The sequence below is a fragment of the Pseudidiomarina xizangensis genome (assembly GCF_052541995.1).
The window spans coordinates 690571-801041 of sequence record NZ_JBOBQA010000001.1 but is presented as its reverse complement, the minus strand read 5'-3'; the positions used below and the strand labels follow the sequence as shown (position 1 = coordinate 801041).

Annotated in this window: 120 protein-coding genes and 8 tRNA genes (2 of these 128 only partly in view); 71 read left to right on the top strand and 57 right to left on the bottom strand. The window is 50.4% G+C overall.

What is annotated here, in order from left to right:
* The 16 genes from ACQ5ES_RS03885 to ACQ5ES_RS03810 form a co-directional block, all read left to right on the top strand.
* Positions 1-176, top strand: partial view of a tetratricopeptide repeat protein gene (locus ACQ5ES_RS03885; protein ID WP_445014640.1) — the final stretch only. Its footprint begins 1123 nt before the window's first position; 176 of the gene's 1299 nt are visible here — the last part of the coding sequence; its start codon lies off the left edge, out of view; the stop codon is at positions 174-176.
* A 124-nt stretch (positions 177-300) separates the two neighbouring features.
* Positions 301-735 carry an HvfA family oxazolone/thioamide-modified RiPP metallophore gene (locus ACQ5ES_RS03880; RefSeq protein ID WP_445014639.1) on the top strand — a complete coding sequence of 145 codons (435 nt, stop codon included), beginning with the start codon at positions 301-303 and terminating at the stop codon, positions 733-735.
* The gene (locus ACQ5ES_RS03875) at positions 720-1565 is read left to right on the top strand and encodes an HvfB family MNIO-type RiPP peptide maturase (RefSeq protein ID WP_445014638.1); all 846 of its coding nucleotides are present in this window, start codon (positions 720-722) and stop codon (positions 1563-1565) included. The genes ACQ5ES_RS03880 and ACQ5ES_RS03875 overlap by 16 nt, the downstream gene beginning before the upstream one ends.
* On the top strand, positions 1534-2283 hold the full coding sequence (locus tag ACQ5ES_RS03870) for an HvfC family RiPP maturation protein (protein ID WP_445014637.1): 750 nt from the start codon (positions 1534-1536) through the stop codon (positions 2281-2283). The genes ACQ5ES_RS03875 and ACQ5ES_RS03870 overlap by 32 nt, the downstream gene beginning before the upstream one ends.
* A gap of 81 nt (positions 2284-2364) precedes the next feature.
* Positions 2365-2490: a hypothetical protein gene (locus tag ACQ5ES_RS03865; protein WP_445014636.1), complete on the top strand. Its 126-nt coding sequence runs from the start codon at positions 2365-2367 to the stop codon at positions 2488-2490.
* A 41-nt stretch (positions 2491-2531) separates the two neighbouring features.
* Entirely contained in the window at positions 2532-2930 is a 399-nt protein-coding gene (locus ACQ5ES_RS03860) for a response regulator (protein WP_445014635.1), read from the top strand.
* Positions 2927-3451 (top strand): adenine phosphoribosyltransferase, encoded by a 525-nt coding sequence (locus ACQ5ES_RS03855; protein ID WP_445014634.1) that lies wholly within the window; start codon positions 2927-2929, stop codon positions 3449-3451. Before ACQ5ES_RS03860 ends, ACQ5ES_RS03855 begins: the two co-directional genes overlap by 4 nt.
* Before the next feature lie 57 nt (positions 3452-3508).
* Positions 3509-5278 carry a DNA polymerase III subunit gamma/tau gene (gene dnaX / locus ACQ5ES_RS03850; protein WP_445014633.1) on the top strand — a complete coding sequence of 590 codons (1770 nt, stop codon included), beginning with the start codon at positions 3509-3511 and terminating at the stop codon, positions 5276-5278.
* A gap of 22 nt (positions 5279-5300) precedes the next feature.
* Entirely contained in the window at positions 5301-5630 is a 330-nt protein-coding gene (locus tag ACQ5ES_RS03845; protein WP_445014632.1) for a YbaB/EbfC family nucleoid-associated protein, read from the top strand.
* Positions 5631-5642: 12 nt separating this feature from the next.
* Positions 5643-6257 carry a recombination mediator RecR gene (gene recR / locus ACQ5ES_RS03840; protein WP_445014631.1) on the top strand — a complete coding sequence of 205 codons (615 nt, stop codon included), beginning with the start codon at positions 5643-5645 and terminating at the stop codon, positions 6255-6257.
* A 71-nt stretch (positions 6258-6328) separates the two neighbouring features.
* Positions 6329-8224 (top strand): molecular chaperone HtpG, encoded by a 1896-nt coding sequence (gene htpG, locus ACQ5ES_RS03835; RefSeq protein WP_445014630.1) that lies wholly within the window; start codon positions 6329-6331, stop codon positions 8222-8224.
* A gap of 136 nt (positions 8225-8360) precedes the next feature.
* Positions 8361-9005, top strand: a complete 645-nt coding sequence (gene adk, locus ACQ5ES_RS03830; protein WP_445014629.1) for an adenylate kinase — start codon at positions 8361-8363, stop codon at positions 9003-9005.
* Positions 9006-9097: 92 nt separating this feature from the next.
* Entirely contained in the window at positions 9098-9502 is a 405-nt protein-coding gene (locus ACQ5ES_RS03825) for an MAPEG family protein (protein ID WP_445014628.1), read from the top strand.
* Entirely contained in the window at positions 9499-10314 is an 816-nt protein-coding gene (locus ACQ5ES_RS03820) for an alpha/beta fold hydrolase (RefSeq protein WP_445014627.1), read from the top strand. The genes ACQ5ES_RS03825 and ACQ5ES_RS03820 overlap by 4 nt, the downstream gene beginning before the upstream one ends.
* Complete coding sequence (locus ACQ5ES_RS03815) at positions 10289-11545, top strand: aminotransferase class V-fold PLP-dependent enzyme (RefSeq protein ID WP_445014626.1); 1257 nt, start codon at positions 10289-10291, stop codon at positions 11543-11545. The genes ACQ5ES_RS03820 and ACQ5ES_RS03815 overlap by 26 nt, the downstream gene beginning before the upstream one ends.
* A 14-nt stretch (positions 11546-11559) precedes the next feature.
* Positions 11560-12972: an MATE family efflux transporter gene (locus tag ACQ5ES_RS03810; protein ID WP_445014625.1), complete on the top strand. Its 1413-nt coding sequence runs from the start codon at positions 11560-11562 to the stop codon at positions 12970-12972.
* On the opposite strand, the gene hisIE is transcribed toward ACQ5ES_RS03810, so the two are convergent.
* The 8 genes from hisIE to hisG are packed head-to-tail and all read right to left on the bottom strand — an operon-like array spanning position 12932 to position 20084.
* Entirely contained in the window at positions 12932-13549 is a 618-nt protein-coding gene (gene hisIE / locus ACQ5ES_RS03805) for a bifunctional phosphoribosyl-AMP cyclohydrolase/phosphoribosyl-ATP diphosphatase HisIE (protein ID WP_445014624.1), read from the bottom strand. The genes ACQ5ES_RS03810 and hisIE overlap by 41 nt on opposite strands.
* A gap of 8 nt (positions 13550-13557) precedes the next feature.
* Positions 13558-14346, bottom strand: coding sequence for an imidazole glycerol phosphate synthase subunit HisF (hisF, locus tag ACQ5ES_RS03800; RefSeq protein WP_445014623.1), 789 nt, complete (start codon positions 14344-14346; stop codon positions 13558-13560).
* Positions 14328-15065: a 1-(5-phosphoribosyl)-5-[(5-phosphoribosylamino)methylideneamino]imidazole-4-carboxamide isomerase gene (gene hisA / locus ACQ5ES_RS03795; protein WP_445014622.1), complete on the bottom strand. Its 738-nt coding sequence runs from the start codon at positions 15063-15065 to the stop codon at positions 14328-14330. The genes hisF and hisA overlap by 19 nt, the downstream gene beginning before the upstream one ends.
* Positions 15046-15684: an imidazole glycerol phosphate synthase subunit HisH gene (gene hisH / locus ACQ5ES_RS03790; RefSeq protein WP_445014621.1), complete on the bottom strand. Its 639-nt coding sequence runs from the start codon at positions 15682-15684 to the stop codon at positions 15046-15048. The genes hisA and hisH overlap by 20 nt, the downstream gene beginning before the upstream one ends.
* Positions 15681-16757 carry a bifunctional histidinol-phosphatase/imidazoleglycerol-phosphate dehydratase HisB gene (gene hisB / locus ACQ5ES_RS03785; RefSeq protein WP_445014620.1) on the bottom strand — a complete coding sequence of 359 codons (1077 nt, stop codon included), beginning with the start codon at positions 16755-16757 and terminating at the stop codon, positions 15681-15683. The genes hisH and hisB overlap by 4 nt, the downstream gene beginning before the upstream one ends.
* Positions 16754-17848: a histidinol-phosphate transaminase gene (hisC, locus tag ACQ5ES_RS03780; RefSeq protein ID WP_445014619.1), complete on the bottom strand. Its 1095-nt coding sequence runs from the start codon at positions 17846-17848 to the stop codon at positions 16754-16756. The genes hisB and hisC overlap by 4 nt, the downstream gene beginning before the upstream one ends.
* Positions 17845-19170 carry a histidinol dehydrogenase gene (hisD, locus tag ACQ5ES_RS03775; RefSeq protein WP_445014618.1) on the bottom strand — a complete coding sequence of 442 codons (1326 nt, stop codon included), beginning with the start codon at positions 19168-19170 and terminating at the stop codon, positions 17845-17847. Before hisD ends, hisC begins: the two co-directional genes overlap by 4 nt.
* A 5-nt stretch (positions 19171-19175) precedes the next feature.
* Positions 19176-20084, bottom strand: a complete 909-nt coding sequence (gene hisG / locus ACQ5ES_RS03770; protein ID WP_445014617.1) for an ATP phosphoribosyltransferase — start codon at positions 20082-20084, stop codon at positions 19176-19178.
* 357 nt (positions 20085-20441) lie between these two features.
* Between hisG and yoaA the strand changes: the two genes are divergently transcribed.
* The 10 genes from yoaA to ACQ5ES_RS03720 are packed head-to-tail and all read left to right on the top strand — an operon-like array spanning position 20442 to position 29833.
* Positions 20442-22373 (top strand): DNA repair helicase YoaA, encoded by a 1932-nt coding sequence (yoaA, locus tag ACQ5ES_RS03765; protein WP_445014616.1) that lies wholly within the window; start codon positions 20442-20444, stop codon positions 22371-22373.
* Entirely contained in the window at positions 22370-23059 is a 690-nt protein-coding gene (gene tsaB / locus ACQ5ES_RS03760; protein WP_445014615.1) for a tRNA (adenosine(37)-N6)-threonylcarbamoyltransferase complex dimerization subunit type 1 TsaB, read from the top strand. The genes yoaA and tsaB overlap by 4 nt, the downstream gene beginning before the upstream one ends.
* Before the next feature lie 46 nt (positions 23060-23105).
* Positions 23106-23675 carry a Slp family lipoprotein gene (locus tag ACQ5ES_RS03755; protein WP_445014614.1) on the top strand — a complete coding sequence of 190 codons (570 nt, stop codon included), beginning with the start codon at positions 23106-23108 and terminating at the stop codon, positions 23673-23675.
* A gap of 4 nt (positions 23676-23679) precedes the next feature.
* Complete coding sequence (locus ACQ5ES_RS03750) at positions 23680-24585, top strand: alpha/beta fold hydrolase (RefSeq protein WP_445014613.1); 906 nt, start codon at positions 23680-23682, stop codon at positions 24583-24585.
* Positions 24586-24644: 59 nt separating this feature from the next.
* Positions 24645-26330 (top strand): long-chain-fatty-acid--CoA ligase FadD, encoded by a 1686-nt coding sequence (gene fadD / locus ACQ5ES_RS03745; RefSeq protein ID WP_445014612.1) that lies wholly within the window; start codon positions 24645-24647, stop codon positions 26328-26330.
* Entirely contained in the window at positions 26327-27475 is a 1149-nt protein-coding gene (gene rnd, locus ACQ5ES_RS03740) for a ribonuclease D (RefSeq protein ID WP_445014611.1), read from the top strand. Before fadD ends, rnd begins: the two co-directional genes overlap by 4 nt.
* Before the next feature lie 13 nt (positions 27476-27488).
* Positions 27489-27752, top strand: coding sequence for a YcgL domain-containing protein (locus ACQ5ES_RS03735; protein ID WP_445014610.1), 264 nt, complete (start codon positions 27489-27491; stop codon positions 27750-27752).
* On the top strand, positions 27749-28732 hold the full coding sequence (locus ACQ5ES_RS03730) for a lytic murein transglycosylase (protein ID WP_445014609.1): 984 nt from the start codon (positions 27749-27751) through the stop codon (positions 28730-28732). The genes ACQ5ES_RS03735 and ACQ5ES_RS03730 overlap by 4 nt, the downstream gene beginning before the upstream one ends.
* Before the next feature lie 5 nt (positions 28733-28737).
* The gene (locus ACQ5ES_RS03725) at positions 28738-29376 is read left to right on the top strand and encodes a fumarylacetoacetate hydrolase family protein (protein WP_445014608.1); all 639 of its coding nucleotides are present in this window, start codon (positions 28738-28740) and stop codon (positions 29374-29376) included.
* Complete coding sequence (locus tag ACQ5ES_RS03720; RefSeq protein WP_445014607.1) at positions 29369-29833, top strand: YcgN family cysteine cluster protein; 465 nt, start codon at positions 29369-29371, stop codon at positions 29831-29833. The genes ACQ5ES_RS03725 and ACQ5ES_RS03720 overlap by 8 nt, the downstream gene beginning before the upstream one ends.
* Here the strand turns inward: ACQ5ES_RS03720 and dsbB are convergent.
* Positions 29830-30348: a disulfide bond formation protein DsbB gene (gene dsbB, locus ACQ5ES_RS03715; protein ID WP_445014606.1), complete on the bottom strand. Its 519-nt coding sequence runs from the start codon at positions 30346-30348 to the stop codon at positions 29830-29832. The genes ACQ5ES_RS03720 and dsbB overlap by 4 nt on opposite strands.
* Positions 30349-30538: 190 nt before the next feature.
* Here dsbB and fadR point away from each other — a divergent pair, with 190 nt between their 5' ends.
* Positions 30539-31249 (top strand): fatty acid metabolism transcriptional regulator FadR, encoded by a 711-nt coding sequence (gene fadR / locus ACQ5ES_RS03710; protein WP_445014605.1) that lies wholly within the window; start codon positions 30539-30541, stop codon positions 31247-31249.
* Positions 31250-31344: 95 nt separating this feature from the next.
* On the opposite strand, the gene sodB is transcribed toward fadR, so the two are convergent.
* Complete coding sequence (sodB, locus tag ACQ5ES_RS03705) at positions 31345-31926, bottom strand: superoxide dismutase [Fe] (RefSeq protein ID WP_445014604.1); 582 nt, start codon at positions 31924-31926, stop codon at positions 31345-31347.
* A 239-nt stretch (positions 31927-32165) separates the two neighbouring features.
* On the opposite strand from sodB, the gene grxD reads away from it, so the two are divergent.
* From grxD to ACQ5ES_RS03690, 3 genes are all read left to right on the top strand, one after another.
* On the top strand, positions 32166-32504 hold the full coding sequence (gene grxD / locus ACQ5ES_RS03700) for a Grx4 family monothiol glutaredoxin (protein ID WP_445014603.1): 339 nt from the start codon (positions 32166-32168) through the stop codon (positions 32502-32504).
* A gap of 36 nt (positions 32505-32540) precedes the next feature.
* The gene (locus ACQ5ES_RS03695; RefSeq protein ID WP_445014602.1) at positions 32541-33146 is read left to right on the top strand and encodes a peroxiredoxin; all 606 of its coding nucleotides are present in this window, start codon (positions 32541-32543) and stop codon (positions 33144-33146) included.
* Between the two features lie 118 nt (positions 33147-33264).
* The gene (locus ACQ5ES_RS03690; RefSeq protein WP_445014601.1) at positions 33265-33777 is read left to right on the top strand and encodes a GNAT family N-acetyltransferase; all 513 of its coding nucleotides are present in this window, start codon (positions 33265-33267) and stop codon (positions 33775-33777) included.
* A 64-nt stretch (positions 33778-33841) separates the two neighbouring features.
* Here the strand turns inward: ACQ5ES_RS03690 and dbpA are convergent, their stop codons facing one another.
* Both dbpA and ACQ5ES_RS03680 read right to left on the bottom strand, forming a co-directional pair.
* Positions 33842-35257 (bottom strand): ATP-dependent RNA helicase DbpA, encoded by a 1416-nt coding sequence (dbpA, locus tag ACQ5ES_RS03685; protein ID WP_445014600.1) that lies wholly within the window; start codon positions 35255-35257, stop codon positions 33842-33844.
* 138 nt (positions 35258-35395) lie between these two features.
* Complete coding sequence (locus ACQ5ES_RS03680; RefSeq protein WP_445014599.1) at positions 35396-35785, bottom strand: RidA family protein; 390 nt, start codon at positions 35783-35785, stop codon at positions 35396-35398.
* A 172-nt stretch (positions 35786-35957) separates the two neighbouring features.
* Here ACQ5ES_RS03680 and ACQ5ES_RS03675 point away from each other — a divergent pair, with 172 nt between their 5' ends.
* Positions 35958-36272 (top strand): hypothetical protein, encoded by a 315-nt coding sequence (locus tag ACQ5ES_RS03675; RefSeq protein WP_445015424.1) that lies wholly within the window; start codon positions 35958-35960, stop codon positions 36270-36272.
* A complete protein-coding gene (locus ACQ5ES_RS03670; RefSeq protein ID WP_445015378.1) occupies positions 36199-36360 on the top strand; it encodes a MipA/OmpV family protein in 162 nt (53 codons plus the stop codon). The genes ACQ5ES_RS03675 and ACQ5ES_RS03670 overlap by 74 nt, the downstream gene beginning before the upstream one ends.
* Before the next feature lie 110 nt (positions 36361-36470).
* Here ACQ5ES_RS03670 and ACQ5ES_RS03665 read toward each other — a convergent pair whose 3' ends face one another.
* The gene (locus tag ACQ5ES_RS03665; protein ID WP_445014598.1) at positions 36471-36944 is read right to left on the bottom strand and encodes a DUF2306 domain-containing protein; all 474 of its coding nucleotides are present in this window, start codon (positions 36942-36944) and stop codon (positions 36471-36473) included.
* A gap of 377 nt (positions 36945-37321) precedes the next feature.
* Between ACQ5ES_RS03665 and ACQ5ES_RS03660 the strand changes: the two genes are divergently transcribed.
* Positions 37322-38182: an alpha/beta hydrolase gene (locus ACQ5ES_RS03660; RefSeq protein ID WP_445014597.1), complete on the top strand. Its 861-nt coding sequence runs from the start codon at positions 37322-37324 to the stop codon at positions 38180-38182.
* Positions 38183-38216: 34 nt separating this feature from the next.
* Positions 38217-38630: a hypothetical protein gene (locus ACQ5ES_RS03655; protein WP_445014596.1), complete on the top strand. Its 414-nt coding sequence runs from the start codon at positions 38217-38219 to the stop codon at positions 38628-38630.
* A 194-nt stretch (positions 38631-38824) separates the two neighbouring features.
* Here the strand turns inward: ACQ5ES_RS03655 and ACQ5ES_RS03650 are convergent, their stop codons facing one another.
* Together ACQ5ES_RS03650 and ACQ5ES_RS03645 are read right to left on the bottom strand one after the other, a co-directional pair.
* Positions 38825-39118, bottom strand: coding sequence for an addiction module antidote protein (locus ACQ5ES_RS03650; protein ID WP_445014595.1), 294 nt, complete (start codon positions 39116-39118; stop codon positions 38825-38827).
* Positions 39108-39416 (bottom strand): type II toxin-antitoxin system RelE/ParE family toxin, encoded by a 309-nt coding sequence (locus tag ACQ5ES_RS03645; protein WP_445014594.1) that lies wholly within the window; start codon positions 39414-39416, stop codon positions 39108-39110. Before ACQ5ES_RS03645 ends, ACQ5ES_RS03650 begins: the two co-directional genes overlap by 11 nt.
* A 170-nt stretch (positions 39417-39586) precedes the next feature.
* Here ACQ5ES_RS03645 and ACQ5ES_RS03640 point away from each other — a divergent pair, with 170 nt between their 5' ends.
* From ACQ5ES_RS03640 to ACQ5ES_RS03625, 4 genes are all read left to right on the top strand, one after another.
* Positions 39587-40033 (top strand): hypothetical protein, encoded by a 447-nt coding sequence (locus ACQ5ES_RS03640; protein ID WP_445014593.1) that lies wholly within the window; start codon positions 39587-39589, stop codon positions 40031-40033.
* A gap of 339 nt (positions 40034-40372) precedes the next feature.
* Positions 40373-41713 (top strand): SNIPE associated domain-containing protein, encoded by a 1341-nt coding sequence (locus tag ACQ5ES_RS03635; protein ID WP_445014592.1) that lies wholly within the window; start codon positions 40373-40375, stop codon positions 41711-41713.
* Complete coding sequence (locus tag ACQ5ES_RS03630) at positions 41710-42954, top strand: SNIPE associated domain-containing protein (protein WP_445014591.1); 1245 nt, start codon at positions 41710-41712, stop codon at positions 42952-42954. Before ACQ5ES_RS03635 ends, ACQ5ES_RS03630 begins: the two co-directional genes overlap by 4 nt.
* Positions 42955-43021: 67 nt before the next feature.
* A complete protein-coding gene (locus ACQ5ES_RS03625) occupies positions 43022-43693 on the top strand; it encodes a hypothetical protein (protein WP_445014590.1) in 672 nt (223 codons plus the stop codon).
* Between the two features lie 126 nt (positions 43694-43819).
* Here ACQ5ES_RS03625 and ACQ5ES_RS03620 read toward each other — a convergent pair whose 3' ends face one another.
* Positions 43820-44098, bottom strand: a complete 279-nt coding sequence (locus ACQ5ES_RS03620) for an HNH endonuclease (RefSeq protein WP_445014589.1) — start codon at positions 44096-44098, stop codon at positions 43820-43822.
* A gap of 316 nt (positions 44099-44414) precedes the next feature.
* Here ACQ5ES_RS03620 and ACQ5ES_RS03615 point away from each other — a divergent pair, with 316 nt between their 5' ends.
* From ACQ5ES_RS03615 to ACQ5ES_RS03600, 4 genes are all read left to right on the top strand, one after another.
* The gene (locus tag ACQ5ES_RS03615; protein ID WP_445014588.1) at positions 44415-45701 is read left to right on the top strand and encodes a DEAD/DEAH box helicase; all 1287 of its coding nucleotides are present in this window, start codon (positions 44415-44417) and stop codon (positions 45699-45701) included.
* A gap of 264 nt (positions 45702-45965) precedes the next feature.
* Positions 45966-46367, top strand: a complete 402-nt coding sequence (locus ACQ5ES_RS03610) for a hypothetical protein (RefSeq protein WP_445014587.1) — start codon at positions 45966-45968, stop codon at positions 46365-46367.
* A gap of 58 nt (positions 46368-46425) precedes the next feature.
* Entirely contained in the window at positions 46426-46896 is a 471-nt protein-coding gene (locus ACQ5ES_RS03605) for a helix-turn-helix domain-containing protein (protein ID WP_445014586.1), read from the top strand.
* Between the two features lie 136 nt (positions 46897-47032).
* Positions 47033-48340 carry an MFS transporter gene (locus ACQ5ES_RS03600; RefSeq protein ID WP_445014585.1) on the top strand — a complete coding sequence of 436 codons (1308 nt, stop codon included), beginning with the start codon at positions 47033-47035 and terminating at the stop codon, positions 48338-48340.
* Positions 48341-48373: 33 nt separating this feature from the next.
* On the opposite strand, the gene ACQ5ES_RS03595 is transcribed toward ACQ5ES_RS03600, so the two are convergent.
* On the bottom strand, positions 48374-48703 hold the full coding sequence (locus ACQ5ES_RS03595; RefSeq protein ID WP_445014584.1) for a DUF1330 domain-containing protein: 330 nt from the start codon (positions 48701-48703) through the stop codon (positions 48374-48376).
* A gap of 206 nt (positions 48704-48909) precedes the next feature.
* On the opposite strand from ACQ5ES_RS03595, the gene ACQ5ES_RS03590 reads away from it, so the two are divergent.
* From ACQ5ES_RS03590 to ACQ5ES_RS03580, 3 genes are all read left to right on the top strand, one after another.
* The gene (locus ACQ5ES_RS03590) at positions 48910-49248 is read left to right on the top strand and encodes a thioredoxin family protein (RefSeq protein WP_445014583.1); all 339 of its coding nucleotides are present in this window, start codon (positions 48910-48912) and stop codon (positions 49246-49248) included.
* 51 nt (positions 49249-49299) lie between these two features.
* Complete coding sequence (locus ACQ5ES_RS03585) at positions 49300-49737, top strand: nucleoside deaminase (RefSeq protein WP_445014582.1); 438 nt, start codon at positions 49300-49302, stop codon at positions 49735-49737.
* 68 nt (positions 49738-49805) lie between these two features.
* The gene (locus ACQ5ES_RS03580; protein ID WP_445014581.1) at positions 49806-49982 is read left to right on the top strand and encodes a DUF6435 family protein; all 177 of its coding nucleotides are present in this window, start codon (positions 49806-49808) and stop codon (positions 49980-49982) included.
* A gap of 15 nt (positions 49983-49997) precedes the next feature.
* Here the strand turns inward: ACQ5ES_RS03580 and ACQ5ES_RS03575 are convergent, their stop codons facing one another.
* The 10 genes from ACQ5ES_RS03575 to rsxA are packed head-to-tail and all read right to left on the bottom strand — an operon-like array spanning position 49998 to position 57472.
* Entirely contained in the window at positions 49998-50612 is a 615-nt protein-coding gene (locus tag ACQ5ES_RS03575) for a DUF2238 domain-containing protein (RefSeq protein ID WP_445014580.1), read from the bottom strand.
* Positions 50613-50616: 4 nt separating this feature from the next.
* Positions 50617-51264 (bottom strand): ribonuclease T, encoded by a 648-nt coding sequence (rnt, locus tag ACQ5ES_RS03570; RefSeq protein WP_445014579.1) that lies wholly within the window; start codon positions 51262-51264, stop codon positions 50617-50619.
* A complete protein-coding gene (gene gloA / locus ACQ5ES_RS03565; protein ID WP_445014578.1) occupies positions 51261-51659 on the bottom strand; it encodes a lactoylglutathione lyase in 399 nt (132 codons plus the stop codon). Before gloA ends, rnt begins: the two co-directional genes overlap by 4 nt.
* Before the next feature lie 37 nt (positions 51660-51696).
* Positions 51697-52335, bottom strand: a complete 639-nt coding sequence (gene nth / locus ACQ5ES_RS03560; RefSeq protein ID WP_445014577.1) for an endonuclease III — start codon at positions 52333-52335, stop codon at positions 51697-51699.
* Positions 52336-52350: 15 nt separating this feature from the next.
* Positions 52351-53037: an electron transport complex subunit E gene (locus ACQ5ES_RS03555; protein WP_445014576.1), complete on the bottom strand. Its 687-nt coding sequence runs from the start codon at positions 53035-53037 to the stop codon at positions 52351-52353.
* Entirely contained in the window at positions 53034-53669 is a 636-nt protein-coding gene (rsxG, locus tag ACQ5ES_RS03550; RefSeq protein WP_445014575.1) for an electron transport complex subunit RsxG, read from the bottom strand. Before rsxG ends, ACQ5ES_RS03555 begins: the two co-directional genes overlap by 4 nt.
* Complete coding sequence (gene rsxD / locus ACQ5ES_RS03545; RefSeq protein WP_445014574.1) at positions 53666-54724, bottom strand: electron transport complex subunit RsxD; 1059 nt, start codon at positions 54722-54724, stop codon at positions 53666-53668. The genes rsxG and rsxD overlap by 4 nt, the downstream gene beginning before the upstream one ends.
* The gene (gene rsxC / locus ACQ5ES_RS03540; RefSeq protein ID WP_445014573.1) at positions 54721-56328 is read right to left on the bottom strand and encodes an electron transport complex subunit RsxC; all 1608 of its coding nucleotides are present in this window, start codon (positions 56326-56328) and stop codon (positions 54721-54723) included. The genes rsxD and rsxC overlap by 4 nt, the downstream gene beginning before the upstream one ends.
* Positions 56328-56891 (bottom strand): electron transport complex subunit RsxB, encoded by a 564-nt coding sequence (gene rsxB / locus ACQ5ES_RS03535; protein WP_445014572.1) that lies wholly within the window; start codon positions 56889-56891, stop codon positions 56328-56330. Before rsxB ends, rsxC begins: the two co-directional genes overlap by 1 nt.
* Positions 56888-57472, bottom strand: a complete 585-nt coding sequence (gene rsxA, locus ACQ5ES_RS03530) for an electron transport complex subunit RsxA (protein WP_445014571.1) — start codon at positions 57470-57472, stop codon at positions 56888-56890. Before rsxA ends, rsxB begins: the two co-directional genes overlap by 4 nt.
* A 176-nt stretch (positions 57473-57648) precedes the next feature.
* Between rsxA and ACQ5ES_RS03525 the strand changes: the two genes are divergently transcribed.
* Together ACQ5ES_RS03525 and ACQ5ES_RS03520 are read left to right on the top strand one after the other, a co-directional pair.
* Positions 57649-58173 (top strand): phosphatase PAP2 family protein, encoded by a 525-nt coding sequence (locus ACQ5ES_RS03525; RefSeq protein WP_445014570.1) that lies wholly within the window; start codon positions 57649-57651, stop codon positions 58171-58173.
* Between the two features lie 13 nt (positions 58174-58186).
* Positions 58187-59263 (top strand): glycosyltransferase family protein, encoded by a 1077-nt coding sequence (locus ACQ5ES_RS03520; protein WP_445014569.1) that lies wholly within the window; start codon positions 58187-58189, stop codon positions 59261-59263.
* A gap of 1 nt (position 59264) precedes the next feature.
* Here the strand turns inward: ACQ5ES_RS03520 and ACQ5ES_RS03515 are convergent.
* The 3 genes from ACQ5ES_RS03515 to ACQ5ES_RS03505 all read right to left on the bottom strand — a co-directional run bounded on the left by ACQ5ES_RS03515 (position 59265) and on the right by ACQ5ES_RS03505 (position 61161).
* Positions 59265-59341 (bottom strand) — tRNA-Asn (locus tag ACQ5ES_RS03515).
* A 38-nt stretch (positions 59342-59379) separates the two neighbouring features.
* Positions 59380-59456 (bottom strand) — tRNA-Asn (locus ACQ5ES_RS03510).
* A 520-nt stretch (positions 59457-59976) separates the two neighbouring features.
* The gene (locus ACQ5ES_RS03505; protein WP_445014568.1) at positions 59977-61161 is read right to left on the bottom strand and encodes a pyridoxal phosphate-dependent aminotransferase; all 1185 of its coding nucleotides are present in this window, start codon (positions 61159-61161) and stop codon (positions 59977-59979) included.
* A gap of 214 nt (positions 61162-61375) precedes the next feature.
* On the opposite strand from ACQ5ES_RS03505, the gene ACQ5ES_RS03500 reads away from it, so the two are divergent.
* From ACQ5ES_RS03500 to ACQ5ES_RS03490, 3 genes are read left to right on the top strand one after another with little or no spacing between them, the layout of a single operon-like run.
* Complete coding sequence (locus tag ACQ5ES_RS03500) at positions 61376-62734, top strand: MATE family efflux transporter (protein ID WP_445014567.1); 1359 nt, start codon at positions 61376-61378, stop codon at positions 62732-62734.
* Positions 62734-64758, top strand: coding sequence for an excinuclease ABC subunit UvrB (uvrB, locus tag ACQ5ES_RS03495; protein ID WP_445014566.1), 2025 nt, complete (start codon positions 62734-62736; stop codon positions 64756-64758). The genes ACQ5ES_RS03500 and uvrB overlap by 1 nt, the downstream gene beginning before the upstream one ends.
* 2 nt (positions 64759-64760) lie before the next feature.
* Positions 64761-65249, top strand: a complete 489-nt coding sequence (locus ACQ5ES_RS03490) for a DUF2919 family protein (protein WP_445014565.1) — start codon at positions 64761-64763, stop codon at positions 65247-65249.
* Between the two features lie 77 nt (positions 65250-65326).
* Here ACQ5ES_RS03490 and ACQ5ES_RS03485 read toward each other — a convergent pair.
* Positions 65327-65402: transfer RNA gene (locus ACQ5ES_RS03485), tRNA-Val, on the bottom strand.
* A gap of 38 nt (positions 65403-65440) precedes the next feature.
* Positions 65441-65516: transfer RNA gene (locus ACQ5ES_RS03480), tRNA-Val, on the bottom strand.
* Between the two features lie 228 nt (positions 65517-65744).
* Here ACQ5ES_RS03480 and gltX point away from each other — a divergent pair.
* The 6 genes from gltX (at position 65745) to ACQ5ES_RS03450 (ending at position 68490) form a co-directional block, all read left to right on the top strand.
* Positions 65745-67157 (top strand): glutamate--tRNA ligase, encoded by a 1413-nt coding sequence (gltX, locus tag ACQ5ES_RS03475; protein ID WP_445014564.1) that lies wholly within the window; start codon positions 65745-65747, stop codon positions 67155-67157.
* A gap of 13 nt (positions 67158-67170) precedes the next feature.
* Positions 67171-67800, top strand: coding sequence for a carbonate dehydratase (gene can / locus ACQ5ES_RS03470; RefSeq protein WP_445014563.1), 630 nt, complete (start codon positions 67171-67173; stop codon positions 67798-67800).
* 171 nt (positions 67801-67971) lie between these two features.
* Positions 67972-68047 (top strand) — tRNA-Ala (locus tag ACQ5ES_RS03465).
* A 37-nt stretch (positions 68048-68084) separates the two neighbouring features.
* Positions 68085-68160: transfer RNA gene (locus ACQ5ES_RS03460), tRNA-Glu, on the top strand.
* 62 nt (positions 68161-68222) lie between these two features.
* Positions 68223-68298: transfer RNA gene (locus tag ACQ5ES_RS03455), tRNA-Glu, on the top strand.
* Positions 68299-68414: 116 nt separating this feature from the next.
* Positions 68415-68490, top strand: a tRNA-Glu gene (locus ACQ5ES_RS03450).
* A 76-nt stretch (positions 68491-68566) separates the two neighbouring features.
* Here ACQ5ES_RS03450 and ACQ5ES_RS03445 read toward each other — a convergent pair.
* Entirely contained in the window at positions 68567-69190 is a 624-nt protein-coding gene (locus ACQ5ES_RS03445) for an arylesterase (RefSeq protein WP_445014562.1), read from the bottom strand.
* A 2-nt stretch (positions 69191-69192) separates the two neighbouring features.
* On the opposite strand from ACQ5ES_RS03445, the gene ACQ5ES_RS03440 reads away from it, so the two are divergent.
* Entirely contained in the window at positions 69193-69873 is a 681-nt protein-coding gene (locus tag ACQ5ES_RS03440) for an ABC transporter ATP-binding protein (RefSeq protein ID WP_445014561.1), read from the top strand.
* On the top strand, positions 69863-72343 hold the full coding sequence (locus ACQ5ES_RS03435) for an ABC transporter permease (protein ID WP_445014560.1): 2481 nt from the start codon (positions 69863-69865) through the stop codon (positions 72341-72343). The genes ACQ5ES_RS03440 and ACQ5ES_RS03435 overlap by 11 nt, the downstream gene beginning before the upstream one ends.
* On the opposite strand, the gene ACQ5ES_RS03430 is transcribed toward ACQ5ES_RS03435, so the two are convergent.
* Both ACQ5ES_RS03430 and ACQ5ES_RS03425 read right to left on the bottom strand, forming a co-directional pair.
* Entirely contained in the window at positions 72324-73211 is an 888-nt protein-coding gene (locus ACQ5ES_RS03430) for an alpha/beta hydrolase family protein (protein ID WP_445014559.1), read from the bottom strand. The genes ACQ5ES_RS03435 and ACQ5ES_RS03430 overlap by 20 nt on opposite strands.
* Entirely contained in the window at positions 73192-73746 is a 555-nt protein-coding gene (locus tag ACQ5ES_RS03425; RefSeq protein ID WP_445014558.1) for an inner membrane-spanning protein YciB, read from the bottom strand. The genes ACQ5ES_RS03430 and ACQ5ES_RS03425 overlap by 20 nt, the downstream gene beginning before the upstream one ends.
* Positions 73747-73856: 110 nt before the next feature.
* Between ACQ5ES_RS03425 and ACQ5ES_RS03420 the strand changes: the two genes are divergently transcribed.
* Entirely contained in the window at positions 73857-74780 is a 924-nt protein-coding gene (locus tag ACQ5ES_RS03420) for a TIGR01777 family oxidoreductase (RefSeq protein WP_445014557.1), read from the top strand.
* On the opposite strand, the gene trpA is transcribed toward ACQ5ES_RS03420, so the two are convergent.
* The 7 genes from trpA to smpB form a co-directional block, all read right to left on the bottom strand.
* Entirely contained in the window at positions 74713-75543 is an 831-nt protein-coding gene (gene trpA, locus ACQ5ES_RS03415; RefSeq protein ID WP_445014556.1) for a tryptophan synthase subunit alpha, read from the bottom strand. The two genes, ACQ5ES_RS03420 and trpA, sit on opposite strands and share 68 nt — an antisense overlap.
* Positions 75543-76736: a tryptophan synthase subunit beta gene (gene trpB, locus ACQ5ES_RS03410; RefSeq protein ID WP_445014555.1), complete on the bottom strand. Its 1194-nt coding sequence runs from the start codon at positions 76734-76736 to the stop codon at positions 75543-75545. The genes trpA and trpB overlap by 1 nt, the downstream gene beginning before the upstream one ends.
* Positions 76729-78117 carry a bifunctional indole-3-glycerol-phosphate synthase TrpC/phosphoribosylanthranilate isomerase TrpF gene (gene trpCF, locus ACQ5ES_RS03405; RefSeq protein WP_445014554.1) on the bottom strand — a complete coding sequence of 463 codons (1389 nt, stop codon included), beginning with the start codon at positions 78115-78117 and terminating at the stop codon, positions 76729-76731. The genes trpB and trpCF overlap by 8 nt, the downstream gene beginning before the upstream one ends.
* Complete coding sequence (trpD, locus tag ACQ5ES_RS03400) at positions 78110-79114, bottom strand: anthranilate phosphoribosyltransferase (RefSeq protein WP_445014553.1); 1005 nt, start codon at positions 79112-79114, stop codon at positions 78110-78112. Before trpD ends, trpCF begins: the two co-directional genes overlap by 8 nt.
* The gene (locus ACQ5ES_RS03395; protein ID WP_445014552.1) at positions 79114-79737 is read right to left on the bottom strand and encodes an aminodeoxychorismate/anthranilate synthase component II; all 624 of its coding nucleotides are present in this window, start codon (positions 79735-79737) and stop codon (positions 79114-79116) included. The genes trpD and ACQ5ES_RS03395 overlap by 1 nt, the downstream gene beginning before the upstream one ends.
* Positions 79734-81422: an anthranilate synthase component 1 gene (locus ACQ5ES_RS03390; RefSeq protein ID WP_445014551.1), complete on the bottom strand. Its 1689-nt coding sequence runs from the start codon at positions 81420-81422 to the stop codon at positions 79734-79736. The genes ACQ5ES_RS03395 and ACQ5ES_RS03390 overlap by 4 nt, the downstream gene beginning before the upstream one ends.
* A 240-nt stretch (positions 81423-81662) precedes the next feature.
* Positions 81663-82142, bottom strand: a complete 480-nt coding sequence (gene smpB / locus ACQ5ES_RS03385) for an SsrA-binding protein SmpB (RefSeq protein ID WP_445014550.1) — start codon at positions 82140-82142, stop codon at positions 81663-81665.
* Between the two features lie 124 nt (positions 82143-82266).
* Here smpB and ACQ5ES_RS03380 point away from each other — a divergent pair, with 124 nt between their 5' ends.
* From ACQ5ES_RS03380 to ACQ5ES_RS03350, 7 genes are read left to right on the top strand one after another with little or no spacing between them, the layout of a single operon-like run.
* Positions 82267-82704 carry a type II toxin-antitoxin system RatA family toxin gene (locus ACQ5ES_RS03380; RefSeq protein ID WP_445014549.1) on the top strand — a complete coding sequence of 146 codons (438 nt, stop codon included), beginning with the start codon at positions 82267-82269 and terminating at the stop codon, positions 82702-82704.
* Positions 82705-83046, top strand: a complete 342-nt coding sequence (locus ACQ5ES_RS03375; RefSeq protein WP_445014548.1) for an RnfH family protein — start codon at positions 82705-82707, stop codon at positions 83044-83046. It abuts the gene before it with no gap.
* On the top strand, positions 83030-83539 hold the full coding sequence (gene sixA / locus ACQ5ES_RS03370) for a phosphohistidine phosphatase SixA (RefSeq protein WP_445014547.1): 510 nt from the start codon (positions 83030-83032) through the stop codon (positions 83537-83539). The genes ACQ5ES_RS03375 and sixA overlap by 17 nt, the downstream gene beginning before the upstream one ends.
* A gap of 17 nt (positions 83540-83556) precedes the next feature.
* A complete protein-coding gene (prmB, locus tag ACQ5ES_RS03365; RefSeq protein ID WP_445014546.1) occupies positions 83557-84459 on the top strand; it encodes a 50S ribosomal protein L3 N(5)-glutamine methyltransferase in 903 nt (300 codons plus the stop codon).
* A gap of 8 nt (positions 84460-84467) precedes the next feature.
* Positions 84468-85553 (top strand): chorismate synthase, encoded by a 1086-nt coding sequence (gene aroC, locus ACQ5ES_RS03360; RefSeq protein ID WP_445014545.1) that lies wholly within the window; start codon positions 84468-84470, stop codon positions 85551-85553.
* Between the two features lie 5 nt (positions 85554-85558).
* Positions 85559-86101 carry an elongation factor P hydroxylase gene (locus tag ACQ5ES_RS03355; RefSeq protein WP_445014544.1) on the top strand — a complete coding sequence of 181 codons (543 nt, stop codon included), beginning with the start codon at positions 85559-85561 and terminating at the stop codon, positions 86099-86101.
* The gene (locus ACQ5ES_RS03350) at positions 86098-87228 is read left to right on the top strand and encodes an ATP-NAD kinase family protein (protein WP_445014543.1); all 1131 of its coding nucleotides are present in this window, start codon (positions 86098-86100) and stop codon (positions 87226-87228) included. The genes ACQ5ES_RS03355 and ACQ5ES_RS03350 overlap by 4 nt, the downstream gene beginning before the upstream one ends.
* On the opposite strand, the gene ACQ5ES_RS03345 is transcribed toward ACQ5ES_RS03350, so the two are convergent.
* A complete protein-coding gene (locus tag ACQ5ES_RS03345) occupies positions 87225-87545 on the bottom strand; it encodes a 2Fe-2S iron-sulfur cluster-binding protein (protein WP_445014542.1) in 321 nt (106 codons plus the stop codon). The genes ACQ5ES_RS03350 and ACQ5ES_RS03345 overlap by 4 nt on opposite strands.
* 170 nt (positions 87546-87715) lie before the next feature.
* Here ACQ5ES_RS03345 and gpt point away from each other — a divergent pair, with 170 nt between their 5' ends.
* On the top strand, positions 87716-88201 hold the full coding sequence (gene gpt / locus ACQ5ES_RS03340; RefSeq protein WP_445014541.1) for a xanthine phosphoribosyltransferase: 486 nt from the start codon (positions 87716-87718) through the stop codon (positions 88199-88201).
* A 75-nt stretch (positions 88202-88276) separates the two neighbouring features.
* On the opposite strand, the gene ACQ5ES_RS03335 is transcribed toward gpt, so the two are convergent.
* Both ACQ5ES_RS03335 and tsaA read right to left on the bottom strand, forming a co-directional pair.
* Complete coding sequence (locus ACQ5ES_RS03335; protein ID WP_445014540.1) at positions 88277-89989, bottom strand: proline--tRNA ligase; 1713 nt, start codon at positions 89987-89989, stop codon at positions 88277-88279.
* 64 nt (positions 89990-90053) lie between these two features.
* Positions 90054-90761, bottom strand: coding sequence for a tRNA (N6-threonylcarbamoyladenosine(37)-N6)-methyltransferase TrmO (gene tsaA / locus ACQ5ES_RS03330; protein ID WP_445014539.1), 708 nt, complete (start codon positions 90759-90761; stop codon positions 90054-90056).
* A gap of 214 nt (positions 90762-90975) precedes the next feature.
* Here tsaA and ACQ5ES_RS03325 point away from each other — a divergent pair, with 214 nt between their 5' ends.
* Entirely contained in the window at positions 90976-91620 is a 645-nt protein-coding gene (locus tag ACQ5ES_RS03325) for a hypothetical protein (RefSeq protein ID WP_445014538.1), read from the top strand.
* A gap of 68 nt (positions 91621-91688) precedes the next feature.
* On the opposite strand, the gene ACQ5ES_RS03320 is transcribed toward ACQ5ES_RS03325, so the two are convergent.
* The 10 genes from ACQ5ES_RS03320 to ACQ5ES_RS03275 form a co-directional block, all read right to left on the bottom strand.
* Positions 91689-92093: an H-NS family histone-like protein gene (locus tag ACQ5ES_RS03320; protein WP_445014537.1), complete on the bottom strand. Its 405-nt coding sequence runs from the start codon at positions 92091-92093 to the stop codon at positions 91689-91691.
* 102 nt (positions 92094-92195) lie between these two features.
* Positions 92196-93839, bottom strand: a complete 1644-nt coding sequence (locus ACQ5ES_RS03315) for an electron transfer flavoprotein-ubiquinone oxidoreductase (RefSeq protein ID WP_445014536.1) — start codon at positions 93837-93839, stop codon at positions 92196-92198.
* Between the two features lie 12 nt (positions 93840-93851).
* Positions 93852-96077 (bottom strand): putative bifunctional diguanylate cyclase/phosphodiesterase, encoded by a 2226-nt coding sequence (locus tag ACQ5ES_RS03310; RefSeq protein WP_445014535.1) that lies wholly within the window; start codon positions 96075-96077, stop codon positions 93852-93854.
* Between the two features lie 2 nt (positions 96078-96079).
* The gene (locus ACQ5ES_RS03305) at positions 96080-98026 is read right to left on the bottom strand and encodes an acetoacetate--CoA ligase (RefSeq protein WP_445014534.1); all 1947 of its coding nucleotides are present in this window, start codon (positions 98024-98026) and stop codon (positions 96080-96082) included.
* Positions 98027-98044: 18 nt separating this feature from the next.
* Positions 98045-98950, bottom strand: coding sequence for a hydroxymethylglutaryl-CoA lyase (locus ACQ5ES_RS03300; RefSeq protein WP_445014533.1), 906 nt, complete (start codon positions 98948-98950; stop codon positions 98045-98047).
* Positions 98951-98952: 2 nt separating this feature from the next.
* Complete coding sequence (locus ACQ5ES_RS03295; protein WP_445014532.1) at positions 98953-100920, bottom strand: acetyl/propionyl/methylcrotonyl-CoA carboxylase subunit alpha; 1968 nt, start codon at positions 100918-100920, stop codon at positions 98953-98955.
* Positions 100917-101705 carry an enoyl-CoA hydratase/isomerase family protein gene (locus tag ACQ5ES_RS03290; protein ID WP_445014531.1) on the bottom strand — a complete coding sequence of 263 codons (789 nt, stop codon included), beginning with the start codon at positions 101703-101705 and terminating at the stop codon, positions 100917-100919. Before ACQ5ES_RS03290 ends, ACQ5ES_RS03295 begins: the two co-directional genes overlap by 4 nt.
* An 11-nt stretch (positions 101706-101716) precedes the next feature.
* Positions 101717-103324, bottom strand: coding sequence for a carboxyl transferase domain-containing protein (locus ACQ5ES_RS03285; RefSeq protein ID WP_445014530.1), 1608 nt, complete (start codon positions 103322-103324; stop codon positions 101717-101719).
* 17 nt (positions 103325-103341) lie between these two features.
* Positions 103342-104511: an isovaleryl-CoA dehydrogenase gene (locus tag ACQ5ES_RS03280; protein ID WP_445014529.1), complete on the bottom strand. Its 1170-nt coding sequence runs from the start codon at positions 104509-104511 to the stop codon at positions 103342-103344.
* Positions 104508-104933: a MerR family transcriptional regulator gene (locus ACQ5ES_RS03275; protein WP_445014528.1), complete on the bottom strand. Its 426-nt coding sequence runs from the start codon at positions 104931-104933 to the stop codon at positions 104508-104510. The genes ACQ5ES_RS03280 and ACQ5ES_RS03275 overlap by 4 nt, the downstream gene beginning before the upstream one ends.
* Positions 104934-105112: 179 nt before the next feature.
* Between ACQ5ES_RS03275 and ACQ5ES_RS03270 the strand changes: the two genes are divergently transcribed.
* The gene (locus ACQ5ES_RS03270; RefSeq protein WP_445014527.1) at positions 105113-106291 is read left to right on the top strand and encodes an acetyl-CoA C-acyltransferase; all 1179 of its coding nucleotides are present in this window, start codon (positions 105113-105115) and stop codon (positions 106289-106291) included.
* On the opposite strand, the gene ACQ5ES_RS03265 is transcribed toward ACQ5ES_RS03270, so the two are convergent.
* On the bottom strand, positions 106283-107137 hold the full coding sequence (locus tag ACQ5ES_RS03265; protein WP_445014526.1) for an EamA family transporter: 855 nt from the start codon (positions 107135-107137) through the stop codon (positions 106283-106285). The two genes, ACQ5ES_RS03270 and ACQ5ES_RS03265, sit on opposite strands and share 9 nt — an antisense overlap.
* 18 nt (positions 107138-107155) lie before the next feature.
* Complete coding sequence (locus tag ACQ5ES_RS03260; RefSeq protein ID WP_445014525.1) at positions 107156-108049, bottom strand: helix-turn-helix transcriptional regulator; 894 nt, start codon at positions 108047-108049, stop codon at positions 107156-107158.
* A 120-nt stretch (positions 108050-108169) separates the two neighbouring features.
* Here ACQ5ES_RS03260 and ACQ5ES_RS03255 point away from each other — a divergent pair, with 120 nt between their 5' ends.
* A complete protein-coding gene (locus tag ACQ5ES_RS03255) occupies positions 108170-109669 on the top strand; it encodes a CoA-acylating methylmalonate-semialdehyde dehydrogenase (RefSeq protein ID WP_445014524.1) in 1500 nt (499 codons plus the stop codon).
* A gap of 11 nt (positions 109670-109680) precedes the next feature.
* Positions 109681-110471 carry the 5' portion of an acyl-CoA dehydrogenase family protein gene (locus tag ACQ5ES_RS03250; RefSeq protein ID WP_445014523.1) on the top strand. It continues 367 nt past the right edge of the window, so only the first 791 of its 1158 coding nucleotides appear in the window; it begins with the start codon at positions 109681-109683; its stop codon lies off the right edge, out of view.

Below are 110471 nucleotides of genomic sequence, written 5' to 3'. Positions count from 1 at the left end.
ATGAGCTAGGCCCAGTATACATGTCACTTACTGAAGCTTACTTTTATCAGAACAATTTCAACGAAGCATTGAAATATGTTCAGGAAGCGCAAAAATATGACGGCCAACGCCGTAACGCACGGAGCTGGGAATCTTACATTCGCAGCAAAGCAAGCAATCGCGGTATCTCACTGTAATTGTGTAGCTGTTCGTAAAGTACGCGTAAAACCCCGCTCTTATAGCGGGGTTTTTTTTGCTCTTATGCGCTATAGTAGATAGTGAATACACTAAAAAGAGAAAGAGGCTTGAACAATGAACAACATGAAAAAATCAGTAGCAGTAACAGTAGGTGCACTTCTTGCCGGTGGTATGTCGGTACAGGCGGCGAGCGCGAATCCGTTCAGCTATTCTGATCTTGGTAGTGGCTATCAACAAGAACAGAGTAAAGAGCGCGAAGCTAAATGCGGTGAAGGCAAGTGTGGCGAAGACGCCAAAGCCAAAATGGCCGAAAAAGCTAAAGAAGCCAAGTGTGGCGAAGGTAAATGTGGCGAAGAACACAAAGCTAAAATGGCCGAACATGCAAAAATGGCCGAAAAAGCTAAAGAAGCCAAGTGTGGCGAAGGTAAATGCGGCGAAGGCAAATGCGGTGAAGAGGCCAAAGCCAAAATGACCGAAGAAGCCAAGATGGCCGAGAAAACCAAAGAAGGTAAATGCGGCGAAGGTAAATGCGGTGAAGGGAAGTGCGGCGGACAGTAGGACTCGGATTACGCCGCGAATTTCTGGCTGACGTATTGACACAAGCTCCTGATGTTGGTTTTTGGGAGCTTGCGCCAGAAAACTGGTTTCCACGAGGTGCCCAAGCTCAGCGTACGCTCGATCGTGTGCGCGAGCAGGCACCATTGACCAGCCATGGGTTATCACTTTCTATTGGTAGTCCTGATCCCATCGACGTTAATTTTGTTAAAGAAGTAAAACGATTTCTCGATCGTTTCGACATCGAAATTTACAGTGAACACCTGAGCTATTGCTCTGCGAACGGCCATCTATACGATCTTTTACCGTTACCTTTTACCGCTGAGGCAGCGTCTTACGTGGCACAACGAGTGCGACAGGTGCAAGACATTATCGAGCGACCCTTAGTGCTCGAGAACGTGTCTTATTATGCTAATTTTGGCGGTGAATTAACGGAACAAGAGTTTATCTGTCAGGTGCTTGAACAAGCCGATTGCCGCTTGTTACTTGACGTCAACAACGTCTTTGTAAACAGTGTTAATCATGGTTATGACGCCCATGAATTTATTCAAAGCATGCCCAGTGAGCGAATTGTTTACGGTCATGTGGCGGGTCATAGCGAGGAGTACGATGACTTGTTCGTCGACACTCATGGTGCCGATGTAAAGCAAGAAGTCTGGCAATTATTGACCTTCGCTTATCAGTGTCATGGGGTATTTCCTACGGTATTAGAACGCGATTTTAATATTCCTCCACTACCACAACTGTTGCACGAGGCGAGCAGCGTGGTGGCGTGTCAAACTACCTACGAGCAGCAGCAACGTGTCGAAGTCGTTTCAACAGACCCAGCTTGAATTTGCAAAGTGGCTGCGCTCTCCGCATGCTGCAGAGACGGGCTTTGGCGATATTGAACCACGGCGATTAGCGATTTATCGTCGCCTGATTCATGCCAATATCCGGCAATTTATCAGTTCCGGATTTCCAGTGTTACAGTCGTTATTGACCGAACAACAATGGCAGCAGCTGTTGACTGAGTTTGTCGCTCAGCATCGTTCCGATTCACCATTGTTCTCAGATATTGGTTCGGAGTTTGTGTCATTTTTAACAAGCGATGGAGTGCGACTTGAGGATTATCCTGGTTGGCTGTTCGATTTAGCGCGCTACGAGCGAATGGAAGTGGACGTTCAGTTTGCTTCGCTGAGCACAGACTATCAACCGCTTACATTGCGTAGCGAAACACAGTACCTGCACCTTAATCCAACAGCGGAAATCGGAATTTTCGACTACCCGGTGGCGCAAATTAATAGTGACTTTCAGCCACAGCAGCCACTCGCAACTCCTTACTTCGTGTTGGTCTATCAAATCCCGGCGGGACAGGTGCAATTCATTGAACTGAATTCGCTAACAGCGCTAGCGCTCGATCTTTTGCAACAAAAGCCGCGTAACCTTGTGCAGCTAAGCGAGGCACTGGCACAACAACTTCCGGATTTTAGCGTGCAACAATTGCGCGAAGCCTTTACAACAGTGGCCACGGACTTTGCGGAGCGGTTCGTGTTGTTAGACAAGCCGTAATCAAGTATGATCCGCCCCGCAAAATTTACGTGCTTATGTCGGGTACGTTCAAGTGTGATCTAGGTAATGAGGTAAGTAAATATGGCACATGATCAAGATTTCCGTGACCCATCTGGTGCATTGATGGGGTGGATTGCAGTTTTGGTAGTTGTAGCTATACCGTTATTACCAGCGGTTGTGCAGTGGATTAAGCTACTTAGTGCTTAATTGGGCGTCCCGCCATCAATAGTCAAACCAAAAGGCAAACTATGTCAACCAAGCTACTGCTGGTGGAAGATAATCCTGCTACGCGCGCGAACCTTCTTGAAACCCTTGCGGCAACACCTTTTGTGGTGAGCTTTGCGACGGACGGTCTTGATGGTCTTAACCGAGCAAAAGCGACTGCATTCGACGTGGTATTGATTGATCATAAAATGCCGCTAATGGATGGCATTACGTTATTACGCAATTTGCGCGGTCTCAACAACTACAAGCAGACGCCTTTGATCTTAATGTCGACGCAAGATATTAAGCAGTTAAAAGCGATAGCGCAGCATGCCGGTGCCAACCTTAGCTTGGCAAAACCTATTGCGCCCAATCGTTTGCTCGAACTACTTGACGATCTGTGGCAAACCATGCAGATTCCAAGACAATCTGCCGCATCATGAAACCACCAATAGTAAAGCACATTCGCGCCATTCCTAACTACCCGAAAGCGGGAATCACTTTTCGTGACATCACGCCACTATTAGCGAATGGCGAAGCGTTTCAGCAGACCATTACTCATTTGGCTGAACGTTACGCGGACGACGGTATCACCAAAGTGGTGGGAATCGAAGCGCGCGGTTTTATTTTCGCAACAGCTCTTGCCTACGCTTTGGGCATTGGTTTTGTGCCGTTACGTAAACCCGGTAAACTACCTGGTAAAACCAATAAAAAAAGCTATCAATTAGAGTATGGAGAAGACGCACTAGAAATGCATGTCGACGCTTTGTCAGCAACAGATAAGGTAGTGATTATCGACGATTTGTTAGCAACTGGTGGCACCGTGTTAGCCGGCGTTGAACTCATTAAACAGGCTAAAGCAGATCTACATGAGTGCGCGTTCATCATCACCTTAGACGACTTGCCAGGTGTGCAGCGGCTGAATGATGCTGCCATTCCTTACTATACCCTGTGTGAATTTTGAGGTAACGTAAGGGTATTAAATTGTCAGTTATTACCGTAGTTCTACAAGGAAGCTAGCATGAGTTATCAGGTGCTCGCCCGCAAATGGCGACCGCATAAATTCGCAGAAGTAGTGGGTCAGCAACATGTGCTGAAACCCCTTATGAATGCGTTACAGTCAGGTCGCTTACATCATGCATGGTTGCTAACCGGTACCCGTGGTGTCGGGAAAACTACGATAGCGCGGATCCTGGCGAAAAGTCTTAATTGCGAACGTGGTATCACTGCCGAACCTTGCGGCACCTGTGGCGCCTGTGTGGCCATTGACGAAGGGCGTTTTGTTGATTTGTTGGAGATCGATGCGGCCTCGCGAACCAAGGTTGAGGATACCCGCGAATTGCTCGACAATGTGCAATATCGGCCAACCCATGGTCGCTATAAAGTGTATCTCATTGATGAGGTTCACATGCTGTCGCGGCATAGCTTTAATGCGCTATTGAAAACTCTGGAAGAGCCACCGGAACATGTGAAATTCCTGCTGGCGACCACGGATCCACAAAAACTCCCGGTTACGGTGTTGTCACGTTGTCTGCAATTTAACCTTAAAGCGCTAGATCGGCAGGAAATTGCCGGGCATTTAGCTCACGTACTGCAACAGGAAACGATTCCTTTTGAAGAAGCGGCATTAACCGCGATTGCGCGTGCCGCTCGTGGCAGTATGCGTGATGCTTTGAGTCTCACCGACCAAGCAATTGCGCAAAGTGAACAACAGGTGACAATGGCCGGTGTACAGCAAATGCTTGGTGCAGTACCAAGTTTTGAGTTAGCAACGCTGTTAGAGCAGGTTCTCGCGGGCAAAGGTGAGGCGGTGCTAACAACTTTGACGCGGGTCGCGGGGCAAGTACCAGATTTAAGTAATTTACTCGCCGAATTGCAGAATTTCGTTCATCAATTAGCACTTTTTCAAGCTGTTCCAGAAGCTGCCGAAACCCTCGGCCTAACCAGTGAAGATCAACACCTGGCACAGCACTTGCCGGCAGAACTGTTGCAGGTCTATTACGACATTTTAGTGCAAGGTCGTCGCGATCTTGATTACGCTGCTGACGTACGTAGTGGCGTGGAAATGACGCTATTACGCTTGATGGCGTTCCGTCCCCAGAAGCTTTCTATTGTGGAACGCACACCGGCAGAGACCACTCAGGTAGAAACCCATAGCTCCGCCGCTGCTGCTGAGAGTCAGCCAAATGCTACGGTGCCAGAATCGCGATTAGTCGACGAACAGGCACCTTTATCTGCGCCTATGGCTGAGTCGGCGCCAGAACCAGAGCCAGAGCCAGAACCAGAGCCAGAGCCAAGCTCAACCGCAGCTTCAGAGGCCAGTGAACGTGCCGATAGCCTATCGTCGTTGCTAGCGACCCGCGAGCTGCTACAGCAAAAAAAAAATCCTGAAATCCTAGCGGAAACGCGCAGTGCTGCCGAGGTTGATCGTTGGGCTGCGCTTATTGATACCATTGAGGTTGACGGCCTTGCCCGACAACTGGCACGTAACAGTGTGTTGGAGCAAACCGAGCAAGGGTATCTGCTGCAGGTTCGGGAAGCGTGGCAACATCTGCTCAGTGAAGGTGCTTGTGAAGCAATTCGATTAGCGTTACAGGACAGTCTTGATTTACAATTGCTAGACATTGTTATTGGCGATACAGAACAAGCAACACCGTTCGAGATTCAACAACAAATTGATGCTGACCGACTCGCGCAAGCGAAACAAAGTTTGGCAGCAGATCCGTTAGTGCAAGGGTTACAGAAACATTTTGGTGCTGAGTTGCAAGACGACTCAGTGAAGCCACTTTAACAAACACAAATAAGAGGTCAGTATGTTTAAAGGTGGAATGGGAAATATGATGAAGCAGGCGCAACAAATGCAGGAGCGCATGCAAAAAGCCCAAGAAGAGATCGCCGACTTAGAAGTTACTGGTGAAGCAGGTGCTGGCATGGTTAAGGTTACTATGCTGGGCAATCATAATGTTCGCCGGGTACAAGTTGATCCAAGCCTGTTAGAAGATGACGATCAAGAAATGCTGGAAGATTTAGTCGCTGCGGCGATTAATGATGCGGTACGTCGGGTTGAACAAACAACCAAAGAGCGTATGGCTGAAGTCACTGGCGGTATGGACTTACCACCTGGTATGAAGCTACCGTTTTAAAGGCTGTCGTTGATGCGTTTAAGTCCGGCCATTACTGAATTGATGCGCGCCTTGCGAACCCTACCAGGCGTAGGGCCAAAATCAGCACAACGCATGGCGTTTCAGATCTTGGAACGCCAGCGCGATTCCGGCTTACAGCTGGCGCAGGCGCTCACTGAAGCGATCGAACGGGTCGGGCATTGCAGTGTTTGCCGTACCCTGACGGAAAGTGATATCTGTGAGCTGTGTGCCAACGAAGCACGGCGACAAGCTGGACTTTTATGCATCGTTGAAACCCCAGCTGATGTGTTGGCGATTGAACAAACGGGTCAATATCAGGGCTGCTATTTTGTGTTGATGGGGCATTTGTCGCCGCTTGATGGTATCGGTCCGGAAGATATCGGTCTTGATCAACTTGCTGAACGCCTGGCAAAAGAACCCATCTCTGAAATTATTTTGGCCACAAATCCGACCATTGAAGGTGAGGCTACCGCGCACTACATTGCTGAGCTGGCCCGCCAACAATCTATCCAAACGTCAAGGATAGCGCACGGTGTTCCCGTTGGTGGCGAATTAGAATACGTTGATCAAGCAACCCTTGGTCATGCCTTCAGTGGCCGCAAGCGTATCGATTTTGATGTATTTTAACTCTTGAATTAGCCAATTACGTCCCCATCTCTGCACTAGTGTTTATCAACAATAGTGCAGGAGAGTCTACTATGGCGGAGACCCGTCAAGCCGAAACTCATGGATTTCAGACTGAAGTGAAGCAGTTGCTTCATCTGATGATTCATTCGCTTTATTCCAACAAGGAAATCTTTTTACGCGAGTTGGTATCCAACGCCTCAGATGCTGCTGATAAATTGCGTTTCAAAGCTCTAAGCGACAGTAGTCTGATTGCCGACGATGCTGAAATACGTGTTCGTGTGAGTGTCGATAAAGACGCTGGCACCATTGCTATTAGTGATAATGGTATTGGCATGACGCGTGACGAAGTTATGAGTAACTTAGGTACCATCGCCAAGTCGGGAACGTCAGAATTCTTTAGTCAACTTTCCGGCGATGAAGCGCGCGATAGCCGCTTGATCGGCCAGTTTGGAGTTGGCTTTTACTCAGCCTTTATCGTTTCTGATAGCGTAACAGTGCGCACCCGTGCGGCAGGTACAGCAAGTAACGAAGGGGTGGAGTGGACCTCGAAAGGTGAAGGTGAATTTGATCTGCGCGAGATCGACAAAGCCCAGCGTGGTACCGACATCGTCTTGCATGTGCGTGACGACGCCAAAGACTTCCTTGATGAGTCGCGTTTACGTGGCATTATCACCAAGTATTCGGACCATTTAAGTATTCCCGTACAAATGCCGGAACGTGATGATGACGGCAAGCTCACTGAATGGCAGGCGGTGAACTCAGGTCAGGCGCTATGGACGCGTGAAAAAAGCGAAATTAGCGACGAAGAGTATCAAGAGTTTTATAAAACCATCGCCCATGATTTTGAGGACCCACTGTTGTGGAGTCACAACAAAGTTGAGGGCACTCAAGAGTACACCAGTCTGCTGTACGTACCCAAACGCGCGCCTTGGGACTTATGGAACCGAGAACAGCAGCATGGTATTAAGCTGTATGTGAAGCGCGTGTTCATTATGGATGACGCACAGCAGTTAATGCCAACCTACCTGCGTTTTGTTCGTGGTTTGATGGATTCAAACGATTTGCCATTGAATGTGTCACGCGAGATCTTGCAAGACAACAAGATCACCCGTGCCATGCGTAGTGGCAGCACCAAGAAAGTATTAGGTATGTTGAGTAAGCTGGCCAAGGACGACGCAGAAGCTTATCAGGAGTTCTGGAATACCTTTGGTAGCGTGCTGAAAGAAGGTCCGGCGGAAGATCACGCCAACCAAGAGAAAATAGCGGCCTTGCTGCGTTTTGCTTCAACCCATGAAGACAAGACTGAAGCAACGGTCAGCCTGGACACCTATCTTGAGCGGATGCCAGAGCAACAGGATAAGATTTATTACATCGTTGCGGATAGTTATGAAGCGGCGCGCGATAACCCTGCGCTGGAAATTTTCCGCAAGAAGGGCATTGAAGTCTTGTTGTTGTCGGAACGTATCGATGAATGGTTAATGAGTCATCTCAGCGAATACAAAGAGAAAGAGTTCCAAAGTGTTACCCGTGGCGATCTCGATCTCGGTGACCTGGAAGATGATGACGCCAAACAGCAACAGGAAGAGCTGGAGAAGACCTTTGAAGAGCAAGTTAAGCGCTTTGAAAAGGCGCTTGGTGAAAAGGTTAAAAGCGTTCGCGTGACTCACCGCCTGACCAGTTCGCCAGCCTGTATCGTCACTGACGACAACGATATGAGTACGCAAATGGCGAAGCTCATGGAAGCTGCAGGTCAGAAAGTGCCGGAAACCAAGTACATCTTTGAACTGAATCCGGAGCACACTTTGGTACAGCGTGTGATTGCTATCGAAGACGAAAGCAAATTTGCTGAGTGGTCGCAGTTGCTGCTCGATCAAGCAACGCTTGCGGAACGGGGTAGCTTGAAAGATCCGGCGCAATTTGTCACCCGTCTCAATCGTCTGATGATGGAACTGACAGACGCTTCGTAAATTATCGCAGTTGCGCTTCTATAAAACCGAGCAATACCGACGAAAGTCGGCATTGCTCGGACTTGTAAAGCAGGTCTCTAGGCGGTAAAGTTCGACCTAAATCGAACCCAAACAAAAACTAGGAAAGAGGTTGTACATGCGCATTATCCTTTTAGGCGCGCCTGGCGCAGGGAAAGGTACTCAGGCGCAGTTCTTGATGAAAACTTTTGGGATCCCGCAGATCTCAACAGGTGACATGTTACGAGCTGCAATTAAAGCCGGTACTGAACTAGGACAGCAAGCGAAAGCGGTCATGGATGCAGGTAAACTGGTGTCTGACGACATCATGATTGGCCTTGTTAAAGAGCGCATTGCGCAACCCGACTGTCAGAATGGCTTCCTTTTAGATGGTTTCCCACGCACTATTCCGCAAGCTGATGCCATGCAAGAAGCCGGCATCGCTGTCGATGTAGTACTTGAGTTTGCGGTTGCTGATGATGTAATTGTCGAACGTATGAGTGGCCGTCGCGTGCATCCTGGTTCTGGTCGGGTGTATCACGTACACCACAATCCGCCGAAAACTGAAGGTAAAGACGACGTAACCGGTGAAGATTTGATCATCCGCGATGATGACAAAGAAGAAACTGTGCGTAAGCGTCTGGCAATTTATCATGAACAAACCGAGCCATTAGTTTCGTATTATCGTAAACTAGCTGAGCAAGGCCAAACGACGTTCCATAAAATTGACGGAACCCGTGATGTTGAAACGATCAGTAAAGAACTCGGTGAACTGCTAGGTTAAGTCCTTGCTGGAATGTTACCAGAGTTGCAATTGTTCGACAGAAGCCCACCTTGCGTGGGCTTTTTTTGTAAACAACACTAAGGAAAATAACAATGGCAATCGAATTACCTATTAGCATGCTGTACGCCGGATTACTGGCGTTACTCTATTTTACATTAGCCGTGGTGGTTATCCGTTTACGCTGGCGTGATAGCGTTGGCATTGGCACTGGCGAGTCTAAAGATCTGGAAGTTGCAGTGCGGATTCACGGCAATTTTGCCGAGTATGTACCTTTTACTCTATTGCTGTTAGTGCTGATGGAATTAACCGGTGCCAGCGGCATGTTATTGCACGCTATTGGTGGACTGCTTTTTATTGCCCGTGTTTGTCATGCCATTGGTTTGCGTATGAGCGTAGGACCATCATGGGCGCGCACCGTGGGTGTACTCGGTACCTTTATCGTGTTGTTGGTTGAAGCTGGCTACATGCTCGGTTACGTCTTGGGTATGCAAGTATGACGACGGCTTTACCTGCCGGCGTGCACGTTAGTGGCTCGGCAGACAAGCCGGCGGTGGTATTGCTGCATAGTTCGCAAAGTAATACCGGCCAATGGCGGGCACTCATCCAGTTACTGCGCGATGACTTTTACGTGATTGGTATCGACTTGTTGGGTTATGGTAAAGCGCCGCCAGCACAGGCGTCTGCAACTGAAGCTTTTCGTTTTAGCGATGAAGTGCCACGAATTGTCGACGCAGTTGAACAGCTATGCGAGGCTCAGCCAGTAACTTTGGTGGGCCATTCGTACGGTGCGGCGGTCGCGCTTAAGCTGGCGCTTGAGCAGTTGTTGCCTGTTAGGGCAATGGCGCTGTTTGAACCGGTGGCGTTTCATGTGCTCGATGCTGTTGATCCAGCGCGGCAGGAAGTGGAAGCCATTGCCGCCCAAATGGATCAGAATGATAAGCATGCTGCCACGCAGGCATTCGTCGATTATTGGAATGCGCCGGGTTACTTCGCGGCGTTACCCGAAAAGTTGCAACAGTTAATGGCCAGCCAAGCTGACAAAGTGGCGATGGATTTTGCCGCGTTGATGGGCGAACCACATAAGTTGGTGGATTATCGGCGCTTGGACCTGCCCATATTATTGCTAACGGGTGCACAGACGCGCGCCAGTGCGCGACGAGTAGCCGAGCAATTACAACAGGTGTTGCCGCGGGTCGAGGTGCAGCAGCTCGTTTGTGGGCACATGGGTCCGCTAACCAACGCCGAACTTGTGAATCCGCGGATTGTGCAATTTCTTGAGCGCTATGCGGTGGAACCAAGCTGTGCCTGAGCAGAAGCAGCATGGGTATCAAGTGCCACGGGCCGAGTTTGCGCTGTGGCGTGAGCAGCCCGAGCTGGTCTACTTAGACAGCGCTGCAAGCAGTCAGGTACCCGAGCGGGTATTGCAGCGTTTCATGCACTATTACCAACATGAACATGCCAACGCTCATCGTGGTGCTTACCCGCTGGCACAAGGAGCGACACAACAGCTTGAACAAGCCCGTAGCAGTTTAGCCAACTGGATTGGCACCGATGCACAACACTTGGTATTTACCGCTGGTGCGACGCACAGTCTTAATTTGCTGGCTCACGGCTTAACTATCGATTGGCAAGCTGGCGATGAGATTGTCATCAGCCGCGCCGAGCACCATGCGAATTTTCTGCCCTGGCAACGCTTAGCCGCGCAACATCAACTTAAGATCCGCTGGTTAGATCTTGACCCGGTGACTGGCGGGTTAGCGTCATCGTGGCCGGCACTTATCGGGCCACGTTGTAAGCTGCTGGCTGTGACCTTGGCAAGCAATGTGACAGGGCAAATTTTGCCTGTAGCAGAACTCTGTCAGCAGGCGTCAGCAGTGGGGGCGCTAAGTATCGTGGATGCTGCACAAGCGGTGAGTTCAGTGCCGCTTGATGTTGCTGCGCTGGGATGTGATGCACTGACGTTTTCGGCACACAAAATGTACGGCGTTACCGGGTGTGGCGTGTTGTACTTGTCACAGCAACTGCAGCAACAGCTCGAACCTGCATTGCTAGGTGGTGGTATGGTTGCGGAAGTGGGCGAGGCTGGCAGTCAGTGGCTAAGTGGTGTGTCCAAATACGAAGCCGGAACGCCGAATACCGCGGCAATACTGGCTTGCGCTGAGGCGGCCAAGTGGCTGACAGAGCAGCGCGAGCAAGGTCTTAGCAGTTATCTGGCAGAACTTACGGCAACTGTTTCCCGGCAACTTACACAGCGCGACTGGATCCAGGTATTGCCGCGCCAGGAACCGGCATTGCCGGTGCTCAGCTTTTACAGTTCAGCGGTGCATGCCTACGATCTTGCCAGTTACCTGGCAGAACAAGCGATTGCGGTGCGTGCGGGAAGTCATTGCGCACAGCCTTTATTACGCTTTTGGCAACATGAAGCGGTGGTCAGGGTGTCATTTGCCGCCTATACTACCCGCGCCGATTGCGAGCGTCTGCTCGTTGCACTCGATGAAGCTTATCAGCTGTTTGCTGAAGACCAATCCAAGACTAACTGACAAGAGACCAAACCATGCGCCGTGCAGCCGACCACTGGTGGACTGAGTCAAAAAAACTGGCAAAGTTAACCGGCCCTATACTTATTGCCCAGTTGACGCAAATGTTAATGAGTGTGGTCGATACGGTGATGGCAGGACGGGTGAGTGCGGTTGATCTTGCGGCAGTATCTGTCGGTGCCAGTATCTGGTTACCCTCGACCTTGTTGGTGTTTGGTTTAGCGCTGGCGCTAGCTCCTATTATTTCCCATTTCGACGGTTCGCAAAAACAACAGAAGATTGCCAACATCGTACAGCAGGGGTTTTACGCTGCCATGATTGGCAGTCTGGTGTGTGTCGCCGTGATCTTGTCTGCGCCGTTGATCCTCAATGCGATGAAAGTTGAAGATGCCTTTCGCATCATCACCTTAGACTACTTATTCTATTTGCTCTGGGCGGTTCCGGCACTGGTAATTTACATGGTACTGCGGAATTTCTGCGAGGGGTTGTCCCACACCATGCCGTCGTTGGTGATTGGTATTGTCGGGCTGCTGGTGAATATTCCGGCGAACTATATTCTGATCTACGGCAAGCTGGGTGCACCTGAGCTCGGTGGCGCCGGTTGCGGCGTGGCGACAGCGATTGTGTTGTGGGTAATGGCGTTAGGTTTGGTGCTTTACGTACTTTGGGCTAAGCGGTTTAAGTTATTGAACTTGTTCAAGCACTGGCACCGACCCGACTGGGATGATATTTGGTACATTATCCGCTTGGGCTTTCCTATCGCCACCTCGATGTTTTTTGAAGTTAGCCTGTTTGCTGCTGCTGCGCTGGTGATAGCGCCGTTGGGCGCGACTGTGGTGGCGAGCCATCAGATTGCGCTAAATATTTCGTCGCTGGTATATATGGTGCCCTTGAGCTTGTCGATGGCGGTGACCTTGCGTGTGGGTTTTGCGCTAGGCGCTGGAAACCCTGCAAACGCCATGTTAAGCCACAAACTAGCGACCTGGTACGGTATGAGCTTTGCCGGTGTGAATGGCCTTATTATGTACTTGGGCGGCGCCTGGTTGGCCGGTTTGTACACCAATGATCAGGCAGTGATCCAACTGGCGGCGACCCTGATGGGCCTGGCGGCGATCTTTACCTTGTCGGATACCTTTCAGGCGGTGGCGATGGGTACATTGCGCGGCTACAAAGACACCAAAGTGGTTATGTTTATTACCTTTTTATCGTATTGGCCGCTTGGTTTAACGGTGGGTATTTTGCTGTCGTTAACCGATGTGGTCGTGCCGGCAATGGGTGCTGCCGGCATGTGGATAGGTTTTATTGTTGGCTTAAGCTGTGCTGCGGTGCTATTGACCTGGCGTTTGCGCGTCGTGAGTCGACGTTACGCGCGTGATCACCAGCTGAACCTTAACGTCGACGCTGATGCAGAACCGCAAGCACGTCAGTAAGTTCGAGATTCTTGCTGCGCAGCAGTACCAACAGGTGATAGAGCAAATCAGCACTTTCGTTGAGTAATTCGTCACGATCGTCGGCTACCGCAGCGAGGGCCGTTTCCACGCCTTCTTCACCAACTTTTTGGGCTGCCCGTTTACTGCCTTCGGCTAACAATCGTTCAGTGTAACTGCTGCCATCGGCATTGGCTTCTCGACTCTGAATAATGCGCATCAGCTGACTCAATAAGGGGTGTTCACTGTAATCGTCAGCGCTGAAACAGCTCTCGGTACCCAGGTGACAGGTCGGCCCCTGTGGTAATGCCAGCGCGAGCAGACTGTCCTGATCACAATCGGTGTGTAAGCTCACCAGTTCGAGGTAGTGACCTGAGCATTCACCTTTGCACCATAAGCGCTGCTTGCTGCGACTAAAAAACGTTACGCGCTGTTCGGCCAGGGTAGCGGCCACCGCGTCAGCATTCATGTAGCCTTGCATTAACACCTCACCGGTAAGCGCATGTTGCACAATGGCCGGTACCAGATCCTGCTGTTTACTAAAATCGATTTGCTTTTGGTTGGATTCGTTAATACGCATTTTTTATCCTAGTTGCTTGGTTCCAGCGGCCGAATGGCGATACCGCTATCGCTCAGGGCTTGTTTTAACTCACCAATGACGACGGTATTTTTATGAAACACCGAGGCAGCGAGGGCGCCATCAACCTGCGCTTGCTGAAAAACCTCGGCAAAGTGCTCAATACAGCCAGCACCGCCTGAGGCGATCAGCGGCACCGGGCATAAGGCTCGCATGGTCTGCAGTTGTGCAATATCGTAGCCTTGGCGGACGCCATCCTGATTCATACAATTAAGTACGATCTCGCCAGCGCCACGGCTGACAACTTCCTGCAACCACTCTGCGGTTTGCCAGCGGGTGCGCTGGCTCTTACTTTCATCGCCGGTGAATTGATAAACCAAATAGCGCTCGCTTTCGGCATCATAGAAGCTATCGATACCAATGACGATGCATTGTTGGCCAAACTCGTCGACCAGCGTGTTGATCAAGTCAGGATCACGTAGCGCAGGCGAATTAATTGAGATTTTATCTGCACCCATGGCTAATAATTCACGCGCCTGATCAATAGAACTAATGCCGCCGGCCACGGTAAAAGGAATATCAATCTGGCGAGCGATACGCTCAACCCAGGACTTATCGACCACCCGCGCGTCAGATGAGGCAGTGATATCGTAAAATACCAGCTCGTCAGCACCGGCCGCGGCGTAACGCTCGGCTAACGGCTCGATTGCGCCAATGATCTCGTGATTGCGAAACTGTACACCTTTCACCACTTCACCATCGCGCACATCAAGGCAAGGAATTATGCGTTTTGCCAGCATTGCAGTGCCTCCTCAAGGGTAAATTGGTTGGTCAGCAGCGCTTTGCCCAGTATGGCGCTGTCACAGTTGATTGCTCGTAGTTGCTTTAGGTCGTCCAACTGCGCGGCGCCGCCGGAAGCCTGAATAATCAACGCTGGGTAATCTTGTTTAAGCTTTGCATAGAGCTCGATATTGTAGCCGCCTAACATGCCATCACGGGAAATATCGGTACACAAAACATGGCGCAGGCCGTCTGCTAAGAAACGCTCGATAACCTGCTGCAGGGTTAATTCTGAAGTTTGCTGCCAACCATGGGTAGCAACATAGGCTTGGCCATCGTCCGCGATGCTTACGTCGAGCGAGAGAACAATAGCATCACTGCCGTACTCTTGGAGCCAGCTTGATACCAGTTGAGGTTTTTTTACCGCCAGTGAGCCGATAACCACCCGTTGCACCCCGCACTGAAACAATTCATCGAGATCAGCTTGCTGACGAATGCCACCACCGACCTGAATGGCCATTGGCAGTGTTTCGGCCAATCGGCGTAGAGTAGTGATTTGCCGTTGTGCTGGGTCACGTGCGCCATCAAGATCGACGATATGCAGCCACTCGGCACCTGCCTTTGCGTAATTCTGGGCAAGCGGCAACGGGTCGCTGGCGTAGGTGGTCTGGCGGGCGAAATCCCCTTGTTGCAGGCGTACCACTTCGCCATTAATTAAATCAAGCGCGGGTATCAGCATCAGTTAACTCCATAAAATTTTTCAAAATGGTCGCGCCTACCTTGCCTGAACGCTCCGGATGGAACTGCGCGCCAAAGAAATTGCCATGGCCGATCATTGAGGCAAAGCTGGTGTTGCCGTAGCGCGTGGTTGCCAGAGTATAAGCATCGGTTGCCACGGCGAAACTGTGGACAAAATAACAGTACGCCGGGTCGCGCAAATTTTTCAGCAATGGATTCGCCGGATTCACCTCGATCGTGTTCCAGCCCATATGTGGCAAGGGGTAAAGCAGGGGCTGCCCCTGCTGCTGTGGGTCGGGGCTTTGCATGGCGATGGTGCGGGTGGGGATGACACCCAGACAGTCGACGTTGCCTTCCTCTGATGATTCGGTCAGTAACTGCATGCCCAGGCAAATGCCCAGTACCGGTTGCTGCAGCTGGCGCAAGGTCGCAACCAGGTCGAGCTGCTGCAGGTTACGCATGGCCGCTTTAGCGGTGCCTACCCCTGGCAATATGACCCGCTCGGCAGCTGCGATGACGTTGGCATCGGCGCTGATTACCGGAGTGACGCCCAGCCGCTCAACGGCAAATTTAACCGAAGATAAGTTGGCGCAGGAGGTATCAACAATAACAACACTCATGCCAGCATCCCCTTACTTGAAGGCAAGGCGCCGTCCTCTGTACGTTGCACCGCCTGACGTAAGGCGCGGCCAAAGACTTTGAATAAACTCTCTACCTGATGGTGGCAGTTGCCCTCGGTAGTGCTTAAGTGTAATGAAATCGCCATGGCGTCACTCAGAGAGCGGTAAAAGTGACCCACCATTTCGGTGGCCATGCCACCGACGTCGGCGCGACTAAAGTCTGCTTCCAGCTGTAAGTACGGGCGGCCGGAGAGATCAAGCAAGCATTCCGCGCGGCATTCATCCATGGGCAGAGCAAAGCCAAACCGCGCGATCCCGCGTTTATCGCCTAATGCCTGACGCAGGGCCTGGCCCAACGCCAGCGCCGTATCTTCGACGGTGTGGTGCTCGTCAATGTGCAGATCACCTTTGACCTGGGCGCGTAAGGAAATCCCCGCATGGGTGGCGATTTGCTCCAGCATGTGGTCAAAGAAACCGATGCCGGTGGCAATTTCAATTGGCGCCTGCGCATCAAGGTCAACGTCGATCTTGATCTCGGTTTCTTTGGTGTTGCGACTAACACTGGCGGTGCGCGGACGATCCAGCAGCTGATGCTGAATCGCGCTCCAGTTCAGGTTCTTGCGATCGTAGCGAAGGCTACGAATCCCCATATTCTCAGCTAACTGCAGATCGGTATCACGGTCGCCAATGACATAAGACTCGGCAAAGTTGATGCGGCCCTGCTGCAGGTAATCTTTCACCAGCCCAAGGTTAGGTTTACGACAACTGCAGCTATCTTCCGGGAAGTGTGGGCAAATGAGCACATCATCAAAGCGCACACCCTGCGAGGTAAACACCGCCATCATTAAATCGTGAGGTGCCGCAAAATCAGCTTGGGGAAAACTTGCGGTGCCCAAACCATCTTGATTCGACACCATAACTAACCGATAACCAGCGTTTTGTAGTGCCAGCAAAGCCGGGATCACTTGTGGTTCAAATTCGAGTTTGGCAACGCTGTCGAGCTGCTTATCTACCGGTGGTTCTTCAACCAGTGTGCCGTCGCGGTCGATAAAGAGTATTTTTTGCTGACTCATTGTGGCAAAACCTCCAGTAATTGATTCATTTCTTGTTCGCTGCCGATACTAATACGAATGCACTGACCTAAACCGCGCTGACTGGATTGATTGCGGATCAGTACGCCTTGGGCCTGACATTGAGCGACTAACCCGGCTGCATCGGCAACCGAAATTAAGACAAAGTTGGTTGCGGTCGGCCAGATGCGTTGCACCCAGCTGCGTGTGCTTAGTTCATCGAGTAGGCGTTGGCGCTGCTGCTTAATGGTAGCAAGTTGTGCGCGCATGGCACTGACGCCGGCAGCCGATAACGCGTGTTCTGCGCCCACCAGGGTGGGGGCAGGAAGCGGATACGGTGCGATGACTTTACGCAGGATCTCGATTAATGCCGGTTGGCCAAGTGCAAAACCACAGCGCAATGCTGCCAAGCCAAAAGCTTTGGACAAGGTTCGCAGCACCACCAACTGAGGATAATCAGCGATCCATGCGGCGATGTCAGCCTGCTCTGAGTCGGCACTGACAAATTCAATATAGGCCTGGTCAAGCACCACCAGCGCGCGTTCACCCACACCCTCTAACAAGGCGCGAATTGCTGCTGCATCAACCTCATTGCCCAGTGGATTCGACGGGCTGCAAACAAAAATTAATTTTACCCGCGCGGCGCTATCATCGTCGAGTCGCGCCAGCATGCCCGGCACATCAAGTTGTAGCTCGCCCTGACTGTCGGTCTGCAGTGGACAATCCACCACTTGCGCACCGTGGGTAGCGGCGCTAATGGCGTACATGCCATAGGTTGGAGTGGTGATCATCACGGCCTCGGAGCTTGGCTCGCAGAAACTGCGCACCAACAGTTCGATTGCCTCGTCACTGCCACGACAGCTCAACAGCTGCTCGCGCTGCACGCCGGAATAATTGGCATAGGCTTGATTCAGAGTATCACTTTGGAAGCTCGGATAACGATTCCAGTTGTTTTGCTCGGGAAATGCTGGTGTTGCTGGCGCTTCATTGGCATTTAACCAAACTGAGCCGCCCGACATGCTGCGTCGTGCGGATTGATAGGGCGTCAAATCGACCAGGTGAGGACGTTGCAGCTTGGCGATAAAGTCACTCATGACTCATCCTCCAGTCGCACGGTAACGGCTCGGGCGTGGGCATCTAAGCCCTCGGTACGCGCCAGTTCGACAATAGCGTCAGCAAGTCCCGCGAGACCTTCACGGGTGGCTTTCTGACTGGTGTAACGCCGATAGAAATCAAGTAGCCCCAGGCTGCTTGCGGTACTGGCAAAGCCATAGGTTGGCAACACGTGATTAGTGCCAGTGGCATAATCACCGCCTGATTCGGGCGTGTAAGGACCAATAAACAACGAACCAACGTGGGTTAAGCGCTCAGCTAATTGCTCGGGGTCTACTGTTTGAACGGATAAATGCTCTGGCGCGTAGTCCTGGCTGATAACGACCGCTTCATCAAGATCAGCGACTTCAATTAACGCACTGTTGGCCAGCGCTTGCTCTGCTGTTGTTGCTCGTGATAACTGTTGCAGTTGTAGCACCAGCTGCTCGCGCACCGCGGTGATCAACGCTGAACTTGGGCTTAGCAGTACCACTTGTGAGTCGGCACCGTGTTCCGCCTGCGACAGCAAATCCGCGGCCACATAAGCCGGATTGGCCTGCCCATCAGCGATAACTAACAACTCGGAAGGCCCGGCCGGCATATCAATTGCCGCGCCCCGGGGATCCTGTGAGACCGCTTGTTTGGCCGCGGTAACAAAACTATTACCGGGGCCAAAAATCTTATTCACTTTACCCATGGACTCAGTGCCATAGGCCATTGCGGCAATCGCTTGCGCACCCCCACAGCGATAGATTTCGGTAATACCACAGCATTGGGCTGCGTAGAGTATCGCGGGTGCTAGATCGCCATTGCGGTCTGGCGGACTCGCCATAACTACCCGCGGACAAGCGGCGAGTTGCGCTGGTATGCCGAGCATTAACGCGGTCGACGGCAGCACCGCTGTGCCACCAGGCACGTATAGGCCGACGGCGGCGAGGGGCGCATAGCGTAATTCGCATTCAATACCCGGTGCAGTTTCGATTTTGATGCCTTGCGGACGTTGCGCTTCGTGAAAGCGTCGAATGGTACCGTAAGCTTTATCGATGGCTGCTTTGGTCGCTGCAGGTAGCTTCGCGACCTGACGTGCAATAGCCTCCGCTGGGTAACGCAGCTCTGCCAGAGTAGGACAATCAAACTGTTGGGTGTAACGCAGCACTGCCGCATCGCCCTCGGCACGGACCGCATCGATGATGGTGCTTACGGTGTTATTTAATTCGCCTGACACACGTTGTACCGGGCGTTGCAGTAACTCGGTCCGGGCACGAGCTGAGAGCTGTGACCAGGTAAACTGGCGAGTGCTCAAATCAAGATTACGGTCGGCCATATCAGTTACCCCATCATTTTTTCGATTGGTAGCACTAAAATTGAGCTACAACCCACGGCTTTTAACTCTTCCATAGTTTCCCAGAACAAGGTTTCTGTACTGACCACGTGCACCGCAACCAGCTTATCAGTGTGACTCAAGGGTAGAATTGTTGGATCTTCTGCACCAGGCAGTAAGGCAACGACCTCATTCAGTGCGGCTCGTGGGGCGTGCAGCATGATGTACTTGCTCTCACGCGCCATCTGCACGCCGTCAAGCCGTGGCAGTAACTGTTCGATCAGCGCCTGTTTGGCGGCATTAAGCGGTTCCGGGCGTTGAATCAGCTGGGCCTGGCTACGGAAAATGACGTCTTGCTCAACCAATCCGTTGGCTTCCAATGTCGCACCTGTTGAGACCAGATCACAGACCGCATCGGCTAACCCTGCACGCGGAGCAACTTCAACGCTACCAGTAAGTACTGCAGTACTGGCGTTGATGCCCTGACGTTGCAGATAATCTTGGAGTAGGTATGGATAGGTAGTAGCAATACGTTTGCCGTCTAAGTCGCTAAGTCCGTTGTAGGAGTCTTCTTTTGGCACCGCAATCGATAAGCGACACGCGCCAAAATCCAGCGCTCGCAAACGTTTAAATTCGGCTGGTAACTTGGTGGCGACACGCTCAAGGCGGGCTTCCTCCAACACATTTTCACCGATCAGGCCAAGATCAACCACGCCGTCCATGACCAAGCCAGGGATGTCATCGTCACGCACGCGCAGTAGGTCAATCGGTTGATTGCTGCTGTGCGCCAATAACCGCGCTTCGTGCAGACTAAATTTGACGCCGCAGGCCTGTAATAAGCTCATGGACTCTTTACTTAAACGGCCTGACTTTTGAATCGCGATGGTTAAGCGTGATGAATTTGTATCGACAACCATGTTAAAAAACTCCTATAAAAAAACCCCAAAAGGTTGCCTTTCGGGGTTCGTAATGGGTGAAGGCAACCACCAAGTGTTAGCCTTCCGCGTACAATACGAGGCTAACGTCGTCGTTGGAAATGATGGTGATGCCAGGTTGTGTAACGCATTTGTATTCCTTAAATTTCGTAATGAGCGAATTGTATAGATTTCGAAAGTGCTATTCAACCCTTTATATATGGGTTTGAAGGATTTCTTGTATGGCAAGTTGTATAAAAATATCCATGACTGCGGAATGCGGATTCAACGTAGCGAATTAAAACTAGTTACGCTAACCTAGCGACTATCGATCACCGCCAATAAAGACCGCGCCCAGCGATGACATCCGTAGCTCAATATTTCCAATCCGACAGTGTGTTAACCACGGCGTTGCCTGGCTTTGCCCCGCGACCGGCGCAGACTGAAATGGCGACGGCGATCGCGAAAACCTTAAAAGCAAAAAGTCAGCTGGTGGTTGAGGCGGAAACGGGCACGGGGAAAACTTACGCTTATTTGGTACCCATTTTAAAGAGTAAAGGCTCGGCGATTATCTCGACGGGGACCAAGGCGTTACAAGAGCAGCTGTACCATCGTGATCTGCCTGCATTGCGCGATGCGATTGCACCACAAAAACAGGTAAGCTTGCTAAAAGGTCGGAGTAATTATTTGTGTTTGCACCGCCTGGCGCAAAGTCAGGCACATGCGAGCGAGCTCTCGCAAACCGTGCAAAAGCAAGTGGTTGAAGTCAAACGCTGGGCGGTGCGTACCGAGGACGGTGACGTCGGTGGCTTAAGTAGCCTACCGGAAGATGCTGAAGTATTGCCACACGTGACCAGCACGGTGGATAACTGTTTAGGTCGCGATTGCCCGGACTACGACGACTGTTATCTGGTGAAGGCGCGAAAACGTGCGCTGGAAGCGGATATTGTGGTGGTGAATCATCATTTATTTTTTGCCGATATGGCGCTGAAAGATGTCGGTTTTGGCGAATTGATCCCCCATGCTGATGCATTGGTGTTTGATGAGGCGCATCAGTTGCCGGATATTGCTAGTCAGTATTTTGGTGAAGCGGTCGGCAGCCGGCAGTTGCAAGAGCTGGCCCAAGAAGCAAAGGTACTTTACCTGACCGAACTGAAAGACTTACGGCAGTTGGATAAAGCGGCGGATAAATTGCTCGGTAGCTTGCGCGATTGGCGGTTGGCATTTCCGGTTGACCCGCAGCGAGGGAATTGGCGTCAGGTACAGCAGCAACCGCAAATACAAGCAGCGGTAACACAAGTCAGCGAAACCCTGCAGTTCTTTGCTGATGTCGCTAAGGGCGCATTGGGTCGCAATCAAGATTTAGACAGTATCTACGAACGTTGCGTGCAGTTTATACACACCTGGGAGTTACTGCAGGATACCCAACGCACCGGTTTTAGTTTCTGGTTTGAAACCACGCCGCGACATATCACCGTGCATCAGACGCCGCTACAGGTGGCAGATAAATTTGGTAGCTACGTAGCAAACTCTGAATCGAGCTGGGTGTTTACCTCGGCGACCTTGGCGATTGGCAATGATTTCACGCATTTTACCCGTTTATTAGGCTTGGATCAGGCGGCAACGCTATGTTTACCGAGTCCTTTTGCCTTTGCCGAGCAGGGTATACTTTGTGTGCCACGCTATTTGCCGCAGCCCCATGAACGGGAAATGCTGGATCATTTACTTCAAGTCACCACGCAGGTGCTGGACGTGAACCAGCAGGGTGGCACTTTCGTGTTATTCACCAGTCATCGCATGTTGCAACGCGTTGCTGAGCGCTTAGCGACACTGACTGATCGCCCCTTGTTTGTGCAAGGCAGCACCAACAAACGTGAACTGCTGGCCGATTTTATTGAAGCGGGCAATGGCGTGCTACTCGGTACCTCGTCGTTTTGGGAGGGTGTGGATGTGCGTGGCAAGGCACTGACCTGTGTGATTATTGATAAATTGCCCTTTGGTTCGCCTGACGATCCCTTACTACAGGCGCGAATTGAAGATTGCCGATTACGTGGAGCTGAGCCCTTCACTCAGGTACAATTACCGCCAGCCGTCATCGCGCTGAAACAAGGCGCCGGACGACTGATTCGCGACAGTAGCGATCGCGGGGTATTGATCGTTTGTGACCAGCGCTTGGTTACCAAACCCTATGGCCAGCTATTTTTGGCCAGTTTGCCACCGCTGCGGCGCACCCGCGACTTATCCCAGGCACTCGATTTTTTAGCAGAAATTAACGGAGATTCATCTGCATGACCGCGGTTTTACTCGCTATTGATACAGCTACAGAACAGTGTTCAGTAGCCTTGCGCTACCAAGACCAGGTGTTTCAGCGTGCCGCGATTACGCCACGCGAGCATTCACAACGGGTACTCGGCTTTGTCGAGGAGGTGTTAGCAGAGGCCGGTATTGGTCTGGCTACCGTCGACGGCATTGTTTGTGGTTATGGTCCGGGAAGCTTTACCGGCGTGCGAATTGGCGTCGCGATCAGTCAAGGGCTCGCGTTTAGTCACAATTTACCGGTCTATCCCGTCTCTACTTTAGCGGCATTGGCCCAACAAGCGATTCGCTGTCATGCAGCGAACACTATTGTTAGTGCCATTGATGCGCGCATGCAGGAAGTCTATGTGGCAAGCTATCAGAACCAAAACGGTGTGGCACAGGCAATGATGGACGCGAAAATGGCCGGGTTAAGTCCACTTACGGAGCAACCCTGGTGGCCCGCAACGGGGCAGGCTATCGTTGGCGCAGGCACTGGCTGGCAGGCTTATGGCGAACAACTGGACCCACAGCAGCAGGTGAACATTCTTGCGGATGTGACCTTACCGCTAGCTGCAGACATGTTAACACTGGCGGCTCAGGTTAAACCTGTTGCCGCAGAAAAACTCGAACCGCTGTATGTACGTAATGAAGTGACGTGGAAAAAATTACCCGGGCGTTAATGGCGCTGATTGGGATCGCAAGTGAACCAGAATGAGGAGTACGAACATGTTGAAGTATTGGCTAACAGCACTAGGCGCATTAACCCTGAGTGCCTGTTCGACAGTTCCGGATGAACTCGCCGTTGCTGAAGGGACCCACTTAACGCCTTACACAGTCGCGCTAGAGAGTCCGGAACAAGCGCACAATAATACCGCTCGCTGGGGTGGGGTAATCGCTGAAGTTCGCAACAGCGATGCTGGCACCACCATCGAAGTGGTCAATTATGAATTGAACTCGTACGGCCGCCCAGCGGTAACTGACACTAGCGATGGCCGGTTTCGTGCCAAGGTCGATGGTTTTGTCGATCCTATGGTCTACAAAAAAGGGCGTATCGTTACTTTTACCGGGGTGATTAACGCACCGGAAGAAGGCAAAATTGACGAGTTCCGTTATCTTTTTCCAACACTGGATGTGATCGGCAAGTATCTGTGGAAAGAATCCAACAAACAGCCGATGGAAGTGGATTACGGTTCACTTTGGTACCGTCATCATTGGTACTCACCGCCGTATCGCGTCTATTACCCAGTGCCGGTGCGAACCAAAGGTGGTAAGCAAGGCGACAATAAGACTAAGTAAACTTATGATAGAAGCCTATAGACAGGTTCGGCAACATGCTGAGCCTGTTTTATTTCAGCTCGACTGGGGCACAATTGCAGGATTGCAGTGGGGTAACCCACAGGGCAAACCGATCTTAGCCTTGCATGGCTGGCTCGATAATGCGCACAGCTTTTTACCTATCGCGGCGCAGTTTGTTGATTCCGAACTGGCCACCACGCACCAGCTGATCGCATTGGATTGGCCGGGACATGGACTATCGGATCACCGCCCGGCGGGAAACCATTACCCATTTCTGGATTATGTCTACGATGTGGTGCAGCTCTGTGAACAACAAAACTGGAAAAAGGTAGAAGTGGTCGCTCATTCTATGGGCGCCTTCGTGGGTAATCTGTGGGCCGGAATTGAACCACAACGGGTAGAACATTTACTTGCCATCGAAGCCTTTGGTCTCTTAAGTAGCCCAGAAACTGCTATTCTTGATGATATACGCCAGGGATTTCGGAGCCGCATACAACAGCAAGGTAAACGGCGTCCGCATTATCCTAATTTTGCGGCAGCGGTGCAGGCGCGCAAGCAAGCTGGCGATTTTAACGAGCAGGTGGCAGAGCTACTGGTTGAGCGCGGTGTGGAACAGCTTGATGCCGACGATTTTCGCTTTCGTGCCGATGGGCAGTTGCGGGTGAAATCGGTGCTGCGTCTGACACCTTTGCAGATCCGCACTATTTTGATGGCCATCGAGTGTCCGATAAAACTGGTGCTCGGTCGCAATGGCCATCGTGAGCGCATCGAACTCGCCCTTAATCAGTGGCAAGATGCGGTACCGCAACTGAAAATCGCTGAAGCAGAAGGTGGCCATCATGTACACATGGAAGCAGCTGATGCGGTGTGGCGCGAGTTTACTGCGATGTTGGCATCCGCAAACGCCTAGTTTAAACTGGTCGGATATGCGAGTATTGGCAAAAAATAATGAGTCAGGAGCACCAACGCGTGGAAAAGATTTGGTTAAAACGCTATCCAGCCGGGGTCCCAGAAACCATCGACCCAGATCACTTTAACTCGCTGGTCGATATTTTCGAGCAAAGTGTTGAAGCATACGGCGATAAAATCGCCTATGTAAACATGGATCACGAAATGTCGTTCAACGAACTCGATGCCGAAACCAAAAAATTTGCTGCATTTCTGCAACAAAAAGGTTTGCAAAAAGGTGACGCAGTTGCCGTAATGATGCCGAATTTACTGCAGTACCCGGTGGCGTTATTCGGTATTTTGCGGGCTGGCATGACCGTCGTAAACGTTAATCCGTTGTATACCCCGCGGGAATTGAAACATCAATTAAGCGATGCGAAATGTAAAAGCATCGTGATTCTGGATAACTTCGCGCACACCCTCGAAAAAGTTATCGATGATCTTGAGCTCTCTCATGTAATTCTTACCGGGATCGGTGATTTACTGCCGGCACCGAAGCGCTGGGTGGTTAATTTCGTGGTCAAGCATGTCAAACGTATGGTGCCAAGCTACAACTTGCGAAATACCATAAGCTTTCGTGACGTGTTAGCCAAAGGGGCGAAGGCGGACTATAAACGACCAGAAATGAGCGGTGATGATCTGGCCTTTTTGCAGTATACCGGTGGCACCACTGGCTTAGCCAAAGGCGCCATGTTGTCGCACCGTAATATGGTCGCCAATCTGGAGCAGGTATCAGCTATTGTGGCGCCGCTGGCCAACGATGGCGAAGAAACCATTATTACTGCGTTACCGCTTTATCATATCTTTGCATTGACGGCGAACTGTCTGACCTTCTTGAAGCACGGTGGTAAAAACATACTTATTACCAATCCGCGTGATATGCCGGGCTTTATCAAAGAACTGAGCAAACACGACTTCTCGATTATTTCTGGTGTGAACACCTTGTTTAATGGCTTGTTACACACCGAAGGCTTCAAAGATCTTAATTTCTCACATCTTAAAATTGCGCTGGGCGGTGGTATGGCTGTACAACGTTCGGTCGCCGAGCACTGGGAACGCGTCACCAAACAGCGGCTACTCGAAGGTTACGGTCTGACTGAGTGCTCACCTGTGGTGACGGTGAATCCGACCGACATCGAGCATTACAACGGTACTATTGGTGTTCCACTGCCATCTACCGACGTGCGGGTAGTTGATCCGGATACCGGTGAAGTGCTTGAGCAAGGTCAAGAAGGTGAACTTCAGGTACGCGGTCCGCAAGTTATGGTGGGTTACTTAAACCAACCGGAAGAAACCGATAAAGTGATGAAAGACGGCTGGTTCCTGACTGGTGATATTGGTTTGATGGATGAAAAGGGCTTCTTCAAGATTGTCGATCGCAAGAAAGACATGATTCTGGTGTCAGGCTTTAATGTTTATCCGAACGAAATCGAAGACGTCATCGCCGAGCATCCGAAAGTCATGGAAGTTGCCGCTGTTGGTGTTCCCCACGACTCTTCAGGCGAAGCGGTAAAAATTTTCGTGGTGCGCAAAGAATCATCACTTACTGAACGCGAGTTGATTGACTTCGCCCGGGAAAACATGACTGGTTACAAAGTACCGAAATTTGTTGAATTCCGCGACGAGTTGCCGAAAACCAATGTCGGTAAAATTTTGCGGCGCGAGCTGCGTGACGAAGAAGAAGCAAAAGCGAAAAATCAATCGTGACTATCGCTTACCAATTGATAACCACAACGCCTGCGTTAGCTGATTTTTGTCAGCATGCGCGAAGCGCTGGCTTCCTTGCTGTTGATACCGAATTTGTCCGTACCCGTACGTATTTTGCCCGACTAGGCTTGGTGCAAGTGCAAGCGGGAGAACGTACCGCGTTGATTGATCCCGTTGTACTGGTGAACGAGGGCGGTGAACCGGCAATGGCACCGTTATGGCAATTATTCGGAGATGCGGACATGACGCTGGTGATTCACGCTGGAGGTGAAGATTATGAAATCTTGCATCAACACATGGGGCTCCTGCCGAATGCCATCTTTGATACCCAAATTGCCAGCGCTATGCTCGGTGATGGTGATGCGCTGGGTTACGCTGCGTTAGTTGAACAGCGACTGGGTGTCGCGATTGATAAATCGCAGTCGCGTACCGATTGGATGAAACGGCCGCTAGCGGAAGAGCAGCTAGACTATGCTGCTGCCGACGTGTTTTACCTGCAACAATTGTATCCTGAGCTGTATGAGCTAGCTGAAACCCAAGGCAAGCTTGAGCTTATTCTGCAGGAAAGTGCCTGGCAGGCCGACAAACGTGCGCAAACGGTGCCCGATGAGTGGCAATTCTTACATTTTGGTAATGCCTGGCAATGTGATGCAGAGCAACTCAGCGTGCTACGTGAACTCGTGGCCTGGCGTTATCAGCGGGCGCGCAGCTCTGATCTGCCGCTGGGCTTTATTGCTAAAGACCATACCTTGCTCGATCTTGCCCGGCAAATGCCTGACAGTAAGAATAGATTGCGCCACTTCAAGGACTTATCACCGGTGACGATCAAATATGCCGGCGATGCATTACTTGAGGTGATAGCACGTGGTCAGGCCAATGGGCCATTAGCTATACCGTTGCGGCGCCTGACCGATTTACCCAATTACAAACCGATGTTCAACGCCATAAAGCAGCTGGCGCAGGATGTCGCAGACGAACTTGGAATTAACGTGGCATTAATTGCATCACGTCGACAGATCAATGATGTGTTACATTGGTGCTGGCAGATTCCACCGCAAGCACAAGCCCAACTACCGCTGCCAGACTTGTTCACAAGTTGGCGAGGGGCTAAGCTGAAGCAGTCGATTGAACAATTATTGAAGTGAGTGGTGGCAATCTATGTTGTGTGCTGTCTATCGTAGCCCGAAACGGGTCGATACCTACCTGTATATGGTGCATCCCGCCGATTTCTCTGTGTTGCCGGAATCCTTAGCGAAAAGCTTCGGTCAACCGCAGCACGTGATGACGCTTGCGCTAACGGAAGAACGTAAGTTAGCGCGTTTATCGGTGGCTGAATTAAAAGAACATTTGCAGGATGCTGGCTATTATTTGCAGATCCCGCCACCACCACAAAGTCTATTGAAAAAGGAGTTGGCAAAATGAAGAAATTGATGTCGATGGCACTGGTTGCCACTGCACTGCTGCTTGCACCCAAGCAAGTTGTTGCCCAGGACGAGGCTGGATTTGCCGACTACGTAGCAAAAATTAAAGTGGAAGCTTCAGAACAAGGTTATAGCGAGAGCACGTTAGAAAAAGCCTTCGCCAACGCTAAATTTTATCAACGCTCGGTCAGTGCCGATAAAAACCAGCCGGAATTCAAGCTGACCTTAGACACTTATCTGCCGCGCGCGGTACCTGAGTGGAAAGCTGAGCAAGCGGTTGAAAAGTATAACGAGCACAAAGAGCTACTCGAAAAAGTAGGTAAAGACTATGGTGTACAACCGCGCTTCATCGTGGCGTTATGGGGTATCGAAACCAATTTTGGGTCTTACACTGGTGGCTTTGACGTGATTTCCGCTTTGACCACCATGGCCTATGAAGGCCGTCGCGAAGAGTTTTTTAAGAAAGAACTTTGGCACGCGCTGACCATTATCGAAGAAGGCCACATTGAGGTCGAACAAATGCAAGGCTCGTGGGCTGGCGCAATGGGGCAAAGTCAATTTATGCCAAGCTCATTTATGGCTTATGCAGTCGACTACGACGGCGATGGGCGTAAAGATATCTGGAATTCCATGGGCGATGTGTTTGCCTCAGCAGCAAACTATCTGAAAAACGCTGGCTGGCGCGACGACGTGACCTGGGGCCGGCAGGTGCAACTACCGGCAGACTTTGATGTATCGATTGCTGAATTGAAAAACAAAAAGACTCTGGCGGAATGGCAAGCTTTAGGTGTGCGCCGTATGGATGGCAGTGACTTGCCCCAGCGTGCTGATATTGAAGCTGCCGTGGTGATCCCAGACGACAAAGAAGGCCGCGTGTACCTCGCCTATGCAAATTACGATGCATTGATGCGCTGGAACCGTTCGCACTATTTTGTTGCAGCGGTAGGGTACCTATCCGACCGTATTCGCTTTCCGCGCTAAGTCGTATGCTTAAACCATCGAAAATCGTCTGTGTGGGTCGCAATTATGCGGCTCATGCGGTCGAGCTGAATAACCCCATTCCCGCTGAGCCGCTGTTATTTATCAAACCTTCCAGCAGCTTAGCGGCACTGCCAGAGGTAGGTATTCCCACCCGACTCGGCGCCTGTCACCATGAGCTGGAGTTAGCAGTACAGGTCGGTGAACGACTGCAACGCGCGACCCCGGAGCAGGCATTAAAGGCACTGTGCCAGGTGACCCTGGCATTGGATTTAACGTTGCGCGAGGTGCAGGACAAGCTGAAGCAACAGGGACAACCCTGGGAACGAGCGAAGGCCTTCGACGGTGCTTGCGTGCTGGCGCCCTGGTTAGCGATAGATGACAGCGCAGCGTTACAGCACGCCAAGTTTGAGCTTTACTGCGACGAGCAGTTACGGCAACAGGGTGATGCGCAACAGATGTTGATGCCTATCGCCGAGTTGGTGGCACATATCAGCCATGTATTCACCCTGGAAGCCGGTGATGTGGTGTTAACTGGCACCCCAGCAGGAGTTGGGCCATTAACCGTCGGACAGCAGCTGGATTTGCATCTGCATATTGCGGGGCACGACTATCACTGGCACGGACAGGTGCAGGCCAATGACTGAGGCAGCGTTCTGGGAGCGTAAAAGCTTTACCGAAATGACCCATGCCGAATGGGAGTCGTTGTGTGATGGCTGCGGTAAATGCTGCCTGCACAAACTCATCGATAGCGATGATCACGACGAAACCGTGCATTACACTGATATTGCTTGTGTGCTGTTAGACACCGGCAATGCGCGCTGCAGCAACTATGCTGAGCGTACGCAACATGTACCGGACTGTGTGGTGATAACGCCTGAAAATGTCTATCAGTTGGATTATATGCCAACCTCATGCGCTTACCGACGTTTAGCTGAGGGGCGTGGCTTAGCGAGCTGGCATCCGTTGCGTCACAATGGCTCCACTGCAGCGATGATTGCGGCTGGTGTGAGTGCAGCAGGGCGGGTGGTTAACGAAAACGAGGCCGAACCAGAGGACCTCGAATTACGCATCGTCACCTGGCCACTAAAAGATTACGATTAAAGCTTACGCGCGCCAACTAAGCGCAAAAGCAAAACCACAATACCGACAATGGCGTAGCTGGCAAAAATGATCCGCATCCACTCGGGCATGCTCATATCCAGAAACGACCAATTGATATCACCGCACAAGCCAGTGGCACTGAACATTTCTGGTAACCACTGATGCAGCGGCATCCAGCCCGGAAAGTTAGGGAAGGTATCGCAGACCGCGAAAAATGAATTCTTCGCTTGTTGTGCTGCGACATGGTTATCGGCAATGATAAAGCCCCAAATCGCGGCGGTGAGCCAGCCGACGAAGCCGAGCAAGCGGGCCAGCACGAACTTAGGTGCGAATAAGGGCACCAGGGCGGCAACACCGACACCGAGTACACCGACGCGCTGATAAATACACTTCACGCAGGGCTCGAGACCCATCTGGTATTGCATGTATAGTGCGGTGGCGAACAGACCAAAAGCAGTAGCTGCAAGCAGTGCCCAGGCGCCACGGCGTTCGGGAAGTTGAGCGAAAAAGCGCATGTTAGTGAGGTCTCTTGTTATAGGTTTTGCGGAAAAGATAGCGAAGCCGGTGAGGGATGTCGATAGATTTCTGTAATGCAAGTACGACAAAACTTGTCCGACCATTGGAAAGCCTGATAAAATCCTCGGTCATAACATTAATAATAATCTAGCCTTAAGCGGTTTTGATTCACATTAAATAGGTCACTTCATGATCATCAAGGCACAGAGTCCAGCAGGGTTTGCGGAAGAATACATAGTGAAATCCATTTGGAATGGCCACTTTGCGCCAGGTACTATTTTACCTGCAGAACGTGAGCTTTCAGAATTAATCGGCGTCACGCGCACTACCTTGCGTGAAGTTCTACAGCGCCTTGCCCGCGACGGTTGGCTGACTATTCAGCATGGTAAGCCGACGCGAGTGAACAATTTCTGGCAAACCTCGGGCCTGAATATTCTTGAAACCCTGGCGCGTCTCGATGAAGACGGCATGCCAGAGCTGGTTGATCAGCTGCTTTCCGCGCGCACTAATATTAGCGCCATCTACATTCGTGCAGCGGTGCGTAACGCACCCGAACGCGTCGCTGAATTATTGGCTGAAGCGGAAGGTCTGGACGATACCGCCGATGCGTTCAGTGCATACGATTATCGCTTGAACCACGATTTAGCCATGGCCTCGGGTAACCCGATTTACGTGCTAGTGCTGAACGGTTTCAAAGGCTTGTATTCGCGCATTGGTAATTTTTACTTCTCCAATGATGAAGCGCGTAAGTTGGCCCGCAAGTACTACGCTGACTTAAAAGCTGTGGCGACCGAAGAAAAACGTGAACAGGCAGCTGTGTTGGTTCGCGACTACGGTTACGCTTCCGGGCGAATTTGGGATAAATTACGTGGTGACATTCCAGCAAATCTGGTTGAATAGCACGATCGGCTCGAGCTGGTAAATTGATAATAAAAAGCCCCGCAACTGCGGGGCTTTTTCATTAGGCTTACTGTTGAGCTATGCTGCGCTGTCGCTTAAGCGAAGTTTTTCGCTACGAAGTCCCAGTTCACCAATTTCCAGAATGCGTTCAAGTAGTTTGGACGTGCATTGCGGTAATCGATGTAGTAAGCGTGTTCCCAGACATCAACGGTCATAATTGGGGTTACTGAGTCGTCAGTCACAGGGGTTTTAGCATCATCAGTGTTGACGATAGCAACTGAACCGTCAGCTTTTTTCACTAACCAAGTCCAGCCAGAACCGAAGTTACCTGCGGCTTGCGCGTTGAATTCTTCTTTGAATTTGTCAAAAGAACCGAACGCTGCGTTGATCGCATCAGCAAGTTCACCAGTTGGCTCGCCGCCGCCATTTGGGCTTAAGCAGTGCCAGTAGAATGTGTGATTCCATACTTGAGCTGCGTTGTTGAAAACACCGCCAGAAGAAGATTTAATGATGTCTTCGAGGGACTTGCTTTCCATGTCGGTGCCTTTTACGGCATCGTTCAGCTTGCTTACGTAAGCAGCATGGTGCTTACCATAGTGGTATTCTAAAGTTTCCGCAGAAATATGCGGTTCAAGAGCATTTTTCTCATAAGGTAATGCTGGTAGTTCGAATGCCATGTAGACTCTCCATTCTTGCTTTTGTGAATTCGTTGGATCCGTTGTTATTTTACCATTGAAAACGAATCTTCAAGTCTCAATATACCTAGATTGTGGCAGAAAAGTTTAATTCAAGGGTAGTTGGTGATATTTAAATTGTCAGTAGTCAGGTTCTTTGCTGGCTTGCTGTACTGCAATCACCGCGCTTGATGTGATAAACTTGCCGTCATCAACTCGCTTAAAGAAGTAAGGACGAAGGCATGGAAACTGTAGAGAAAATTAAGCAGCAAATCAGCGAAAACCCGATTCTGCTTTACATGAAAGGTTCGCCTAAATTACCGAGCTGTGGTTTCTCATCACAAGCGTCACAGGCGCTGATGGGCTGTGGTCAGCCTTTCGCTTATGTTGATATCCTACAGAATCCTGAGATTCGTGCCGAACTGCCTAACTATGCAGATTGGCCAACCTTCCCGCAGTTGTGGGTCGAGGGTGAGTTGGTCGGTGGTTGTGACATTATTCTGGAGATGTTCCAGAAGGGCGAGTTACAAGAATTGATTAATGAAGTTGCAGAACGTCATCCTGCGCCGTCAGAAGATTAAGTTTCATTCAGTACAACAACATTACGGAGAAGAAAAATGGGTGTATTAGTAGGCCGTAAAGCTCCTAATTTCACTGCAGCAGCAGTATTGGGAACAGGTGAAATTGTTGAAGACTTTAACTTGCATGCGCAAATTAAGGGCAAAAAAGCAGTCGTATTCTTCTATCCTTTGGATTTCACGTTTGTATGTCCTTCTGAGCTGATCGCATTTGATCACCGTTTAGAAGAATTCAAAAAGCGCGGCGTTGAAGTGATCGGTGTTTCTATCGATTCACAGTTCACCCACAATGCGTGGCGTAACACTGCTGAAGCAGATGGTGGTATTGGTGAAGTTAAATATCCACTGGTAGCTGATGTGAAGCACACTATCTGTAAAGCGTTCGACGTTGAACATCCAGAAGCCGGCGTTGCTTTCCGCGCATCATTCTTGATCGACGAAGAAGGCACCGTACGTCACCAGATCGTGAACGACCTGCCATTAGGCCGTAACATCGACGAGATGATTCGTTTGGTTGACGCACTGAACTTCCACCAGAAACACGGCGAAGTTTGCCCAGCTGGCTGGAAAGAAGGTGATGAAGGTATGAAAGCTGACGCTAAAGGTGTAGCTGACTATCTTTCTAAGAACGCCGGTAAGCTTTAAAAGAGCTAGAGCGTTATTGGTTGTTAAAAAGGTCGCCTTTGGGCGGCCTTTTTTGATCGAGACATGGGTTGAGGTGAGCATGATTCGCGTTGTTGTGGACTGAGAAGGAGAGATCGATTTGCTAGTTCCATTGCAAAAAGAGGACTTTGAGGTGGTGGCCGGTTGGCTGGCGGATCCGGAGGACCATTTTAAGGTGTGCGGGAATGCTTTTGGTTATCCGCTTAAGCGTGAAGTTTTTGATGCTTTTTTTGTGGAAACGGCGGGCGACCCGAATGTACGACTGTGTTTTAAGTACTGCGTGGATGGCCGCGCGGTGGGCATGGTGCACTTCACGCGGATTGATCGGCAAAACGACTTTGGCCATATTGGCGTGGCTATGGTTGATCCAACAACACGTTCGGCGGGCTATGGGCGAGCGATGTTTGCCGCCATACTCAAGAAAGGTTTCGAAGAACTGAACTTTCATCGCATCGACTTAAACGTCTTTGAATCCAATCCGCGCGCGCTGAAATTTTACCAGGAAGCTTTCGGTTTTAAAGTCGAAGGCTTAGCTCGGGATACCATAAAAAAAGACGGTGACTACCAAGGTTGGTATACGCTCAGTCTGTTGCGTCCTGAATGGCAGGCTTAAGACTCAGACCACACGGCGTATTCGTTGCGGCGTGAAGCGGATCGCTTTATCGTGAATGGGCGTGTTACAACGCCCATGCCCGAAAGCGTTTCGCTTTGATTTTGTCGTTATTAATTAATGCGAGCGCATGATTTAGCTTCGAGGTTTTTACCGCCACATAAGCCCATTGTGCTTGCACCTTAATCTTACCAATATCCTCGACACTCAGTTTTTTGTCGCGCGTAAGTGCGCCGACGATATCACCTGGACGCAATTTATGTTTCTTGCCGCCGTTGATCTGCACTGTTGTGTACTCGGCCTGTAAGGGCCGTGCGGCGGAGTTCAGAGCGGGTAACTCGAGCAACGTGATGGGAGCCGAGAGCGTGTCTTCGAGCATGCGCATCTTGTAATCATCTTTCGCGCCAATGAGCGTGACTGCAAGGCCTTCAGCACCCGCGCGCCCGGTACGGCCGATGCGGTGGGTGTGGGTCGCGAGATCGTGCGCCATGCCGACATTGATGACCAAATCGAGTTCGGCAATATCCAAACCGCGCGCGGCGAGGTCGGTGGCGACTAAGACGCGTCCGCTGCCATTGGCAAATTGCACCATGGTTTGATCGCGATCTTTTTGTTCCAAATCACCGTGCAGTGCAAGGGTGCTGAATCCTTTGCCTTTGAGCGCATCAGCAATGCTTTGGGTTTCAACTTTGGTGGTGCAGAACACCATGCAATTGCCCGGCTGCAACTCCAGTAGTAACGCTCGTACCGCCTGTGCAGGTGAGGCGTCTCCTAACTGATAGAAACTTTGCTGAATTGAGGTTTGCGTTTGGCTTGCTGCGACTTTGATGATTTCAGCGTCGGTACACACCTGTTTCGTCAGTTGGCGGATACCTTGCGGGTAGGTTGCGCTAAAGAGCAAGGTCTGGCGCACGTCAGGGGTCTTCGCGATAATACCGGCTAACTCGTCCTGAAAGCCCATTTCAAGCATGCGATCGGCTTCATCGAGAACCAAGGTTTGTAACTGCGCCAGGTTTAAGCGCTCGGCTTGTAAATGGTCCAATACGCGGCCTGGCGTCCCAACCAGAACATGGGCACCATGTTCAAGCGATGCCGCCTGTACCCGCGAAGGCGCGCCACCACAAAGCGTTAATACCTTAACGTTTGGCAAGGACTTGGCTAAGCCACGAATCGCTTCAGCGACCTGCTCAGCGAGCTCACGGGTGGGACATAGTACCAGTGCCTGCGGGGCAAAGGAGTTGGTATCCAGCTTCGACAATAGCCCCAGGGCAAAGGCGACGGTCTTACCGGAACCTGTCTCAGCCTGCACCACAACATCTTCACCACGCAAAACCTTCGGCAGGCTGAACGCCTGTACCTCGGTCATCTGTTCGAATCCAGCGTCAGCCAGGCTGCTCAATAGTGCATCGGACAGCTTAAGTTGGTTAAACTGACGCACGGTTGGGGTTGTTTCTGGCGTGTTTTCAGGGCTTGATTCAGACATTGTTTTGTTCACTTATTCGGAGGTCGCGTGGCGAGGCGCATGTTGTACACAAGGCGCTTAAAATTAGCGCGCTAGTATAACAGAGTATGCACGCAACGCGATGCTATCGACGCGTTTTGTCAGCTTTTTAGCTGGCGTTCAGATCCGCGCCTCGAGCTCAATCTCGAGCATAAATTCGGGCAACGCCAGACCTTTCACTTCCAGCCACGAGCCGGTAGGAAAGTGCTTGGTATACAACTCGCCGCGGTAGGATGACACTGCCAGAAACGCTGCCATATCCGTGGTAAAGACATTCTCAACGATGACGTTGTCGAAGCTGCAGCCATAATGCGCGAGAACCTTCTTCAGGTCCGCATAGACATTCTTCATTTGTTGCTCGATATCGCCAACGGCCGTGGGAGCGCCGTGATCATCCATGCTTACCGCGCCTGAAATCTTGATTTCATCACCGATTTTAATGGCATGCGTGTAACCATAAGCCTTTTCGACCTCTGGCCGTAACTGAAAGTAATCCCGTTGAACGCCCATCTGCCTTGCTCCTCAGAGTTGTTCGCGTAAGCGACTAAAGAAGCTTTTAAGTTAGTAGAGGAAAGCTATCCTGACAATGTTAGGTGGCATGTGATCTAGTCACAAGGGCTTTAAGTAATATGTTTATGCGCTAAGAGCTCTTTATAGACCAGCATAGGGTGGAGGAATCTAAATGAAAAAGGTTACAGGTTTGGCGTTGGCATTGTTCCTACCTGCGCTCTGCTTTCAAACAGCATTAGCACAGGAAGATAAAGCAGCTTTGGTACCTTTACCCTCACTCGATGATTTCTCGATGGGAGAGGATGGCTGGAGCTTTGGGCTGGGGCTGGGCGTTGAATATGAATCTGCCTATGAAGGTTCAGATGAATTCGGCTTCGAAGCTCAACCTGCTGGGGCAGTACAATGGCGTAGCGGTGATAATATTTTCTACTTTGCGGGTGAAGCGCTGGGGTGGCGTGGGTCGTCGCTTCGGCGAGGTGCTCTATGAGCGCTACAATAGCGACATTACGGACAGCCCAATTTCACGCAACGACTATGAAGCCGAAGTCGGCATCGGCTTCATTTACGTGTTCTAGGATGTCTGTGGTTTGCAGAGACAAGTTGAATTTGTAAACAGGTGTTAGAGGAAAAGGACGGGAACGGAAAACTCTCAGGCCGCCAAATTCAGGGTGTTTTGATGTTGAGGTTAGACAGTACGGCTGCGCGAAACGAAACGAGCAATGATGCGCGGCACGCGAGTATGAATGAGTAGCGCGCCAGTGACGATCAGAGCTGCGGAGGGCAGCAGGACAACGACCATGGGGGAAAGAGGGAAGTAAAGGGTTGCCAGCTGCGAAACTCCTGCTGCAACAAGCCCCACATAGGACCAACTCATAAAGTAGGCATGTAGTTCCATCCACCACAGTCGGGGTCTGCGGAGTACAGCCGGAATGAAGCCTGCAGAAAGAGTGATTAGACTCACCACGGCCAGTACATGAAATGCACCATAAACGCCTGATTCCTGGTAGACAAAAAGCGCACTCACGTTCACCAAAAGCAATGCGGTAGAATAAAGGTAACCTAGTACGTGATGTAAATATCCGCCTTTAGAGCGCAGGAAAACAGCTGCTCCGATGACTAAACAGGCGATGGCGAGCGTGATATGGAGCCATCCAAGCATAATTAGGTTCTCCTTATAGAGGTGCATGCGACGAATGAAACAAAGGGCTTCACTCGCTGCTAGAACCGAGAGTCGTTTTCACAAGGAATACCGTCACGGTCACCATCAAGTAAAGCATTATGTAGCAGCAAATGCTCAACACTCAAGTTATTCTCTTACAGCAAAGACATATATGGCTTCGTCATCAGCTACCGCGCTATTGCCATCACGGGCTTGGTTTAGGGAGAAGGTTCCTGACCCTGGCAGAATGACGCTAATAGGAAGTCAACAATGAAGATATTTTGGTTGCTCATGCTTACGACCTTGGGTTCAATAGCGTTACCAACCACTTTAATTCAGGGCCTGGTTTGGCTGTATGGAAACCCTAAGGAAAAACGATGCTTAAATTCGCTGCCGCAGCACTAGTTGTTTTACTGAGCGCGTCCTCTAGCGGGAACGCACTTACCGATGGTGACAAAACACCCATCGATTACCTTCCTGCTTTAGCTGGTGATTACTTTAAGCTGGACTCCGAAAGTGTTGGACGGCCTTATCATATCTTTGTTCGCTTACCTCAAGGGTACGAAGACAACCCTTCAGAAACCTACCCTGTTATCTATTTATTAGACGGTGACAGCTTGTTTCCAATGTTGGCACCGACCCATTTATTTCTGACCTACGATGAACAACTACCAGAAGCGATTGTGGTGGGTATTGCCTATGGCGGATTTGGCGAGGTTAATAAACGCAGTATTGACTTTAGAACGTTCTCTGGCGAGAAAAACGGTAACCCCGATGGCCCCGATAAATTTTTGAAGTTTTTAAAACATGAACTGCTGCCAAAAGTATCAAGCCAGTACAGAACGGATGAATCCAAACGCATTTTAGTCGGACAATCCTACGGTGGCTTTTTTGTGCTTTGGTCAGCGCTTCAGGATCCTGATTTGTTTTGGGCGCGAATAGCGAGTAATACCAGCTTCGGTGATGAGCGCGAAAGATTGTTTTCTGAATCATCAAAAAGTGAAAATAAAGCGGGGCTGGTTGCCATTGCTGTAGGGACGCAAGATACGCAGGCACGTCAAGACTTTGTCAAAGAGTGGTCCAGGGTATGGGGCGAGTCTGAGAATGCCCCATGGATAGTAAAGGAATTTGTAATGGACGGCGGAATACATGCCGCCACAATTGCTGAAACCTACCGCCAAACTTTGAAATGGATATTTCAAGATAATGCGTCCGAGTCGGGTTCTCAAGGGGAATGATTGGTTAGCATTCGTCTGACATTAAAGGTGGGATATGAGCCAGGAGCAAACGATGACTATGCGAGTCGCTTTAAAAGTTCTAACGGTTTGGGTGGGGATCCTTGTCCTCGCTATTGCCAACGGATTCCTACGCGAGTCTGTACTTCTACTTACTTTTGGCACTCCGGCCGCACTCGTACTAAGCGGACTGATACTTTCAGGCTTGATCCTTTTCGTCGCGTATTTGTCGCTTCCCTGGCTGCAGCTTAAAAGCAACGCTCAGCTTGTTATAGTTGGGATAAGCTGGCTCGCTCTGACGCTTGTTTTTGAATTTTCATTCGGGCTATGGCAAGGCAAGTCGTGGCCTGAGTTGCTTGAGGCTTATTCATTTAAAGACGGCAATATCTGGCTTGTGGTGCTTCTGGTAACAACTCTTTCGCCTTATGTTGCGGCTAAGCTCCGAGGTTGACCGTTTTAAAATGCTTATGCCAGCGTCAGAGCGAGCGATGCAGATTGCGGTCGCAAATAACTCAATTTTATTAGCGAAATGAAAGCGTAAAACGATGCGTTACGTGAGCTCCTTCGGGAGAGTGGTGCTTGACTTGGGGGGCAGGAGGAGAAACTGTTATGTACGCACGCTCTGGCGCAACGCGATCGTGATTTTCAGGCAGCTGGTTTGACATGAATGCGCATACCGAGCGCCTTAGCGACCTTCAGAACGGTACTAAACTTAGGATTTCCTTCCGCAGAAAGTGTTTTGTATAAGCTTTCGCGACCTAGGCCCGTCTCTCGCGACAACTCGGACATGCCTTTAGCGCGAGCAATATCCCCCAACGCCATAGCAATAAACGCCGCATCACCGTCACTTTCTTCGATGGCCGCGTCAAGATATGCAGCCATCTCTTCAGGAGTACGAAGATGCTCGGCCACATCATAATCATGAAGTTTAGTTGTCATTATTACTCTCCAAGCCCTTTACTAATTCATAGGCTAGTTTGACATCTTTATTTTGACTCGTCTTATCTCCCCCGCAAAGCAGGATGATAAGAACATTCTCTCGTTCCGTATAATAAACCCGATAGCCAGGTCCCACATCGATCTTGAGCTCTGAAACTCCGTGCTTAAGGTTCCGATACTTTCCTGGGTTGCCCATAGCCAACCGTTGAACGCGGGTTTGAACCCGAGCTCGGCCGCTTAAATCCTTTAGGCGATCCATCCAATCTATGAACTGGACGGTGGTTTGAATCCGTTTCATTCATGAATAGTATCCTATAAGATACATATTGTAAATGGATCGAATGTTTAGGTTCCTATGAACGCCACTCTCGTTAGTTCTCCTTAGTCTGCAAACCAGATATCACCATACGCTTTCACAAGACCATGCTGGTCGACATCAAGTTGAGTTCGAAAGCCGCTGGAAGGATTATGAACTACAATACAAAAATGCTAGGCGTCCAGGAGCAAACGATGACTATGCGAGTCGCTTTAAAAGTTCTAATGGTTTGGGTGGGAATCCTTGTCCTCGCTATTGCCAACGGATTCCTACGCGAGTCTGTACTTCTACTTACTTTTGGCACTCCGGCCGCACTCGTACTAAGCGGACTGATACTTTCAGGCTTGATCCTTTTCGTCGCGTATTTGTCGCTTCCCTGGCTGCAGCTTAAAAGCAACGCTCAGCTTTTTATAGTTGGGATAAGCTGGCTCGCTCTGACGCTTGTTTTTGAATTTTCATTCGGGCTATGGCAAGGCAAGTCGTGGCCTGAGTTGCTTGAGGCTTATTCATTTAAAGACGGCAATATCTGGCTTGTGGTGCTTCTGGTAACAACTCTTTCGCCGTATGTTGCGGCTAGGCTGCAAGGGTGGTGGAAGTGAGCGTGGTAAAGGGTGATTTTACTGGATATTTCAGGTAACTAGTGTTGTTCTGAATTGTTGGATTTGGAGGCCGCTCCGACTGTCTGCTGAGAGCGAATAGCGGACTAAATTGCAGTCCATCAGAGCGTCCGCTGCTCGATGCGGCCCTTCAGTTTAGCGTCACTTGTTGACGTCACTATTAAATAGTGCTGAACGTCGGGGAAGTTACCACCGTAAAATACACAATGTTTGCTAGCCACTTTGAAAGTTCAGATGCAGAGCCTAATTTTCAATTTGGCTTAATTTGTCACCATGTTATAAAGAACTTTTCCCAATTAATCACGAAAAGGACAATGTGCGATGGATAGCATAGTAGTGTACTTATCTTTAGGCTTTATTGCTGCAACGATTATCTTAGTTTTTTATGGTATTACCCAAAACAAACAATACCAAGCACGCCTGAAGTACATCTCGCAGCGAGAGTCGATGTTATCGGATCAGTCAGTTGACGAGCGTCTCTCTAGACAGAACCAGCAAAAAGCATATTTTCAGGAGAAACAGCGTGTGGGGCGTGACTACTTGGATAAACTTGAGAAAGCGATTGAACCAACAACAGCGCAACTAAAGCGGATTGAAGTGGGTTTGGTTCCTCCTATTTTTCGGTTCGATGATAGTGAAGGTTTAAAAGAGAGCATTCGCAAGTGCCGAGAAGAGCAGTTTGAGTGTATTAGCGCTGGCTTGGCTACTAATTCTTTTACTCAATGGGATTGGATGGGAAGTCGTTCGGACGGCGAACGGATGATTCGTGATTATCGCGCGATGTTATTGGATGCGTTCAATGCTGAGTTCGAGGTGATCAGACGTCAGATGCGAGCGGCGACTTTTAATAAAGCCGTGGAGAAGCTTGAAAGGTTGGTTGACCAGCTTTGCAAACTCGGTGAGACAACGGGCGTTCAGATATCGCGACGTTATGCATTGCTCAAAGAAGATGAGCTTAGATGCTGGCATGCAGAGCTTGAGCATCGTGAAGAGCTGAAGCAGGAGCGTAAGCGGCAGAGAGAGTTATTACGCTCTCAGCAAAGTTCGGGGGATGATTCTGAGGAGTTAGCCGAAGAGATCGCATCACGGGATAGTGAGTTGCTTAAGGCGCAGAAAAAGGCAGAGCAGTTGGCTGGCGCCGAGCGGGCACGATTAGAGCGGATGATTGAAGATATCAAGGCGGAGAAAGCGCGGCTAGAAGAAAAGCAGACTCGGGCGATGTCACAAGCACAGATCACGCGAGCCGGTTATATCTATGTCATATCAAATAAAGGTAGCTTTGGTGAAGGTGTGGTTAAGATTGGTATGACCCGACGCTTAGAGCCAATGGATAGGGTGAGAGAGCTTGGAGATGCATCAGTGCCGTTCCGATTTGACGTCCATGCGCTGGCTTTTGTTGAAGATGCTCCAGCATTAGAAAAGACATTACATGATGTCTTTAATGATCGACGGGTAAACACGGAGAATTTCCGTAAAGAATTTTTCCGGGTGTCACCGGAAGAGGTGCGATCAGCCATAAAGGAAAAAGGAATTGATACGGACTGGTACCTGACAGCGGAGGCTAAGGAATACCATGAGTCGGAGTTGATGCGAAACGCTATGAAGCAGGCTAAGCGTGCTCGTAAAGAACGTGAAGACTCAACTTTACCGGAGGCAATATGATGACAGGGCTAATTATTTGGGGTATCACCATACTGACCTTTAGTGTAAGTGCCTATTTTGCGATTAATGCTCATCGTCGGGCGGCATCGATCGCGGAGGATTATGAGCGGCTGTCTACCGTCTTTTCTGAGGTTGATAAAGGTCAGGCTGAGCTTGATGAGACTGAGCAGGAATACCGAGATTTACAAACACAGTATGCCCGTCGAAAGCAAGCGTTAGAGTCGAACCGCCGGGTATTAGCGCAATATGACATTGGCGCAGGTACGATTGACGAATCGCTAATGCAAGTAACGCATAGCACCGACGATGTTGACGACTTACAGAGCCAGCTATCAAGTGTGAAAGACTCGATAAAAGCGATGGTGAAAGCCAAGCGTGCGTGTGTCTGCTATATGGAGAATGATATAACCATTAATGGCCGTAAGGCCGGTGTTAAGACGCTTTTTAATCGTGAGATACGGCTGCGCCTAAGGTGTTTTGATAATGAGGTGAAATCAGCCATTGCGTTGGCTAACTGGAATAATATCGGACGGCTGAATGAGCGAGTGAGACGAGCGTTCAAAGAGATTAATGACCGCGGGCAACTGGTTAAGACATTCATAGACAAAGGATATCTGGATCTTCGTCTTAAAGAGCTTAATTTGAGTTTCGAAATATCCGAGCTGAAGGCATTGAAGAAGGAAGAAGAGCACGAAGAACGCCGTTTAGAGCGTGAAGCTGAGCGAGAAGAGCAAAAGATAAAGGCGGCAGCTGAGAAGGCTAAAAAAGATAGAGAACGCATGGAAAAGCTTGTCGAAAGAGAGTTGGCAAAGTTAGACGGTATGACCGAGGCACAACGGCAAGAGCTGGAGATGCATCAAAAGGAGCTTGAGGAGCTTAAAAGTCGCGAGCAAAGAGCGGTGTCGATGGCGCAGCAGACCCGGGCTGGTTTTGTTTATGTTATATCGAACGTTAATTCATTTGGTGAGGGGGTTGTAAAGGTCGGAATGACGCGCCGTGCCGACCCGAATGAGCGAGTCCGTGAGTTGGGTGATGCATCAGTACCGGATACTTTCGATGTGCATGGTTTCTTCTACTGTGAGGATGCACCAAGATTAGAGTCAGACATTCACAAAACATTTGATGACAAGCGCGTAAACCTTATCAATAAGCGAAAGGAGTTTTTCTTAATCGATGTCGACGATGCGTTAAAGAAAATCGAGTCACATGAGATTGAAACAACACCAATAGCGTTTGGTTAATGTAGTGGCGGACTAAACCCGAACACCATTTTAGGTGGTAGTACTCCCTCTAACGAAGAGGTATTAAATGGCACGGAATAAACGAGTAAAGCGACCCAGAGCTGATATAGTAAATGAGCTTAAAGAGCAGATTGAGCTTTTGACTCATGCCTGCCACGCTTTTGATAAGGGCTTACAGCCTATTGGTAAACATATCGCACTGAGTTTGCGTAAACTTCTCCATCACCATCGTCAATCTAAGGCTCTACTTGAACAACTGGGGCTTCGTTCGAAAAGGCATTTAGATACAGCTGGAGATTTAAACCCAAGGAATCTTTTGACTGATAATCCTTTGTGTGTAAACCGATTGGGGGCAAATAATAATCAGTATTTGCCAACTTGCGCTGTTGGCGGTAGCCCAATTCCAGCACGGTGGCTACCTTTTGAAAAGTGGTGGAATAACAAAGTTATAAAAGATGATAAGGGGCGTTTTTTTAACCGACGAGAATTAGTCCTTCATGTCGCCGATACCGACGGTGGCGCACATGTCGATCCTGAACTGGATGAGCAATATATGGATTTATCTCGTAATAATTCGTTAGGCTGGATTATCGGAGATGGCGAGGCCGGTAAGCCATTTCCCCCACCAACAATGGCGTGTATTCGACAAATAGCTCATGAAGTTTTAGAAACATTAAAGGTTAAAGCAAAAGACGTAGTTACAATAAATTATGAACCTATCAATGAGAACGCAAAATAAATCCCATGACTATGACTCCTCTATCCAGTCAACTCAATGTCCGCTGTTGGCAGTAAGCGGACTATCCCAAGCGCTGAAGCCCTCTGTGGAAATAAGAGCTGAAACGTTTTCAATCTCCTGCTAAAACTACCTCTTAAATTGATCAACCAACGCATTCGGAAGCCATTTTCCCCGTGAAATTTGCTTTGTTACTAGCGCTCGATACGCTTCGGGATCGAGAGGAGCAGGTCGGCGGTGACGTCGTTCATTACAGAGCCGGCATGCTGCGACAATATTCGATGATTGGTTATTGCCGCCATCACATCTTGCTTGAACGTGTTCTGCGGTGCATTGAAACCACCGAACTTGTTTTAACGATACGCGGTATTTTTGGGCGAAGTTTTCGTGATTATTTTGGTGCCACATGGGATGACCGCAGTAATAACAGCGGAAACATTGTTGTTTAGCGGACTTTAGACGGTTTCTCTTGATGGTTTTTGAGCACATATGGAGCTCTCCTTTATAAAAGTTAAGGGAAAGCCGCATTAGTCTCAAACTAGAGGCGGCAGACGAAGCCTCTAGCCGCATCTGATAAAAAGATAGTAGTTAGACACTTTGGATTATTCAAGTATTTCAGCAACCACCGGCAACCACGTACCCCCGATCGAGGAAATAAACTGCGGCGCACGCTGATCTGCGGTAGAATGGGCGCTCTTATCACAATTGAGTAGCATATTTATACATGACTTTTTCTGAACTCGGACTTTGCCCTGAAATTCTTACCGCCCTTACACGCCAAGGTTATACCGAACCCACCCCCATTCAAGCGCAGGCGATTCCAGCTGTACTGGCGGGCAATGACGTGATGGCGGCAGCACAAACAGGCACGGGCAAAACCGCGGGATTTACCTTACCGATTTTAGAACGGCTCAAAGATGGTGAGCGCGCCAAACCCAACACGGCGCGGGTATTAATCCTTACGCCGACGCGCGAACTCGCGGCGCAGGTGGGTGAGAGTGTTGCAACCTACGGTGCTGGCCTCTCGTTAAACTACGCGGTCGTCTTTGGCGGGGTGAAAATCAATCCGCAGATGATGAAGCTGCGCAAAGGCGTGGACATCCTCGTCGCCACACCAGGTCGTTTGATGGACCTGTACCAGCAGAATGCCGTGCGTTTCCCGAAATTAGACGTGTTAGTGCTTGATGAAGCCGATCGCATGCTCGACATGGGCTTCATCCACGACATTAAGAAAATTATTAAATTGTTGCCGGCCAAGCGCCAGACGTTGATGTTCTCAGCGACCTTTTCCAGCGAAATCCGTACCCTCGCTAAAACGCTGGTCAACAATCCGGTAGAGATTTCAGTAGCACCGCCGAACTCAACTGCCGAGCGCATCGATCAGATCATGTACGCGGCTGCGAAGAGCGAAAAACCGCGCATGCTCATGCAATTGCTGCGCAACCTTAACTTGCCGCAGGTACTGGTGTTTTCACGCACCAAACACGGTGCCAATCGCTTGGTTAAACAGCTCGAAGCAGACGGATTCCTCGCCGCAGCGATTCACGGCAACAAGAGCCAGGGCGCGCGAACTAAAGCTCTGTCTGAGTTTAAAGCCGGCAAGGTGAATGTGTTGGTCGCGACCGACATTGCCGCGCGTGGACTCGACATCGAGAAACTGCCGTACGTGATCAACTACGATCTGCCGCAGGTTCCTGAAGACTATGTGCATCGCATTGGCCGTACCGGCCGTGCAGGGCAGGTCGGTCACGCCATTTCATTGGTGATGGACGAAGAGTTTAGAACTCTGAAAGCCATTGAAAAGCTGATCGATCAGCCGATTGAACGACATACACTGGAAGGCTTTGCCGACGTTGCCTTGACGGGCAAAACCCCGCCACCAAAGCAAGGCCAACGTACACCGCGCGCGCCGCGTAAACCGCAGGGCAGTGGCGGCAACAAGCGTCCAGGCGGCAGTGGCAATAAAGGTCGTGATGCCAGCCGCAGAAGTAATCATCGTAAGGGTGATTAACTCGGGCGGTTCGCGAGTAAAATCTACCTATGTAAATGGCATTCTTTTCGGCCCGTTAGCCGGGGAGAATGCCAATTTTTTTTGAGTTTAACACCCCTCCTAAAATTAACTCGGATACCGCTATTTAGCGACACTGTCACATAAGTGGCGTATTGATAACACCTTGGATTCGCATAGATTACGTAACGACTTTCCGGATTCCTCGCTAAGGTGAATGCGACCGTTTGACGCGGTTCTTTCATCTCAACATGCGAGGAAATTTCAATGAGGAATATTAGTTACAAATGGCTTTCACTTGGGCTGCTTTCTTATATTGCGAGTACAATTATAGCAAGTGCCTTACTGTCTATTGGTGTTGTACTCATGTTTGATGACATCGAGCCCAGCCAATTAACCATCGTAGAACCCACCGCTACCATTTTTAATGTTGCCGAACCGCTGATTGGCTTCACCGTTGCGATTTGTGTCGCTTACTGGATAGCAAGCAAGACACTTAGTTGTAAATCGAACACCATTTGGTTTTATGCGGGCGCTTTATCAATTTATGGGCTCATTAGCGCTTTATTAAACCCTAACGATTCTTTCGTATTCGCATTGCCCAAGCTTCTCGCACCATGGATTGTCGCTCTTCTAGCGATAAAATGGGCGAGGAGTACTCAAGCCTAAAATAAACTGGTATGGTAGCGTTAACGCCAACATTACAACCAAAAACAACCAAAGATAGATGGACGTTAACGCTCAGTTTATAAAAAAATACCGTCAACAAAATTTGTGGTCTCAACAACAGTTGGCAGATATGGCCGGGTTGAGTTTACGGACTCTTCAACGCGTTGAAAAAACATCGACAGCCTCGTTAGAGACAATAAAAAGTCTTGCTGCAGTCTTCGAAGTAAGTGCGTCACATCTCACGGACACGGAAAGTAGTTCCACTGAGCAAGCTGCTCCAGATAAACAAGTATCTATTAACGATACAAAAACTAAACGACGCCGACTAATCATAGGGCTTGGTTTGGTTTGTATAGTTAATGCAATTGCACTTGGCATATTGTTTTATCAGCATGACAAAAATGCTATCGAAGCCTCAACATTTCACCTTCTTAAAAACCTCATATCCATCACAACAGTTACTTCTGTAGTGATTGCGTTAATTCAAGGGATCCGACGAAAACTGCTCTTTAGAGATGACTTTTGGTAGAGAGAGGACTCTCGCCGGGATTGTATTTCACGCATGGGGTATCGTGGTGAGCCCGGCAGTGCCGTTTGAGACATTGCAGTGTTGTGACTCGCAATCTATAACTAGTGCAAGCCCTTCGTTATGAGAGCGCGTCACTATGAACTCAACGAATACTGCTATCTCTGAGGAGCAAATCTCAGGCATGCGCTTTGCGCTGATCGGCGCTATCCTAATTGCCATAAGCTTTGGTTTAGCCCGCTTTGCGTTTGGTTTGTTCATACCGCAAATACGCGATGAACTTGGCATGAGCGCCAGTACCATCGGTGTTATCGCCGCTCTTCCTTTGATCAGTTTTGTCATTGTCAGTTTAGTTGCCCCCTTAGTCACCAAATATTTTGGTGCGCGTAACACCACCGTTTTATCGGCTTCGTTTAGTGTTCTCGGTCTGGCTCTCATTAGTCTGGCAACTGGCCCTATCAGTCTCGGCATAGGCGTTTTCGCTTGCGGTATATCTGCCGGATTAATGATGCCAGCTTTAACCTCGGCTATGCAGGCGTTGGTAGATCGTTCTATCCATGGGCGCGTCAGCTCAGTCATGAATGCGGGTACTAGCATTGGTGTCGCGCTCTCTGTGCCGGCTGTACTATTTTTAGTCGGTGCATGGCGCTACGCCTATTTATCATTCACGCTAATAGCCATAATTGGTGTTTTTCTTGCTTGGTATTTAATTCCCTCGGTCTCCAGGGTCACTCCCGCAAATGCAGCGCCGCCTCCCAAAATTACCGTTAGACAGTGGTGGAATCTGTTAAAGCTAGCCTTGTTTGCTTTCGCAATGGGCTTTATTGCTTCAGCTTACTGGACCTTTGCGCCGGATTTAGCCACCAATTTAGGGGCATTATCATCCAGGCAAACGGGTTGGTTATGGTTGGCATTAGGTATTGCAGGCTTAGGAGGAGCTATTGTCAGTGACTTGGCAGACAGGAATAACCCTGCCATCACCCACGCACTCATGCTGATGATGTTGACAACCAGTTTAACTTTGTTGGCCGCTAGTCCAGGTCAAATCTATCTTGCGGTTTTTTCAGCTGTTATCTTTGGCCTGGCCTATATGAGTTTGACCGGACTTTACTTAATGACAGGTATTCGCTTATTGCCGGGACGTCTGTCGATGGGACCTGTGTTGCCCTTTTTGGCGTGTGCCTTAGGCCAGGCAGCAGGGACGCCTCTTATCGGCGTGCTCGTCGGTGAGCTGGGTTATGCCGAAAGCTTCTCCATCTTTGCAGCGGTCGGAATTCTTATCGCACTGATATCGCCATTTTATCCGGGCCATAGTGAGGAGGAAGCTGGTATACCTGAAGAGGAGACTGGCCTTCAGGCTGCCTTTGATTATCAGCTTCAGTATGAAGAAGGGGAGCCTCTGGAGACGGTGAGTACTGAGCAAGTGGACACTAAAGGTGAGTCGTGATGCTAGCTCTGTGTTTTCATTCATCGCTACCTTTCATTTATCGCTACCTTTCAACAACGGCCGCAAGTCATCCAGCTTATCAAACAGGTGCCAGATGTAGTTCGTGGTGCCATTTTCGCGGTGCGGATGCAGATCGGCCAGTGCCGGGTCGTCGCAGTAACTTTCGAAGGCTTCCTTCGATTCCCACTCGACCAGGATAAGCACGGTGCGTGGCGTGATGTCGCCTTGCGCGGCCTCTTTGAACTTACCGAGCGAGATAACTTTTCCGCCGTGGGCTTCAACTTCTTTCGCGGAACGGCGTGCGTAGGCGAGGTATTCGTCTTTGTTGGCAATATCAAATAGATTGAGCGCGTAAACAGGCATGGGTGAAGCTCCTTGTTCGTTTTGTTCGATGATAACCAATTTATGCGTTTACCGCATTAACCTAAATGAGTCGTGGCACGGAGCGGATACTGCTCGATCTATCCGAAGTGTCGCGGTATCTTGAGTTAGGCTTTTAACTGAGGAATAGCTTCATTGCCGAACATCCAGCGCTTTGGTTAGAATGAGGATAGTGAGGAGTAAATAGCATGGAAACTAACGATAGTCGCTCTGACTCTGATTACGCGGAAGAAACGCTTACATTTGACCAGGTAGGCGAGTTGTCCGGCGACGTCTTACTTGAATTTGGTGCGCCCTGGTGTGGACACTGCCAGGCCGCGAAATCTGCGATAACAGAAGTAGTAGCTGAACATCCGGGACTGCGTCATATTAAAATATATGACGGAAAGGGCAAACGACTTGGCCGTGGCTTCAGGGTAAAGCTCTGGCCGACGCTGATACTGCTGCGCGACGGCAAGGAAGTGGATCGTCTGGTGCGGCCACTACGCCCTGCCGAGGTTCGTGAGTTAATGTCGAAAGGCAGTTAAAAGCTGCTGACAGCACACATCAATATGCCGCGCTGGCGGCAAGGAAACATTATGGACAACTTCATGCAAGCCGCCATTGATGAGGCGAAAAAAGGACTGGAAGAGGGCGGTGTACCCATTGGTTCAGTGATTGTACATCAGGGGAAAATCATCGGTCGCGGGCATAATCGCCGTGTGCAAAGCGGCAGTCCTATTCTGCATGGCGAAATGGACGCTTTTGCTGACGCGGGTCGCCAGCCAGCGTCAGTCTATAAAGAGTGCGTCATTTACACGACTTTATCACCTTGCTGTATGTGCTCCGGCGCAATAGAGCTGTACGGGATCCCGCATGTGGTGGTCGGCGAAAACCAGACTTTCATGGGTGCTGAAGAGCGTCTGCGAAAAGCTGGAGTTAAAGTCGAAGTGTTGCAGGATCCGACGTGTATTGAGCTGATGACGGCATTCATTGCCGATAAGCCGGAGCTCTGGTTTGAAGATATTGGTGAATAGTGTTGAATCTAGCGAACTATTGCCAGGGTTTTAGCGTATTCAATCCAAACTCTTAACGGAAAATAATTATGTTTGGATTATTTAAGTCGAGCCCGACTAAAAAGATGCGTAAACAGCTGGAGCAGCTCCAGCTAAAAGCTGTGGAAATGCAACGTAATGGCGATATCCGCGGCAGTTTAGGAATAAGCCAGGAAGCCGACGAGCTTTGGAAGAAAATCCAGGCGATGGAAGCAGAACAAAAGTAAACGAAAGGCGCGGGTTTACCGCGCCGGTTTAACCCAGCGCGAAAACACGAACAGTAGCAAGGCAAAAATCGCGCCCAGGGTGTCGGCGAGCATGTCTTTTTGCGCATCCCAGACGTCGCCTTGTGAGCCGAGGAACTCGATGCCGGCGTCGCCGCCTTCGATGACGGCGAACTGCCATTCAATGATTTCGTACGCAGCGGCCACGGACATAATGAAAAACAGACCGAATAACATAGCGGTTGCGGGACGGGCCCATTGTTTGCGAAGCAGTAACTCGGCGGCAGGATAGGCGTAAAAGCCGACACTGAAGTGTGACATGCGATCGTAGTGATTGCGTTCGAAGCCGAAGAAGTCGCTGACCCAGTCAAAGGGCACGTTGGCAAAGGTGTAGTGTGCGCCTATGGTATGTAGGATCAGGAGCACGCTCATTAAAACGTAGCTGGTGTTGCTAAAGCGAAACTTCGGGTAGGTGACCACCAGCCCGACGAAAATGGCGATGATCGGTACCATTTCCGCCCACCACACGGTCATGTCGGCAGGATTTATGTAAGACCACACCATGGTGGCAATAATAACAACAGCAAGAAAATGTGGAATTCGATACTGCCAACCATTGCCTGAAGTGGTCATGAGATTAATCCTTCTCGGTGTGTCCGGCTAAGGGCCAGCCGCCAACGTTTTTGTAGCGGTTGACCATCCAGCAAAAGAGTTCTGCGGTGCGTTCGGTATCATACAAGGCCGAGTGTGCCTGTTTACTGTCAAAAGCGATACCGGCGGCCTGACAGGCTTTAATCAATACCGTCTGACCTAAGGTGAGCGCTGCCAGTGCAGCGGTATCGAAGGTGACAAACGGGTGGAACGGATTACGTTTTAGGTTGCTACGCTCGGCCGCAGCCATCAGAAAACCCAGATCAAAGGTCGCGTTATGTCCAACCAGCACTGAGCGCTGACAGCCCGCATCTTTCTGTGCTTTGCGGATCGGCTTGAACATTTCTTTTAGTGCTTCGCCTTCGGGGATCGCCCCACGCAACGGCGAATGCGGATCAATCCCGTTAAAATCAATTGCCGCCTGTTCAATGTTAGCCCCCTCGAAGGCGTCGACATGGTAATGAATGCGTTCGGCGGGATGCAGCCAACCTTGCTCATCAAACTCCAGGGTCACTGCAGCGATTTCCAGCAGGGCATCGGTAGTAGCATTAAAACCTGCGGTTTCAACGTCGATGACCACCGGCAGATAGCCGCGGAAGCGTTGTTTCATTAAGCTCGGCTCGCCATCGCTCATAAATCGTCGCTTTCTTTACGTTCAATCAGTTCAATGGCGTAACCGTCAGGATCACGAACAAATGCAATCACGGTTTTGCCGCCTTTTACGGGACCGGGTTTGCGGTAAACATCAGCGCCTTTGGCTTCTAATTCTTCACATAAACCGTAAATGTCTTCGACGCCAATGGCGATATGGCCGTAGCCGTCTCCCAGGTCGTATTCACTCTTGTCCCAGTTGTACGTCAGCTCAAGTACCGTATGGTCTTTTTCATCGCCGTAACCAACGAAGGCGAGGGTGTAGGTGTACTCTTCATTATCCGTCTGGCGTAGTAGTTTCATACCCATCAGTTCAGTGTAGAACTTGATGGAGCGGTCCAGATCGCCGACACGCAACATGGTGTGTAGCATTCGCATAGCGTACTCCTTACTTGTCTGAATTCATCGTTCGAAATCAATCGTCCGAGGTTTTGTGTTTATACTCGCATAAGTCTTCAATAATGCAGCTGCCGCAGCGCGGTTTACGTGCGATGCAGGTGTAGCGACCGTGCAGGATAAACCAATGATGCGCATCCACTTTAAACTCGCTCGGTATCACTTTTTCAAGTTTGTCTTCAACGGCACGAACGGTTTTGCCTGGCGCAAATTTGGTGCGGTTCGAAACCCGGAAAATGTGGGTGTCGACGGCAATGGTCGGCCAGCCAAACGCCGTATTGAGAACGACGTTGGCGGTTTTTCGGCCAACCCCCGGAAGGGCTTCTAACGCAGCGCGATCTTCGGGAACTTCGCCGTCGTGCTGATTGACCAAAATTTTGCAGGTTTTGATTACGTTTTCAGCTTTGGCATTAAATAAACCGATGGTTTTAATGTAATCCTTTACCCCATCGACGCCAAGTTCCAGCATTGCTGCGGGCGTGTTGGCGGCGGGGAAGAGTTTGCGGGTAGCTTTGTTGACGCCGACATCGGTGGCCTGCGCCGAAAGCATCACCGCAATCAGCAGCTCGAAACTTGAGTCGAACTCAAGTTCCGTGGTGGGGTTGGGATTATTCTCCCGCAGGCGCTTTAATATCTCGATACGTTTTTGTTTGTTCATGATTCCGGTAACTGGTTATTGCGCTGTGACGCGAACACGGGTGACTTCTTTCGCCGGTTTGGTGGCACGTTGCTCACGGTAATGATCAATCAGATTCTTAATCGCAATGATAAAGCCCATGGCAATAAATGCGCCAGGCGGTAATATCGCCAGTAACAATGGGTAATCAACCGCAAATAGCTCAATTCTTAGCGCCGCGGCCCAGTCACCGAGCAAAAGTTCGGCGCCATCGAATAAGGTGCCGTTACCAATCACTTCGCGAATACCACCTAGCACGATAAGTACCAGGGTAAAGCCAAGGCCCATCATCAAGCCGTCAAACGCCGAGCGCCGCCAAGGGTTCTTTGAGGCGAAAGCTTCTGCCCGACCTATGATGGCACAGTTGGTAACAATCAGTGGAATAAAGATCCCCAGCGACTGATACAGGCCATACACATAGGCATTCATCAGTAATTGAATCACCGTGACAAAGGTAGCAATGACCATCACAAACACCGGAATACGGATCTCTTTCGGGACCCAGTTGCGCACCAAAGAAACGGTAATATTTGAGCCTATCAGCACCAACAAGGTCGCCAGACCCAAACCAAGCGCGTTAGTGACCGTGGCGGTGACCGCTAATAACGGACACAAGCCAAGCAGTTGTACCAGGGCCGGATTGTTTTCCCAGAGTCCTTGCCAAGTGATGTCTTTGTAGCTCATGACGATTGACCTCCGCAGGCGGTGGTTTGTTGCAGCCACTGATCTTTGTTGCGTTTAAATTTGGAGACGGTGCGCGCGACCGCTTGCACGACAGCGCGTGGGGTAATGGTAGCACCGGTAAACTGATCGAACACCCCACCGTCACGTTGTACTGCCCAACGCTGATCGTCTGAACCATTCACGATCATACCATTAAAACTGGTGATCCAGTCGCTTTTGCGGTGTTCGATTTTGTCGCCCAGTCCCGGTGTTTCCTGATGTTTGAGGGTACGCACCCCGGCAATGGTGTTGTCCCAGTTGATGGCGACCAGCAAGCGAATGCCACCAGAATAACCATTGGGCGCGACCACTTCGACTGCGGCGGCGGTGGGTTTGCCGTTGCGGGTTGCCAGGTACATAGGGGTCGGTGATGCAGCCAGGTCGGTATCGTCAATTAATCGGCAACTCGCATAAAGGTCGTTATCGTGCGCTTGCGCTGGGATCAATTGATTCAGCACTTGCAGTAACTCACGTTGTTGTTCGCGGGCGATTGGCTCGGCGGTGAGGCGGGCGGTCAGCATCACCAACAGGGTAGCGACCACAGCAAAAGCCGCGAGGATGAGTCCGTTACGTTGCATACTGCGGGCAATCATGATTTCTCTCCATGGCCGTAGGCGATGGGTTGGGTGTACTTATCGATCACGGGCACTGTCATGTTGGCCAGCAACACGGCAAAAGCAACGGCGTCAGGATAACCACCCCAGGTACGGATGGCGAACACCAGGAAACCGATGAGTAAGCCGAAATACAGGCGGCCGCGGTTCGAGGTCGCGGCGGTGACCGGATCCGTGGCAATAAAGAAGGCACCGAGCATGGTGGCACCGCTGAACAGGTGCATGACCGGAGATACACTCTGATCAGGACTGAACATCCAGGCCAGGGCAGCTGGAATGGCCAAACCGAGCAACATGCCTACCGGAATGTGCCAGTTAATCACCCGGACTTTCATCAGCACTAAACCACCTAACAGGAACGCGGCGTTAACCCATTGCCAGCCTAAACCGGCAATACTACCGAAAATCGGTTGTTGCAGTGCTTCGTCGATGGTCATTTCGTGATTCAGGGCGGTGCGCAGGCTGTCCAGTGGCGTTGCCATGGTCATACCATCGGCGCCCATGCGCAATTGCTCCAAATCGTAACCACTGGGGGTGTAGCCGGTGAAAATAAGTACCGCGCTGTCGAGGAAGCTCAGATCAATCTGGCTCAGTTGGACCGGCAGCGGCCAGCTGGTCATTTGTACCGGGAAACTGATCAGCAGCACCACGTAACCGGCCATGGCGGGATTAAAGATGTTCTGTCCGACGCCGCCGTAAACATGTTTGACAATAATGATGGAGAACGCCGTACCTATGACAATAATCCACCAGGGGGCGAAACCGGGAATACTGATGCCCAGTAAAATTGCAGTGACCAGTGCGGTATGATCGCGCCAGGCGGATTCCAGCGGGCGACCGCGCAATTTCATGCACAGTGCTTCCGCGACCCAGGAGGTGACAACAGCCAAGCCTAATTGCCAAATCACGCCCCAGCCGAAAAAGTAGATCAGTGTCAGTAAGCCCGGCACCAAGGCAAGGTAAACCCAACGCATGACCTGTTGCGTGGTGCGGCGTTGATGACTGTGCGGCGACGCAGCGAGTTTAAAGGTCATGAGTTGTCCTCTTTCGATGACGGTTGCTCAGCGGCAGCTTTTTGTTGTGCGGCTTTTCGTGCTTTGGCACGGGCGATGGCGGCTTGGACCGCGTCCTGTGGATTGTCACCGCCAGCGTTCACTTGTTCTTGCTGCGCTTTTTTGCGTGCTTCGGCAGCTTTGCGATGGCGTTCCTGACGTTCTTCTTTTTCGCGCTCTAAGCGTTCGTTACGCGCTTCAAAACGTTCACGGGCAATTTCAGCTTTGGCTTTTTCGCGCGCGATATTACGGATCTCGGCTTTAGCCTTACGATAGTAATGCACCAAGGGAATTTCACTTGGGCATACATAAGCACAAGCACCGCATTCAATACAATCGAACAGGTTGTGCTGTTCCAGGCCGTCATAATCTTTGGCTTTGGCCAACCATTGCAACTGTTGTGGCAATAATTGGGCAGGGCAGACATCAGCACAGGCGCCGCAGCGGATACAAGGCATTTCCTGTTGCGCTGGAGCTAACTCGACGGTACTCGGTACCAGTAAGCAGTTACTAATTTTGACAACAGGTACATCGACGTCAGGTAGCGTGAAGCCCATCATTGGCCCACCCATAATAATGCGCTGTTGGTTATCCTGAGCCTGAAAACCAGTTTGCTGCAGCACATGGGCTACCGGAGTACCAATACGTACCCAATAGTTCGCTGGTTTGGCAATGGCTTCACCGGTTACCGTGACGACCCGTTCGGTAAGGGCCTCACCATAACGAATGGCGCGACTCACGGCATAAGCGGTACCGACGTTTTGCATGATCAGGCCGATATCAATAGGTAAACCACGGCTTGGCACCTGGCGCCCGGTTAATAATTGAATCAGCTGCTTTTCGCCCCCAGAAGGGTATTTGGTTGGCACCACCCGGAGACTAAAGTGCGGGTGCTGTTGCAGAACTTTGCGCATCGCCGCGATGGCTTCGGGTTTATTATCTTCAATCGCGACCAAACCCTTGTTGCAACCGGCGAGGTGCAACAGAATTTCCGCACCGTCGATGATGCTCTCAGCGTGCTCGCGCATAAGCCGATCGTCGGCACTAATGTAGGGTTCACACTCGACACCGTTAATAATCAGGTAATCAATGGGCCGTTGCAAGGCCAGTTTCTGTGCCGTTGGGAAGCCTGCGCCACCTAATCCGGCAATACCGGCCAGACGAATAGTATCAAGCAGCTCGGCACGGGACACCTGAGTGTAGTCGCTCAAGCCTTGTTGTGGGACGTTTTCGTCTTCGCCATCGGCACGGATACGGATGACGATATCGGCCATGCCCGACGGATGAGCGATGCGCCCGGGACCTATCGCAGTAATGGTGCCAGAAGTTGGCGCATGCACTGGCAAGCCCTGACCAGTCATTGATTGGGTTAAAGGCTGGCCGCGTAATACGCGCTCGCCCACTGCAACACAGATCTCACCCGGAGCGCCGGTATGTTGTTTGATCGGCACCACATAAGTCGCAGCCAACGCTAATTGACCAATGGGCGACTGATTAGACAGTTCTTTTCGTTCCGGTGGGTGAATGCCACCTGGGAAGGACCAAATTTTGCCGGTTTCGATAGCCTTTTTGGCTGCTGCGGACATCAGGACTTCGCCTCCACAATTTGTACTGGAATTTTTTCCAGATCCCACTGCCAATTATCGGGTCGCGTTGGCACCGGTAGCATATCGATACAATCGACGGGGCAAGGTTCGACACAAAGATCACAGCCCGTGCACTCATGCGCAATCACGGTATGCATTTGTTTTGCTGCGCCCAAAATAGCATCTACGGGACAGGCCTGAATACACTTAGTGCAGCCGATACATTCGTCTTCACGAATGACCGCAACTTTTTTCACGTCTTCAGTACCGTGCGCAGAATCGAGCGGTTTCGCTTCGACGCCCATTAAATCGGCCAGCCCCTTAATGGTCGCTTCGCCGCCCGGTGGGCATTTATTGATGTCGTCGCCGTTGGCGATAGCTTCGGCGTAAGGACGGCAGCCGGGATAACCGCATTGACCACACTGGGTTTGCGGTAACAAGGCGTCAATTTGTTCGACAATGGGATCGCTTTCCACCCGGAAGCGTACCGCGGCGAAGCCGAGTACTAAGCCAAATATCAGCGCCAGTACGCCAATAGCTATTAGCGCAGTAATAATACTCATGAAAGGGTTACCAAGCCGCTAAAGCCCATAAAGGCCAGCGACATTAAGCCTGCAGTGATCATGCCAACGGCCGCGCCTTTGAAGGGTAAAGGCACGTCGGCGGCGGCCAGGCGCTCACGCAAGGCGGAGAATAAAATGAGCACGAGTGAGAAACCGATTGCCGCACCGAAGCCGTAAATAATCGATTCGATGAAGTTATGCTGTTCGTTGATGTTTAGCAATGCTACACCCAGCACCGCACAGTTGGTGGTGATTAACGGCAAGAAAATACCAAGCAACCGATACAAGGTCGGGCTGGTTTTGTGCACCACCATTTCGGTGAACTGCACCACTACGGCTATGACTAGAATAAAGCTTAAGGTTTGCAGGGCGAGCAGGTCGAAGGGCGCCAATAAATAATGATTGACCAGGTAGCTACAGACCGAGGCCAAGGTCAGCACAAATGTCGTTGCCGCAGACATACCGATGGCGGTTTCTAGCTTGTTGGAGACCCCCATGAAGGGGCACAAACCGAGAAACTTCACCAACACAAAGTTGTTGACTAGTACTGTCGCTACCAGCAGTAGCAAATACTCACCCATTTCAATCGCCCGAATCAGCTATTAAATCTTACGTATTATCGAATGTTTAGCGCTATGAAACAACCGACAGACTGTAGTGTTATTGAACTTTGTCACGGAATCTTCATGGCGTTGTAGCAAAACCGCCATTTAGCCAGCGTAAATTGGCGGCAACAACAGGAACAAAGGAGCCTGTTATGGTTCGCTGGTTAGCTACTTTGAGTCGTTATGACCAACAATGGTTTTGTTGGTGTTCGCAACGGTCGCAAGGCTTTCAGCAACAAGGCTGGATACGGTTGTTGTCACGCACGGGTGACGGCTACTGCTACGCCCTTATCGCAGTCGTTTTAAGTTCTAGTCATACTGAGTCTGCGAACGCGCTCGCTTTGACCTTAGCGGCCGGCTTCAGCCTTGAAGTACCGTTGTTTATTTTAATTAAACGTTGGCTCAAACGGCCTCGCCCATACCAAACCTTATCGATTACCGCGGTGATACGCGCCCACGACCAATTTAGTTTTCCGTCGGGGCATACCACGGCGGCATTTTTATTTGCTGGTATCGCAAGTAGCTTCTATCCCGCATGGACTCCGCTGTGGATGACTTGGGCCACTGGCATTGGACTTTCCCGTATTTTACTTGGTGTGCATTACCCCGGGGATATTCTCGCTGGGGCACTACTTGGCAGCACCTTAGCCTTCATGGCCTTGCAATTGGTAGGTTAACAGGAGTTTCTCAATGCGTATATTAATTGGTATTCAAGGGACTGGAAATGGTCATTTAAGTCGCTGTACGGCGTTAGCCGAAGCTTTGCAGCAGTATCCCTCAGTGCAGGTCGATTATCTGGTATCGGGACGCGCACGCGAGCATTTTTTTGATATGGAAGCGTTCCCAGGCTGGCAATGGCGCAAAGGATTATCTTTTGCGGTCGAGCATGGTCAGATTAATGTGCGTAAAACTCTTGCACAGAACGACTGGAAGCAATTTTGGCGTGATGTGAAAGAATTGGATTTAGCTGCTTATGATTTAGTGGTTACTGATTATGAGCCGGTTGTTGCCTGGGCGGCGCGACGCCAAGGTAAGCGTTGTATTGGTATCGGGCGGCAATATGCGTTTTACAAGCCGACTCAGAGCTTGCAGTTACCCTGGTGCTATCAACAATTGATCCGTTGGTTTGCACCAGCGACAGAAGTGGTCGGCATGCACTGGGTGCCTGACGGAAGCCATATCTTGCCACCGATCGTGCATCACCGCGCAGTTGCAGAGCAAATTGAGGCGGATCGCTACCTGGTCTATTTACCCTTTGAATCTTTGTTGGGTGTCCATCGGTTGTTGGCCCAATTCCCGCAGTACAGTTTCAGTGTGTTTCATCCTGATGCCAAACGTCAACGGATTGCCGGTATCGACTATTATCCGCCGTCCAGACAACGCTTTGCTGAGCATTTTGTTAAGGCAGAGGGGGTGATTAGCAATGCTGGCTTTGAAACCAGCTGTGAAGCGCTGGCGTACGGTAAAAAGCTATTAGTCAGGCCGCTGGCAGGGCAATTTGAACAGCTGGCCAATGCTCGGTGTCTGGCGGAACTAGGATTAGCGAGCCAACTTAGTGAAATTACCCCAAATGGTCTCGCCGATTGGTTCGCGAGCAGCAAGCGTAAACAATGTTTCTGGCCCGATGTTGGCGCGGAAATTGCGGCGTGGCTGGTCGCTGGCGCAGAGACGTCGGTGGCAGAGTTAAGTCGTCGCTTATGGCGCCAGGCTGACCAAAGTGATTATCGGGATTTATTACGAAGTGATTTGCGTTTGCAGCGAAGCTAAGTGGCTCCCCAGGTTGGATTCGAACCAACGACACATGGATTAACAGTCCACCGCTCTAACCAACTGAGCTACTGGGGAATCGCAAGGGTATAGGTGTTGCTAATGATGATGAGAGTTGGCTCCCCAGGTTGGATTCGAACCAACGACACATGGATTAACAGTCCACCGCTCTAACCAACTGAGCTACTGGGGAACTCATCTAACAACGGGAGCGAATGTTAAAGGTGCCTGCGCGGCCTGTCAATAGCAAAAATGCGCGTTTGCGCGTTTTCTGTTCAGGGCTGCAAGAAATAGTTTTTGTCAAGTCGCCGAAAAACGGTTGACTATAACATAAAGCATAATGCGCAATCGTTGTCGGTTATCCACAGCGAGGGCAAAGGCACGCCAGTTATGGGCTTGCAGATCTTATCCACTAAATCTGTGGATAACCTTGTGGGCAGATATGTGAGAAGCCTTAAATTACGCTGGATTGCGGGCGATTTAGAAATTGATTAAAAAGTGAGTTTATAAAAATAAATCGTTTAAAAACAACAAGATGATGTAAGCTGTTGATCTTACCTAAAATTATTATTTGAATTATTTTTGGCTGTACAACGAATCATCGCAAGTTGTGCATTTCTTCATTCATCTGATGAATTTTTGGCACAAAAAATGCCCCAAAACCGTTAAGCATGGGGCGTTTTATAAATTATGTTGCTGCGAGAATGACTTATCTAATTGTTAGCAAAAGCTGTAATACGTGCTACTGCTTCTTTGAGTGTGTCCATATCGGTTGCGAAGGACAGTCGGCAATGCGCTGGCGCGCCAAAGGCTGAGCCAGGCACCAAAGCCACTTTATTCTCTTTCAGTAAGGCTTCACACCACTCAACATCGGAAGTTAAGCCTTTGTCTGCCATCATTGCTTCGATATTGGCAAAGGTATAGAAGGTGCCATCGCCTTCAATGCAACGCATACCCGGTACATCATTAAGTGCTGCAACCAAATAGTCGTGACGTTTTTTGAATTCGCTAACCATGTGACCGATACAGCTTTGGTCTCCGTTTAGCGCTTCTAAAGCGGCATATTGGCTAATGCTGGCCGGATTAGATGTACTTTGTGATTGCATCTTTTTCATTGCTGCGATGATGGGTTTAGGTCCAGCTGCATATCCGATACGCCAGCCGGTCATGGCATACGCTTTAGATACCCCAGAGAGTAATACAATACGATCCCGCAAATCCGGTGCTGCCATGGCGATATTGGCAAACGGGAAGTCGGCCCAAAGAATATGTTCGTACATATCATCGCTGGCAATCAAGATTTGTGGGTGCTCGCGCAATACGTCGGCCAGCGCTGCAAGTTCCGCTTTGGTGTATGCGGTACCGGTGGGGTTCGATGGACTATTGAGGAACAACAAGCGGGTTTTCGAGGTAATCGCTGCGGCCAGTTGCTCAGGGGTGATTTTGTAGCGCTGCCCGATACCGGCATTGATAAATTTCGGTTCGGCGCCCACCAGTTTGGCCATATCTGGGTAAGAAACCCAATAAGGCGCTGGAACTAAAACTTCGTCGCCGGGATTCAACCAGGCACTTAGCAGATTAAAGATGCTGTGCTTACCACCCGCCGAGATTAAGATTTCTGGCAGTTCGTAAGTAAGCTGGTTGTCGCGCTCGAATTTGTTGATGACAGCTTGTTTGAGTTGGACGATACCATCAACCGCAGTGTATTTCGTATGACCCGCATCTATAGCAGCTTTGGCCGCTGTTTTGATGAACTCTGGTGTATCAAAGTCCGGCTCACCAACGCCCAGACCAATGACATCATGGCCTGCTGCTTTTAACTCGGCGGCTTTTTGCGACACGGCCAGCGTAGGAGAAGGTTGAATTGCGTTGATGCGATCGGATAATGGGTAGTTCACGGCACGTTCCTGTGGGTCTAAATGAAGGCTTTTACTATATGATCCTGAACTGTTTTTGTCCATAATTGGGAGCTGTATCAGGGCATTCTTTTATACGCTACATGGCGTCAAAGGGGTAAATCCGTTACACTAGCTGACTTCGTATAGGTATGACATTAGCTCTGACATTTATGTTGGAATCTAACTCGTAATCAATGGTGTAATGGGACTCTGAATGGCCTCAGCAGTATCGGCAAAATCACTTACCAATGACCCAATTCCGGCGACGCTCTGGCAGATGACCTGGCCGGTGATTATAGGTGTTTTGACGCTGATCAGCTTTAACGTTGTCGATACCTTTTTTGTTGGCTTGTTGGGTACTGATCCATTGGCGGCAGTGAGCTTTACTTTTCCGGTGACGTTTAGTCTTGTTAGCTTGGCGATAGGCTTGGGTATCGGAACCTCAGCAATTTTAGCGCGTAAGCGCGGGGCGGGTAATGTTGATCATGCGCGTTTTGATGGTGTTATTGCCTTAACAGTTTCTGCTTTACTGGTTGCTGCGTTGTCGTTATTGGGTTATTTGCTCATGGACCCGATATTTGCCGCGTTACAAGCGCAAGAGCGGTTATTACCGTTGATTCATGACTACATGATCCTTTGGTTTGCTGGCGCAACCTTGTTAGTGATTCCGATGGTCGGCAACGCGGTTTTGCGCTCGTCCGGTGATACCCGTACCCCGTCTATCATCATGGCTTCTGGTGGCTTACTTAACGCTATATTCGATCCAATTTTTATTTTTGGCCTCGGTCCTATCCCGGCGATGGGGGTACAAGGCGCAGCACTTGCCAGTGTATTGAGTTGGACGATTGGTACGGTGTTGGTGCTGTGGTACCTGTATTACAAGGGGTTGATTAGCTTTAAAGTGCCGGAGCATGCCCACCCAGTTACCTCAGCACGGCAAATCCTTAGTATTGGGTTACCGGCGGCAGGAGCTAATATGCTGACCCCCTTAGCGATGGCGGTGATGACTGCCATTATCGCCGCCTACGGCGCTCCTGCCGTGGCAGCTTTTGGCGTCGGTTCGCGGTTAGAATCCCTGGCCAGCGTGATTATTTTAGCATTATCAATGAGTCTACCGCCGCTGATTAGCCAAAATCTTGGTGCGATGAAACACGCCCGTGTACGGGAAGCATACATTACCGCGTTGCGCAGTGTGATCGTGGTGCAGGCGGCGATTTATTTAATTCTGGTGGTCGGGGCACCTTACATTGCTGAGGTGTTTACCGATGATGCTGAGGTGGCGCGACTGATCCGCTTGTTTATTTATATCATGCCGCTGGGTTATGGCATGCAGGGCATTATCATTTTGACCAACTCAAGCTTTAATGCCATGCACGAACCTATGTCGGCGTTAGCGCTAAGTATTGTGCGGTTATTCGTGTTGTTTGTACCCCTTAGCTACATGGGCTCATTACTAGCTGATATTCCGGGCTTATTCATTGGTGGAGTGGTCGCCAATTTCATAACCGCTGGTATTGCCTGGCAATGGTTTCAGCGCGGCCTGCGTAAACAACGAAACGAGGAGGTTGCTTAATGGCACGTTCGTTCGAATTAGTCTCTGAGTATCAACCGGCCGGCGATCAGCCCGAGGCCATTGAAAGCTTAGTCGACAATCTTGAAGCAGGCCTGGCGCATCAAACCTTGCTGGGAGTCACCGGCTCGGGTAAGACCTTTACCATGGCCAATGTCATTGAAAAGGTACAACGGCCAACGCTAATTCTGGCGCACAACAAAACTCTCGCTGCGCAGTTGTATGGTGAGATGAAAGAGTTTTTTCCCAACAATGCGGTCGAGTATTTCGTTTCTTATTACGATTATTATCAGCCAGAAGCTTATGTGCCGACCACGGATACCTTTATTGAAAAAGATGCTTCAATAAACGATCACATTGAACAAATGCGACTGTCAGCGACTAAAGCTCTGATGGAACGTCGCGACGTTATTCTAGTCGCCTCAGTGTCCTGTATTTACGGTTTGGGCGACCCTGAATCCTACATGAAAATGATGCTCCACTTGCGGCGTGGGGACATTATTGATCAACGCGATGTTTTGCGCCGTCTGGCGCAACTGCAATACAAACGCAATGACGCAGCATTTGAACGTGGTACCTATCGGGTCCGCGGCGAGGTTATTGATATATTTCCCGCAGAATCGGAAGAAATGGCGGTACGACTTGAATTATTTGACGACGAGATCGATCGCATCAGTTTTTTCGAGCCACTGACGGGGCAGGTGACCCAAGCCGATGTCGCGCGCGCGACGATTTATCCGAAAACGCACTATGTAACGCCACGCGAAACCATTTTAAATGCCATTGAACAAATCAAAGAAGAGCTGAAAGATCGCAAGCAAGAGCTGCTTGATGCCAATAAGTTGATTGAAGAGCAGCGGGTTTCTCAGCGCACCCAGTACGATATCGAAATGATGCTGGAGTTGGGTTATTGCTCGGGCATTGAAAACTATTCACGTTACTTGTCCGGTCGCGCACCGGGCGAGCCACCGCCAACCTTATTGGATTATTTGCCGGATGATGCCTTGTTGATTATTGATGAATCACACGTCACGGTTTCGCAAGTGGGGGCCATGTATAAAGGTGACCGCTCACGCAAAGAAAATTTGGTGAATTACGGTTTCCGTTTGCCTTCCGCGCTGGATAATCGGCCGTTGAAGTTTGCTGAGTTTGAGTCAATTGCTCCGCAAACCATTTATGTCTCGGCAACACCGGGCAAGTATGAAATTGAGAAATCTGCAGGCGAAGTCATTGAGCAGGTAGTGCGACCAACGGGACTTATCGATCCCATGATCGAAGTGCGTCCGGTGGCCACTCAGGTGGATGATTTGATGTCGGAAATACGGATTCGGGTCGAGCGAAAAGAACGCGTGTTGGCGACCACCTTGACCAAGAAAATGTCAGAGGACCTCAGCGATTATCTCGATGAACATGGTATTAAAGTGCGTTACCTGCACTCAGACATCGACACCGTAGAGCGAATGGAGATCATTCGTGACTTACGCTTGGGTGAATTCGATGTGTTGGTCGGTATCAATCTGCTGCGGGAAGGTCTGGATATGCCAGAGGTCAGTTTGGTGGCGATTCTGGATGCCGATAAAGAGGGCTTTTTACGCTCCGATCGCGCCTTGATTCAGACTATTGGTCGGGCCGCACGCAATGTCAACGGTCGCGCAATATTGTATGGTGATAAAATTACCGGCTCGATGCAGCGTGCCATTGATGAAACCGATCGCCGCCGGGCTAAGCAGGTCGCTTATAACGAAGAACATGGAATTACGCCGCAAGGGCTGACCAAACGTGTGACTGATGTCATGGACTTAGGTGGTGCCAGAAAACGTCGTAAGAGCCATGACGAGCGTCGTGCGGTGGCCGAAGCAGAAGAGAAGTACAATGTGAACTTAAACGATCCGGTGGCGTTGATGAAGGTATTAGAGCGCACCGAAAAAGAAATGTATCAGGCGGCGAAAGACCTCGAGTTTGAAAAAGCAACACAACTGCGTGACGACGTGGGGAATTTGCGTGAACGACTGAAGCATATAGGTTAGTTATGCAGCTGCGACTTGGTGATGAACGTTATTTGACAGCTGATGGCCAGCTGCGTACGCCGTTGGCGCTGCTCTTTGTGTTGGCGCTTTTTCTGCGTGGTTACTTAGCCTGGATCATCTCGCTGACATTCAGTGAAGATCGTTCACGTTTGTTGCAGTTCTTTTATTCTAATACGGAACAGTTTGTGCTGACATTAAGTGTTGGCTTACCAGCGCTAGCTGTGGTGGTGATGCTGACGCAGATGAAAGCCGAAATGCCGGGTTGGGTGACCAGGTTTGCGCGGATCGCGCCTTGGTTGCTGTGGCTGAGCTGGATTGCCGATGGCGTGTTGCTGATCAGTTTGGTAGCTGCAAATTGGCCGCACTTTGCTTTTGTTAAAGCGCTGATTATTTTTTCGTGGCTGATTGCGTTCTGGTTGCTGCTGTATTCGCGTCATTTGAAACGCTTCTTCCAGTTATTAGCAAGTGAAGAAGAAAGCGGAGACGACTAGCTTAGCGCAGTGAGTTCCATTGCGGAACCGGCTAGTTTCCCCGTAGTAAAACTACGGGCTACCAAACACTTGGGAAGTGGTGGATGGTACTGGGCTCGAACCAGTGACCCTCGCCTTGTAAGGGCGATGCTCTCCCAGCTGAGCTAACCATCCATCTGGGTGTTCTTGCAACATTTCAGAGAGGAGTAGAGTGGTGGATGGTACTGGGCTCGAACCAGTGACCCTCGCCTTGTAAGGGCGATGCTCTCCCAACTGAGCTAACCATCCGTTTTCTCTGCGTTGCGGGGCGGTATTATAGGGAGCTACGCTGCCCTGTCAATAAAAAATATCACCCTTAGGTACTGACTGCTGCCTTTTTACCCGATTCGTTAACGATTTCTTGAGTATTCCTCGGGTAATAAAGCGATATTCACCAAAACCAGTGATGCGAGTCCGCGCGGTTATTGGTAAACTACGCTGCAAAATAACCCGAATGATGCGGAGAATGCAACTATTATGACGGTAGTCACTCGATTTGCCCCTAGTCCAACTGGATACCTACATGTCGGCGGCGCACGCACGGCACTTTATTCCTGGCTTGTTGCGAAAGCTGCAGATGGGAAGTTCGTATTACGTATTGAAGATACTGACCGCGAACGTTCTACGCAGCCAGCGATCGATGCCATCCTGGAAGGTATGGAATGGTTAGGATTAACTTGGGACGAAGGTCCGCACTACCAAACCAAACGCTTTGATCGTTACACGCACTTTATTGACAAGCTAATCGACGAAGATAAAGCTTATAAGTGTTACTGTTCGGCTGAACGCCTGGAAAAAATGCGTGAAGAACAAATGGAGCTGGGCGAAAAACCGCGCTACGACGGTCACTGTCGTGATAACCCGAACGTTAGCGGTGATCGTTATGTGATTCGTTTCCGCAATCCGCAAACCGGCTCGGTCAAGTTTAACGACCATATTCGAGGGGCAATTGAATTTGCCAATACCGAACTTGATGATTTGATCATCTCGCGTAGCGACGGTACGCCGACGTACAACTTCTGCGTGGTGATCGACGATTGGGAAATGGACATCACCCACGTGGTGCGTGGCGAAGACCATATTAATAACACGCCGCGGCAGATTAATATTTTGCAAGCCCTTGGTGCGCCGGTGCCTGAGTATGCTCATGTATCGATGATTCTTGGTGATGATGGCAAGAAGCTATCGAAACGTCATGGTGCAGTTAGTGTTATGCAATACCGCGATGATGGCTACCTGCCGCAAGCGGTGCTGAACTATCTGGTGCGTTTAGGCTGGTCGCATGGCGATCAGGAAATTTTTAGCGTAGACGAGATGATTAAGTATTTCCGTTTAGATGACGTGAATAAAGCCGCGTCTGCCTTTAATACGGAAAAATTAAACTGGCTTAATCAACATTACATGAAAGCGTTGCCAGTTGGCGAAGTCGCCGAGCACTTACAATGGCACTTCAGTGATCAGGCTATTGATGTGAGCAAAGGACCAGCGCTTGAAAAAATTATTCCGTTGTTAGCTGATCGGGTGAAAACGCTCAAAGAAATGGCTACTTCAGCGCGTTATTTCTATGAAGAGTTTGAAGCTTTTGATGAAGCAGCCGCGAAGAAACACCTGCGCCCGGTAGCGCGCGAAGCACTTGAAGCGGTGAAGGATCGCTTGGTCAGCGTTAGCGACTGGAATGCTGCGAACATTCAAGCTGTGATTCAGGCAACCGCTGATGATCTTGGCGTAGGAATGGGCAAAGTCGGCATGCCGTTACGGGTAGCTGCAACCGGTTCTGGTAATTCACCGTCGCTTGATGTGACTTTAGAACTACTCGACCAAGATCAGGTAATAGGACGTATTGCCCGCGCAATTTCGTTTATTAGCGAGCGTGAACAAGCACAACAATAGGATCGCCAGAACCATGCCGAAAATTCGACAGTTACTTGCGAATAACAAAGAGTGGGCGCAGCGTCAGCTTGAGTTGGACCCTGATTTTTTTACCAATTTGGTAAATCAGCAAACGCCGGAGTATCTTTGGATTGGCTGTTCTGATAGTCGTGTACCGGCTAATCAGGTGGTCGATATGGCTCCGGGTGAGCTATTTGTTCACCGCAACGTGGCCAACCAAGTGATTCAGACCGACTTCAACTGCTTGTCCGTAGTGCAGTACGCAGTAGATGCACTGAAAGTGAAACACATTCTGGTGGTTGGGCATTACGGTTGTGGTGGCGTGCGTGCTGCTACAGAGAGCTGCTCACACGGGCTGGTTGATCATTGGTTGTATCCGATTAAAGATATTTACCGTGAACACCATGTTGAACTAGAAGGGCTCGATGACACGGCGCGTGTCGATCGTTTATGCGAATTAAACGTCATCGAGCAAGTCCGCAATCTGGCGAAAACCACCATTGTGCAAAGCGCCTGGGATCGTGGTCAGGAGCTGGCGATTCACGGTTGGGTTTACAGCCTGGAAGATGGCTTGGTGCGCGATATGGATGTTACCGTACGTGATCGCGCATCCCTGGAACAGATTTATCACTTCGAAGATTAACTTAAATGTTGCGCGTCGATTTTTTTATGCGCGCAATTTTGGCGTGATTTGGCGAGCTTTTGCACGAACTGCCTAAAAATGGAGCGAACGCTTCGTTTTGCCAAAAAAAAGGTTGACGGTGAGGCCGCTATTACCATAGAATTCGCCCCGCTGTCAGGGTACTGAAGTAGTGGGGCTATAGCTCAGCTGGGAGAGCGCTTGCATGGCATGCAAGAGGTCAGCGGTTCGATCCCGCTTAGCTCCACCAAAGCACTTCAGCACTCGTTTTGCAAAGTAAGATATGCGTCCCCTTCGTCTAGAGGCCTAGGACACTGCCCTTTCACGGCGGCAACAGGGGTTCGAATCCCCTAGGGGACGCCAACTTACGTAGCTCGTAGTTCTACTACGGGGAATTTGCCGAAATACAGTTTTACCAGTCCGGGGTCCCCTTCGTCTAGAGGCCTAGGACACCGCCCTTTCACGGCGGCGACAGGGGTTCGAATCCCCTAGGGGACGCCACATATTTAAAAACGTTGTTCGCTATTGGATCTACCAGTAGCCCGTAGTTCTACTACGGGGGAAACTAACGTTACGCACTATGGCTTGTGCAATACGCAAAAGCCAGCAAGTCCAGGGTCCCCTTCGTCTAGAGGCCTAGGACACCGCCCTTTCACGGCGGCGACAGGGGTTCGAATCCCCTAGGGGACGCCACATATTCAAAAACGTTGTTCGCTATTGGATGTTCGCTGCTGGTTTAAACAAACAGCAAACAGCTAACATCGTTTTTTCATTTCCTGCGTACTAATTCCAGTAGATGCGGCTCCATGATGTCAGCGATATCATCTTGCGCGTCTTCATTTGGGTGTATGCCATCGTTCTGCATCAATTCCGGGCTCAGTGCAATTTGCTCCATAAAGAAGGGTACTAACAGGGTATCGGTCGATGTTGTCAGGTCTGGGAAGATATCGGCAAACATGTCGCTGTAGCGCCGGCCGTAGTTCGGCGGAATTCTTATCTGACTCACCGCAACTTTAATATTCTCGTCTTGCAACCGATTGATGATTTGTAACAAATTAGCTCTGATCGTAATTGGCGTGAAGCCGCGTAAACCATCATTACCACCTAGCTCGACGAATACCGCATCGGGTTGATGAGTTTTGATAATGCCGTCGAGACGGTTTAAGGCGCCCTGAGTGGTGTCACCGCTGATGCTAGCGTTAATGAGCTCGATCGACGGGTGGGTTTGTCGCCAGCGTTGCTGCAGTACGCCAACCCATGACTGTTGTTGCGACATGCCGTAACCGGCACTTAAGCTATCGCCTAAAACGACCAGTGAGACATTTCCGTAAACTGGACGTATAAGTACTAATAATGCGACGATAAATCCAAATTTTATTAGGAAATTTTTCATAAATGCTGATTCAAACCACTCAATTAAGAAAGGATGTAGATACTAGTGAGGGTATTCTACACATTTTACAAGCTACTGACTTGCAAATTGCCGCTGGCGAAACCGTGGCCATTGTTGGCGCTTCCGGTTCCGGCAAGTCGACATTGCTGAGTCTACTGGCAGGTTTAGACCTCGCTAGTGGCGGAGATGTTTCCATAGATAACGTAAAATTGGGCGATTTGGATGAGGAACAGCGGGCAAAAGTTCGCGCCGACAAGGTTGGCTTCATTTTTCAGTCGTTTTTACTTATCCCTAGTTTGACGGCTTTGGAGAACGTTATGTTGCCGGCTGAACTGGCGGGTAATAAAAATGCAGAAAAGCAAGCACGCGAGCTGCTTGGCAAGGTGGGGCTGGGCGATCGTCTGACCCATTATCCGAATCAGCTCTCAGGAGGCGAACAACAGCGGGTAGCGATTGCGCGTGCGTTTGTCGGCACCCCGAAGATTTTGTTTGCTGATGAGCCAACCGGAAACCTCGATGCGGCAACGGGCCACAAAGTCGAAGATCTGTTGTTTGAAATGAATCAGGAATCGGGAACCACTTTAATCGTGGTGACGCACGACAGCGAACTGGCAGAACGTTGTCAACGGGTGTTGCGGATGGAGGCCGGTAAACTGGCCGAGGTGGAACGCGATGTGGCATAAAATTTCCTGGCGACTATTAAAGCAGGAGTTGCGTCGGGGTGAACTGACCATTATGGCTGCAGCCATCGTGTTGTCCGTGACAGCGGTGCTTTCTCTTGCGTTATTTACCGAGCGCTTACAGGCCGGTTTAACCGAGCGCAGCGCCGAATTTTTGGCTGCGGATCGGGTCCTGAGCTCACGGCGGGATATTCCTCAGGACTGGCTCGATCGCGCCAACGAGGAAGGACTTCGAACCGCCGATCGTGTGGTATTTAATTCGATGGCGTTTGCCAATGATGAGCTGGCTTTGGTTGATGTGAAAGCCGTCAGCGAGGGTTATCCGTTGCGTGGCGAGCTGCGCACTGCCGAGCAACCCTATGCCGCTGATGAATTGGCGCAAGGCTTGCCTGTTGCAGGTGAAGCCTGGGTTGCCGCGGCGCTGTTTCAGGAATTAAATTTAAGCGTCGGCGATAATCTTGAGATAGGTGAGAGCAGGTTCCAGGTGACCCGGGTTTTAACCTATGAACCTGACGTTGGTTTTTCGGTGTTTACCGACAGCCCCAATGTGTTAATTAATCACAGCGAACTGGAAGGTACCGGGCTTATCCAACCTGGTAGTCGGGTGCGGTTTAATGTGCTCTTTGCCGGTGAAAGCGACGCCCTGAATAGTTACGAACAGTGGTTGAAACCACAGCTCAATGACGACACACACAACTGGCGCAGCATTGAAGATGGTGATTCGCCGCTGGCACGCAGTTTACGCCGGGCCGAGCGCTTTATGTTGCTGGCCAGCTTGTTAGGTGTGGTGCTGGCCGCGACCGCGGTGGCAGTCGCTGCGCAACGTTATTGTCAGCGTAATTACGATGTGGTGGCGATTTTTAAAACCCTTGGGGCACAACGGGCACAGATCCAAAAGGTGTTTATTCTGCATCTGCTGTTGTTGACCGGCTTTAGTATTGTCACTGGTTTGGTTTTGGGGTGGTTGATACAAGGGCAGGTAGTTGATCTGGTGGCGCAGTACTTTGATGTGAATCTGCCTGCCGGAAGTGGCCGTGGGTATTTACTTGCCGCAGGCACCGGGTTAGTGAGTGCGGTGATGTTCACTTTGTATCCGTTGTTACGGTTGATCGAGATACCACCGCTACGGGTGTTAAACCGTGAGATGACGGGTACGGATCGTTGGCGCTGGCTGCACTGGGTCGCCTCGGGCGGTACCATCTATTTGTTGCTATGGCTGTACAGTCAGCAGTGGCTGTTGTCGACGGCGCTGTTTGCTGGTGGCGCTTTGGCGGCGGTGGTGTTGTTGCTGGTGAGTCGCTTCTTTATCCGCGCCAGTCGACAGGCTGGCATGCAAGCCGGCAGCGCCTGGCGTCTGGCGATGGCCGGGTTACAACGGCGGGCGCAAGGGAACAGCGTGCAAATGCTGAGCTTCTCCACCGCTATCATGCTGTTATTGATGGTGTTGGCGTTGCGCCATGAACTGCTGGCGGATTGGCAACGCCAGCTGCCGGATGATGCGCCGAACTATTTTTTAGTGAATGTCGCCGAAGACAACGTTGAGCAGTTAAAACAACGTTTCGGTGAACGCAATGTGCACGTCAACGATATGTATCCGATTGTGCCGGGACGGGTGACAGCGGTAAATGATGTTGCCGTGGTCGACGAGGTCAGCAAGGAGCAACGTGAGGGCTTTGGCCGTGAATTGTCTTTAACCTGGCGCGATACCTTACCACCGAATAATACCGTTGTAGCAGGTGCATGGTGGGGGGATGATCCACAACCGCAGGTCTCCATTGAAAGCCAGGTTGCTGACCGCATGCGGTTAGGAGTCGGTGATGACTTGACCTTTAATATTGGTGGCGAGGTTTTTAGTGTGCCCATTACCAGTGTTCGTGAAGTGAACTGGGGCTCGTTGCAACCAAATTTTTATATGATATTTAACACGGCAACATTGTCAGACTTCCCAGCTAGCTACATTTCCAGTTTCAACTTGCCGGAAGAGCGGAAAAGTGAACTTTATGAACTGTTCAAGCCGTTTCCGCAGGTTTCGTTGATTGACCTTGATGCCATTATGGATCAGTTACGTGAGGTCATTGACCAGGTCAGTATTGCCATTCTATTTGTGTTGATTTTAGTTATGGTTGCCGGAATTTTGGTGTTACTGGCACAGGTTCAGGCGTCAATGGAAGAACGCGAAAAAGAACTGGTGATCCTAAGAACCTTAGGTGCGCCGGCAAAACTCCTAAGTCGCAGTGTGACCTATGAGTTTATTGTACTGGGGGCGATAAGTGGCTTTATTGCCACCATAGCGATGGAATTGTCGTTGTATATTCTACAGACTCAGGTATTTGAACTGGGAGCGACTTTCCACTGGCGATTCTGGCTCATCGGCCCGGTAGCGGGTGCTCTGGTCGTCGGTACTATGGGGCGTTTAGCCTGTATTCGATTGATACGACGTAATACGGCTCAGCTTATTCGACGTTTGGCATAGCCCGGTCGGTCGGTAGTTCAGCAGTAAGTTGCGGTAATAAGAGTTCCGCCCACAGTTTTTCGAAACGTGGGCGGAATAATGCAAAATGACCGATGTGAGTTAAATCAAAATCAGCAGGCTCAATGCGTAATCGTCGTTGCGGCGCAGTGCGGTAAAAGTTATGCATGGCATCGATATTACGATAGGTCAGCATTTCATCGTCACTAAACGCCAAGCTAATGATCGGTGTCTTGATGGCGGCGTAGGTCTGATACAGATGTTCAGCGCCGACCAGGTAATCTGGATGCAAACACCAGCGGCGCCATTGTGCCATCGCTGATTTCGGTACATTACCAACAATACCTAAGCGTGCGCCTGGGAAATAGCCTACCAAAGGCAGTAACCAGGGCACGATTGCCCACCATAACACCCAGGATTTATATTTCAGGCTAGGCTTAGTGTCACGCCAGTACCCGGTGCCTGTGGCAACGGTGACCATGCGCTCGACCTGCTCGGTGCGTTCAAGCATGCCAAACAATTGTCCACCAATGCTGTGCGCGAACCACACCACTGGCAGATCTGGAAAATCAGTCTGGCATTTATCTAACACCGCTTGGGCGTCGAGTGTTGCCCATTCAGTTACTGAGCTATCAAAATGGCGGAGGGAATCTTCCTGCGCCAGACCAACACCGTAATAGTCAAAGCCGATGACATGATAGCCTTGCCGGGCGAGCCAGCTACAAAAATCCGCATAATAACTGTGTGGCACCGCCATCGCTGGCGCCATAATCACAACTTTGCTGGCGTTTTCAGCCGGGTAATGATGTAAATAAATGGTGCGCCCTGGAACACTGTCGAGCGGCATCCGCTTACTCAATTTCTTCGGCATCTTTTTCGCGATCCGTGTGGTGCTTAAACATGTACGCACCGGTGAATATGGTAAAGACTAAGGTCGCTCCAAGAGTACCGAATACTTTAAAGTTGACCCAGGCATCAAGACTCCAATATTCGGCAATGTAGAGGTTTACCGCCGCCAGTGCCAGTGTGAAGATCACCCATGCATAGGTCAGACGGCGCCAGGCAAATTCGGGTAGGTTAATTTCTTCACCGAGGAATTGTTGCAATGGACTGCGCTTTTTCCACCAGAGTCCTATCAGCAGCAACAACGCGATGGCGACATAAATGACAGTTACTTTGAGTTTTATGAACCATTCATCATGCAGTAACAGCGTGACGGTGCCGAAAATCAACACCACACACAAGATGATCCAATGGCGAGGAGTGATGACCTCGCGCATAAACTTCAGTGAAATGATTTGTAGCACTGTACCGAGCATTAAGACGCCGGTCGCCAAAAAGATATCGCCTATTAAATAAAAGGTGAAAAACAGCGCAATAGGTAAATATTCAAGCACAAACAACATGGGCATTTCCCAAAAATCAGAATAGTACGAGTTTGCCAGAAAAGTTTGTTGCCGACCACCAACAATGACCTAAACTTAAAGGTAGCGCAGCTATTAGAAGGAGTCGAACGATGAAATTATTGATCACCGGAGGTACCGGATTGATTGGCACGGAACTTATTGGTCGCTTGCGCGACAAGTATGCTATTACCCTGCTAAGTCGCGATCCGGAGCAAGCTATGGAGAGTTTTGGTACGGGCGTTAAAGCATTAAAAAGTCTCGATGACGTCAGCGATTTGAGTGATTTTCATGGTGTTATCAACTTACAAGGCGAAGGCATCGCCGATAAACGTTGGAGTGCGAGTCAGAAAGCTCGCCTACAACAAAGTCGTTGGGACATCACCCGCTCGCTAACCCAGCGTATGCAGGCCTGTGAACAGCCGCCTAAGGTATTCATCAGCGGCTCAGCCATTGGCTACTACGGTGCGCAAGGTGATGAAGTGATGACCGAAGACAAGACGGTCGACGTGCCCGATGATTTCGCCCACCTGCTTTGCGCTGACTGGGAACGCCTGGCACTTGACGCTCAGTCTGCAACCCGTGTGTGCGTGGTGCGAACCGGCGTAGTTTTAGCGAGCGAAGGCAGCGCCTTGCAGAAAATGTTACCACCTTACTTGCTAGGGCTCGGTGGGCCCTTGGGGAATGGCAAGCAGTATTTTTCGTGGATTCATCTACAGGACATCGCACGGTTGATTGAGTTTTTGCTCGAGCATGATGAATGCCAGGGCATTTACAATGGCACGGCGCCACAGCCGCTGCCGCAAGAAGAGTTCAGTGCCAAAATTGCTAAAGTTTTGCGCAAATCACACTTTATGCGAGTTCCAGCATGGGTGTTGAAGTTGCTGCTAGGTGAAATGTCGCAAATGCTGCTAACCGGCCAGCGGGTCGAACCGGCACGGTTGCAGCAAGCGGGATTTGAGTTTGAGTTTAGCTGTGCTGAAGCAGCGCTGCGCGATTGTTTGTTGCCTGCTTCATCTTCCGAACAAAACGGGTAAGTTCTTCGCTCAGACGTTCTGGTTCCTGGTGGTGGTTAGCGATAAAGTTAACCACCGCCGAGCCGCTGATCGCACCTGCGGCACCGGCCGCGAGTGCTGCTGCGACATGCTCAGGCTGAGCGATACCAAAACCTAATAGAGGCGGGGCGCTGTTGGCGTCTTTTAATGCTTGAATGACCGCTGTTGCAGGCTTTTGCATACTACTTTCGGTGCCAGTAACACCGGCACGACTCAATAGGTACACATAACCTTCGCTACGTGCCGCAATGCTTTGTAAACGTGCATTACTGGCGTCCGGCGGTGCGATAAATATAGGTGCAACGCCATGGGCGTGTGCAGCTTCAATAAAAGGTGCGCTTTCCCGCTCGGGCACATCGGCGATCAGTACTGAATCGACACCGGCAGCGGCGCAGCGTTGATAAAAATTGTCCAGACCTGCGCTGGCAACCAGATTCGCGTACACCAGCAAACCGATAGGGATATCAGCGTGACGGTCGCGAATTTCGGTGAGCATGGCAAAGCAATCGGAAATCTTAGTGCCAGCTGCTAAGGCGCGAATCGCTGCTTTTTGAATGGTTGGGCCGTCGGCGACGGGGTCGGAAAACGGAAAACCGAGTTCTAATGCATCAGCGCCGCCAGCCACCAGCGCCTCGATCACTTCAAGGCTCTGCTTGGGATTGGGGTCACCGAGAGTAACAAAAGGCACAAAGGCGCCTTGATCGGCAGCGTCAAGTCGTTCAAACATGGCTTGATAGCGATTCATTAGGCCTGCTCCTGCTGTTGGAAGATGCGCCGAACGTGGTCAATGTCTTTATCACCACGACCGGATAAATTAATCAATAGAATTTCTGGTGCATCAGGCTCGATCGCACGCTTGAGCGCATACGCCAACGCATGAGCTGATTCTAACGCCGGAATGATACCTTCTTTTTCAGCTAACAGCTTAAATGCGTCCAAAGCTTCATCGTCAGTTACGGACTCGTACCGCGCGCGGCCAATGCTTTGCAGATAGGCATGCTGCGGACCGACGCCAGGGTAATCAAGCCCCGCCGAAACCGAGTAGCTTTCTTCGATTTGACCTTCATCGGTTTGCATCAGGAAGGATTTGCAGCCATGTAAGATACCAGGGTGACCAGCGGTCAGGGTTGCGCCATGGTGCGCGGTCTTCAGACCTTTACCAGCAGGTTCAACGCCGACCAGTTCCACGCCTTCTTCATCAATAAACTCCGCGAACATGCCGATGGCGTTGGAACCGCCGCCAACACAAGCGATGACTTCATCAGGCAAACGTCCGGCTCGCTCAATAATTTGCGCTTTGGCTTCGGCACCAATCATGCGGTGGAATTCGCGCACAATGGTTGGGAAAGGGTGCGGACCTGCGGCCGTGCCAAGCAGGTAGTGGGTATCGTGGTAGCTTGCGGTCCAATCGCGCAACGCTTCGTTGACAGCGTCTTTTAGGGTACCGCTACCGGTATCCACCGGTACAACTTTGGCACCCATCAGTTCCATGCGGAATACATTAGGTTGCTGACGTTCGACATCTTTCTTGCCCATGTAAATAATACACTCAAGATCGAGCAAGGCGCAGGCGAGTGCGGTCGCGGTGCCGTGTTGACCGGCTCCGGTTTCGGCGATGATGCGGTGTTTACCCATGCGCTTGGCAAGTAATGCCTGACCGAGCACCTGATTGGTTTTGTGTGCGCCACCGTGCAATAAATCTTCCCGCTTGAGATAGATCTTAGTACCGTTTGGGCTATCAACAGGTAGGTTGCGGCACAACGACAGCGGTGTGGGTCGACCGAGATAGTTTTTCAGTAAGTCTTTAAACTCTTTTTGAAACTCAGGGTCTTGCTGAGCATCAACAAAAGCTTGCTCAAGTTGGTCCAGAGCGGGGAGTAGGATCTCGGGGACAAACTGCCCGCCAAACTCTCCGAAATAGGCTGGATAGTTACTCATGATTTTGTTTCCCATACTGACGAATCTGTTGAAACAACTGCGCAATTTTACCGGCGTCTTTCACGCCTTTGTCGCGCTCTAAACTAGAATTAAAATCGAATCGGGTTAGTCCTGTTTGCCGGGCTGCGTCGAGATTATGAGCCCCTAGGCCACCGGCCAGAATACAGCGGTCAAGTTGGCTTTGGTTGAGGTCTGCTAACAGCTCCCAGGCAAACGCTTGACCGCTGCCACCTTGCAGGTTATCAAGCAAAATGTGATCTGCGGCACTTTGCGGCAACAGTAACGGTGCTTCCGCGCGGTGAACTTGCCAAATTTGAGTCGTTGTGGGCAGCGCTTCTTTAAGCTGAGCAATGTAATCGGCATCTTCATGGCCATGCAGCTGTACCGCGTGCAGCCCTAACTCGAAGGAGATGCTGGCAACCTCGGCCAACGGCCGATTCGCAAAGACGCCCACCCAGCGAAGATCCGGTTCGGCAGTGATGAGTTGTTGCGCCTGTTCGGCGGTTACCGCCCGCGGTGAAGCTGGCACAAAGATCAAACCACCGTAGGCGGCACCGGCAGCGCGAACCACGTGGGCATCGCCAATCTGACTTAGTCCGCAAATTTTATGTTTGCCATAAATCAGCTCGCGACAAGCCTGATCAATGTTTGCCTGCGAGGTGAGCGCACTGCCAACGAGAAAACCGTCAACATAAGGTGCTGTAGCGCGAATATCTTCATGGGTGCTATAACCTGACTCCGCAACTAGCAACACGCCCGCCGGTGCCAGTTTACTAAGCCGCTGACTGCGCTGTGGATCGATACTTAAATCATGCAAATTACGATTGTTAATACCAATAATAGTGGCGCCAAGTGCCGCTGCACGCTGCATTTCTGCTTCCGTGCTAACTTCGGTAAGTACATCCAGGTTGTAGTCGGTGGCAAGCTGCGCTAATTGGCGATACTGGTCGTCGTCTAGAATCGACAGCATCAACAAAATTGCGTCCGCACCAAAGTGTCTTGCCAGTAACACTTGTAGAGGCTCGACAATGAAATCTTTACACAACACCGGAACATCGACAGCACTGCTTACCGCAGTAAGATAGGCAAAATCACCTTGAAAATAATCAGGTTCAGTAAGCACTGAAATAGCGTCGGCGTAACGGCTATAGGTCTGTGCAATCTGTACCGGATGAAAGTTGTCACGGATCAGACCTTTCGATGGTGACGCCTTCTTACATTCGAGGATAAAGCTGCTGCGCGGTTTGCTAAGTGCGCGGGCCAGACTGCGTTGACTGAGCTGCAAATCGCGTTTTAACTCGTCAAGCGGGTACGTACCAGCCATTTCCGCAAGCCGTTCGCGACGCTTGGCAACAATGGTTTGTAAAATGGTATCAGCCACGATTGAACTCCTGTAAGTGTTGCAAGTGGATCATGGCTTGGCCGCTGGCCACATGTTCAAGTACGGCGTCGGTCGCCTGATGCAGGGTATCGTATTGACCTGCAAGGTAAAGTAATCCGGCAGTGCTTATTGCCACTGCGTTGGCGTGGGCATCTGGTGCTGTACCTGCGAGAATGCGTTTTAACGCAATGGCATTAAAGTCGGCATCGCCACCTTGCAACGCGCTTACTGGCGACTGTTGAACGCCAAAATCGCTGGGTTGCAGCTGATATTCATGCAACTCGCCATCACGCAATTCGACCACTTGAGTGGCACCGTGTAAAGCAATTTCATCCAGCCCTGAACCGTGCACCACCATGGCGCGTTGGCAGCCTAATAGTCGGAGAGTTTCAGCTAACGGCCGGCACCAGGCTGGATCATAGACCCCGAGCTGTTGTACGTCGGGTCGTGCCGGATTGACCAATGGCCCGAGTAGATTAAATAGTGTACGTGTCTTCAGGGTCTGCCGTACCGGCATCGCATAACGGATACCGGGGTGGTAATGAGGCGCGAATAAAAAGCAAAAGTTAAAGGCGTCGAGCTGTTGCGCGGCGATCGCTGGGTCCTGGGTTACCGAGAGTCCGAGACTTTCCAGCACATCAGCCGACCCCGAACGTGATGACACGCTGCGATTACCGTGTTTAGCAACTGTGAGTCCCATACTTGCCGCGAGTAAAGCAGCAGTGGTGGAAATATTAATGGTGTTACTGCCATCGCCACCGGTGCCGCAGCTGTCGACAACAAGGCGCTCTGGTCGTTGAAAGGATTTTGCTGCGCGGCGCAAGGCAAGCGCGGCACCAGCCATCTCTTCCGGCTCTTCCCCCCGCATTTTCATGCTAATCAGCAGGGCGGTGATTTGGATCTCGTTGAGCTCACCTTTCACCAGGTGATCGAATAAGCGCTCACTTGCGGCCATGGATAAGCTGGATCCGGCTAGAAGTTGTTTAATTGCTTCCATTACTGCTGCTCCGTACGGAAAAGAAATTCAATAGTTTGCGCCAGCAGCTGACTGCCACGCCCAGTAAGTATAGATTCAGGATGAAATTGAAAACCAATCGCGCGATGTTCGGTAAAGTAAGCGGCCATCGGGATATTTTCTGTTTCACTGCTACTATTACTTTGAAAATCCGCCAATAGTTCAATGCTTTGGGGCAATTGATAGCCTGCCAGACTATGATAGCGAGCAACCGGCAACTGCGGGGGTAAATCTGCAAAGATAGGATGCTCACTACAGCTGATAGTACTACTTTTACCGTGTACGGTTTCGCTGCAACGACGAACCTGGGCGCCATAAGCTTCCAGTAAGGCCTGAAATCCTAAGCAAATTCCGAGTAACGGGTAGCGTCCTTTAGCATAATCGATCACTTGCATCAGGTTGCCAGCGTGTTGCGGATGCCCTGGACCTGGCGAAAGACAAATTAGTTGTGGTCCTTGGTATGCTTCAAGTGTCCGTTGCAAGGTGGTCATTGCTACGGTGTTGCGGTAAACCACCAAGGGGTAACCGAGTTGACGCAGTTCATCTACCAGATTGTAACTAAAGGAATCGATATTATCGATCAATACGATACGTGCCGGCTTCATACTTGCAACTCCTGTGCTGGATCAGTGGTATCACTAGCATAAGTGGCTCGAATGGCGGCGATGACTGCTTGGGCTTTACCCTCGGTTTCGGCAACTTCTGCCGCAGCTGAGGAATCGGCCACAACACCAGCACCTGCTTGCACAAAGGCTTTACCGTCGCGCACCAAGGCGGAGCGAATGACGATACAGGTGTCCATGTCGCCCCGTCCTGACAAGTAGCCCACCGCGCCACCGTAGCTGCCACGGCGCTGTTGTTCGTACTGTCGAATCAACCGTGCGGCACTGACTTTTGGCGCGCCGACCAGGGTGCCCATGTTCATACAGGCGCGGTACGCATGCAGCGCATCCAGATCAGCGGCCAGCTGCGCGACCACCCGTGAGACGAGATGCATAACATGAGAATAGCGGTCGACTTGCAATAGATCGGCGACATAACGACTGCCCGGCGTGGCAATACGGGCCAGGTCGTTACGGGCCAGATCAACCAGCATTAAATGTTCAGCAAGCTCTTTTTGGTCGCAGCGTAATTCGAGCTCAAGCCGGCTGTCTAAATCATGTTGAATGCTTCCATCAGCGGTTTTCCCGCGTGGCCGGGTGCCGGCGATGGGGTACAACTCAACTTGATTGGTCGCCGCGGTATACTTCAGTGCCGACTCGGGCGAAGCACCGAAGAGCACGAAGTCTTCGGTCTGTAAATAGAACATATAAGGCGATGGATTGGACGCCTTCAGTTGAGCATAGGCGGCCAGACTGTCTGGGCAAGCCAGGGCAAACTGCCGCGACGGAACCACCTGAAAAATATCGCCATCGGCAATATGTTCCTGTAACTCGCTTACCCAAGTTGCATAGACTTCCCGGCTAGGTGTTGCGACAACACTCTGATCAGCTACTTGGCACGAAATATGGGCGGTGTCGGCGGCAGCCACGGGCAGTTGGCAATGGGCGACGATCTCACCAAGTTGTCGCGTCAAGGTCGCGTAATAGTTTGCTGAGTCAGGGCCGCTAAGCAGGGTGGCAAGTAACTCAGTGGTTTGCTCTTGATGATCAACTACGAGCAGACTTTCGGCCAGGTAAAACTGATAATCCGGGCAATTATTATCGGCTTCGGGAACATTAGGTAGCTGTTCCATGCTGGCAATGTAGTCGTAACCGAATACGCCAGCTAAGAACAGCGAGAAATCATGATCGGCGCTGCCGGCAAGTGCGGTTAATTGTTGCTGCACAATACGTAACGGATGTTCGGTGCTGTGATGGCGCAAGCGTTGCTCTTCGTCGAGCTCGTTGAGTTCGGTGCTGGCGGTACGAAACTTACACTCAAGCTGGTGGTCGATTACCGTGATATCGGCAACCTCTTGCAAACAGTGCTGCAGGTAGGGCAGTAATTGCGCACCGTTGGGGGTTAGTGCACGAATCGCAACAGTAGTGCCGTTGCAGGTAAACTGCAGGGCTGCTTGCACCATGAGCAAGCTTTTCAGATGTCTGCGCGATTGAATCTCTGCCGAATCTAGCAGTACGGTGTTGGGTTTGTTGCCACACAGGCGCTGATACAACTGCTGGGTGTCGCCCGTGTAGGGCAATCGCAGATGCAGCGAATGGTAATAGCCAGGTTGTTGTTCAAATTGCACGTGATTGCCCTTACTTAAGTTATCGAAACCATTGGTTTTATTTTCCACGACAGCGGGCATAAAAAAAACCCGCTGACTTAGCGGGTTTTCATCAAATTACGTGTTAAATACGCACAGATGCATCGCCCACTAGTTGGGGAAATGCCACCACCACTGTACTGATTTTTGTACGTAATTTTTTGTCATCACTAGCTCTCAAATGTTCTTTCAAAGATCTCAAAATGAGAAGTTGTATAAGCTGCAAGTGGTTAAATTAACCGATGCTAAAGGCTACTGTCAACCGCTTTTTTTAGGCACAATTTAACGTGCATTATGTTTTAAGATTCGGGACTTCTGGCGTTGCCAATCGCGTTCTTTAACCGTGTCACGTTTGTCGTGTGATTTTTTACCTTTGGCTAAATAGATTTCCAGCTTAACTAGATGGTGTTTCCAGTACATGGCGGTTGCGACTATAGAGTAACCTTCGCGTTCACTGGCACCGATTAACTTGTCTAACTCGCGCTTCTTTAATAACAGTTTGCGCGAACGCTCTGAGTCACATACCACGTGAGAGGAGGCCGCTAATAGCGGCTGAATTTGCGCACCCAGCAGATAGGCCTCACCGTCTCGAATAATGACGTAGGTATCGGAAATATTCGCCTTACCGGCGCGGATACTCTTTACTTCCCAGCCTTGCAATGCAACGCCAGCTTCGAATTTATCTTCAAGGAAATACTCATGGCGCGCTTTTTTATTGAGCGCAATGGTTCCTGAATTATTTGGGGATTTAGATTTGCTCATGGCGGCTATTATACGCATCCGAATTGAAAAGAAAATTTGTTTATCGGGCAAACTTTAGAATGGGTGATTCAATAATCAAAATAGGCTATCATGCGGACATTTTTAGCAGGCCAAGGAACCCATTATGCCAAGCATTGAGCGAAGCGCGTTAGTGCCGTATAGCGATGCGCAAATGTTTGCATTAGTGAATGATATTGAAAGTTATCCAGAATTTGTACCGGGTTGTCGCTCGGCGCAGGTCTTGCAACAAGACGAATCAAGTAAAGTCGCACGCCTGGATATAAGTAAAGCAGGAGTTGGCAAGTCCTTCACTACGCGCAATCAGCTGGAACCACCAGGGCGTATCGGCATGGAGCTGGTTGATGGGCCATTTAAATTCTTGCGCGGTGGTTGGTACTTCGAGCCATTAAACGAAAGTGCCTGCAGGATTGTGCTGAAGTTGGAATTCGAATTTGCCAACCGCTTGTTGGGATTAGCTTTTGGCAATATTTTTAATGAAATACAAAGCCGAATGGTAGATGCTTTTGTGAAGCGTGCCGAACAGGTTTATGGAACCGCGTAAATGAGCTTAAAGCACATTCAAATTGAAGTTGCTTATGCGACGCCTGAACGCCAGCAGATCATTCCGGTCCGCGTGGTTGAAGGTGCGACTGTTGCTGAATGTATCGCGCAATCCAAGATCACGCGCTATTTTCCCGAAATTGATCTCGAGCAGCAAAAAGTCGGTATTTGGAGTAAAGCAGTTAAACTTGAACATCAACCGCGAGAAGGTGATCGTATCGAGATCTATCGGCCGCTTATTGCTGATCCTAAAGCGATTAGACGTCAACGTGCCGAACGGGCAAAAGATGACGGTCGTGCAGATCCTGTGACTGGAGGCCGGCGGCGTGAGCAAACCCGTTAAGTTATACATTATCCGTCACGGTGAAGCGCAGCCACCACGAGGACTACAGGGCGACGCGATTCGTCCCTTGAGTGCTTACGGTGAACAGGAAGTTATGGCCAGCGGCCATTGGTTAGCCGGTTATCTGGTTGAGCAAAATGCTGACGCCCTCGATTTGCTGATCGTGAGTCCTTATATCCGCGCTCGGCAAACTGCTTCGTTGTTACGCCGCCAGATTAAGGTGCGTGACGAGCAAGTTAACGATGCCATTACTCCTGATGGCCAGGCGGAGCAAGTCAGCGACTGGTTGTTTGCGGAACTTCAGCACCGCGGCTCAAAGGTGAAACATGTTGCCATCGTGTCGCACATGCCCTTTGTCAGCTATCTTGTTGCTAAACTTGATAAAAGCATTGAACCCATGTTGTTCCCGACGGCGGGTATTGCTGAATTGGTGCTTGACGCTGAACAATGGCGGGGTAAATTTATCCGTATGGCCGTTGCCGAGCCGGATTAACTTTTTTGGAGTGCGTTTTGGAATCACCTATTCACGAACTCGTTAGTGTCGAAGATTATTGGCGCTGGGGTATCAGCTCATTGCAACATGCTGATGTATTCTTTGGCCATGGTACCGACAACGCTGTAAACGAAACCTTAGTATTGCTGGCGCATGTGGCGCAACTGGACATCGCGCAGTTGGATGAATTTCGTGGTGCGCGATTAACACTCAGTGAGCGCGAAGCCTTCGTACAACTGGTACAAAGACGTATTGAAGAGCGCAAACCTGCGGCCTATTTAACCGGTGAAGCTTGGTTTGCTGGATTACCATTTAAAGTTGATGAGCGGGTGCTGGTGCCGCGCTCACCCATTGCTGAGCTTATTGAACAAGAATTTCAACCGTGGCTGACCGAAGCGCCACAGCATATACTTGATTTATGTACCGGTAGTGGCTGTATCGCCATTGCCTGCGCTTATGTATTTTCGGAAGCTGAAGTGGATGCGCTGGATATCTCAACGGATGCGTTGGCCGTGGCCGAAGAGAATATCGCCTTTCACCAGCTTGAACACCGGGTTTTTCCGATGCAGTCGGATCTTTACAGTGCAGTGAAAGGTCAACGCTACGATTTAATCGTGACGAATCCGCCATATGTCGATGCCGAAGACATGGCTGACCTGCCGGCTGAGTTCCACCACGAACCCGAGTTGGGTCTGGCAGCAGGTGACGATGGTCTTGATTTGGTGCGCACCATTCTGCGCGAAGCTCCGGAACATTTAACCGAGCAGGGCATTCTTATTTGTGAAGTGGGAAATTCTATGGTGCACCTGGCCGAACTGTATCCTGATGTGCCATTTACCTGGCTCTCTTTCGAACACGGCGGCGATGGCGTATTCTTACTGACACGACATGAACTGCTTGAACACCAAAGCAAATTTTAGGAACCACTATGCCGGGCAATAGTTTTGGAGAGTTATTTCGGGTGACCACCTTTGGCGAAAGCCATGGTCCTGCGATCGGTGCTATTGTCGATGGCTGCCCGGCGGGTTTAAAGCTAAGTGAAGCGGATTTACAACACGAACTCGATCGCCGTAAACCGGGCCAGAATCGTTATACCACAGCGCGGCGCGAAGCCGACGAGGTGAAAATCCTGTCGGGCGTGTTCGAAGGTGTCACCACTGGTACGCCGATAGGTCTACTGATCGAAAATACCGATCAGCGCAGCAAAGACTATTCAGACATTAAAGACCTGTTTCGCCCGGGGCACGCGGATTACACTTACCATCACAAGTACGGTGTGCGCGATTACCGCGGCGGTGGTCGCTCCTCAGCACGGGAAACTGCAATGCGGGTCGCCGCTGGTGCCATTGCTAAGAAACTTCTGGCTCAGCAGTTCGGCGTCGCCTTTAACGCTGGGGTGGTGCAAATTGGCCCGCATCAGACGTCCCCGGATAAAGCCTCCTTTGATTGGCAACAGGTGCGGGAAAATCCGTTATTCTGCCCGGATGCCGTGCTGGCTGAAAAAGCTGGCGAGTACCTGCGCGAGTTATTAAAGCAGGGCGACTCGGTGGGTGCGCGGGTGCGGCTGGAAGTAACAGGCGTTCCGGTAGGTCTCGGCGAGCCAGTTTTTGATCGTTTTGACGCTGATTTAGGCAAAGCGTTAATGAGCATTAATGCGGTAAAAGCAGTAAGTATTGGCGATGGCTTTGCCGTCGCGGCTCAGCTAGGTAGCGAACATCGCGATGAAATCAGTGCCACTGATGGCTTCCTAAGTAATCATGCCGGTGGCGTACTTGGTGGCATCAGTAGTGGCCAGACGGTGATTGCTGAAGTTGCATTTAAACCGACTTCGAGTATTACCAAGCCCGGCCAGACCATTGATCGCTTTGGCCAGCAACAGACTGTTGTCACTCGCGGCCGACACGACCCTTGTGTTGGTATCCGCGGAGTGCCTATTGTGGAAGCGATGGCAGCTTTAGTGATCGTGGATCACTGGTTACGACAACGCGCACAAAATCCAGACCCTCAGATATAACCACCATGTCGCACGCGGATTACCAGACCCTCATCACTATTTTTGCTGATTGTTTTTATGCAGATTATCGCACACGGCTGGTCGCAGGCGATGATGAACCTGTGTATCGCGCGGCCACCACGGCCTATACAGATCATCAGATCATTTTTGCCCACGGTTTCTTTGCTTCGGCGCTGCATGAAATTGCGCATTGGTGCATCGCCGGTCCGGCGCGGCGGCAGCTTGAGGATTACGGTTATTGGTACGAACCTGATGGTCGTGACGCCAGCCAACAAGCCCAGTTTGAGCAGGTCGAGCGTAAACCCCAAGCATTGGAGTGGCTATTTTCACGATGTGCTGGGGTTCCCTTTCAAGTCAGTGTCGATAATTTAAACGGTGCCGCAGCGGATCGCGAAGCTTTCACTGCTGCCGTACAGCAGCAGCTGGTGACTTATCTGACTGATGGGCTGCCGTCACGGGCGGAGTGTTTCGCTCGGGCTCTGGCGACGACCTATCAACAACCCTGGCCAGACGTCCGGACGTTGCTTAATTATCAAGGTGTTGCATGAACAGGTTTCATATTGGCTTAGTCGTTAACCCGTTGGCTGGTTTAGGCGGTAGTGTGGCATTAAAAGGCAGTGACGGAGCTGATACTGCGGCGTTAGCCCAGCAACTCGGAGCCGAAGCGAAAGCACCGCAACGGGCGACTCAGGCGCTTGAGCAACTACTGAATGATGCAGCACAGATTAAAATTTCAACCGGGGCAGGCCTGTTAGGTGAGCAGAGTTGTCAGCTTGCCGGATTGCAATGCGAGGTTATTTATCAGGGCGCAGACCCATCTACAGCGACGGATAGCAAGGAGCTGGCGCGACGGCTGATTGAGGACGCCAAAGTTGACCTGCTGGTGTTTGCTGGTGGCGATGGTACTGCGCGAGATATCTATGCGGTATGCCCCGTCCAGCAGCCGGTGTTAGGTATCCCCGCAGGAGTTAAAATTCATTCGGGCGTTTATGCGGTGAGCCCCCGTGCAGCTGGCAAGGTCATTGCGCAAATGGTGCGTGGTGAATTAACCACAGTGACCCATGCCGATGTCATGGATATTGATGAAATCGCATTTCGCCAGGGCAAAGTGCGGGCGAAACGTTTTGGTGAATTACTGGTACCGGCGGAATTGCGTTATGTGCAAGCGGTAAAAATGGGTGGTCGGGAAAGCGATGAATTGGTGCTTGCTGATATCGCAGCTGATTTCATTGAAACTATGGAAGATGATATTTTGTACATTATGGGGTCAGGTTCCACTGTGGCCGCAATTATGGAAGATTTACAGTTGCCGAATACCTTATTGGGCGTGGATGTTGTTAAAAATGGTGAGCTGCTGGCCCAAGACGTCACCGCAAAACAACTTGAGCAATGGGTCATCACCGAACAACAAACGGCGGTGATCGTGGTTACCGTGATTGGTGGGCAGGGCCATTTATTTGGTCGTGGTAATCAACAACTCAGTGCGAAACTGTTGGCGTATTTAGGAAAGGATGCGATTCGGGTCGTTGCCAGCAAACGTAAACTGCAGCAACTGGACGGTCGTCCGTTATTGGTCGACACCGGTGAGCATCAGGTTGATGACGCGTTAAGTGGCGTGATCCGTGTGACCACCGGCTATCATGATGAAGTCTTTATGCAGATTGCCGCGCCCTAAAATTGCGAGCGCGGTAAATAGACGGTAATACCATCAAGCTCGTCAGTCATTTCGATTTGACAACTTAAGCGGCTATTCTGTTGCGGGTCGATCGCCATATCCAGCATATCTTCTTCGCGCTCTGACGCTGACGGTAGTTTATCCTCCCACTCTTTTGGCACATAACAGTGACAGGTGGCACATGACATTACGCCGCCGCATTCGCCGATAATACCGTCAATCATGTTATCCACAGCGCCTTCCATCAGGCTTTGTCCAACTGGAATTTCGGCTTCAAACTGGCCACCGTCATGATCGATAAAAATTGCTTTTGGCATTTATAACTCCTTACTGAACTGCTCATGTTAAGTCTAACATGTAGGTCAAATTTAGCTGCCAATTCTAACATAACCGGACGCAGTAAATTCATGCAAATTCAGGTACACTAGTGCAACTTTTAATTTTTTTAGTCCACAGTTTTGGGACGCTTTTTGTTGAGGTAAGCATCATGGGATGGCATGCAAATCGCGAGTTTTTTGTTTCCTGGGAAGAGCTCCATCGCGCTACCAAAGAGTTGGCACGCCGCCAATTACCTGCAGAGCAATGGCAGGGCATTATCGCAGTAAGTCGCGGTGGTTTAGTACCTGCGGCCATTGTGGCACGTGAGTTGAATGTGCGTTTAGTTGAGAGTGTTTGTGTGAGTTCGTACGACCATGACAGTCAGCGCGATAGCGTGACTTTGGTGAAAGACGTCAACTGTACCGACGACGGAGCAGGCTTCTTGGTGATTGATGATCTGGTCGACACCGGTAACACTTTGAAGTTCTTACGTAAACGCTTACCCAAAGCAAAATTTATTACGGTGTATGCAAAGCCGGTGGGCATGGAGTTGGTTGACGATTACGTTGCCGATCTCGAGCAGGAAACCTGGATTCATTTCCCATGGGACATGCATCTGCATTATGTCGAGCCGCTCGCTGGGCAGGAGAGTTAGTTGGTTAACTGATGTTTAAAGCCGACCTTTTGGGGTCGGCTTTTTCTTTTACGAACAGCGTACAACTACCTGTGATTAACTTCTGAGTGCAGTTTCTACGGTTTTGATGACGTCGCTGATGGCGATTTTGGTTTTGTCGCCAGAGCGGCGGTTTTTGTATTCGACAGCTTGCTCGTCAAGGTTGCGCTCGCCGACCACGATTTGATGCGGTATTCCGATCAATTCCATGTCGGCAAACATGACGCCCGGACGTTCTTTGCGGTCATCAAATAACACGTCGATTCCGGCGGCTTTCAGCTCAGTATAGAGCTGCTCTGCTGTCTCTTGTACCCGCACGGATTTGTGCATATTCATCGGCACGATTGCGACCTGGAAAGGCGCTAACGCGTCAGGCCAGGTGATACCAAATTTGTCGTGGTTCTGCTCGATTGCAGAGGCGACAATACGCGAAACGCCAATACCATAGCAGCCCATGGTTAACATCTCGTGTTTACCGGTGTCGGTAAGCACACCCACTTTCATTGCTTGTGAATACTTGGTGCCTAATTGGAAAATATGGCCGACTTCAATACCCCGTTTAATTTGCAGAGTACCCTTACCGCATGGGCTTGGATCGCCTTCTACCACGTTGCGTAGATCAGCGACTGCTGGCAGTGCAACGTCACGCTCCCAGTTGATTCCGAAGAAATGATAGCCATCTTCGTTGGCGCCTGCGGCAAAATCTGCCATGACGGCAACGCTGCGGTCGATAATCAGCTCCAATGACAGATCCACAGGACCTAAAGAGCCGGGGCCTGCGCCTATTGCTGCGCGAATATCTTCTTCGCTCGCGAAAACTAAGGGACTTGCAACTTGTGGCAATTTGGCCGCTTTGACTTCATTCAGGTTGTGGTCACCGCGAATCATCAGGGCAACCAGCTGGCCTTCTTCGGCACCGTGCACAATCAGGGTTTTCACAGTTTGGATAATCGGCAGTTTGAATTGCTCAGTTAAAGCATCGATGGTTTTGGCGTTAGGTGTGGCGATTTTTTCCATCTCGGTTTGCGCGGCAGAGCGTTCTTGCGCAGGCGCTACAGCTTCGGCTAATTCAACGTTCGCAGCGTAGTCTGAGCTGTCGGAAAAGGCAATATCATCTTCGCCAGACTCAGCCAGCACATGGAATTCATGTGATGAGCTACCGCCGATAGAACCGGTGTCGGCAATCACCGGGCGGAAGTCTAATCCGAGCCGTTCAAAGATCCGGCAGTAAGCTTTATGCATGGTGTCGTAGGTTTCTTGCAAGCTGGCCTGATTCAGGTGGAAGGAGTAGGCATCCTTCATAATGAATTCGCGCGCGCGCATGACGCCAAAACGCGGTCGGATCTCATCACGGAATTTGGTTTGGATTTGGAACAAGTTCAGCGGCAACTGTTTGTAGCTGTTAATTTCTTTACGGACTAATTCTGAGATAACTTCTTCATGGGTCGGACCAAGCACGAAATCACGCTGGTTACGGTCATGCAAACGCAGTAGTTCAGGGCCGTAATCTTCCCAGCGACCTGATTCTTCCCATAAATCTGCCGGCTGTACCATTGGCATCAGGACTTCCAGGGCACCCGCATTTTCCATTTCTTCGCGAACCACAGTTTCAACTTTGCGTAGCACCCGTAGTCCGGTTGGCGTCCAGGTATACAACCCCGCCGCAACTTTCCGGATCATTCCAGCGCGCAACATGAGTTGATGGCTGATGACTTCTGCATCAGCGGGCGTTTCTTTCAAAGTACCTAATAAATAGTGACTGGTACGCATGATTCCCGATAGTCCTTGTCCGAATGAGTAGATAGAGTGAAATTCTATCAGCAGCAGCACCTAGTCAAAAGGATTTACTGATGTTTATCACGTGATTTTGGTTATTTTTGACCTGCCATTGCACGTTGAGGTCATACAGCCGGACACCGTAGACCTTGTCCGTCGCTTTTTGCTGGTGGTAAGCAGGGCGCGGATCTTGTTGCAGCACCTGTGTAATAAGTTGCTCAAGCTTTGGATAGGCGGCGTTAAGTTGCTGGATACTGCGTTGTGCTGCGGTCGAAAATACGACGGGCATGGTCGACGTGGGGGCATGCTGGGCAAAACTTGCCTTGGCCTGAGGTAGGGCATCGGCGTAGGGAACATAGGGTTTAATGTCGATGACTGGCGTGCCCTGTACCCAATCGCCACCTTCGACATGCAACAGTGTCTGTTGATGCTGCTGCTCAATACCGAGAAGCTTGACCACCGACATGCCAATGCCATTGGGTCGAAAGGTTGATCGCGTGGCAAACACGCCGATCTTTTGATTGCCGCCCAGTCGCGGTGGGCGCACCAGAGGTTGCCAGCCTTGCGCGCGGTTCTGATGAAACAGAAATAACACCCAGATATGGCTGAAACCATCGAGCCCGCGGGTTGTTTCGGGAAATGCGTAGTCACCGTCAAGCACGATGGTTGCTGTGGCCGCAGTGACCAGGCCCGGCTGACGGGGCACGGCAAACTTTTCTGCGTAGGGCGACTGAATCTCGCCGATGGGTTCGAGTGAGTAGGTCATGGCTCTGCTTGCTTGGTCTGATTGGCGAATTTCAACATAAAATTGCGGAATTGGCGAACTTAGAATAGTGTTCGTTGATAAGGTTTAATCTTAACTAGCTGATAACTAATGTTAAATCAATTTTGGCACGTTACCTGCATATACACCTGCATAGTTAGAACATACGACTTGAACTACAACTTAATAATTAACTAAGAAATGTGGGAGATTTAACATGACACGTCAACAAACCGTTTGGTTTTCAGCTTTAGTTTTAATCGCTTCGGTAACGGCATTAAGTGTGCCTTTAGCCAGCGTAGCTAATGCACATGAGCGCACCATCGAAGCGACCTACACAGTCAATGAGGCAACCGAGTTAAGCATCGACTTCGGGGTTGGTACGGTAACCTTTGAACGTGCGGAAGGCCCGAATTTAGAAATTGAATTGCATGTTGAAGAAAGTGACGCGTCATTTTTTGGTGACGCGAACCTGAATGCAGTTGAATTGGTGGCTGAACAAAATGGTGATCGGTTAGACCTGCGTGTACCAGAACAAGAGAACATCAAGCTCGATTGGACCATTCGTTTACCGCAGGTTGCTGCAGTCGAGCTTGACCTGGGCGTTGGCGAAATTACAGGCTCTCTTGATGCTGCAGATATGAATATTGATTTGGGTGTTGGCGAGGTTGATTTAGTGATTGTTGGTGCTATTGCTGATGTGAAAACCGATGTTGGAATCGGCGAAGTTAAGATCACCGGCGGTGATAGTACCTCTAATGAACGTCACTTTATCAGTGCTTCAGGTAACGCCAGCGGGCAGGGCGATGCACGAATTAATATTGATGTAGGGATCGGCGAAATACGGATTGAAATTCAATAGTGGGCAAAAAGACTTAAATAAAAAGGCGCTTTTAAAAGCGCCTTTTTATTTAATGTATCGAGTTAAGTTTATTTAATTAAATATTTATCTAAGTTATGACCTTTTGCCAGGGCATCTTTAAGCGCGTTGGGCATACGGCCTTGGCCGGTCCAGGTAACACGTTGACCATTGGCATCGCTAATTGCGTATTTGGGCGGTTTAGGTGCACGCTTGCGTTGCTTTTTAGTGCTTGCTAACGGGCCGTCAACCAGATCGTTAACACCGATGCCAGCATCGTCCATCGCTTTTCTAAGCTCTTGAATTTTTTTATTCTTTTCAGCTTCCAGCTGTTTGAACTCGGCTTCTTCTTCGCGGCGGTCGTCAATGACTTTCGCTAATTTAGTTTGTACGGATTCTAATTCAGCAATAGATAATTCCTTTACAGCAGCTTTAAGACGTCGTCCGTGTGTCAGAATATCTATAAAGTCACTCATATTTTTTCCAATTGTTCGTTGATTAATGAATTAAGGAACGGCTATTAAATAAGAATTAAAAGCAGACAGCAAGCTTATTTTTCTGTCTGCTTTCGCTTACTTTTACATATTAGGATACGTTGGGCCACCGCCACCTTCCGGGGTAACCCAGGTTATATTCTGGCTGGGATCTTTAATATCGCAAGTTTTACAATGAATACAGTTTTGTGCGTTTATTTTAAATACCGCCTGACCTTCTTCCTCGACCACCTCATAAACACCTGCAGGACAATAACGCTGCGCGGGTTCAGCGTATTCCGGTAGATTCACCGTCAACGGGATATCTGCATCTTTCAACTGCAAATGGCAGGGTTGATCTTCTGCATGGTTGGTATTTGAAATATACACCGACGACAAACGATCAAAAGTTAGTTTATTGTCGGGTTTAGGGTAATCAATAGGTTCATATTTCGTCGCTTTGCCCGTACATTTAAAATCGGGATTCTCATCTTTAATGGTGAACGGAAGTTTACCACCGAACCAGTTCTGGTCGAGCGTATTATAAGCGCCACCGAGCCAGGTTCCGAGTTTATGAATCGCCGGACCGAAATTACGCGAGCGGTACAGCTCATCATAAAGCCATGATTGCTTAAAGCGCTCAGTGAACTCTGTTAGTTCAGTCTGCGATTGGCCATCGGAAATGGCTTCAAAGAGCGACTCAGCCGCCAATAAGCCGGATTTCATGGCGGTGTGATTACCTTTGATCTTAGCGAAATTCAACGTACCGGCATTACAACCAACCAGCAGGCCGCCAGGCAGAGTCATTTTAGGCAGTGAGTAGAAACCACCTTTGGTAATTGCGCGGGCGCCGTAGGTGACACGTTTTCCGTCCTTCAGCACTTTGGCAATTTCTGGGTGGGTTTTAAACTGTTGGAATTCCTGAAACGGATTCAGATAAGGATTGGCGTAGTTTAAGTCAATGATCAATCCAACATACACCTGACCGTCTTCGGCGTGATACAGATAACCGCCACCACTAGCATCCTTAGCAAGTGGCCAGCCGGTGCTGTGTACCACTAAACCTTGTTGATGTTGCTCCGCAGGAACATCCCAGATCTCTTTAAAGCCAATGGCGTAGTGCTGCGGCGATGTGCCTTCGGCTAAATCAAACTCGGCCTGCAGGCGTTTACCTAAATGACCGCGGCAGCCTTCGGCAAATACGGTGTATTTAGCGCGCAATTCCATACCTGGTTCATAACCATCTTTTTGCTCGCCCTCGGCGTTAACGCCCATGTCGCCAGTAATGACACCGGCCACTTTGCCGTCTTCGATGATGACATCAGCGGCAGGGAAGCCTGGGAATATTTCCACGCCCATGCTTTCTGCCTGTTCAGCCATCCAACGGCATAACTTACCCATGCTGGCAATGTAATTTCCCTTGTTATGAAAGGTCTTCGGTACCATAAAATTTGGCAACCGACGTGCCGATTGCGCGTCTTTAAAGTAAAAAACGTGGTCGTCTGTGACCTCCGTAGTTAATGGTGCGCCACGCTCTTGCCAGTCGGGAAATAACTCATCAAGTGCACGGGTTTCAAATACTGCACCTGAGAGGATATGGGCACCGACTTCAGAGCCTTTCTCAACCACACAGATCATGAGTTCCTGTTCTTTATCCTGGGCGAGTTGGGCGAGACGACAGGCGGTGGCTAGTCCCGCCGGTCCGGCACCGACGATAACGACATCAAATTCCATACTTTCGCGTTGCATAAGGGACTCCTGTTAAAACACTGATGGGCGTTGCTGGTGCATGGTAAAAGGTTGTTGCAGCAGTGCCGTTAGTTCTTCTGCGGGAAGCGCCGGCGCTAAATAATGGCCTTGCGCGAGCACGCAATTTCGTTGTAATAGAAAATCCGTTTGTTGTTGCTCTTCAACGGCTACGGCAATTACTTGCAAGTGAAGATTGTGAGCAAGTCGAATAACACTTTCAACTAATTCGGTTTGTACCGCTTGCGTTGGAATTTCCGCAATCAACTCTGGAGCAATTTTTAACACATGCGGCGGACAGTAGCGAATCGCCTTGAGTAATGAATTACTGACCCCGGTTACGTTAATACAAACACGCATGCCGAGCTTCTTAAGTTGTTGAACGGTAATCTTGTGACTCCGGCAGAGTTGTAAGTAGACTGACTCGTCGAACTCAAGCTGTAAGCAATCCGGGCTTACCTGGGCGCGTTTAAGATAATGACTAATCAGCTCGGGCAGCTCGGGCATGGTTAATTGGCGTAACGATAAATTAAGGCTCATGGTGAGTTTTTGTTCGTAGTCCTGTTGCCATTGTGACAGCTGTTGGCAGGCGGATTTGAGAATGAACTCGGTGATCGAAAAAATTAATCCTGTTTGCTCCATCAGCGCGAGAAAATTGCGCGGTTCAATCAATTTTCCGTCCGCAGTGCCCCAGCGTAACAGCGCTTCGACGCCGACGATGGTGTGTTCACGCAATTGTATAATGGGTTGGTAATGCAATATAAGCTGGTCGTTCTCTAACGCAAAACGCAAAGCTTGTAGACGTTCACGCCGATAATTGAGTTCAAGTTGTTGGTCATGATGATAAAACTCAATGCCGAAGAAGCCTTGTTGTCGTGCGCTGTAGAGCGCACTGTCGGCGTTATAGAGCAAGCTATCGATGGCGTAGTTGGCGTCTTTCGCATAGGCAATGCCAATCGACGCGGAGCAGTAGATTTCGTGTTGTTCAATAAAGAGTTGCGGCGTGATGTTATGGCGGATGGCTTCGGCCAAAGCTTGATTCAACTCATCAGTGGCAAGTTCGCAAACCACGACAAAGGTATCGATTGTGGTGCGTGAAATAAAGGCGCCGACGGGCAGGTCTTTTTGAATTCGTAAAGCGATCCGTTTGATAATTTCATCGGTGATCGTCTGACCGAGTGCATGGTTGAGCTCGCGAAAAGCATCAATACTTATGACCAGCACTACCAGTTGGCGTTCCTGCTGCTGTATTGGGATCATCTGAGTTTGTAAGTAGCGGAGCAAACCGTTGCGGTTAGGTAATTCCGTCAATGGGTCATGATCTGAGAGAAAGACGAGTCTATCCTCAGTCTTATGCATCTTTTTGAGTTGGTCTGTCGCTTGCTTGACCAGCTGTTGTTGCGCTTGCAAACGTTGATGTAATTGATGCGAGCGCCAACCGAGGGAAAGTCCGCCAAGGCTTAATATCAGGCCGCCAAAAAGCACCATAGGAACGCTCGCGGAATACATGGAATCTAAGCGCTCAGGCGTTGGCCAAAGATGCACTTGCCATTCGTTCGAGGCAAACTTTAACGGTAGGCTTACCGCCCATTCTGCGCGTAATAGGTCGTTTCCTGCAAAGCGATAAATGGCCTGTTTATCCATGCTGACTTCAACTTGATAGCCTTCGGTGATCTCGCTACGGATAAGGCTATCAAAGAAGTGATCAATATCGACCACCAAAGTTAAAAAATTAGGGGAATCACTATTCTGGTAGCCCGCAGCGAGAACAATATCTTCCATTGCGTCAGAAAAATCACCGGCGAAGGCACTGCGGGCGTGAGGTAAAAGCGGGTTCGCCTTGAGTTTGTTGGCGATTTCAGAATCGCTAAAATTAGCAATAGCTAAAGCTGGGCTTTGTTGCTGTGCGCGCTCAAAAAGTATCTCAAACTTTTCATCAAGCACCAAAATACGACGTAAAGATGGGTAATACAAAAAGAGAGCCGTCGATTCTTCGGCAAGGGTGACTAAACCTTGTTTGGGATCACGAGCTAAGCTTCGTGCGGTCCACTCGGTCGCGAAAGCGTAGGTCAGCAAAACCTGACGGAAGTGATCTTCCAGCTGCCGGGTGTCTTCCTGCAACCGCTCTGCTATCGCTTTATTTTCTGAGCGTAGCACCACCTGTGCCGCCAACAGGGTAAACACGATGCCAAGGAAGGCTATCAACAGTAGTTTTCGTGCTAATACCCAGTGGCCACGCATACTTAATTTAGCTCCTTGCGGTTGGCAAATTGCTCAAGTGCTGCCGGGTTCGCCAGCGCGTCGGTATTCTTCACTGTTTCGCCATGGACCACCTGACGCACAGCCAGCTCGACGATTTTGCCACTGATGGTACGCGGGATATCGTCCACTTGTGCGATGATCGCCGGCACGTGTCGCGGCGTCGCGTTAGCCCGAATGGTTTTACGGATTTGTTGTTGCAGTTCGTCATCGAGGCTGACGCCCTCACGCAGCCGAACAAACAGCACCACTCGTTCATCATCTTGCCAGTTTTGGCCTACGGCAATACTCTCCAGCACCGCATCAATTTTTTCCACCTGACGATAGATTTCAGCAGTACCGATACGCACACCACCTGGATTTAACACCGCATCGGAGCGGCCGTAAATAATAACGCCGTTATGCTCGGTGAGCTCGGCGTAATCACCATGCGCCCAAGTGTTGTCGAAGCGGGCAAAGTAAGCCTGAAAGTAACGCTCGCCGTCGTCATCGTTCCAAAAACCTATCGGCATACAAGGAAAGCTATTGCGACAGACCAGTTCGCCTTTCTGACCTTTCACAGACTCGCCTTGATCAGTGTATACCTGTACATCAAGAGCAAGACCACGACACTGCAGTTCGCCGCGATACACTGGCAGGATAGGGCAACCTAGGGCAAAACACGAAACGATGTCGGTGCCACCTGAGATCGATGACAAACAGAGGTCGGTTTTGATATCGCGATAAACGTAATCAAAGCTCTCTGGAGCCAACACCGAGCCGGTGGTAAGGATGCTACGTAGCGCGCTTAAGTCGTGTGACTGTGCTGGTTTACAATCAGCTTTTTCGAGCGCCGAAAGGTATTTGGCGCTGGTACCAAACACGCTGATGTTCTCTTGCTCGGCGATGTCCCAGAGTATTGAGGGTTCTGGATAAAACGGCGAACCGTCGAATAACACTAAGGTCGAGCCTTGGGCAAGACCTGAAACCAGCCAGTTCCACATCATCCAACCACAGGTAGTGAAGTAGAAGAATACGTCGTCGCGGCCAAGGTCCGTGTGCAGCGCATGTTCTTTCAGATGCTGTAGCAAGGTGCCGCCAGTGCCATGCACGATGCATTTAGGCACACCGGTGGTACCGGAGCTAAACATGATGTAGAGCGGATCATTAAAGGCGGTAGCGACAAATTTCAGGTGAGCGGATGGGGCATCTTCAGCAACCCAGTCGTGCCACCAGTGGTTATCTTGTGGTTGCGCTGACTCAACGTTGGCAAATTTGACCATGACAAACAGTTCAACGGTGTTGAGTTCGGTTCGGATGGCCTGAGTTTTGTCACTGATATCGAGACGTTTACCGTTATAGAAGTAACCATCCACGGTTAAAAAGACTTTGGGTTCAATTTGCCCGAACCGATCGAGTACCCCTTGCACGCCAAAGTCGGGTGAACAGGATGACCAAATGGCACCAAGACTGGTGGTAGCGAGCATGGCTACAATGGTTTCAATGCAGTTGGGCATCATTGCGGCGACCCGATGGCCTTTTTGCACCCCATGCTGCTTGAACTGATGAGCGACTGCCGCGACTTGTCGGTGCAGTTCGTAATAGCTGATGGCTTGACGGCTGCCGTCTTCACCGCGAAAGACGATAGCCGTGCGGTCGTCGTCGTAGCGCAAAAGGTTCTCGGCAAAGTTCAATTGAGCGTCGGGGAACCAATTCGCTCCGGGCATTTTATTTTGCTCGGTAACGGTGGTGGGGCCAGGTTCACCAATAACCTCGAGGTAATCCCAAAGGTAACGCCAAAAATCGGCGCTATGATCAACTGACCAAGCATGCAGGTCCTGATAATTAGTAAGAGCAAGCTTTAAGTCTTGATTCACCTGCTGCATAAAGTTAGTCATGCGGGCATTGGCGATCTGGTCGGCGGATGGTTGCCACATCATTTTCGTTGTCATTTTTGGGCTCCCGTTGGTTTAGTTGCTGGTGTGCTTAGCTAATTCGGCGAGCGCTACGTTGGAGCGCGGCTGCTGGCCAAGGGTTTGACAAATTCGCTGTCCAGCGCCAATTAAGTTTGCTAAGTCAATGCCTGTGTCATATCCCATGCCGTGGAGCATGTACACCACATCTTCTGTGGCTAGGTTACCACTGGCACCTTTGGCGTAAGGACAGCCGCCTAAACCTGCCACGGCGCTATCAATGGTGCGCACGCCCATGGGTAAACAACTGGCGATATTAGCCAGCGCCTGGCCGTAGGTGTTGTGGAAGTGCAAGGCCAATTGTTGCATCGGTACTTTTTCCGCAACCGCAGTAAGCATACGTTGGGCTTTTAGCGGAGTACCAACCCCAATAGTATCGCCGAGGGAAACTTCATAGCAGCCCATGGTGAATAGCTTTTCCGCGACCCAGGCGACTTGCTCGGGCGCAATTTCGCCGTCGTAGGGACAGCCTAAAACGCAACTAACGTAGCCGCGCACCTTGATATTTGCTTGTTTTGCAGCGGCAAGCACCGGCTCGAAACGCGTCAGGCTCTCGGCGATCGAGCAGTTAATGTTTTTTTGACTAAAGGCTTCTGAAGCAGCACCAAAAATAGCGACTTCGTCAACGCCTGCTGCACGGGCGGCTTCAAACCCTTTGAGATTGGGTGTTAAGGCGGCATAGGTTACGCCTGCTAGACGATCAATTCCGGCGAACACCTCGGCGCTGTCAGCCATTTGCGGCACCCACTTAGGGCTAACAAAGGACCCAGTTTCAATATAGCTCAGGCCGGCAGCACTGAGATCATTGACCAATTGAATTTTGGCAGCAAGGGTTACCGCCTGCTCATTTTGTAAGCCATCGCGCGGTCCAACTTCAACAATTTTTACCGTTGAGTCGCTCATGCTTACTCCTCGTCTGCTGCAATACTTAGCAATTCAGCGCCGTCGCTCACCAGGTCACCGGCAGCAAAAAATACCTGTTCAATCTCACCCGCATAGGCAGCACGAATGGTGTATTCCATTTTCATTGCTTCCATAATAACGAGTGGTTGCTCGGCTTCGACCTTGTCGCCGGTTTTGACCAACACCTCTACAATGGTACCGTTCATCGGTGCGGTCATCGAGCCTTCACCGGCATCCTGAATTAAGGTATCGGCAACTAAATGGCGCGCGAAGCGCACACTGCGCTGGTCAGAAAACACGGTTATATCGTGTGCCGTTGCCATTACATAAACAAAGTACTGATGGCCATCGCGGGTAACCTGTAAACGGTCACCGTGCAAACTTGCCAGCCACGCAGAATCGTCGAAATTACTGTACCAGTGACCGTCACGTTGGGCGAGGCGCACATCCAACGAAGTTTCATCATGTTTTAGTTCGAGACTGAACTGTGCGGTTTGGTTGAGTCGAAAACCGCGCGCCTGTTGCCAGACATTGGATTCAGCCTGTTGTTTTTCATAAAGGTTTTCAGCGAGAGCAGCTAACACAGCATAACTTTCGATGGCGTCGGGTGCAGCTGCGCTAAATAATGCATCGTTATGTTGTTCAATAAATCGTGTGGTCAGTTCAGCCCGTTGAAAATCGGGATGTCGGGCGATGCTGCGCAAAAAGTCGATATTGGTGCGGACGCCGGCGATACGATAGTCATCCAGCGCGCGAATCAATCTCCGCAGGGCAATGGTGCGATCTTCTCCCCAAACCACCAACTTGGCGATCATCGGGTCGTAAAAAGCGCTGACTTCATCGCCTTCAATGACACCACTATCGATGCGTACTACGCTTGAAGTTTCCGGTGTTCTCAGGTGATGCAGTATGCCGGTGCTTGGCAGGAAGTCATTGGCCGGATCTTCTGCATAGATCCGGGCCTCGAAAGCGTGGCCGGTAAGTTGGATCTGATCCTGGCTTAACGGCAGAGTGTCGCCACTAGCGACCACTAATTGCCAGGCCACGAGATCTTGTCCGGTCACCATCTCGGTTACCGGATGCTCAACCTGTAGTCGCGTGTTCATTTCCATGAAGTAGAAACTATTATCGACATCGAGCAAGAACTCCACAGTACCAGCGCCGACATAATCGATGGCCTGTGCAGCCCGGATCGCAGCTTCGCCCATGGCATGCCGGGTGCGTTCGCTCAGTGCCGGTGCCGGTGCTTCTTCAATAACTTTCTGGTGACGGCGCTGCACTGAGCAGTCGCGCTCAGCCAGGTATACGGCATTCCCGTGTTGGTCGCAGAACACCTGAATTTCAACATGGCGTGGTCGGGTGATGAATTTCTCGACCAGCATTTTATCGTTGCCGAAGGATGCTTGTGCTTCGCGTTTCGCTGAGTCAAATGCCGCTTTAAATTCGCTGGCTTTTTCGACCACACGCATACCTTTACCACCACCGCCATAGGCAGCTTTCAGTAACACCGGGTAACCAATATTCTCGGCTTCGGCGGTAAGTTTCTCTAAGCCTTGTTCGTTGCCGTGATAGCCTGGCACCAGTGGTACTCCGGCTTCACTCATGATGGATTTAGCAGCACTCTTGGAGCCCATGGCTGCGATCGCACTGGTGGGCGGGCCGACAAATATAATGTTAGCGCTCGCACAGGCATCGGCGAAGGCTTCATTTTCAGACAAGAAGCCATAGCCTGGATGAATGGCATCTGCACCAGTTTGTTTGGCTGCGGCAATAATTTTATCGATCACCAGGTAACTTTCTGCACTTGGTGCCGGACCAATAAAAACACTCTCGTCAGCCATCATCACATGTTGTGCGTGACGATCCGCCTCTGAATAGACGGCGACCGTAGCGATACCGAGCTCACGCGCGGTGCGCATAATGCGACAGGCGATCTCTCCGCGGTTGGCAATTAGCAACTTGTTGATCATTGCGAATCCTTTTTCCAATTTGGACTGCGTTTCTCTAAAAACGCTGATAAACCCTCTTGTCCCTCTGACGAAACACGAATTGCAGCAATGCGTTCCATCGTTAGGCGTTGATGCTTGGCATCAATCGGTTGTTGGTCGAGGTCGGCGATGAGTTTTTTTGCGGCACTAACGGCAGCAGGACTATTGCCTATTAAGGCATCGGTGTAGCGCGTCAATGCGGCATCGAAATCGTCTACGATTTCGTGTACCAAGCCCATCTGTAACGCTTCGGTGGCAGCAAAGCGTTCTGCTGTAAGCATATACCGCCGCGCCTGACGGGTACCCATGGCACGCATCACATAAGGGCTGATCACCGCTGGAATTAAGCCGATCTTCACTTCGCTTAAGCAAAAGCTGGTGCGTTCTTCGGCCAGCACGATGTCACAACATGCTGCCAGACCGACAGCGCCGCCAAATGCCGCGCCTTGCACTAAGGCAATAGTTGGCTTGCTAAGTTGATCGAGACGTTGCATCAGTTGTGCCAATTGATTGGCGTCGGCAATGTTTTCATCGTAGTTTTTATCGGCCATTGAGCGCATCCAACCTAAATCAGCGCCGGCCGAAAAGTTACGTCCGTTGGAAGCTAATACCACCACACGGCAGTCCGGTGCTTGCTCGATCTGTTGGAAGGCGTCAAGTAGCTCACTGATCATGACATCGTCAAAGGCATTATGCACTTCGGGACGGTTCAACCTGAGCGTGGCGACCTGATTAGCAAAGGTCAGCGTGATAAAGCGATAACTCATGCGAACTCCTGTTACATCCGGAATACGCCGAACTTAGTGTCGGCAATCGGTGCGTTGTTGGCAGCGGCAAGGCTTAAACCTAATACTGTCCGCGTCTGCGCCGGGTCGATGATGCCATCATCCCAGAGCCGGCCTGAGGCGTAGTAGGGGTGCCCCTGCTTTTCGTACTGTTCGACGATCGGTTGTTTTAGTTTTTTCTCGTCGGCGGCTGACATGGTTTCACCCTTACGGGCAAGATTGTCTTTGGTGACCTGCGCCATAACGCCTGCGGCTTGCTCGCCGCCCATCACGGATATACGGGCGTTGGGCCACATAAACATCAGGGTGGGGTCATAAGCACGGCCACACATACCGTAATTACCGGCGCCATAACTGCCACCGATCAACACCGTAAATTTAGGCACCTGGGCACAGCTGACGGCGGTTACCATTTTGGCGCCGTGCTTGGCGATGCCCTCGGCTTCATATTTTTTACCGACCATGAACCCGGTGATGTTTTGTAAAAACACTAGGGGAATTTTGCGTTGCGCACAGAGCTCAATGAAGTGCGCGCCTTTTTGTGCTGATTCGGAAAATAAAATACCGTTGTTGGCGACAATCCCCACCGGGTAACCGTGGATGCGGGCGAAGCCTGTTACCAGAGTATTACCGTAGTTTTGTTTAAACTCATCGAAGTCTGAGTCATCAACCACACGGGCGATAACTTCCCGCACGTCGTAAGGCTTGCGTAAGTCGGTACCGACAATGCCATACAACTCTTTGCTGTCGTAGCGGGGCGGTTTTACTGGTGCTTGCGTATTGGGCGTCGCTGGCTGGAAGTTCAGGCGTGCGACCGAACGTCGCGCCAGGGCTAATGCATGTTCATCGTTCATGGCAAAATGGTCAGCAACCCCGGATACCCGGGTGTGCACGTCAGCACCACCGAGTTCTTCCGCACTGACTTCTTCGCCGGTAGCGGCTTTAACCAGCGGCGGTCCAGCAAGGAAAATCGTGCCTTGTTCTTTAACGATGATACTTTCGTCAGCCATTGCCGGCACATAAGCACCACCAGCAGTACATAAGCCCATCACCACGGCAATCTGCGGAATGCCTTTAGCAGACATATTGGCCTGGTTGAAGAAGATCCGGCCGAAATGGTCGCGATCCGGAAAAACTTCGTCCTGGCGGGGTAAAAATGCACCGCCAGAGTCGACTAAGTAGATGCAGGGCAGGTGGCAGCGTTCGGCAATTTCCTGCGCGCGCAGATGCTTTTTAACGGTTAACGGGTAGTAGGTACCCCCCTTTACCGTGGCATCGTTGGCAACGATCATGCATTGCACGCCTTCGACCTGACCAATACCGGCAACGACACCTGCGGCAGGCACTTCGTCTTCGTAACATTCCCAGGCGGCGAACTGGCCCAGCTCGAGGAACGGCGAGCCGCTATCCACCAGCTTTTCGATGCGTTGGCGGGCAAGTAATTTGCCCCGTGAAAGGTGGCGCTCCTGATACTTTGGGCCACCACCTTGTTTAATTTTTTCAACGTTGGCAAACAGGTCATCAACGACCTCTTGCATGGATTTCGCGTTGGCAAGAAAAGTCTCGTCTTTAGTATTCACTGAGCTGGATAGAACCGTCACAATTACGCTCCTCTAGCTTAAGCTGATTCACTGAACAGTTCGCGACCGATCAGCATGCGGCGAATTTCCGAAGTGCCGGCGCCAATTTCATAAAGTTTGGCATCACGCAACAGGCGACCGGTTGGGTACTCGTTAATGTACCCGTTTCCGCCTAATAATTGAATGGCGTCCAAAGCAATTTGGGTCGCTAGTTCAGCGGCATAGAGAATTGCGCCTGCAGCATCTTTACGGGTGGTTTCACCACGGTCACAACTTTGCGCAACAGCATATACATAAGCGCGGGCTGCGTTGGTACGGGTATACATGTCGGCGACTTTGCCTTGCACCAACTGGAACTGACCAATGCTTTGGCCAAATTGTTTACGATCGTGCAAATAAGGCACCACCACATCAAGGCAGGCCTGCATGATCCCTAAAGGACCAGCAGCCAGCACGGCGCGCTCGTAATCGAGACCGCTCATTAACACTTCAACACCGCCGTCGAGTTCACCTAATATGTTCTCTGCCGGTACTTTACAGTCTTCAAATACCAGTTCACAGGTATTGGAACCGCGCATGCCGAGTTTGTCGAGTTTTTGTGCAGTACGAAAGCCAGGATAATCCTTTTCGATAATAAACGCAGTGATACCACGCGAGTTCTTATCAGGACTGGTTTTAGCGTAGACCACCAGCACACTGGCTTCAGGACCATTGGTGATCCACATTTTGTTGCCGTTCAATACGTAATGGTCTCCCTGTAAGTCGGCCCGTAATTTCATGCTAACGACATCTGATCCGGCGTTTGGCTCACTCATTGCCAGTGCGCCAACATGCTCGCCGGAACATAACTTAGGTAGGTATTTTTGTTTTTGTTCTTTACTACCGTTACGCGCGATCTGGTTAACACATAAATTTGAATGCGCACCATAGCTCAGGCCGACCGAGGCAGAAGCGCGACTGACTTCTTCCATAGCGATGACGTGTTCAAGGTAACCAAGACCTGAACCGCCGTACTCTTCCGGTACCGTCATGCCGAGTAAACCAAGTTCACCGAATTTTTGCCATAAATCTGCCGGAAATTCGTTTTTCTCATCAATTTCCGCGGCGCGTGGGGCTATTTCATCGCGCGCGAAGGCGTTGACACTCTCACGAATCATATTGGCGGTTTCCCCTAAACCAAAATTTAAACTGCTAAATTGGCTAATCATAACTTCTCCTGCTTAATCTCTTGCTGCACTGAGTCGGTAGGCTGCAAATCATTAAGTTCGTCCCGGCAACGTTCTTCCAGGTTGCCGAGCTCGACTAATAAAACTTTGATATCTTCAAGTTGCTGATGCAGCGATGTACGCTTGTCATCAATCAACTCCAAAACCGTATGTAACTGACGGACACTACTATTTTCCATGTCGTACAGATCGAATAAGCGCTTCGTCTCAGCCAGTGAGAATCCCAAACGTTTTCCGCGTAGAATGAGTTTCAAACGTACACGGTCTTTATTGGTGTAAAGACGGGTTTGCCCCTGACGGGTTGGGGTCAAAAGACCTTGGTCTTCATAAAAGCGAATACTGCGGGTGGTAATGTCAAATTCCCGTGCCATTTCGCCGATGCTGTATGTGCTGATATCGTTCATTTTACTTGCATTCTGGCTTGGTAGAGCGTTAAGCTTAAATCAAGTTGACGTTAACGTAAAGGTAAGAAGAGCAAAGTCGATGTTCGTTGTTTGCTGTTAGCTGTTGGTTTGAATCTTGGCATTTAACGAACAGCAAGTAGCGAATAGCCATGATCGCTCTTCGTATTTAAGGAGATTTTATGTCTGATGCAGTGGTAATTGTTGCGGCGAAGCGCACCCCAATGGGTGGCTTTCAAGGTAGTTTGAGTGCTGTGGATGCAGCGAATTTGGGGGCTACAGCAATCAAGGCTGCGGTGGCGGACAGTGGTCTGAGCCCGGAAGACGTGAATGAAGTGATTATGGGTAACGTGTTACCTGCGGGTATCGGTCAGGCTCCAGCACGGCAGGCGACGCTTTATGCTGGGTTGCCAAAAAGTGCCGGTGCGACCACCATTAATAAAGTCTGTGGTTCAGGTCTAAAAGCAGTGATGTTCGCGCATGACCTATTGCAGGTCGGTTCGGCTGACGTTGTTATTGCCGGTGGTATGGAAAGTATGACCAACGCGCCTTATTTGTTAAAGAAGGCGCGTGCGGGCTTCCGTATGGGCCACGATGCCATCTACGATCACATGATGTTAGATGGTCTGGAAGACGCCTATGAAGGCAAAGCTATGGGTGGTTATGCGCAGAGTACTGCAAATGATTACAAACTTGGCCGTGAAGCGATGGATGCGTTTGCGCTTGAATCCTTGCGTCGAGCGCAAGCTGCGATTGCTGACGGGGGTTTTGCCGACGAAGTGGCTGAGGTCACCTACAGCACGCGTAAAGGTGATGTGACCGTGAGTATCGATGAGCAACCGGGCAAAGCAATGCCGGAGAAGATCCCTTCGCTGCGCCCAGCTTTTGCCAAAGACGGCACCATTACCGCAGCTAATTCAAGTTCGATTTCTGATGGTGCAGCAGCCTTGGTGTTGATGCGCGAAAGTGAAGCGAAAAAGCGTGGGTTGCAGCCGTTAGCGCGGGTCGTCGGACACGCGACGCATTCGCAGGCGCCTGCTGAGTTTACCGTTGCTCCTATCGGCGCGATGACCAAACTACTTGAGCGGATCGGTTGGCAAAAAGACGACGTTGATCTGTGGGAAATTAATGAAGCTTTCGCCATGGTAACCATGCTGGCGATGCAAGAAATGCAGTTGGATCACAGCAAAGTGAATGTTCATGGCGGCGCCTGTGCGCTGGGTCATCCAATCGGTGCCAGTGGTGCACGATTATTGGTGACCTTATTGCATGCTCTGCGTCGCCAGGGTAAACAGCGTGGCGTAACCTCACTCTGTATTGGTGGCGGTGAAGCCGTCGCGGTAGCGGTTGAGCTAATGTAACCGGCGCTGCAAAGAGGCAACATAAACGGCGCCGGCCAGAATGACGGCGCCAATAGCTAAGCGCAGCCAGTCGACCTGATTACCCCAAAAGATGAAGTTAACTAAGAGTCCGGCGGGGATCAGCATATTGTTCATAGTGGCGAGTTGCGCAGTGTTAACGCGCTTGCTGGCGAGGTTCCAGGCCAGGTAACCGACCCCGGAAGCCACCAGTCCAAGCCAGAGTAGAATACCCCATTGGAGCTGACTGCTGGGCCGCAGGTCGAAATTTGCAAAGGCGGCCATGGCGATTCCGGTCGTGATGGTTGCACCAATAAAAAATAGCGCAAAAACGTGCACCTGGTTACGCGCATCACCGAGTGGTAAGCGTTTGTAAAATACTTGTCCGGCGGCAAAGCAGAGATTGGCGCCCTGAATGAGGAAAAAGCCCGTTAAAAATTCCTCGCTCAATGGGTTAAAACGAATCACTGCGGCACCTAGTACGGCCAGCACTGCAGCAAACCACCAGGAAGCGGGTAAATGCTTGCGCTGGAATAGCACATCGTCAATCAGAGTGACGTAAAGTGGCGTGAAAATGGTAAAGAGTAAAACTTCGGCCACGCTGAGATAAATGAACGCGTGGTAAAGCAATAAATACATAATGCCAATTTGAATGGCGCCGATGCCGGCCAATAGCAGTTGTTTACGAAAATTTAATCGGTTTGGGCGCCAAAAGGGTAGAAACAATAATAGCGCCAGTAGCATACGAATGAATACGGCAATATAGCCGTCGACGTTGCCAGCGAGAAACTCACCGATAAGTGAAAAACTTGCGGCCCATAACGCGGTGACTGCCCAAAGAATCCACATGCTACTCGCTCCTGAGGTTTAATTATGCCCTTGATGACTATCACGATAAGCACTGGGTGCTATGCCCATGACTTTTTTGAACAGTCGAGAAAAATAATAGGGGTCATCAAACCCCAAACTTTGTGCGATGGCACGCACAGTATCTGTACTGCTGTCGAGTTGCTGACAGGCGAGTTTAATTTTCAGCTCGTTAAAATAACGCATCGGTGACGTGCCGGTAACGGTTTTGAATTTTTTCGCAAAATGAAAGCGCGACAAACCAGCGACGCGAGCAATATCGGCAAGGTCCAGATTGCGATGGCTATTGTCTTGCATGAACCGTTCAAGTGCAAGCAAGTCAAAGTCTTGTGTTTGTTGCGCTTGGCTCGCTAAATCAGGCAGCTGAGCGAACAGATTTTGCAGCAAGGTTGCTGCGCGAACGGCACGTTGCCGTTGCCAGCGTTGGTGCTGTAAATTGAGTAAATCGGTAACATTTGGCAGCAGACTGCGCCAGTTATCTAAAGTTAGCACGAATTGCGTAGGCGCAAGACCAAGTATGTCCATGCACCGTGCTGCTTCAGCACCGCTAAAGTGGGTCCAGTAAATACTCCACGGGGTGGTTGGATCAGCATGGTAAGCGTGCGCTAGTCCTGCCGGAAGGAACAGCAGTTGACCCGCGTTTAGACTGCCGAATTGGGTTCCGAGGGCGGTTTCGATGCGGTAATGACCACTACCACGATGACAAAATATCAGTAAGTGGTCGGTGTGCATTGAGCGCTCAGCGCGATGTCCCATGGCTTCCAGATAATGACCATAAGCCAGCGGATATAAATGTTTGCTAAGCGGATGTTGCGCTAGGTGTTCAGTGAGCTCCAGCGGCAACACAATACGTGAACTGCCGGTCGGGAGGGGCCAGCTAGACGGTTGGCTCATAAAAGAATCTCAAATAACAATTTTGTCCATTATAGGGGCAAAATCGTTAATGTTAAAGAATCTGGTTCAATGCTTAAATACGAACCATAAATCATTAGTCAGCACAACGAGGTAATTCACATGACTAAAAAAGTACCACTTTATATTGACGGCGAATTTGTTCAATCCAAGGCAAGCCAATGGATTGACGTGACCAACCCAGCGACGCAAGAAGTCATTGCGCAAACCCCATGCGCGACCAAGGAAGAAATGGACGCGGCGGTTGCCAGTGCTAAGAAAGCTTTTCTAACCTGGAAAGAAACCCCAGTTTCAGAGCGTGCCCGCGTGATGATGCGTTATCAGGCATTGCTGAAAGAACATCATGATGAGATTGCCGAAATTCTTGCCGGTGAGACTGGTAAGACGTTTGATGATGCGAAAGGTGATGTTTGGCGTGGTATTGAAGTGGTTGAGCATGCTGCTAACATCCCGTCATTGTTGATGGGCGAAACCGTTGAAAACGTCGCGCGCAGTATCGACACCTATAGCTACACTCAGCCGCTCGGCGTGTGTGCGGGTATTACCCCGTTTAACTTTCCGGCGATGATTCCGTTGTGGATGTTCCCATTAGCCATCGCTTGCGGTAATACCTTTATCTTAAAACCGTCAGAACAAGATCCATTGACGCCGACTCGTTTAGTTGAGTTATTTGAACAAGCTGGCGCGCCAAAAGGCGTCTTGCAAGTGATTCACGGCGCGAAAGATCAGGTCGACTTTATTCTTGATGAACCTGCCGTGCGGGCGATCTCGTTTGTTGGCTCGGTACCTGTCGGTCAGTACATTTACCGTCGCGGCACAGAGAACATGAAGCGCGTACAAGCTTTTGCTGGTGCAAAAAACCATTGCGTGATCATGCCTGACGCGAACAAAAGCCAAGTGATTAGCAATCTGGTAGGTGCTTCTGTCGGTGCTGCTGGACAGCGTTGTATGGCGATTTCTGTCGCGGTATTCGTTGGTGCGGCGAAAGAGTGGATCCCAGAAATTGCCGAAGAGCTGAAAAAAGTTCGTCCGGGCGCCTGGAATGACAAAGCTGCTGGTTTTGGTCCGTTAATAAGCCCGCAAGCCAAGCAACGGGTTGAGAATTTTATTAAGCAAGGACAAGAAGAAGGCGCAACGCTATTGGTTGACGGTCGTAACTGTGAAGTTAAAGACTTCCCGAACGGCAACTGGGTCGGACCGACCATGTTTAGCGATGTCACCACCGACATGGAGATCTACAAAAACGAGATCTTCGGTCCGGTACTTTGCGCTACCAGTACTGAAACGCTGGAAGAGGCGATTGAATTAGTTAACGCTAATCCATATGGCAACGGTACCTCAATGTTCACGGCAAGTGGCGCTGCGGCACGTAAATACCAACACGAAGTTGAAGTTGGTCAAGTGGGGATTAATATTCCGATTCCGGTACCGTTACCGTTCTTCTCGTTCACCGGTTGGAAAGGCTCGTTCTTCGGTGACTTGCATGCTTATGGTAAGCAAGGGGTGCGGTTCTACAGTGAAACCAAGACCATCACTGCGCGCTGGTTCGAAAGCGATATCGCCGACGTGAGCGGCCCGAATATGACCATTAACTTGAAGTAACGAGGTGTGGCATGGATTTTAATTTAACTGATGATCAACAGGCGTTTGTCGATACCGCAAAAGCGTTCGCTGAAAAAGAGTTAGCACCTTATGCCGGAGAGTGGGACGAGAAATCACACTTTCCAATCGAAGTGTTCCGTAAAGCCGGTGAAATGGGTTTTATGGGCATGTACACCCCAGAAGATGCGGGTGGCTTTGGTATGAGTCGGCTTGATTCTGCGTTGATTTTCGAACAATTAGCAATGGGCTGCACTGCGACCACGGCAATGATGACCATTCACAACATGGTGGCCTGGATGATCGGCTCTTTTGGCACCGCAGAGGTCGTTGAAGAGTGGGTACCTGAGCTGGTCACCGGGGAGAAGCTTGGTTCGTACTGCTTAACTGAGCCGGGTGCAGGATCGGACGCCGCAAGTTTGCGCACCAGTGCGAAAAAAGACGGTGACGAGTATGTGCTGAATGGCTCAAAAATGTTTATCTCCGGGGCTGGCAGTACCGATGTACTGGTCGTTATGGCGCGCACCGGCGAAGCTGGGCCAAAAGGCATCTCAGCCTTTGTCGTTCCAGCTGACGCAGAGGGCGTTAGTTACGGTAAAAAAGAAGCCAAAATGGGCTGGAACGCTCAGCCGACGCGCTTGGTTACGTTAGAAGATGTTCGTATTCCAGCGAAGAACTTGCTTGGTGCTGAGGGTGAAGGCTTTAAATTTGCCATGATGGGTCTCGATGGTGGGCGCATTAACATAGCCGTGTGCTCAGTGGGAACGGCGCAAGCAGCATTAGATACTGCACGCAACTACATGTT

Bases quoted from the DNA above. Each gene is read 5' to 3' on its own strand.
- ACQ5ES_RS03625 (WP_445014590.1), top strand. From the start codon at position 43,022: ATGGCACGGAATAAACGAGTAAAGCGACCCAGAGCTGATATAGTAAAT.
- ACQ5ES_RS03880 (WP_445014639.1), top strand. From the start codon at position 301: ATGAAAAAATCAGTAGCAGTAACAGTAGGTGCACTTCTTGCCGGTGGT.
- hisG (WP_445014617.1), bottom strand. From the start codon at position 20,084: ATGGTTGTCGATACAAATTCATCACGCTTAACCATCGCGATTCAAAAG.
- ACQ5ES_RS03265 (WP_445014526.1), bottom strand. From the start codon at position 107,137: ATGTGGATTCTTTGGGCAGTCACCGCGTTATGGGCCGCAAGTTTTTCA.
- ACQ5ES_RS03600 (WP_445014585.1), top strand. From the start codon at position 47,033: ATGAACTCAACGAATACTGCTATCTCTGAGGAGCAAATCTCAGGCATG.
- grxD (WP_445014603.1), top strand. From the start codon at position 32,166: ATGGAAACTGTAGAGAAAATTAAGCAGCAAATCAGCGAAAACCCGATT.
- ACQ5ES_RS03620 (WP_445014589.1), bottom strand. From the start codon at position 44,098: ATGTGGCACCAAAATAATCACGAAAACTTCGCCCAAAAATACCGCGTA.
- ACQ5ES_RS03720 (WP_445014607.1), top strand. From the start codon at position 29,369: ATGACTGAGGCAGCGTTCTGGGAGCGTAAAAGCTTTACCGAAATGACC.
- gpt (WP_445014541.1), top strand. From the start codon at position 87,716: ATGGGATGGCATGCAAATCGCGAGTTTTTTGTTTCCTGGGAAGAGCTC.
- ACQ5ES_RS03750 (WP_445014613.1), top strand. From the start codon at position 23,680: ATGATAGAAGCCTATAGACAGGTTCGGCAACATGCTGAGCCTGTTTTA.
- nth (WP_445014577.1), bottom strand. From the start codon at position 52,335: ATGAACAAACAAAAACGTATCGAGATATTAAAGCGCCTGCGGGAGAAT.
- ACQ5ES_RS03665 (WP_445014598.1), bottom strand. From the start codon at position 36,944: ATGCTTGGATGGCTCCATATCACGCTCGCCATCGCCTGTTTAGTCATC.
- dbpA (WP_445014600.1), bottom strand. From the start codon at position 35,257: ATGTCTGAATCAAGCCCTGAAAACACGCCAGAAACAACCCCAACCGTG.
- ACQ5ES_RS03255 (WP_445014524.1), top strand. From the start codon at position 108,170: ATGACTAAAAAAGTACCACTTTATATTGACGGCGAATTTGTTCAATCC.
- ACQ5ES_RS03655 (WP_445014596.1), top strand. From the start codon at position 38,217: ATGAGCCAGGAGCAAACGATGACTATGCGAGTCGCTTTAAAAGTTCTA.
- ACQ5ES_RS03815 (WP_445014626.1), top strand. From the start codon at position 10,289: ATGCGGTGGAACCAAGCTGTGCCTGAGCAGAAGCAGCATGGGTATCAA.
- ACQ5ES_RS03390 (WP_445014551.1), bottom strand. From the start codon at position 81,422: ATGCCCGCTGTCGTGGAAAATAAAACCAATGGTTTCGATAACTTAAGT.
- ACQ5ES_RS03865 (WP_445014636.1), top strand. From the start codon at position 2,365: ATGGCACATGATCAAGATTTCCGTGACCCATCTGGTGCATTGATGGGG.
- hisB (WP_445014620.1), bottom strand. From the start codon at position 16,757: ATGAGTCAGCAAAAAATACTCTTTATCGACCGCGACGGCACACTGGTT.
- ACQ5ES_RS03630 (WP_445014591.1), top strand. From the start codon at position 41,710: ATGATGACAGGGCTAATTATTTGGGGTATCACCATACTGACCTTTAGT.
- ACQ5ES_RS03575 (WP_445014580.1), bottom strand. From the start codon at position 50,612: ATGACCACTTCAGGCAATGGTTGGCAGTATCGAATTCCACATTTTCTT.
- ACQ5ES_RS03845 (WP_445014632.1), top strand. From the start codon at position 5,301: ATGTTTAAAGGTGGAATGGGAAATATGATGAAGCAGGCGCAACAAATG.
- rnt (WP_445014579.1), bottom strand. From the start codon at position 51,264: ATGAGCGATGGCGAGCCGAGCTTAATGAAACAACGCTTCCGCGGCTAT.
- ACQ5ES_RS03590 (WP_445014583.1), top strand. From the start codon at position 48,910: ATGGAAACTAACGATAGTCGCTCTGACTCTGATTACGCGGAAGAAACG.
- dnaX (WP_445014633.1), top strand. From the start codon at position 3,509: ATGAGTTATCAGGTGCTCGCCCGCAAATGGCGACCGCATAAATTCGCA.
- ACQ5ES_RS03420 (WP_445014557.1), top strand. From the start codon at position 73,857: ATGAAATTATTGATCACCGGAGGTACCGGATTGATTGGCACGGAACTT.
- trpB (WP_445014555.1), bottom strand. From the start codon at position 76,736: ATGAGTAACTATCCAGCCTATTTCGGAGAGTTTGGCGGGCAGTTTGTC.
- rsxB (WP_445014572.1), bottom strand. From the start codon at position 56,891: ATGAGTATTATTACTGCGCTAATAGCTATTGGCGTACTGGCGCTGATA.
- aroC (WP_445014545.1), top strand. From the start codon at position 84,468: ATGCCGGGCAATAGTTTTGGAGAGTTATTTCGGGTGACCACCTTTGGC.
- ACQ5ES_RS03855 (WP_445014634.1), top strand. From the start codon at position 2,927: ATGAAACCACCAATAGTAAAGCACATTCGCGCCATTCCTAACTACCCG.
- ACQ5ES_RS03375 (WP_445014548.1), top strand. From the start codon at position 82,705: ATGAGCTTAAAGCACATTCAAATTGAAGTTGCTTATGCGACGCCTGAA.
- gloA (WP_445014578.1), bottom strand. From the start codon at position 51,659: ATGCGAATGCTACACACCATGTTGCGTGTCGGCGATCTGGACCGCTCC.
- hisC (WP_445014619.1), bottom strand. From the start codon at position 17,848: ATGAGTGACTTTATCGCCAAGCTGCAACGTCCTCACCTGGTCGATTTG.
- ACQ5ES_RS03615 (WP_445014588.1), top strand. From the start codon at position 44,415: ATGACTTTTTCTGAACTCGGACTTTGCCCTGAAATTCTTACCGCCCTT.
- ACQ5ES_RS03270 (WP_445014527.1), top strand. From the start codon at position 105,113: ATGTCTGATGCAGTGGTAATTGTTGCGGCGAAGCGCACCCCAATGGGT.
- rsxC (WP_445014573.1), bottom strand. From the start codon at position 56,328: ATGTCCGCAGCAGCCAAAAAGGCTATCGAAACCGGCAAAATTTGGTCC.
- ACQ5ES_RS03585 (WP_445014582.1), top strand. From the start codon at position 49,300: ATGGACAACTTCATGCAAGCCGCCATTGATGAGGCGAAAAAAGGACTG.
- ACQ5ES_RS03525 (WP_445014570.1), top strand. From the start codon at position 57,649: ATGGTTCGCTGGTTAGCTACTTTGAGTCGTTATGACCAACAATGGTTT.
- hisA (WP_445014622.1), bottom strand. From the start codon at position 15,065: ATGCTGATACCCGCGCTTGATTTAATTAATGGCGAAGTGGTACGCCTG.
- ACQ5ES_RS03430 (WP_445014559.1), bottom strand. From the start codon at position 73,211: ATGCCGAAGAAATTGAGTAAGCGGATGCCGCTCGACAGTGTTCCAGGG.
- ACQ5ES_RS03500 (WP_445014567.1), top strand. From the start codon at position 61,376: ATGGCCTCAGCAGTATCGGCAAAATCACTTACCAATGACCCAATTCCG.
- ACQ5ES_RS03380 (WP_445014549.1), top strand. From the start codon at position 82,267: ATGCCAAGCATTGAGCGAAGCGCGTTAGTGCCGTATAGCGATGCGCAA.
- ACQ5ES_RS03320 (WP_445014537.1), bottom strand. From the start codon at position 92,093: ATGAGTGACTTTATAGATATTCTGACACACGGACGACGTCTTAAAGCT.
- ACQ5ES_RS03280 (WP_445014529.1), bottom strand. From the start codon at position 104,511: ATGATTAGCCAATTTAGCAGTTTAAATTTTGGTTTAGGGGAAACCGCC.
- ACQ5ES_RS03490 (WP_445014565.1), top strand. From the start codon at position 64,761: ATGCAGCTGCGACTTGGTGATGAACGTTATTTGACAGCTGATGGCCAG.
- ACQ5ES_RS03425 (WP_445014558.1), bottom strand. From the start codon at position 73,746: ATGTTGTTTGTGCTTGAATATTTACCTATTGCGCTGTTTTTCACCTTT.
- recR (WP_445014631.1), top strand. From the start codon at position 5,643: ATGCGTTTAAGTCCGGCCATTACTGAATTGATGCGCGCCTTGCGAACC.
- rsxD (WP_445014574.1), bottom strand. From the start codon at position 54,724: ATGACCTTTAAACTCGCTGCGTCGCCGCACAGTCATCAACGCCGCACC.
- ACQ5ES_RS03680 (WP_445014599.1), bottom strand. From the start codon at position 35,785: ATGGGCGTTCAACGGGATTACTTTCAGTTACGGCCAGAGGTCGAAAAG.
- ACQ5ES_RS03730 (WP_445014609.1), top strand. From the start codon at position 27,749: ATGAAGAAATTGATGTCGATGGCACTGGTTGCCACTGCACTGCTGCTT.
- ACQ5ES_RS03825 (WP_445014628.1), top strand. From the start codon at position 9,098: ATGGCAATCGAATTACCTATTAGCATGCTGTACGCCGGATTACTGGCG.
- hisD (WP_445014618.1), bottom strand. From the start codon at position 19,170: ATGGCCGACCGTAATCTTGATTTGAGCACTCGCCAGTTTACCTGGTCA.
- ACQ5ES_RS03520 (WP_445014569.1), top strand. From the start codon at position 58,187: ATGCGTATATTAATTGGTATTCAAGGGACTGGAAATGGTCATTTAAGT.
- dsbB (WP_445014606.1), bottom strand. From the start codon at position 30,348: ATGCGCTTTTTCGCTCAACTTCCCGAACGCCGTGGCGCCTGGGCACTG.
- ACQ5ES_RS03335 (WP_445014540.1), bottom strand. From the start codon at position 89,989: ATGCGTACCAGTCACTATTTATTAGGTACTTTGAAAGAAACGCCCGCT.
- ACQ5ES_RS03315 (WP_445014536.1), bottom strand. From the start codon at position 93,839: ATGCAACGCGAAAGTATGGAATTTGATGTCGTTATCGTCGGTGCCGGA.
- trpA (WP_445014556.1), bottom strand. From the start codon at position 75,543: ATGAATCGCTATCAAGCCATGTTTGAACGACTTGACGCTGCCGATCAA.
- rsxA (WP_445014571.1), bottom strand. From the start codon at position 57,472: ATGGGTGAGTATTTGCTACTGCTGGTAGCGACAGTACTAGTCAACAAC.
- uvrB (WP_445014566.1), top strand. From the start codon at position 62,734: ATGGCACGTTCGTTCGAATTAGTCTCTGAGTATCAACCGGCCGGCGAT.
- hisIE (WP_445014624.1), bottom strand. From the start codon at position 13,549: ATGCGTATTAACGAATCCAACCAAAAGCAAATCGATTTTAGTAAACAG.
- ACQ5ES_RS03860 (WP_445014635.1), top strand. From the start codon at position 2,532: ATGTCAACCAAGCTACTGCTGGTGGAAGATAATCCTGCTACGCGCGCG.
- ACQ5ES_RS03650 (WP_445014595.1), bottom strand. From the start codon at position 39,118: ATGACAACTAAACTTCATGATTATGATGTGGCCGAGCATCTTCGTACT.
- ACQ5ES_RS03310 (WP_445014535.1), bottom strand. From the start codon at position 96,077: ATGCGTGGCCACTGGGTATTAGCACGAAAACTACTGTTGATAGCCTTC.
- ACQ5ES_RS03445 (WP_445014562.1), bottom strand. From the start codon at position 69,190: ATGAAAAATTTCCTAATAAAATTTGGATTTATCGTCGCATTATTAGTA.
- gltX (WP_445014564.1), top strand. From the start codon at position 65,745: ATGACGGTAGTCACTCGATTTGCCCCTAGTCCAACTGGATACCTACAT.
- ACQ5ES_RS03820 (WP_445014627.1), top strand. From the start codon at position 9,499: ATGACGACGGCTTTACCTGCCGGCGTGCACGTTAGTGGCTCGGCAGAC.
- smpB (WP_445014550.1), bottom strand. From the start codon at position 82,142: ATGAGCAAATCTAAATCCCCAAATAATTCAGGAACCATTGCGCTCAAT.
- ACQ5ES_RS03595 (WP_445014584.1), bottom strand. From the start codon at position 48,703: ATGCCTGTTTACGCGCTCAATCTATTTGATATTGCCAACAAAGACGAA.
- ACQ5ES_RS03300 (WP_445014533.1), bottom strand. From the start codon at position 98,950: ATGAGCGACTCAACGGTAAAAATTGTTGAAGTTGGACCGCGCGATGGC.
- ACQ5ES_RS03260 (WP_445014525.1), bottom strand. From the start codon at position 108,049: ATGAGCCAACCGTCTAGCTGGCCCCTCCCGACCGGCAGTTCACGTATT.
- hisH (WP_445014621.1), bottom strand. From the start codon at position 15,684: ATGAGTGTTGTTATTGTTGATACCTCCTGCGCCAACTTATCTTCGGTT.
- fadR (WP_445014605.1), top strand. From the start codon at position 30,539: ATGATCATCAAGGCACAGAGTCCAGCAGGGTTTGCGGAAGAATACATA.
- can (WP_445014563.1), top strand. From the start codon at position 67,171: ATGCCGAAAATTCGACAGTTACTTGCGAATAACAAAGAGTGGGCGCAG.
- ACQ5ES_RS03290 (WP_445014531.1), bottom strand. From the start codon at position 101,705: ATGAGTTATCGCTTTATCACGCTGACCTTTGCTAATCAGGTCGCCACG.
- ACQ5ES_RS03605 (WP_445014586.1), top strand. From the start codon at position 46,426: ATGGACGTTAACGCTCAGTTTATAAAAAAATACCGTCAACAAAATTTG.
- htpG (WP_445014630.1), top strand. From the start codon at position 6,329: ATGGCGGAGACCCGTCAAGCCGAAACTCATGGATTTCAGACTGAAGTG.
- tsaA (WP_445014539.1), bottom strand. From the start codon at position 90,761: ATGACCTACTCACTCGAACCCATCGGCGAGATTCAGTCGCCCTACGCA.
- rsxG (WP_445014575.1), bottom strand. From the start codon at position 53,669: ATGATTGCCCGCAGTATGCAACGTAACGGACTCATCCTCGCGGCTTTT.
- ACQ5ES_RS03695 (WP_445014602.1), top strand. From the start codon at position 32,541: ATGGGTGTATTAGTAGGCCGTAAAGCTCCTAATTTCACTGCAGCAGCA.
- tsaB (WP_445014615.1), top strand. From the start codon at position 22,370: ATGACCGCGGTTTTACTCGCTATTGATACAGCTACAGAACAGTGTTCA.
- yoaA (WP_445014616.1), top strand. From the start codon at position 20,442: ATGACATCCGTAGCTCAATATTTCCAATCCGACAGTGTGTTAACCACG.
- ACQ5ES_RS03675 (WP_445015424.1), top strand. From the start codon at position 35,958: ATGAAAAAGGTTACAGGTTTGGCGTTGGCATTGTTCCTACCTGCGCTC.
- ACQ5ES_RS03395 (WP_445014552.1), bottom strand. From the start codon at position 79,737: ATGAAGCCGGCACGTATCGTATTGATCGATAATATCGATTCCTTTAGT.
- ACQ5ES_RS03725 (WP_445014608.1), top strand. From the start codon at position 28,738: ATGCTTAAACCATCGAAAATCGTCTGTGTGGGTCGCAATTATGCGGCT.
- ACQ5ES_RS03640 (WP_445014593.1), top strand. From the start codon at position 39,587: ATGAACTACAATACAAAAATGCTAGGCGTCCAGGAGCAAACGATGACT.
- ACQ5ES_RS03305 (WP_445014534.1), bottom strand. From the start codon at position 98,026: ATGACAACGAAAATGATGTGGCAACCATCCGCCGACCAGATCGCCAAT.
- ACQ5ES_RS03580 (WP_445014581.1), top strand. From the start codon at position 49,806: ATGTTTGGATTATTTAAGTCGAGCCCGACTAAAAAGATGCGTAAACAG.
- ACQ5ES_RS03350 (WP_445014543.1), top strand. From the start codon at position 86,098: ATGAACAGGTTTCATATTGGCTTAGTCGTTAACCCGTTGGCTGGTTTA.
- ACQ5ES_RS03295 (WP_445014532.1), bottom strand. From the start codon at position 100,920: ATGATCAACAAGTTGCTAATTGCCAACCGCGGAGAGATCGCCTGTCGC.
- ACQ5ES_RS03555 (WP_445014576.1), bottom strand. From the start codon at position 53,037: ATGAGCTACAAAGACATCACTTGGCAAGGACTCTGGGAAAACAATCCG.
- hisF (WP_445014623.1), bottom strand. From the start codon at position 14,346: ATGCTGGCAAAACGCATAATTCCTTGCCTTGATGTGCGCGATGGTGAA.
- ACQ5ES_RS03435 (WP_445014560.1), top strand. From the start codon at position 69,863: ATGTGGCATAAAATTTCCTGGCGACTATTAAAGCAGGAGTTGCGTCGG.
- ACQ5ES_RS03735 (WP_445014610.1), top strand. From the start codon at position 27,489: ATGTTGTGTGCTGTCTATCGTAGCCCGAAACGGGTCGATACCTACCTG.
- ACQ5ES_RS03610 (WP_445014587.1), top strand. From the start codon at position 45,966: ATGAGGAATATTAGTTACAAATGGCTTTCACTTGGGCTGCTTTCTTAT.
- adk (WP_445014629.1), top strand. From the start codon at position 8,361: ATGCGCATTATCCTTTTAGGCGCGCCTGGCGCAGGGAAAGGTACTCAG.
- trpD (WP_445014553.1), bottom strand. From the start codon at position 79,114: ATGGAAGCAATTAAACAACTTCTAGCCGGATCCAGCTTATCCATGGCC.
- ACQ5ES_RS03755 (WP_445014614.1), top strand. From the start codon at position 23,106: ATGTTGAAGTATTGGCTAACAGCACTAGGCGCATTAACCCTGAGTGCC.
- ACQ5ES_RS03660 (WP_445014597.1), top strand. From the start codon at position 37,322: ATGCTTAAATTCGCTGCCGCAGCACTAGTTGTTTTACTGAGCGCGTCC.
- ACQ5ES_RS03325 (WP_445014538.1), top strand. From the start codon at position 90,976: ATGACACGTCAACAAACCGTTTGGTTTTCAGCTTTAGTTTTAATCGCT.
- ACQ5ES_RS03275 (WP_445014528.1), bottom strand. From the start codon at position 104,933: ATGAACGATATCAGCACATACAGCATCGGCGAAATGGCACGGGAATTT.
- ACQ5ES_RS03345 (WP_445014542.1), bottom strand. From the start codon at position 87,545: ATGCCAAAAGCAATTTTTATCGATCATGACGGTGGCCAGTTTGAAGCC.
- sodB (WP_445014604.1), bottom strand. From the start codon at position 31,926: ATGGCATTCGAACTACCAGCATTACCTTATGAGAAAAATGCTCTTGAA.
- ACQ5ES_RS03645 (WP_445014594.1), bottom strand. From the start codon at position 39,416: ATGAAACGGATTCAAACCACCGTCCAGTTCATAGATTGGATGGATCGC.
- ACQ5ES_RS03635 (WP_445014592.1), top strand. From the start codon at position 40,373: ATGGATAGCATAGTAGTGTACTTATCTTTAGGCTTTATTGCTGCAACG.
- ACQ5ES_RS03440 (WP_445014561.1), top strand. From the start codon at position 69,193: ATGCTGATTCAAACCACTCAATTAAGAAAGGATGTAGATACTAGTGAG.
- ACQ5ES_RS03810 (WP_445014625.1), top strand. From the start codon at position 11,560: ATGCGCCGTGCAGCCGACCACTGGTGGACTGAGTCAAAAAAACTGGCA.
- ACQ5ES_RS03355 (WP_445014544.1), top strand. From the start codon at position 85,559: ATGTCGCACGCGGATTACCAGACCCTCATCACTATTTTTGCTGATTGT.